Source organism: Pontibacter sp. GD7 (assembly GCF_058216375.1).
In genome coordinates, this window is the sequence record NZ_JBYZMP010000011.1 from 1 (window position 1) to 115,343 (window position 115,343).

Sequence of the window (115,343 nt, forward strand, 5' to 3'; positions counted from 1 at the left end):
CAGCTGGTGTAAAGAGCGGCTGTGCTATCCTTGACGAACCGCCGTATACGCGACCCGTACGTACGGTGGTGTGAGAGGCGCACCCCGTCAGTTAACACTGGCGGGGCCGTCTACTCGATTGAGCTAAGTAGTTTTTCATTCAGAACATTGACCAAATTCTCGGCTTCCTTTTTATTTATAGTCTGCCCAAAGACCTTGTTGTTTCCATAGTACCCAAACTGTATTTGTCCACCAGTAATCCCATACATTCTGAATATCAAAGGGGACATTTGTTTTGTCACCACTCTAAAATTGTCTATTTGGCTTAATTCATACTTTCTTTTAGAAGTTAGGATTGTGCCAAGCTTTTGAACTGTTAGCTCCTGAGAATTTAACTCAATTTTTTCTTTTCCATTTAGGTGCCACAGGAAGTATTTGAGTACAAACACTCCTGCCAGTATAATTAGAGTTGTGAAAATAACTAACTCACCGTCTATTTTTTCTGGATTGGTAGCTAAGCCATAAAGTATCGTCAATGTAATGCCAGCCCAAACAAGCGACCAAGCCCCAGTAAGAAATAGAATCAAGTAGTTCGCTTCTCTTTTAAGCGTTACTACAAGGCTGCTATGCTCGTCAGATTCTATTCTCACTTTCTCTTTTATCATTTCTATTAAGCTCAACTAGCGGCTAAACGTAATTGTTCTAATGTTAAATATAGGAAATAAGCTTCAAATACAAGGAAATTACCCCTTCAAATTAGGATGGGTTCTGCGTTGGCGGTATAGGTAAATCTCCACCAGTACCCACAGGAAAACAAGCGCATACTCCAGTGTTACCAGGCTCAGGTCTTCGTGGTAGGGAGTGTGCTGGTAAGCGGTATAGGTAAGTATAGCCAAGCCCGACCATACTACCGCATACCTGAACTGGCTGACTACTGTTAAAGCCAGCACGGTGCTGATGTACCAGGGATGCACGGTAGTGGCCAGGAACAAGTATACTGTAAGCGCAACAGCCATATAGCCGGACAACCTCCGGATAGAGCCCAGCTTTTTAACGGAGGCCAGGGCAAGTATAACTCCCAGGGTAACCATACTTAACATAGGGCCAAGCACAGCGATCTGGTTATAACCCGTAAACCTGAAACCCAGCCAGCGCAACAGGTAATACACGCTGGCATTAAACTCGAACCGCTGAAAGTACAGGTCTATACTTTGCCACATGTTTTGCAGCAACTCCAGGTTTACAAGCGGGTAAAACAGTGCCAACAGTGTAAGCCCCATGGCTACGCTGAAAAGTATAAACTGGGCAACAGTTAGTTTGCGGACCAGGAAAGGCAGAAACATGAGGGGCAACAGCTTGGTGCCAATGGCCAGGCCAAACGCTATACCCGAAACAAGCGCACGCTGGTAAAAGAGCTGGTGCAGGGCCAGCAGTATAAAAAAGATCATCAGCGCCTCAAAGTGCAGGTTGCCGGTAAGTTCTATGATAACCAGTGGGTTTAGGGCATAAAGCAGCAAGTGCTTTTCGGGGAGGGCCATTTTGCGGAGCAGGCGCAACAACAGCAGTATGCTCCCCACCTCGGCAAGTATAAGTATAAGCCGCATCATGATTATACTTCCAGCTATACTTTCCGGGTAGAGCTTTGCCGACAGCCAGAACACACCCTGCGTTACCGGCGGGTACACGCTGTAATAGTGGGGTGAGTTGAGGTACTGGTATAACTGCTGGCTTATGCCTTCAACCTGCGGGGCATCAGTTCCTACAAAATAGGAAGGCAGGTAAGCATAAGGGTTGATGCCTGCATTCATCAGGCGTCCGTCCCACACATACCGGAAATAATCGTCGGAGAGGGCAGGGGTGGCGAACAGAAAAAGCAACCGGAAGAGTATGGCCGCCACGATACCGTGCCAGATGTTGAGCCTTCGGTTAGCGATGTACAGGTACGCTGCAAACACAAAAGCGTACAGAAGCAACAGTTGGGTAAACTCGGTACGCGGCGTGGCATAGGCCAACACCAGGTAGGCGATCCCCGACAAGACCATCAGTGCATAAGCCGCGATCCTGCTTTTGGAAATGGAGTTGTTGTTAAGCGCGCCTGCCATGTAAAAGCGAATAGGTAAACACAGCCCCAAACCCGATCACCAGCATTACCAGGAAGGGCAGCAAGCCATAATCGTTGAACCGGAGTGCAAGTATAATGCCGCTGAAAAAGTATAGCATCAGCATGCCTTCCAGCAGCGTTACAGCATTTATACTTGGCATAAAGTAAGCTTGTTTTCTCCAGGTGCCCTGAGTGTTTTGCAGGTTATACTTTGGCGTACGGATAAATGGCGTTTTTTTTCCGAGCAAACCCTCTGCCACTGCCATGCTGTTGTGTAGCGAAAGGCCCATGCTCATGCACAGAAACAGGAAGAAATCAGGCACAAAGCGCCTGGTGGTTGCCCAGGGTTTGCGGCTCTGTGTGTACAGGGCGGTCCAGTAAAAAGCGACCAGGGCCAGCAAGCTTAGTAGCAATACCGCACCTAACCTGAAAAATGTATCCAGCTGCGGGTTGTTTTCTCTTATAAACAGAATCGGAACACTGAGAAGCGCTGTAGTGAACACACAGATAAATACAAAGCTGTTGAAGAGGTGGAATGTGGCATGCAGCTTCGTTGAGAATGGAGCACCGGACTTAAGCACGCGGAGCAGGTGTTTCCGGGCATTTTCGGCAGCGCCTTTTGTCCAGCGGAACTGCTGCGACTTTAAGGCACCCATGGCGACGGGCAACTCTGCCGGTGCCTCCACATCCTCCATAAAAACGAACTTCCAGCCTTTGAACTGTGCCCGGTAACTCAGGTCCAGGTCTTCGGTTAAGGTATCGGCCTGCCATCCGCCAGCCTCAAGTATACAGGCCTTACGCCAGACACCAGCCGTTCCGTTAAAATTTATAAAGTGGCCACCACTGTTCCGGCCGCCTTGTTCTACCGTAAAGTGGGCATCCAGGCCAAATGCCTGTAGTTTTGTTAGCAGCGAGTAATGCTTGTTCAGGTGACCCCACCGGGTTTGCACAACCCCAATGCGGGCATCTGTAAAACCGGAAACTGTGCGTTTCAGGAAATCCGGGGAAGGAACAAAATCGGCATCAAAAACAGCTATAAATTCGCCTGTGGCTGTTTGCAGGCCATACTGCAGCGCCCCCGCCTTAAATCCTTCACGGTTTGGCCTCCTGATATGCTGGATCGTAAGATGGGGGTAGGCTTTCAGTTTGTCCTGCACTATGGCTTTGGTTTCATCAGTAGAGTCATCGAGCACCTGGATCTGCAGTTGGGCAGTAGGGTAGTCGAGGGCGGCGATGGCATCAATTAGTCGTGCTGCAACATAGCGTTCGTTGTACAACGGCAGCTGCACTGTCACTTTTGGCCACTCTCTTACAAGGGTGTGCTCCTGTTTAAACTGCGCGTTTCTTCTTTTTCTGTGCAACCAGTAAAGTATGGTCAGGTGCAGTTGGGCCATACTATAGCAAAAGATAAAAGCCAGGCACAGGCCGTAAACCGCTATTACCGATGCTTCCAGTATGCTCATGCCGCTGTCTTTCTATTATCTGTTATACTTTTCTACTGCACTTAAACGCATGGTATGGCTATAAATTGGCTACAGTTACATCGATCAGAACCATACTTTAAATATCGTGAATATAATCTTATATCCAGCCATCACAGAGCCTTTTACCGTGCCGGAAACCTTAGAGACACCAATGCGCTTACGATAAGTTACGGGTACTTCCGTAGATCGTATCTTTTGTTTAGCTGCCTTGGCCTGCATTTCCACGGTCCAGCCATAGGTCCGGTCCTGCATGTCCAGTTCCAGAAGGGTTTGCATTCTGATAGCCCTGAAAGGTCCGAGGTCCGTGAATTGGGCTCCATACAGCCAGCGCAAAAGGGTAATGGCCAGCCAGTTCCCGAAGATCTGTTGCGGCATCATGGCACCTTTTTCCCTGTTGCCCAGCGCCCTGGAGCCAATTACCATGTCGGCCTGCCCATTCAGTATTGGTGCAATCACTTTAGCTAACTCCTCCGGGTGATCAGAATAGTCGCCATCCAGGAAAACGATGATGTCGGGGCGGGAGTCGGCGGGTTTTGAGGAGGCGTAGGCAATGCCCTTCAGACAAGCGTTACCGTAACCTGGCCCAGGCTCGTGCAGTACTTTAGCACCGGCAGCTGCTGCCACCTCTGCAGTTTTGTCTGTAGAGTTATTGTTTACCACAATCACCTCATCCACAAGCTCCGATGGGATGTCAGCTATTACCCTGGCAATAGATTGCTCCTCGTTGTAGGCGGGTATGATAACGTTTATCTGCGGCATTTTTATCGGGTGAACAGGCGCAAAGATGCCTATTTTCCGGCGGTTATACTATAAAGTGAGTGATTCTGTGGGAGGATAAAAATACAGGAACTAACTTGCAGCGAACTTTTTGCAAAAGGATTGGTTATTACTAGTGGTGAATTGTTAATAGGATTATGAGTAAAGAAAAGATAAAGGTAGGCGACAAAGCACCTGATTTTGAACTGATTCGGCAAGATGGCGGATTTTTTCGCCTGAAAGACTTTTTGCACGAGAAAAACGTGGTGCTTTATTTCTACCCAAAAGACAGTACCCCCGGCTGTACAAAGCAGGCCTGCGAGTTCCGTGACCAGTATGAGGTATTTAAAGAGCATGGCGCCGAGGTAGTGGGCATCAGCTCCGACAGCGTGGACTCTCACAAACGATTTGAGCGCATCCATCACCTGCCATTCATACTTCTGAGCGACAAGGGCGGCCGTGTGCGAAACCTGTATGGTGTACCCCGCAAACTAGGCATCTTGCCGGGGCGCGTCACTTACATCATCGACAAGGAAGGGATTGTACGGTACATTTTTAACTCGATGACCAAACCGCTGGAGCACGTTAAAACAGCCATCGAGGTATTAGAGAGCCTGAACAAAGAACATCAGCATGCTTAAAAAAGAAAAAGGCGACTTAACCAGTCGCCTTTTTTATTAAAACTGCAGTTGCAGCAACTTGCCTCCGTAAAACTCCACTCTTATAAAGCCGTGCGTTTTGTTAAAGAAAAGCTTCTTTAACTTACCTGCATTGTCGGTATCGTTGCCCGGCACGCTTACTTCAAACACGTTGTGGTACGTAAGGCCACCTAGTTCTATGGAAGGATGGGTTGGGTTGTTCTCGTCAATTTCGAAAGTGCCCAACTGTTCTACCATCAGCTTTAGGTCCAGGTCGTTTGGCTTGCGCAGAATATAGGTAGCCAGGCCTGGCATCTTGCGCTTTACGTCCTGTATCACGGCACTCGCTTCAATGTCTATTTTCTCCACACACTTGTCCGTAATGGTGTAACCCTCGCCGGGCACCTGGTTCGACTGCAGTTGTGTACGCACATACTTTACAGGGGCGTTTGCCTCATTCACAAACCTGATCGTGTCGGGCTTGCCGTCTGCTGGTGTAGGTTGCACATAGGCCAGCCAGTTGGTGTCTTCAGTCGTTATCTGGGTTACGGTAGGCGTTTCGCAGTTCTCGCAGGAGGTAAGTATAGTAGTACCCAGCACCAGGGCCAGGTAAAGAGGTAATTTGTTTTTCATAAAGGGTGATTAACGTAATTCTTAAAATTGTAGTTGGTGTTTATAGGGCTGTCCTACTTCCCTGACCCGGCTTCAGGGTCAAACGTTGCAAGTTGCTTATTTTTTTCAAACCATTCCAGTACCATCGGGAAGTGGTCGTTGCGTGCGTCGGGGTGCGTAAGTATGTCGATGTGGCCGTAGTCGTGCAGGTTGCCCTTTGCTTTGCCGAGCACTTTAAATTCGCAATTTTGGCAGCCTGTTTCCTGCATCAGCAATTTTACATCTATCGGGTGGCCCAGCACATCATCTTTAATACCAGTTAAGTATAAAGTTGCCGGAAGCTCCATTTTTTGAAGGGCGGCGGCGTAATCAAAACCATCGTGCCAGTCCAGCCACTTTTTCTGTACTACCCAATCATGTGTCTGGCGGTGGGTTAGGCGGGTTTCGCTGTCGGAGCCAATGCGCATGTGCTGTGCAGGTAGCCATCCCATTCCGGCGATCACTACCTTCGAGGTCCAGTTCCAGACCACATCCACCATCAGAAACTTCTTCAGACTTTGTATACTGATGCGCCGTTTACTTCCGAAAAAAGCCATGGCCTGCACTTTTACAGGCTCTGTTGGCCGTGCCAGGTAAGCCAGCATCAGTACGCCTCCCCACGAGTGGGCAGCCCAGTATTGGGGTACATCGCCTTTCAGCTCCTTTATTTTCCGGATAATAGCCGGGAAGTCTTCTTGTAAGGTATGGCTAAGGCCGAACTCAGAAAAACGCGAAATGGCCGGTGTACTTTTGCCTCTTCCTCTTAGGTCGGCCACAAATACATCGTAGCCATGTGTGGCTAGGTAAGGGGCCAGCCCTTTCCCTGATTTAGTATAGAAAATCTTGCCGTTCTCGATTGAGCCATGTACCATTAAAACAGGTGGCCCCTGTGCATTGGTGTTTATGCGCCTGAGGTGTAGCTTATCGGTGTCCGTAACGGGTATGTAAAGCGATTCCTGTTTCATGTTGGGGTTTTTACTCTTGGTTATTGCTTGCCTGCGACCTGTTAAGGAATGCCTGTACCCCTTTACGGCCACTTGCCAGCAGGGCACTTTTCTCTCCTTCACTTAACTTCCGTACACGTGGGCTAAACCCAGCCGTGCTGATGGAGATGGTTCTGTCCCAATCGTGGGAGGTGAGGTGCTGGCGGTTCAGGCTTTCTTTGATGATCGTGTAAAAAGCCCCCATGTAATCGTTAAACTTATGGATGTGGTAAGGAGCGAGCCCAGCCTGCTGTTCGTCAAAGGCGATCTGTTCGTCACGGTCCAGCTTCAAGCCTAAAGTCTGTGGGTTATGGTAGATTCCTTTGGAATCGAAATCCTTCTGGTCGGGTTCAGTATCTGCCAGGTACTTTGGGTCATCAAACACATTGATCGGGAAGTTGGCCAGCACGCCGCCATCCACCAGCACGTCCAGCTGTTGCCCTTTTTCAGGCTTGGTCACTACATTGCCCTGCTGGTCCAGCAGCACGGCGCGGTAATACAGCGGTATCGACATAGAAATACGCACAGCATGTTTTACCTGCATGTTAGGGTGGGTTTCGTGGGAGAATACCATCACGCACTGGTCGGTTAGGTTGGTGCCTGTTACGTAAAGGTCACGTGCCTTGCCCTGGCCAGCCAAAGCGTGCAACTCAGCGAAGGTAATGTTGGGATTCCCGGTTTTTGCCGCCAGTTGTTTGCCCAGCCATTCCGTGAATTTATCGCCGCGGTACCAGCCGTATTGCTTAAACAACCTGTTTGTACCTCCAAAAAAGATGAATCGCCCGTCGTTAAACTGCTGCACCGGTGTTTTGAACGTGATCTCCGTGATCTCTGCGGGAGTATAGCCAACCGAAAGCAACGCTGCCTGAATGGCACCCGCCGAAGTGCCCGCCACACGCCTGATCTGGGGCAGGATGCCCAGCGAGTCGAGTTGCTGCAATGCACCACCATAGGCAATGCCCCGGATACCGCCTCCCTCTAAAGCCAGGTTGGTATACTGCGGCTGCTGTGCAAATGCATGTAAACTCAGGAGCAGGCAAATGCCCGATATAAGTGTTTTCATCAGTTTTAGAGAAGTACTTTTCAAATATAAGCACTTTATCCTACTCTGGTGTTGTAACCCGAATGGTATTGTACTGATGCATCACTAAAAAAAAACAGCTGACAACACAAGGTGCTGCCAGCTGCCGTTAAAACTGGAAAAAAAATTATTTACTCATTCCGGACGGGTATTGGTTGCGGTTTTATTTCAGGTCTTAATGCCAGCCATACCAGCGAACCAAACAGCGTACCGGAGAAAAAGGTCAGGGCCACAATCAGCCAACCGTTCACTCCGCGTGCTTCGGCATCGTGGTATACAAAGGCAAGTATAAATACCAGTAACAGCAAGTATAAACCCACCACGGTAAACAAAATTATATTAGGTAAAAAGTCCATGAGTGTCAGTTTAAATTGCACAATAAACGCCTCTGGTTTAGAGGCTCTTACCTATATTAAACTGGCTTTGCGGGTGTAATGTTTATAATTATTCAAAGAAAGTGATAGTGTTTTGATATTGTGCAATGGTATTTTTTCGCTTAGAAAGGCCATGTTTTCAATTAAAGGCAAGTTGTACCATCTGGACACAAAAAAACAAAAGCCACCTTTACTGAGAAAGGTGGCTTTTGCATGAAACAAACCCTCTGGCTTATTTCTTGATCACTAGCTTATGGGTTTCTGTATTTCCTTCGGCCGTAACGCTAAAGTAATAAATGCCATTCGGAAGCTTATCGAGTGCAATGCCTGCACCTGATGTGGCTTCTTCAGCAGTCAGCTTCTTCTGCATCACCTGCTGGCCCAGCATGTTTACTACGTTTACCTCAACTGCTCCGCTTATACCTTTTGCCAGTTTTAGCGTCACCTTCTGTTGTGCAGGGTTAGGGTATAGCATGGTTCTGTCGATGTCGGCTGCTACAGCTGTTGCTGTCTGCGATACGTTTATGCTGTTTGATTTAAGCACCAGCGTTTCTACAGTTGCCGTTTTATCGCCGCCCCATTTAGAGGTTACCGTGGCCGTATTGGTGATTGTAACAGGGTTGCTTACAATATCCACGTTGTCTACATACCAACCCGTAGCCCCGGTCAGTACATCGGAGCCCATTCTGAAGCGAATAAGCACTTTCTGACCTTTATAGCTGCTCAAGACAACGATGGTCTGAATGTAGCCGTTGCTGCCCCCTGTAAAGGCTGGGCCTACTACAGTCGAGGCATTTGCCAGCGGAATCTCTCCATTGTAGCCGTTCTGTATCATCTTGCTTCCCAGGTTGCTCCAGGTTAGGCCGTTGTTGGTGCTGATCTCTACCACACCTCCGTCAAAGCCGGCTTCTGTGGCATAGCTGTGCCAGAAACGGAGGAGTGCGTTCTCTCCAAGCGTTACCGGGGTAGATATGCGCAGGTACTGGTCACTAAAGGCATCCGGGTCTATGGCAAACCACGAGGTTTTGCCACTGAACGGATTTTTGGTGCTTAGTTTCCAATCGCTGAGGCCAACTCCACGTGAGGTGCTCCATTTTCCCCCACCATTCTCCATGTCATCGTGGAAGTATACTGTGGTTCCATCGCCTTTATTTACAGTTACCTTAAACGTTTTCGTAACCGTTTCGCCTTGTGCCATTTTAATTGGCTTAAAGGAAACAACCCCATTGTTAACTTTAGGCGCGTCTGTGGTAGACTCATTCACAAACGTAGTGCTGGCAGGTAGCGGACTTGAGATAGACACACCGTTCATGCTGCTGGCCGTGTTATTGGTAACAGTGATGTTGTACGTCAGCAATTGCCCGTCTATAACAGGAGATGGATTGGCTGTTAAATTAATAGCAAATTGTGGTGAGCAGGAAGGCGGCATGTCAAAAGCTTCCACACCGTCGGTTAGGTCGTTGTTACTGCCTTGCTGCGCACTAAATCCGAGGCCGCGTTTTGCAAATGCTCTCCAGATGTAGCACTGGTTGGCTCCGCCGTTGTTTATCCTGTCTGCTGCAAGTATGGCATCGCGAGCATCAATAAAACCAGGGCTGCATGGCTGTAATTTTAAGCCGTCGATGATCAATTGTAGCGCAATGTTGTTTCCGCCTTTGCCGTTATAAATGTCCGGGTCGTAGCCATACTCGTCTATCAGGTTCCAGGTCATATCCCACAGCATGGTAGCCCAGATAAAACCTACACCGTGTGGTACAGAAATCTCTGGGTTAGACACCATGCCGTAAGTATAAGGGTTGACGCCCATATCGGTGCTGTAGGGTGCAGGACGAATACCGCCACCATCTGTTCCCTCAGAAAGTACGTAAGTGCCTATCCCTCTGCGCTGAGGCCCTGTGTCGCCTGGCTTCATGGTCATAAATAAGGCAAAGAAATCGCTCCAGCCTTCGCCGCCCTGCTCTGCTCCGGATAAGCACTGTGTGCTAGGGCCGCCTGTTAAGCGGGTAGAGATACCATGGCCGTACTCGTGGGCAATAATGCCGTTGTCCAGGTCACCGTCGCGCAGCGGAGGCACACCTCCTTCGCGGCGTACTGCACCCATCAAGCCTTGGGTAAGTGCTGCCTTCAACTTTTCGCCGTCTGCCTTGCTGATCATGATGGCCGGTATTAGTACTGCAGCGCCGGTTTCGTCGCCACCCATGGAGGCGGCAGGGCCGTCAACATTGTTCACCACAATCACAGCTTTTGCACCCGAGGCCTGGGCATTAAGCGCCTTCGAAATGAAAGAGCAGTCGCCTCTGTCTATCAACGCAATGTTTCCTGAAATTTCGGCCTGGTTATTCAAAGGTGTCGGAACAGAGCCTTTCGGAAGGGCAGGTGCCCCATTACATCCATTGGCTGGGTCAGCCATCACAATTTTACCTGATACGCCGGCTTCGTCAATGTCGGGACCGAAGGCAGCCTGCACACCAGTATAGGAGCCAGCCACAGCGCTAGGGGCAGAGATGTGCAGCAGTTTAGCCGGAAGCGATGAGGTCCAGAGATACATCTGCATACGTCCGGGCACGCCATCCTGTAGCGTCAGGAAGTTAGCATTGTTGGTGCCACCGCCGTCCTGTGCTTCAGCCATTACGCCATCCAGTCCCTGTCCTGCACCTGAGAAGTTCTTCTGCTGAAAGTTGCCGCTCTCTTCGTCAAAACCATACAGGAAGAACACGTCGTGCATCAGGTTGTTCCAGTAAAACAAGTTGGTAGTGGCAGCCTGCACATAGGAAGCTGGTTCCTGGGCCAGGTCCAGCGGGAAGTCGAAGTTCAGGCTAAGGCCACCGTCTGGACTGATACCCGCATTTGCGCCGGCTCTGTCTTCGTAAGCATGCACATTATTGCCTTTTGTTATAGTATAAGTTGCTAATCCGTCGTTGTGCCAGCCCAGTGGTGAGGCAGCTGCGTTTTCTTTACCTGTAACCAGGGTTCTGTCGCCGTGGCTGGGAGTCTCAAAAGGGGCATCGTATATGCGGTAAGTACCACTGGAAGCAATGTTGGCCGCAGTTGTGGCTGCGATGCTTCTTGGTGCAAAGGCAAGTGTCATGAAGTCCTGCTGCAGTTTCTTCTTCTCTGCTGTAGTTAACGCCTTCACTTTGGCTGCCGATCTCTTTCTGGTATAATGTATGGCTTCTCCCGGAGCATCCGTTACGGTTGGGGTGCCCCAGTTGTCGTGCACTACCAGGTCTTCTTTCTTCAGCAGTTTTCCATCAGCGGCATCCACGTGTACTTTCCAATAGCTCTGTGCATCATTCTGATAGATTTCTACTTCCCAGGCAAGGCGAACGCTGCCGTCAGGCATAGGCTGGTAAATAAGCTTGGCCGGGATAGGGGAGAGGGAGATGCCGCCGTCACTTAGCACAACTGCTTTGGCTGCAGCTGGCAGTTTGTCGGTAGGCTTTTTACGCTCTTTCACAACAAGCGGCTCCTTTACTTCTAGTTTCAGGTGTGCGGCCGACGCTTTTGCGGCCTGTTCCGGCGCTATGCCTGGCACGTTGCCTTTAATGGCAGCTCTCAGGTTAGGGATAAACCGGTTCCCCATGTTGATCACATTGCCTTCACGGTCTATGTTAATGTTGATATTAGCGTCTGCCACTTCGATGCCGTTGTGGCGCTGTCTGAGGTAGAGGTGTGTTATTCCGTTATTTTTAGAAGTGTATTGATCTGTGATTACGTAGTCGGAAATGTCTGCCGGAGTAAGTTTATACTTTGCTCTTGTCTGTTCTATGTGCCGCAGCGCAGTGGTGAGCGCAGACTGCGCGAAGCCGGATCCGGATATAAGCAGGAATGCGGCGGCTAGTGCCAGCCAATTGTACTTTGCTTTTCCTTTCATAAGGTGTTAGTTAAAATTTAGACGTATTACATAGGTGTTTTTAAATAGATCTTAATACAAGGGTTTACGTGGTCTTATGGTAGTTTTCTAAGAGATTGGTGAGAACAGGTATGGCGGTTGCCTTTTAACGGTATACGCTTAAGTTACTTCTTGCATGGCAGTAATAATTTTGATAATGACATAATTACGATGAAGCCACGTATCTGGATTTAGGAGGTGTAACCTGTGTTAAGTTGTTATAGGATAGTTTGAGGGCAGTTTTTGGTATTTAAGCTTGTTTAGGTGTAGCGCTTTTGATTGGTAGTTGCTACTTAAGCTTAAATAATAATCCCATAGCTAAAGGAGGTTAAAAAAGCTTCAAAATGATAAAGACGATCATCTTTTTAGAAGAAAGTATAAAGTTCGGGAGTTTGTATTTTTATAATTATACTTATATGGGTTTTGACTATAGTTGAGTTGTGACCTTTTGGAACCTGGGGAGGCAGCCCCGAATTAAATTGTACAAAAAAATATACTACCCAGTAGGAAAAACATTTGAAAACCCGGGACTTATAGCCTTGCAGGTATATCAGACAGGCTTATTTCGAGAGCAATAAGTGCAGCAAATGGCTAAGGTAGCTGCCGGCTGTTGGGCCATAAAAGTTCATGGCCCTGGCCTCATACTTCCTCAGGCCGTAATGCTGGTCCGGAATGATGTAGCCCAGGTAGCTGCCGTTAAACCCGGTAACGATCACGTTGTATCGTTTTTTAGCGGCCTGGGCTTCCAGGGCAGGCATAAATTCCCCGGAGTAGTCTGCCGGCACTCCCAGTAAAACGGTATTGCCTACTTGCAGGCGGTTAAGGTAGGTATCGTATCTGCCAAAGAAAGTATAAAACAGGCCTGGGGCTAACCGTTTGTTCTCACCGATACGCCATTGCGGTTCTGACAGGTACAAAGGCAGGCGCTGCACCTGTAAGTCAGAAGTATACGTTGGGTTGGTTTTGGCGGCAGCGGCAAGTATGGCTGTAGCCAGTCCGGCACCCACTTCCTCCGTACTTTCAAAACTATCGCCGTGGGTATACCTGGCAGAGTGGCTCCCGACCGCACCCGCCGAAAAAGTCGCAAAATCAACTTTTTGTTCCAGTTGCTGCACCAGTACGCTGGGATAGTCGCCGGAAAGTATGGGCTGCCTGGATGGAAGTATGGTTGGGTGTGCCGAGAAAGTGCAAAGTATGGCCTGCTCACCGTTTGGCTTTTCAAACTTAAGAAAACGGATGGTTGTATCGAGGGCCGATGTTGAGTTAGTAAGCCTTTTCCTGACAAAGGCCCTGCCACTTGCCGTGCCATAGCCTACTCTTGCGGGTTTTACATCGGCCTGGGCCAGTTTTATACTTTGCAGAATTTGCTGTGCCACTTGCCTCACAAAATCTTTTTTATACTTGCCAGCCATAACACGGCCAGCCAGTTTCTTACCCCAGCCGCCAAAGCTGGTGTGGGTGTGGGTGGCAGCCAGGTATACTTGTTCGGGTCTTACACCTATACTTTCATACTTTTTCTCCAGCTCAGCTGCTACACTCATCGGCGCTATCAACATATCCAGCGAAACAAAGTACGCTTGTGCATAGCCATTATCGAAAGCGAAGGTGCGTACCCAAACCGAATCATGCACAGCAGTATACTTCATGCCACGCCGTTTGCCGTAGCCTGCCAGCGGTGTGCCAGGCGGGGGAGTGATGTTTACCCTGGTCCAGCCAACTTTCAAGGTATCGCCACGCAGTACAGGTGCAGGCAGGGTATCCCAGGCAGCCAATGTGTTTTGGTAGTATGCTGACTCTGGGAAAGGAGTATGATCCAGTTTTTGCACCACGCAACTCTGGCAAAGCAGCAGGGCCACCAACAGCATATGCGGCAGCAGGGTATGGGATCTATACTTTCTCAACTGTACCAAGTTAGGGAAACCATTGCAAAAAGCATGGTGCAGGGCCTGGGATAATACGTGAATCTAGTTTCAGATTAAGGCAATATACCTTAAATTTGACGTTCTGGTAAACAGCCATACTTTAAAATTATACTAAAACAGAGGCGCAGGATGCAGCAGGGAAGTAAACACATACACTAACCGTGTAAATAAAGGCACCTCTTAGATAACCCCCGACTATTGTCTTACATCAATATATGGAACCTAATTTAGAACACCTTTTAAAGATTTCCTCGGAGCTTTCTGTCACTATTAAGCAGATAGAGGCTACTGTTACTTTATTGGACGAGGGGGCCACAGTGCCTTTCATCTCCCGTTACCGAAAAGAAGTCACCGGCTCTCTGGACGAAGTGCAGATCGCTGCCATCCGCGACAGGATTGAGCAACTGCGCGAACTGGACAAGCGCCGTGAAAGTATACTTAAATCTATCCGAGACCAGGAGAAACTGACACCGGAACTGGAGGCGCAGATCATGGCTGCCGAAACGATGGCCGTGCTAGAGGATATTTACCTGCCATACAAGCCAAAGCGCCGTACCAAGGCAACCATCGCCCGCGAAAAAGGACTAGAGCCATTGGCAGAGCGTATTTTTACGCAAGAGAACTTCGACATAGAAACCGAAGCCGCTAACTTTATCTCTGAAGAAAAAGAGGTGAAAGATGTGAACGAGGCCCTTGCCGGTGCCCGCGACATCATGGCCGAGTGGATGAACGAGAATGCCGAAGCACGTGCCACGATGCGCCAGCTGTTCGAGAAGCAGGGTGTGTTCAAGAGCCGTGTGATGATGGGCAAGGAAGAGGAAGGCCAGAAGTTCAAGGACTATTTTGACTGGGAGGAACCGATCGAAAAAGCACCATCGCACCGTGTGCTGGCCATGCGCCGCGGCGAAACCGAAATGGTGCTGATGCTTACAGCGCAGCCTGACGAGGAAATGGCCCTGGCAAAGCTGGAGAACATGTTCGTGAAGGGCAACAACGCTGCTTCGGAGCAGGTGAAACTGGCCGCTAAGGATTGCTATAAGCGCATGCTGAAACTAAGCATGGAAACTGAGGTGCGCCTGAGCTCTAAAAAGCGTGCCGACGAGGAAGCTATCCGTGTATTCGCCGATAACCTGCGCCAGTTATTACTTTCTTCGCCACTTGGTCAGAAAACAGTGCTGGCCCTGGACCCTGGTTTCAGAACCGGTGTAAAATCGGTGGTACTGGATAAGCAAGGCAAGTTGCTGCACAACGAAACCATTTACCCGCATTCGGGTCAGCATAAAGAGCAGGAAGCCGCACAGGCCGTACGTTACATGGTTACACGCTTCGAGGTAGAGGCCATTGCCATTGGCAACGGTACTGCCAGCCGCGAAACAGAGGCCTTTGTTAAGAGCCTGAAATTGCCTGCATCGGTAATGGTGGTGATGGTAAACGAAAGTGGTGCGTCTATCTATTCAGCATCTGATGTTGCCCGTGAGGAATTCCCGGATCAGGACGTGACCGTGCGTGGAGCCGTTTCGATAGGTCGACGCCTAATGGACCCATTGGCAGAACTGGTAAAGATAGACCCGAAAAGTATAGGTGTGGGCCAATACCAGCACGACGTAGACCAATCTGCGTTGAAGCACTCGTTGGATGACGTGGTGATGAGCTGCGTGAACGCTGTGGGTGTGGAAGTGAATACGGCCAGCAAGCAATTGCTGACCTACGTTTCTGGTTTAGGACCAGCTTTGGCACAGAATATTGTAGAGTACCGTAACCAGAATGGTCCTTTCCGTACACGCACAGAACTGAAGAAAGTACCGCGTTTAGGTGATAAAGCCTTTGAGCAGGCAGCAGGTTTCCTTAGAATTCGCGATGCGAAAAATCCACTGGATGCCTCAGCTGTGCACCCGGAAAGTTACCCGATCGTGGAGCAAATGGCCAAAGACCTGGGCGTAACGGTGCAGGATTTGATGCAGAAGGAAGAACTCCGAAAGCAGATCAACCTGAAAAACTATGTAACAGATACTGTCGGTTTACCCACTTTGCAGGATATCATAAGCGAATTAGCCAAGCCTGGCCGCGACCCCCGCCAGACTTTTGAGGCATTCAGCTTTACCGAAGGTGTGAATGAAATGAAAGACCTGCGTGCTGGTATGAAGCTTCCGGGCATCGTGACAAACATCACCGCCTTTGGAGCCTTCGTGGATATTGGTGTTCACCAGGATGGCCTGGTACACGTTAGCCACCTGTCTGACCGCTTTGTAAGCAACCCACATGATGTGGTAAAAGTAGGGCAGAAGGTAGAGGTTACCGTGCTGGAGGTAGAGGAAAGCCGCAAGCGCATCTCGTTAAGTATGAAAGGCGACCCAGCCGCAGCCAAGCCAGCCGGAGGCGGTAACCGCAGCAAAGGCGGCAACAAACGCGAAGAAGAGCCAATGGATGACTTCCAGGCAAAGCTAGCCAAGCTGAAAGGCATGTTTAAATAAGGTTTTAAAGTATAAACTTTTGAAAGGCCCTTGCTAAAGTATAGCAAGGGCCTTTTGTTTTCATAGCAAGCATCTGTTGCTTCATTCATTAAATGACAGGAAGTTCTCTTGATCTTGTAGCTTCATTATTAAAGTGATTTATCCCAAAGGCAGGTATTATTGACCAAATAAGGGATTAATAAATGTTAATGTTTTAACAAAAAATCATTGATTATATTGGATGTGTGCTATTTTATATATTATATTTGCTATATAAATAGTGAACTATGAAAGCCCGCTTAATTTTTTTAATATTTGTAGCTATTGTTATGGCTTTTACAACAATGTTTTAGTATATTGTTGTTACAATGGTCCACAGAGTGGGGCATTAAACAAAAAACAAAGGAATTTAGTAAGTTTAGTTGAAGTTAAAAGCGGCAGCTGCTCCCAGAGTGGTCTGCCGCTTTTTTTTCTGTAAATGGTTTAACCCTTTAAACTAAAATATTCCCGTTTTATACTTTGGTGTATAATTTGCTTAGCTATAGTGTTTTATATAACCTTGCTATGGTGCAAAAAGCATTTTCCATACTTATACTGCTGGCCCTGTTCATCCAAACTGGTTGCAAAGAGGTAAGTGACCTGAAGGCTTTTACCGAAGCCGATTACGCTGTGCAGGAAATACATGACCTGAAGTTGAATGGGATAGATGTCATGCAAAAGCGCAATCCCTCGGACTTTACCACCCGTGAGGGAGATAGCATTCTGGCCTCCATATCCGAAAACTCACTTCAGGCCTCTACTATTTTATATTTGCAGGTGCACATGCCAGGGCCGGAGATTAAAAGGCAGATGACGATCACCCGGCTTAAATGGCAGTTGCTCGTGGATGGCGAGGAAACTCTTGACGGACTGATTGAGGAGCCGCTGCAGCTGCAGAACGGCCTTAACCAGATTCCGGTGTACACAGTGGTTAAAATGACCGAGCAGGAAGGAATAAGGAACTATGAAGGTTTATCTAAGTTAATGACGCTACTGGCTCAGAAAAAAGACCTGCGCAAAAACCTGACACTCCAAATAAAGCCGACCGTGCAAACACCTTTTGGTAATGTGGAAGTGCCGGAGTTTATTACCGTTTCAGATTCGTAGTCCTGTTTTCTCAGAAATCCAGTTGGTTGTTCTCGTTAAGCCAACTGCATGCATTATGCTTCTTCTCAAAAAACTGTACCTCAATGTCGGACGAGGCACTGCTCAGTCGTTCCATCATTTGTATCAGGCTAATTCTGGTAAATATATTGACAGGCTCCACGATCGCAATTTTCTGCAGGTTTAGTTCGTCTACAATTTTGTTTACTACTGTGCTGGCGGTCCACTCCCGGTCCTCGGGACTAATGTAAGTATCGTTTTTGCAGATGATGAGCCAATTGTTACTGTCGCCAGCATGCGTTTCTCGTAACAGCGTTGCCATACCTTTTCTGTATGCCTCGGATGGGACAATGCCGTCCGCCTCAAAAATAAGCAGAGATGAATCCTGCTCTTTGTAAATGCTTACCTCTGGTAAGTTCAGCAGCACATTATGTGAACCCGGCAGGTCTGGCATAAGCAGTTCTTTAGTGAGGAAAAGTATACTTTCGCATGCAGGCGAAGATGTACAACTACTTATTTATATATGCTTTCGGAGGTAAAAGGTTGTAATGTAAATACTTATATACTTTTGTTCAACGATACAGAAGTTTTGGCTAGGCCAATGCTGTAACCCAGTATAAGGCCAAGTATACTTCCTGCCAGGCCATATAGCATTGGGTTTATTTCTGTAACTAAATACAGCGCCAGGAGCCAGCTTGCCATGCCTGCCAGCATAGAACCGATAGCCGACGAAGCATTGGCTTTTTTCCAGAACATGCCGGCAACCAGTGGTACGAACAAACTTACCAGGCTAAGCGCCGACGACTCACTTACCAGTTCATAGATATCGTGCCTGATCAAGGCCATCGTTACCGACACAACTGCAACGATCAGAACGCTCAGGCGCGAGAGGCGCAGCATCTGCTTGTCAGTAGCAGACCCAAGAAGTGGCTTTAGCATGTTCTCGCTAAGTATAGAGGCAGGTGCCAGAATACCGCCGCTTGCCGTACTGATGACCGCCGAGATCAAAGCCCCGAAAAAAAGTGCTTTCAGGGCAAGTGACTCTGAGTTCAAAATCAGGCCGGGTACCAGCAATTGTGCATCGGAGTGCTGCAGTGCGGGGTAGAGGTATTTTGCATACAAGGCCAGCAGCAAAGGAATAAACGCAACCGTTAGGTATAAAAAGCCGGCCCCGATAGAGGCCGCTACTGCAATACCCGCAGACCTGGCCGACATAACCCGCTGGAAAACATCTTGCTGAGGTATGGAGCCCAGGCCGATCGTGATCCAGAGAGCAAGGTAATTCAGCCAGGATGTGGCACTTTTTTCCTGTGGCGTGAACCGGAAGAAATCAGTGGGCAGATCGGCCGTAACGCTTGCCAGGGGCACCTTCTGCATTACTTCGTACACGATAAATAACAAACCTCCAATGATCATGGCCGTTTGTATAAAGTCTGTAACCGAAACGGACCACATACCACCCAGGTAAGTATAAATTACCACGATAAGGCTGCCGCACACAATGCCCGCTGCAGTTGAAATACCCAGCACCTGATTTAACACAATGCCCAGTGCCACCAGCTGCGCCGCGATCCAACCGAAATAAGATATGACCATAAAAAAGGCAGCGATCTGCTCAGTGGTTTTATTGTAGCGGATGCGGTAATAGTCGCCGATGGTGAGCAGGTTCATGTTGTACAGCCGGCGGGCAAAGAAAATCCCCACCAAAACAAGGCAAAGGGCAGCGCCAAACGGGTCCTCGATCACACCGATCAAGCCGTTCTCTGCAAACTCCGCTGAGGCCCCCAGCAATGTCTCTGAACCAAACCAGGTCGCAAAAACAACGGAAGTAGACATATAGAAAGGCAGGCTGCGGCCAGCCAGCAGAAAATCCGAAGTGTTATGCACCCGCCTGGACGCCCAGTAGCCGATAGCCAGGGTAAGCAGCAGGTATAGCACCACAAAAAGTATAAGCATGCCCCTTTGGTTAAAGGCATAAATATAAGTAATGTGGCGCACATAGCTGCCGGCCTGTCTGTGGCTTAACTTAAGCAATACAATTAAAAACAGAAGAGCAGGAGTAAATGCAGTTATTTGGCAAAGAAGTTGCTATTATATCACCGGGTGGTTGTTGTACGTTGATAAAGTATACTGCCTTACTACTTAAATTTCCTGCCATGGTCTATCTGAAGAAACAATTATATGTATGGGCGCTCTTACTGTTCTCTGTAATAGCGTTCGAGGTGGAAGCGGCCACGCTTGCTGCTCCAAACCGTATAGCATCAAACTCTACGCAGGGTACACGCGACATCGTGCAGGAAATCATTAATGTGATCGGACTTAAACCCAGATTTGAGCTGATTCCCGCAGATATTGACAACGCGGCGGCCGTTGTGCACAATGGCAAACGCTACATACTTTACAACGAGCGTTTCATGGCTGCTATAAACAATGCTGTACATACCGACTGGGGAGGCATCAGCATCATAGCGCATGAGATTGGCCACCACCTGAACGGGCACACCTTAAGCCGAAGTGGCAGCAACCCCGGGGATGAGCTGGAGGCAGATGAGTTTTCAGGATTCGTGCTGCGGAAGATGGGGGCCAGCCTGGCGGAGGCACAAGCCGCTATAAACCTGTTGTCGGAGGAGCGTACATCACGCACACACCCCGGACGAAAGCTAAGGCTGGAGGCCATCAGCAGAGGCTGGAAAAGTGCCAACGACCAATTGGTTGCCAGCGCCAAAGGACCACAACCCGACCAGCGCGCAATTGCCAGAACGCAGCCAACCCAGCGACAGCTGCAACAAATACAGCAGGGGCAGGAACAGCCAAAGAGCTCGTCGCTGGATAACCGTTATGTGCTTTCGCGGGTGCACTTCACAAAAGCGCCACGCGAAGAGTTTTATATCACTACCAAACTGCACCTGGTGCATGTAACCGACGATGGCATAAAGATTATCGGAAAACTGGCCAAGACCAACGATCCTGAAATTCCTTATTATTTTGAAAGCAATGTGCTGCAGCCGGTGTTCGTAACAGACCGTGGCATACTTGTAAATAAAAAAGGGCAGAAAGTCGGGTATCTGACCTAAGTATAACAACCTGACATCAGAAGCCGTGACAGTGCACCTGTTGCGGCTTTTTGTTTTCTATCTATCTGATATTTGCTATATTGCTGTATATCTGTAGTCATTTAACGCCTTTTTCTATGAGAATCTTTAAGATACCTGCCTTGCTGTTTATACTTTTACTTTGCTTAAGTGCCTGCGACGAACAAGGCCTTTGCCTGGATGGTGAAGGCGATGTGGAGAGCCGGACACTGGACCTGAGCAGCATAGACGGTGTAAGGGTGCACGGCAATACCAGGGTGTACATAAGAAAGGGTAACAGGCAGCGCATAGAAGTAAAAGGACAGCCTAACATACTGGACGAACTGGAAACAAATGTGGATGGTGGTATTTGGGACATTGGTTTTGACCGCTGCCTGAGCAACTATGAAACCGTGGAAGTATACCTTACCCTGCCAGATCTGCGCTCTGCCAAAATAAGCGGATCCGGGTTTATTAAACTGGAGGACAGGTTCAGAAGCAGGGAGTTTGATGTGGCCGTTTCCGGCTCTGGCGATATTCAGGGCAGGGTGGATACCGAAATCCTCACTTCACGCATCAGTGGTTCTGGCACCATAGAACTGTCCGGGGCTGCCCGTGAGCAGGATGTTCGCATATCGGGCTCGGGTAACCACAAGGCTTTTGATTTTAGAACTGATAAAGCGACGATCAGTATTTCAGGATCAGGGAGGGCACAGGTAAGAGCCTCTGATGAACTGGATGTTGAGATTAGCGGAAGCGGCAAAGTATACTACAAAGGAAACCCGGACACAAACTTCGATGTTTCAGGGTCTGGAAAAGTTGTAAAAGATTAACATGAGCATAAAATTTAAACATTACTTCTGGGTGCTGCTGCTTTTGGTGGCTGGCACTGCCTGCAGCAATAAAGACGATTTCGAAGCCTTTAAAGAGGCTGATTATACGTTGCAGGGTGTAGATGAAATGAGGGTGAATGGCATTAATCTGCTGGAGAAGAAGCGTGCCGAGGATTTTTCATTCAGTGATGCGGCTATACTTTTCTCGGCGCTCTCAGAAAACAAGCTGAATGCCACTTCAACGCTTAAGTTAAATGTGGCCTTAGGTGAGGAGCACAGATCCAGGACCATGACGGTAACCCAGCTGAAGTGGCAGATGCTGGTGAACAACGAGAAAGCCCTGAGCGGTGTGATAAACGAAGCCATACAGCTAAAAGACGGCCTAAACACTTTAACCGTTAGCTCGCCGCTGGCACTGGCCCAGGAAAATGGCAACACCAGCCTGAATAGCCTGTTGCGCATGGCAACCCTTATAAGCCAGGACAAAGAAAAAGCGAAAGTGCAGTTGCAGATTAAGCCTACCGTGCAGACATCGGTAGGGCCTTTGGAGCTACCAGCGTTCATCAACATTATTAAATAAAAAAGAGCCAGGCATAGCAGTCTGGCTCTTTTTTTATAATTCACTTTGTACTATCTATAGATAAGCCGATTAGAGGAAACTTTTGCATCTTTCTAACGTAGTGGCACGTTCCTTGCATTGCTTTGGTTAAAGTATTGAAACATTTAAAAACCAGGTAATATGACTAAGTCAAAGGTATACGATCTGTTTTTAAGCAGCTCAAACGAAGTAAAAGCAAACGCAGTAGAAACCGTTATGCGCAGCAGTGGATGGGTGCCAAAAACCGAGACCACTTCTTACAAAGACAACTCTGAACAGGATACTGACCGTCAGCCTGTAAAAGCCCACAAAAAGAACAAGGCAGCCCTTCGCCAGAAAAGCTGGATCGCCTGGCCAAAAGTATAAACTGTTTGGCTGGCATTGGCGCTTGTGCTATCTTCAGGGTTTATACTACACCCATGAAAAAGATACTCCTGCTGGCATGCCTCGTTGCTACGCCATTTTTGGCTGATGCCCAAAAACTCCAGTTTAAGAAAGAACAGCTGTTGCAAGACATCCGTGTGCTTGCCGCAGACTCGATGGAAGGCAGGCTGAGCGGTACCGCTGGTAGCCAGAAGGCACAGGAATATATACTAAAGCGTTTCCAGGAAAATGGCTTACAGCCATTTAATGATAGCTTTAAACAGCATTTCAGGCTGGAAAGCAAACGCATTACAGTGGAGCAGGCCACAAACTTTATCGGGTACATACCTGGCCAGACTGGCAAAGCCATTGTAATTAGCGCGCATTACGACCATGTAGGCGTACGCAACGGCGAGATCTATAATGGCACCGATGACAATGCCTCTGGTGTAGGTGCGGTGCTTGCCGCTGCCGCCTATTTTAAGAAAAACCCGCCCAAGCACACCCTCATCTTTGCTGCCCTGGACGGCGAGGAACTTGGCCTGCAGGGAGCCGATGCCTTTTTAAAGAACCCTCCTGTGCCTTTAGAGCAACTAGCACTGAATGTGAACATGGACATGCTCAGCATAAATGCCAAAGGCGAGTTGTATGCCAGTGGCACGCACCACTATCCGCATCTTTTGCCTCTCGTCAGGCAAGTTGCTGCCAGGCCCAAAGCTAAACTCCTGATCGGCCATGATAAACCGGAGCAGGGCACCGACGACTGGACCAGCCAATCCGACCATTTTCAATTCCATAAGCGCCACATCCCGTATGTATACTTTGGCGTAGAGGACCACCCACATTATCACAAACCCACCGACGACTATAACCAGATAAACCCGGATTTTTACGCCGATGCCGTGGCCCTGGTAATCGATTTCCTTAGAATTGCGGATAAAAGCCTGAGTGCTGCAAAATCCAAGTAAAACCTATAGCTGTTTATACTTTCTTTTTGCCTTTACAGGAAGGAGTAAAATACAGTTTTCAGTACAATTCCGATATTAAAATATAATAATAGTTAGTTATTTATCTTTTTATTAGATTAATCGTAGAGAAACAAAGAAAGCCGGTGCACAGGTCGTACTTAGGAACAGGCTTCCGAACCATTGTGGAAGTATAAATTTACTGCTGTGTGCTTTTGGCTGTGTTGTTTTATTAGCCTAGCTATTTTATATGAACAGAACCCTTACCTGTATCATCATACTTATTTTACTTTTACCACTGCTGCCATTTGCTGCAGAGGCCCAGAACAGCTTTGTTCAGCGTATAGGCAGGAGCAAATTGCCTGAACGCGGGCTTGTGATTGTAGCTGGAGGCGGTGTGGCCGGGGTTAAAAGCGATATCTGCGGCAGCCCGGGCTGCAACGATTTTGGACCGAATGTCAGCATGGGAGCCTGGTATAAATTTACGCCTTATCTAAGTATGGCCGGGAGCATTGACTACGTACGACTGGGTGCGGAAGAAAAAGATCCAAGACGCCCACTGAATGTGGCATTTCAGTCAGAGGTGATTGAGGTGAGCGGCTCAGTGGTATTAAACCTCCTGGACAGTTATGCCGGTTCTGGTAATTACAGGTCATCCAGAAAACGCTTTGTGGTGCCTTATGTACGGGCCGGCGGCGGGTTCATTTATTACACGGCCACCTCGTTTCCGGGAGATGTTTCCAGGCTGGAAGACTCGCAGACTAAGTATGACCCTGAGCGGAATTACCCTGCCATTGCCGCTGTTATTCCTTTTGGCGGCGGCCTGCGTTTCCGGTTCTCCGACGAGATCGCTGTTGCAGGCGAGCTGATGTACCGCATTACCACCACCGATTACCTTGACAATGTAGGCCCCCGGCTAGCTGACCCTAACACAGACCACTATGCAGTGGCAGCCATCAAGATCATGTACACACCCGTTATCAAGAATAAGATCTTCAGCAAAAACGCGCAAAATAACTAAACCTGTCTATTTAATAATTTAACTCCGTTTTAATGGTAGCCGTAGAGTTAAAGCAATGACTTTAATGAACTTATGACGCTATCATGAAAACAGACGATAATAAAAAGCTTTGGTGGCTGGCTGCCGGAGCTGGTGCCTTACTTACCGCACGGGCTGTGTACCGCAGCCTTACCGCATACGACTTTAATGGCAAAACCGTGTTTATAACCGGAGGCTCGCGTGGGTTTGGGCTTGTTTTGGCAAGACAGCTGGCTGCTGAGGGTGCCCGGTTGGTGCTTTGCGCCAGAAACGAGACAGAACTGGAGAATGCCCGTATTGAGCTGGCCGGCAAAGGGGCAGACGTACTGGTGCAGAAGTGCGATGTGACAGACGAGCAGCAGGTTAACCATGTGATCACAAATGTGCTGAATGAGTTCGGGCCTATAGATGTGCTCATTAATAATGCCGGAGTGATCAGTGCCGGGCCTGTAACCGAGATGACGCTGCGGGAATACGAAGAAGCCATGAATATGCACTTCTGGGGACCATTGTATACTATTATGGCAGTGCTGCCCAGCATGAAGGCGAGAGGTGAGGGGCGTATCCTGAACATCGCCTCCATTGGCGGCAAGATAAGCGTACCGCACCTGGTACCTTACAGTGCCAGTAAATTTGCACTTGTTGGTTTATCGGAGGGGCTGCGTGCTGAGCTGGCAAAGTATAACATCACAGTCACGACGGCCAATCCGGGGCTGATGCGCACCGGAAGCCCACGGCACGCTATCGTAAAAGGGCAGCATAAGGAGGAATACGCCCTGTTCAAGCTCATGGATTCCAGCCCACTTACATCAAGCAGTGCTGAAGCTGCGGCAAAACAAGTATTGGAGGCATTGCGCCACGGCGATGCCGAGGTTACCACCACACTACCAGCCAAGTTTGGAGAACTACTGCATGGTATCTCGCCTGGCCTGATGATGGGTATCTTTGAAGCAATAAACCGCCTGCTGCCCGGCGAAGGCGGAATCGGGAAGCAACGGGCTAAAGGCTACGAAAGCGAGTCGGAGCTATCGTTCTCGAAGTATACAGAAAATACCGACAAGGCGGCCGTTCGTAATAACGAGATCTGACATAAGTATACTTTGCCTATACTTTATACCTTTGCCTGTACCATACCACCTGGCCTGGAAAAGTATACTTATGGAAATCAAGAAAAAAGAAATCGCCTACGACGGCTATTTTAAGATCTACAAGCTAACTGTTGAGCACGATGGGCAGACCTTTACCCGTGAGCAGTTTGACAGGGGAGATGCCGTTGCGGCCCTTATTTACGATACCCGAAACCAGCAATACATTCTGGCAAAACAGTTCAGGGTTGGCGCAGAGGCGGATTTAACAGAGGTAGTGGCCGGCATGATAGACGCTGGCGAAGAACCGGAGCAAAGTATAACCCGCGAAATTGAAGAGGAAACCGGTTACGAGGTGGACAGCCTGGAGCACGTGCATACTTTTTATACTTCTCCTGGCGGTACAACCGAGAAAATATACTTGTACTATGCAGAGGTATCGGTGCAAAAGGGGCAAGGCGGAGGCAATGCACACGAGAACGAGCACATTACACTGGTGCAACTATCAGCCGATGATTTTGAAAAACTGAATACCCCGGACGCCAAAACAGTGATAGCCCAACAGTGGGTAAAATTAAGGAAGGCTTAAAGTATAAAAGCAGGCAAAACGCCTGCTTTTATACTTTAAATTTAGTCTTTTGTGCCTCTGATAGCGCTTTGTGTATCAGCGGCGCCTTCCAGGGTTAGATACTCGGCCTGCAAGGCCCTTATCTTAAGATTGTCGCCGGTGCTTATCTGCCCTTCAATCTGGCCGCGTCGCTCATTAAGCTGGGAGTACACAAAATCCACATAGTCCCAGTCGTCTTGTGTCCAGTTGCGGCGCTGCGCCCTTACGGTTCCCATAAATGTGAGGTAGGCCTCGCGTATGTTGCCGGCAGTGATCTTTTCTATGTTGCTGTACTCACGCAGCAGTTTGCTTTTCAGGTTGTTGAGTTTAGAAGGATCAAGCGGTTGCTGCTGGCGTCGCTCCTGACGTGCCTCCCAGCGCTCGTAACGGGTCCTCAGGTCTTTGTACTCCTGCTTCGATTTTTCTGAAAGGCTGTCGAAGTTTTGCTCGAGTTGCGCATTGCGCTGGCGGAGCTCCTCCTTTACTTTTGGCCAATTGCGATCTATGGCGGTGTCGCCTTTATCGGCCTGCCGGTTAAGCCAGTTCCTGAACTCGTCCAGTTGCTGTTCTGCTGTTTTACCGCGCTGTACTACTACTGCCGTGTCCTCTTCGGCTGTATCAACGGTAACTACTTCGGTGTCATCCACATCCCTGCGGCCTTCGCAGCTCCACATCAGGCACACAAGGCACAGCGCGGTCAGTGTTCTCAGAAAATTATCTTTTGTATTCATAGTTTTATGTAATCAGCTGGTTTTTTCATTCCTGCTTTTATTACGGATATAAGCTATGTAAGATACCTGTTGCTAAGGGCTGGCTGCCAGCGACTTTTCTTTACTGATTCCATCGCCGTAGGTGAAGTGCCTGTTTACGGTAACCGGCAGTTTGCCACGGGCCGGTATTTTGCCAAATAGTAACCTGGCAGCTGCCTCCTGCGCGTGGTAATGTGGTTGGTATGCCTGGATCAGAACACGGCTTTGCTCAAGGCCTGGAAATTGGTTTATGGCGTAGGCATTATCAAAAAGTATAACAATGGCTTTGTTTGATAAGGCAAGTTTCCTTACCAAATCAGTGGCTGGCTTTGTGTAGCCGAGGTTGTTGCTGGGACTGATGCTTGGGCCGTACAATGCTACCAGCACCACATCATACTTCGTGAGTTTTCGCCAGAGTGCGTCTGCTTCCTTTTTGCCTGCCTTTCTGGAAATCACAAAGTCTGTGGTGCGTATTTCTTCCTTTACCAGCCTCTGAAACGTGCCTGTTTTCACTAGCCCGAAGCTGACAGTTGCCACGCTAGTTCTTTTACCGGGCCTAAAGGGCAAGGTCCTTTTTTTGTCTACCAGTAGGGTAATGGCGGCCTCGGCTAAGGCACGGTTTATACTATCGGCCTGTCGGGTATTCAGGTCTGCATAAAGGTTGTCCAGGTCTATGGGTTTATACTTATGCAGCCCCAGCCACTGCTTTGCCTTTAATACACGCTTGCATTTTTCGTCAATTTCCTGCTGGCTAAGGTAACCGTCTGCCACAGCCTGCTTTATGGCTTTTATTGCCTTTGGTACGTTCTCCAGTCGTTCTAATATGTCGTTTCCGGCTATCAGGGCTTTGGCTTCGGCCTCACCGGGCTCAAAGTATTTTGTAACGCCTTTCATCACCATGGCATCCGTAAACACAAGCCCTTTATACTTCAGGTCGCGTTGTAGCAGGCCCTTTACAATGTTTGGCGAAAGGGTGGAGGGGAGGTATGGCGTCGGGTCTAGTTGCGGTATGTGCATGTGTGCCACCATCATGCCGCCAACGTCCTGCTTTATGAGTTCCTGAAACGGGTAAAGCTCGATCGAGTCAAGGCGTGCCCTGGTAAAAGGTATAATGGGCAGGTCGTGATGAGAATCTACGTCTGTGTCGCCGTGCCCCGGAAAATGCTTAGCAACCGCAATGATGCCGTTATCCTGCATGCCCTGCATAATAGCGAGGCTTTTTGCGGTTACATCCTGTCTGTTTTCGCCAAACGCGCGGTAACTGATGATGGGGTTTTTGGGGTTGTTGTTTATATCGGCAACGGGGGCAAAGTTAATGTGCATGCCAAGCCGCTTAAACTCTCCGGCTATCTGTGCGCCCATACCATAGATAAGGCCATTATCGGCCACGGCACCCAGCATTTGCTGATACGGATAGTGTACTGTACTGTCGAGGCGCATGCCCACGCCGGTTTCGGCATCCATCGAGATAAATAGTGGTACTTTGGAAGCTGCCTGGTATTTATTCGTGAGTTTTGCCTGCTGCATGGGCCCACCCTGGAAATAGATCAGTCCGCCAACTTTATACTTCGTGATCAAACGCATCACGTCTGCCTCATACTTTTCTCCACGGTTCGAGAAAGCCTCAACGATCATCAGCTGTGCAATACGTTCATCGGGTGTTAAGGAATAAAAAACAGAGTCTACCCAATAGCTTTCCCGTTCTTGCAGGGCATCAACCAAAGTGGCGGCACGCACATAAGGGCTACGGACAGGCTCATATTCTGTTACAGCACCGGCAAACGTCTGCTTCTGTGTATCTGTACCCTCACATGAAAACAAAAGCCAAGGCATTAACAACAGTAGTTTGCCCAGGATATTTTTTGAGATCCTGCAGGATAAAAATGGAGTCAGGTAAAACATGATCTTCAGAACACCGCACCTGGCAGCGTTATGGTTTAAGTTTGTAAAATAGTTCTTATATGGTAGGTTAGTTTTAGAGGTTGCAAGTATAAATACGAGAATTTGGGCTTTAAAGCTGTAATAAGGGTTGGCGGCTTTTGCACTTTACACTATATTGTTGATGAATTAAGGCTGAACTGAATGGAAAATAAGCTTACCGGTAAAGAACTGTATACTTCGGAAAACGAGAAGGTGATTTTTGCCTACAGCTTTCTCCCGGGAGCCCTTTTTGTGGCCTTGCTTTGCCTGATCAGCCTTTTAAGCTACCTGTTTCATGCAGACCTGCGCTGGCTGGGCATTCAGCCCCGTAATTTTTTTGGCCTGATAGGCGTGGTTACCAGCCCATTGGTGCACGGCGATCTGTTGCACTTGCTTTCCAACTCTTTTCCCCTGATACTGCTCTCTGGGTTTATACTTTTCATGCACCGGAAAGTGGCCCTGCATGTTATTGTGCTGGTGTATGTGCTTAGCGGCATTCTAACCTGGTTTATTGGTCGGCCATCTTACCACATTGGGGCAAGCGGCGTTGTGTATGGGCTGGCTGGTTTCTTGCTGTTTAATGGGTTTCTGAGGCAGAACCGCAGTGCCATGGCAATTTCTCTGGTCATACTTTTCCTGTACAGCGGGCTTTTTTACGGACTGCTGCCCACCGAAGAGCGAATTTCGTGGGAGGGGCACATAGCGGGGTTTGTGGCCGGCCTTGTGGCGGCGCTGGTTTACGGCGAAGGGAAGATCGGAAGACAGAAAAAGCCTGTTTACCTGGAGCCTGACGTGGTGCAACGCCATGTGAGCAACACATTCGGCATTAATTACCGGCATATGCATATCAGCTATAAAGTGCATGAGCAGGAAAATGAGAAAAGCCATTATTATACGCTAAACACCACTACCGGCAAAGCAGCCGCACCAACCAACTCAGCTAATGTTTCGTCTAATAAGATGCATTTAGACAGAACAAGGAATGAAAAATAGGCATACAGACAGACAGGAAGAAACCGTAGTAAGGAAACACAGCTACGACGAAACCATTGAAGATGATACCAGCACCGGCAAGCAAAGCAAATGGCCGCTTTACATCACGCTGCTTCTAATTGCCGGGCTTGTAGCTTCCTATTTCCTTTTTCCCGGTTTCCAGCAGGAGGTGGATAACAGTTGGGCTATACTTACCAGCGGCGACAAGCAGCGCATTTCGGAATGGGTTAGCCAGTTTGGTTTCTGGGGACCATTTTTCATTATACTTGCCATGATCGCACAGATGTTCCTGCTGGTGATCAACGTGGTGGCCCTGATGTTGGTGGCCATTATTGCCTACGGGCCGATATGGGGAACGCTGATAGCCGTGGCTGCCGTATTCGTGGCCTCCACCATTGGCTACCTTATCGGCCGGTGGGTTGGTGAGGCGGGAGTTTCAAAACTGATAGGGCGCAAAACAGAGCGAAAAGTAACCGGCTTTGTTGACGAGTATGGGCTATGGGCAGTCATTATTGCGCGTATCTCACCCTTTCTTTCAAACGACGCCATCAGCTTTGTGGCAGGGCTTGCAAAAATGAATTACTTCCGGTTTATAGGTGCCACGCTGGCCGGCATTGTGCCGCTTGCCATTCTGCTTGCCTGGCTTGGCGAAAACAACGAACGCCTCAAGTCCGGCCTCATCTGGGTATCCGCAATAAGTATTGCCGCCTTTGTAGGCTACGTTATCTACGACAAATACTTTAAGAAGTAAGCCAGAAGTATGGCCTGCCTAAAAGCAATGCAAGTATGGATTTCTATAAGAAACAATACTTCACCGGCTAAATTTTAACTTATACTATAAGCCTGTAAAAGGTGCCCAGTAAAATTGCACAACAATAGCTAGATGCGGTTATATATCAATTAATAATTAGTAAAATTATATAAGACATTAAATAAATTAAATTTATTCGAATATAGCGAAATAACATATTTTGTAAAACCATTCTTGAGAGCCATCGTTTAAGCCTGTTATTATTACCTAAATCGATGTTTCACGAAATGGACTGCTTATGTTTAGGATCAAATTACTGGCAGCCATGCTCTCAATGACAGTAGCAATGGCTGAAGAATTTTCCTTTTTTACTGCTGAATCCCACGCACCGAAAATCGAAGAGAAAACAATGGGTTGGCCCCCTAAAGATGAAAACCAGACAGACTTAGATTTACCCGCTTCTTCAAACACCATTACCGTAAAGGCTTCAATCTACCATCCGGAGCCGAGCCAAACCGACGACACCCCTTATATCACTGCGGATGGCTCCCGCATAAACAAGCGAAATCCTAAAAAACACCGCTGGATCGCCGTATCCAGGGACCTGCACAGCAAGTGGGGCGGAGAACTTAGCTTCGGCGACTCACTGTGGGTAACAGGCATATCGGACGACCTGGACGGCGTATACATTGTAAGAGATGTTATGAACCGCCGGATACACAAGCAGATAGACCTGCTGGTAGGAAAAAAGGACCGCATTATGGGCTTCTGGAAGAATGTACAGATAGCCAAGTTAGACTGATCGTCCGGTTTTCCCGCTACTAAACGAACAGGCACAACACCCGTACCCTATGCAGGTAAGTAAGGCCGTAGCAGTTGGCCATGTTACTGAATGCACGCATGGGAGAAAGAAACCTTAGAAACAAAGCCGGTAAACGCCTCCTGAACCGGGAGCGTTATGAGTTGCTGAACAGGCTGCAGGATGCCCTTGAAACACCGCTGGTGGTGCTGGGCTTTATCTGGCTGGTACTGCTTGTAGTGGAGTTTATCTGGGGCTTAAATTACTTGCTGCAACTGTTAAGTATAGCCATCTGGGTAATATTTATACTTGACTTTGCCGTTAAGTTTATACTTGCACCGCATAAGCTCAATTTTCTCCGCAGCAACATCCTTACTACCATCTCCCTGATAGTTCCTGCCCTGCGGGTGTTCAGGATCACCCGGGTGTTTCGGGTTGTCAGGTCTGTGAGAGCTGTAAGAGGGCTGCGCCTGGTAAAGGTAGTAGGCTCTATTAACAGAGGGATGCGCAGCCTGGGCAAAACCATGCAGCGCCGGGCCTTTGGTTATGTAATTGCCCTTACCCTGCTGGTGATAGTGGCCGGTGCGGCGGGCATGTACGCCTTCGAGCGGGAGCATGGCCTTGACTCTTATGGAGAGGCACTCTGGTGGACAGCAATGCTGCTCACATCCATTGGTAGTGAGTATTTCCCGGTCACACCCGAGGGCAGGGTGCTATGCCTGTTGCTTGCCTTGTATGGCTTTGCCGTGTTTGGCTACGTAACGGCCACGCTAGCCACGTTCTTTATCGGGCAGGATGCGGAGAACAAAGATGCAGAACTGGCAGGAGCAAGCCAATTAAAAGAGCTGCACAGAGAGTTACAACAACTGCGGTCAGAACTGAAAGCATTTCGCATGGATTCTACCCGTTTACCCCCCGATCAGGATACACCCCAGGTATAAATGCACTTTGTGTGTTCAGGTAAATTAGATATCTTACATTACTAAATCTATACTTTATCATGAAACGCCAGGAAGCCAAAAAGATTTTATTCAGCATGACAAGCAGCGAAAGCCTGTTACGCCATGCCCGCACCGTAGAACTTGTGATGGAAGCTTATGCCAACAAACTCGGTGAAGACACTGAGAAATGGGCTGTTGCCGGTTTACTGCACGATGCGGATTATCAGGCTTACCCGGAGCAGCACCCCAATGTGATCGTAAAATTGCTACAGGAAAAAGGAGAGGAGGAGATTGCCCACGCTATTTCGGCACACTACACAAAATGGGGCAAAACCTATGATACCTTGCTGGACAAAGCGTTGATTGCCTGCGATGAAATTACAGGGTTTATTGTTGCCTGCGCACAGGTAAGGCCGCAACGCCTGGATGGACTGGAGGCAAAATCCGTGATCAAGAAACTGGGCCAGAAAAGCTTTGCCGCTTCCGTGGACCGCGAAGAAGTAGCAAAAGGTGCAGCGCTTTTTGAGGTGGACTTAAAAGAACACATCAGCTTTATCATAGAAGTCCTGCAACAGCACCAGGAGGAACTGCAGTTGACGCCACAGGTTACCAGCCAAAACTAATCCCGAAAGTATACTTTAGCTTCTGCTTAATAAGCTGGTTATAAGTTACATAATTTGCGAAAGATGCTACCCGGCTGCGGCAGCATTGAAACCACATTATGCGGCAGTCCTTACGTTGTGCTGTAGTGCTTTAAGATCTCCAGGCCTTCCTTGTCGTTATCAGCCTCTACCACTTCATCGATTACATACTGTACTTCCTGCTCGGTCCAATTCTCTTTTTCAGCGGCCTTTACAAAAATATCCAAAGCGGCAAACCGGGAACCCTGGGTGGGCACATTCGTTCTGATTCTCTTTCTGATGTTCATATACATAGCTATTGACTTTACAAAAGTATGAATTCTCCTTTTAACAAACCCTCCAAATCGAATGCCAGTTTTTTTAGCTTACATACTTGCCTGCCTGGCTATGGTAATCAACCTGTTCACTTGCAAATGACACGTAATTTAATGCTGCAGTAGGGGCTGGGGCTAACTTCTTTGCTTTAATGGCCGTTTGATATGGCTATAAACCCAAAGCCCTGATTTAGCTGAATGGATAAAGAGAAAATTACCCTGGAACAACTCCGCGGACTTGATGACCTGACAGTGCTGCATTATGCTATCCCTGTTATCATAGTGTCGGTGGTGGTGGAATGGCTGGTGGGGGTTTATAAAAAGCGTGATTACTACCATACCAAGGATTTTTTCGCAGCCCTGGCCATAGGTGCGGTTAATTCATTGTTGGGCGGGGCACTCAAGATCTGGCTGTTTGCGGTGGCTATGGTGGTTTATAACCTGGTGCCCTGGGCAGTGCCGCGGGTTTGGTGGGCGTTTATACTTTGCTTTTTCATCGTGGACCTCTGCAGGTACTGGGCACACCGTATATCCCATGAGCAGCGTTTTTGGTGGGCAACCCACGTTACGCACCACTCCTCCGAAAAAATGAATTTCTCCGTATCTTTCCGCACCGGCTGGACGCAGCATATAAAATTCGTGTTCTTTTTGCCGGTGCCCTTTGTTGGCCTGGACCCGTTCACTTTTTTCATCTGCCACCAGGTAGCGGTGTTTTACCAGTTCTTCGTGCATACCGAATTGGTCAAAAAGCTGCCAGCCCCCATAGAGTATTTCTTTGTTACGCCTTCGCACCACAGGGTACACCACGGCTCCAATGCAAAGTACCTGGACAAAAACTACGGCTCTACCTTCATCATCTGGGACAGAATGTTTGGTACATTCCAGAAAGAGGAGGAGCACCCAACCTATGGCCTCACCAAACCTGTCAAGTCTTTTAACCCGGTATACCTGGTGTTTCATGAGTGGGTGGACATCTGGAACGACCTGAAACATGCCCGCACTTTAAAAGAAGTATGGGGTATACTTTTTAAGCCACCGGGCACAGTAGTTACCGATTTTCAGCGGCGGCAACTGCTGGCACCGGAGCAGCAACTTATAAAAGAAGCGCTGCCCGAGAAGCTGGAAACAGGGCAGATTGGTGCTGCAGGTGCCGCATAAAAAAAGCACGGCGGGTGCCGTGCCTTGTGTTTTAGTAGCTTTCCTGGTATCGGGTAGGGTTTTGGTGCCGTTGGCTGGGGTTGGTCTTGGCCTCATTTGGCACTCCCATTTTCTCTTCACGGCGGTCCTGGTACTGCTGAAACTGCACCGGGGTAAGCACATCCTTTATCTGCGATAACCTGGTCTGGCTGATGATGTCGATCTGCTTAACCACCATGCGTGGGTCGTCTTTATACTTTGCCTTTGCTTCCTCAACCTGCTGCATACCGGTCAGGTTAATTGTTTTTATTTTAGCAGCTTGCTGTGGCGTCAGGTGCAGGTGCCTGGCCATACTTGCCGTCATTTCATCGGCGCGTTGTTCCAGTGTTTTTTCAGCGGGGGCCTGGTTAGCTGCTTTCGAATTGGCTGGGGCATTCTGGGCAAAGGCCGCGCTGCCAGCAAAAACAAATACAAGGGCTACAAATATTCTTTTCATATTGATTTATACTTTACTATTGCTCTGTGAGCAAGTATCGTTCCTGATTGTGATTAGGGTTGAGGTTTTTCTAACACCAGCCGCCAGGCTATAGTTTCTGGTAAACGTTAGCTTTCGCTGTAAAAGTATACTTTGTAAAAGTGCATGCCGCGTTCCTGGTCAAAGCCACGCTCTACGTACTGTTCGCTTTGCTCGGGGTTATAGCCACTAAACTTTATCTCTATTTGCGTATCCAGCTTTATAAAGTTACGAAACTTGCGTTTCATGTTCTTTACTGTGTTCTTGTTGATCGTGAAATCCGTGAAGCCTTCTATGTCGCGCTCTTCGGCGTAGGACTGGCTGTAGTTCATAAAGCGTTCCTTGGTCTCTGGCTCATCTATCACGCTGCTGGTAAACTCATCCAGATCAAAGGTCTCGCTTTTAGAGAAGTAGTCTACTGAGCGGCTGATGAAGTCTACCTGCGCTTTTTTACTTTCTTTCTGGGCAAACACCTCTTCCGAGAAATCCTTGCAAAGATTCAGCACCGCTTTAGTGTTAAAGTTGGTGTCCTTTAGCTCAGTCACGTTCAGAAAATCCTCTTTCCAGAAGGCTGCATCGTAGCTGTTGGCATCCACAAGCTTCACCCGGAAGCCATCCTCAGCCTCCGTGTTAAAGATCATGCAGCCCTTGTCAACGCCTTTTAGGTTTACGCCAAAGTGGTAGTTCACATTCAGGTCATCCGCCTCATCCTGGATCGTTAGAAAGGTGTCTTTGTTCTCCGACTTAAATATTCCTACCGCATCCACAATATCATCTGCCATCAAACAGCCGGAAAAATGCACCACATACAGCTCCCCGCTTTTAACCTTCGGGTGGTCCGATTGCTCGTACAGGTGGTTCAGGATATGCACCGAGTACTCATGAAACTTATCGGGCTGTGTGAAAATTAAGGCCGCATAGGCAAACATCTCGTTCAGGGCCAGGTCGGAGGTGTGCGTGAAACGGAAAAACTCTTCCTGCTTGAACGGTGATAAAAAGTAGTTCAATAACAGGTCTGATAACTGCTCATCGCGCAGGTCAACCAGTTCTTTCGATACCAAAACGCCTTCTTCCTTTGCTTTATTTCCAACCCTGTGCACGGCCAGTTGCTTTAGCCGCACCTGTGATCTGTCCTTCATAATGCTTAACCTATTTTATAACCACAAAGGTATGGAATTGAGGCCTAGCAAAGTATAAATCTGCTTCAATCTCTGCTGTTTATGGGTTTTGTTTTAGGTACTGTTTTGATAATCAGGTAATTGCGTGGATGTGTGGAACTTTTTTAGAATTAGGCCATACTTTTGGCATGGTTTTTCCATTAGGCAAGAGCAAGCAGCGCAGCTTACTAAACCAGACGGAACCATAAAGATTATTACCATGAAAAAGATATTTCTACTTATAGCTGTCGCATTAGGCTTTATCGCAACAAAAGTAAATGCGCAGCAAAATCCGATACGATTTGGCGTTAAAGCCGGTGTAAACCTTGCAGAGTGGCAGGGCGAAACAGTAAACAGTGCCCAGGACCTTTTTGATATGACGAACGGCTCTGTGAACCGTAAAATGCGCGAGGGCTTCCATGTGGGTGGTTATGTAAGTATACCGGTTGCCCCTGGTTTTGAGATTGAGCCGGGGCTGCAGTACTCGCAAAAAGGTACACGCCTGATCGGTAAAATTCCGATCGAGGAAGTGGAGTTTCTGAACGCTAATTTAACGCTTACCAACAAAGCCGAGTACCTGGACATGCCGATCCTGGCAAAAGTATATATAGGAGAGGGGTTCCATATCTTTGGCGGTCCGCAGGTGTCTTACCTGATCTCCAATAAATTACAGGCTGAAGCTGGTGCACTTGGCTTTAAAGCCCTGAACAGGGAGTGGGACATGAAAAGCGGTTTCAGAGAAGTGGACTTCGGTGTGACTGGTGGCCTTGGCTACAGATTCCCGAGTGGCTTTAACATAAGCGCCGGCTACGACTACGGCTTGAATACAATTGATGACAACGGCAGTTTTGAGACTTTTAACCGTGTTATCAAGGCTTCAGTAGGCTTTACCTTTTAAATAAGTTGAACGGATAATTTTTGTTTTGGTGAACGAAGACAGGTTGCTACCAGTGGTGGCAGCCTGTTTTTTTATGGTGTTACCCCGTTCTGAGCGCAGAGCCTGTATCCCCGGCCATGTATATTGATGATTTCGACAGTAGGGTCGTGGCGGAGGTATTTGCGTAGTTTAGCTATGTACACATCCATACTTCTGGCCGTGAAGTAAGTATCTTCGTGCCAGATCTTCTCGAGGGCAAGGTCACGGGGCAATACATCGTTCAGGTGCTGGCACAGCATTTTCAGCAGCTCCGCTTCTTTAGGGGATAGTTTTTCTGAGTCGCCGTGCCGCGAAAGTATGCGCAGGTTCGACTGAAAACGATACTGCCCGATTTCAAAATCAATTTGCTCTTTCTGTTCTGTCAGGATAGGAGCTTTTCTGTTCAGCACGGCTTTTATCTTGTAAAGCAGCACCTCGGAGTCAAAGGGTTTGGTTATGTAGTCGTCAGCACCAAGCTTAAAGCCTTCCACCATGTCTTCCTTCATGGCTTTGGCGGTCAAAAAGATCAAGGGTACTGCAGGTTCCAGCTTCTTGATTTCCCGGGCAAGTGTAAAGCCGTCTTTCTCAGGCATCATCACATCCAGAATGCAAAGATCATACTTGCCCTTGCGGAAGGCGGCAATACCCAGGCAGCCATCTTTGCACAGCGTTACAGTATAGTCATGCAGTTCCAGGTAATCGCGCAACACTATACCAAAATTCGGGTCGTCCTCGGCTAGCAGTATGTTCATGCTTTAAATTTTTGATTGCTAATTACTTAACTCATTTGTGTTTAACCCACCCCTAAAGAGCTGCGCTCGCTAACTCAAAACTCTCGTTTTGGCTAGTCCAGAGGAGGGGAATTTAATTACACTTTTGTTAGAATCCCCTCTTGAGAGGGGCGTAGGGGTGTGTTTACACCTGCCTGGTTATCGTATATCGAAACTTGAGTAATTAAATTTTGGAACCACTCATCCACTCATTCACTCATTCACTCAATCACTCATTCACTCATTCACCCAAAGGCAGGAATATCTCAAACCTGCTTCCTTTGCCGGGTTCGCTTTTGAGGCGCACGTTGCCTTTATGTGCATGCACAATGGCCTTTACATAACTCAGGCCAAGACCAAAGCCTTTTACATTGTGCAGGTTGCCAGTTGGCACCCGGTAAAACTTGTCGAATACGCGCTGCTGGGTTTCTTTGCTCATGCCCATGCCTTTATCTTCCACGGCAATCAGCAGCCCACCGTCCAGGTTTTGTGTTTCCAGTTTAATTTCCGGGGAGGCAGGGGAATACTTATTGGCATTATCCAGCAGGTTACAGATCACGTTAAACAGGTGCACCTCATCCAGGCGCAGTTCGTGATGCCTTGCATTTAACTGCATGTGTATCTGGCCAAGCCGCTCTTCCACTTGCAGGCGTATACTTTCAATAGCCTTGGCCGCAAGTATGTGCACGTCAACTGGTTTAAAGTTCATCTTAAAGTCGTTCTTCTCCAGTTGGGCAATTTGCAGTACGTTCTCTACCTGGGCATTCATGCGCTTGTTTTCCTGCCTGATGATGCCGGTGTAATGCTTTATCTTTTCGGGGTGCTCGTAGATCTTGGGATTCGCAATGGCATCTGTGGCAAGGGAGATGGTGGCGATCGGAGTTTTAAACTCATGCGTCATGTTGTTGATGAAGTCATTCTTCATCTCCGACAGCTTTTTCTGCTTGTAAATTATATGAATGGTGGTACCGAATGTGGCGATCATGACCAGCGTAAACAGCGCCGACAAAGACATCATGCCCCACAAGGATTTCATGGCATAGGCGCGGCTATCGGCAAAGTATAAACCCAGGTGGTCCGGCTTCTCAAATATGTCGTTCGGGAAGAGGCTGGCTTTGTACATGGGCTGCCTGTTCGGCGTCAGCGCTGCTACATTGTGCACGGCCACCGTGTCTGACTTACCTGAAACGACCCAATATCCAAAATCAAGGTTAATGCCTTTGTTTTCGAGTTCGGCTTGTAACAGGTTTGGTAACGCTTCCAGGTTAAGTCGTTTCTGCAGCGGCTCATCCTTAACCACATATTCCACCACCATTTTCTGTACTACATCGTTCAGTTTGTCTTTCTTTAGCTCTATCTTACTGATATCCGATAAAGTTGGCTTGCTGATCGGCAGTTTAGCAGGTTGTATGCTTTTTTTTGCAGCAGATGTACTGTCATGTTTTTGCCTGAAATAAACGTTATGCCTGCCTGAAAGCGCTTTGGCGTGGGCTAAGTTTCTGTAAATAAACTTTTTGTCGGAAATCTCCTGCGGCTGCTCTCCGGGTTTAAGCACATACTGAACCCAGGCAGGAACGGGTTTTTCGCCACCCTTTTTCTTAAGTATAAAAATACTGTCATTTCTGATGTCTACAGAGGCGATCTCGAAAGGCGAAGTATTCTGTAATAACTTATTTTTTTTCATCAGGCTATCGAGCCGGAGAGCAACAGTTCTAAGCGTATCCACCGAAATTTTCACGGGGCGGTTATACAGCCTTAGCAATTTTATGGAGTCCTGTGCTTTCTCTCCTTGCTGTGTATCTCCTTTTCGAATAAACGCAGCCTCCAAGGGCTCTCCTTTAGCCTGAAATACCCGTTGGAAATGAGCCATGCCATTATCTTCTGCCAATGCCTGCAAGGCTATACTTATCTGCACCGAATCTGAGTTGGAAAATTTGTAACGATGGTAGCGTTTTGGAGAAGGCTGTTCCAATGTTTGGGCTTCGGCAAATGGCTTCTCAGGCTGTTTGCTTACAGGTTTTAGTTTCTGTGAGGTCTTGGCTGAGTTTGCGTTAGCTGAGGTGGTTTGCTCCGGGGCCTTGGTTTTGAGGGTATCGTTTTGCAGCGATGCCATCTGGTTAGCCACCACGCCAGCTGCTTCCTGTGTTTCCAGTTTAGCCACCACTCTGGTAAGCGCCTCATTCACGCTACGGTCAAACTCAGCCTGCTTTACCTGTATGGCGTCATTTATCCAATAGAGCTGCAGCCCCACCACACCCAGCAGGGAAATGCTCATCAGCACCAGAACGCCGTTAATTATATTCTTACTCACTTAACAAATTTATACTTTTAACCTGTTACCTGCCCGATTTTAACTTTTCTTTAACGGTTTTTAACTCAATTTAACTTTTTCTGGCATTAAATATAAGTGCTTGCATACTATATACTTATACAGGTCATACTTTCCGGGAATGGCAGCACTGCGGCATTTGGCAACTTTAACCTTTCTTTAACATACTTTAACGAAGCCTTAACTATACCCGGCTTTCTATACCCGTACCTTTGAGTATCATCAAAAACAACATGGGTACTATGGATCTAATCACAACACTACAGCATGTAATCAAGTTTATTATTGGTCTTCTGTTAACATTACTGCCTTTTTACAATGTGGCGGCACAGGATGCGTCCAAAAAGATCAGGTTAAAATATATTGAAAATATCAATGGCGTAGAGACCGTAAAAGACACGACCATAACCGTTACAGACAGGGCTGCACTGCTGCAAAGTATAAAAGGGCTAAAAATTGATACAGCTGCTTTGCACAAACTGAACATGTCCGTTACCATACTGTCTGATAGCCTGCGTGTAAGGGCATTAGCGGGCAGCAAAGCTAACATATACAAACTGAGCGAGATGCCAGAAGGGGTTGAGAAGATGATTAGGCTTGAGCTTAAGAACGGTGAGCAGCGTGATAAACTTATAAAAGCCTGGAAACAGAAAGAACTGAAAGTGCTTTCTTCGGACAGCTTGCGCCTGATCACAGTTGAAAAAGATATTACAGGTGATGCGCACCAGCTTTATATTCTCAAAAAAGCAAAAGATCAGGTTAGGGCAAACGGTACTTACAAACTATTACAGCAGGACAGCCTGCATGCTGCAAAGGTAGAACACATCTACATCAGGAGAAAAGCAGGAGATGCTGACTCGTTGATTATTTTGAAGAACGGTAAGACCATGTTCAAAGGTCTTGCCAGCGACAGTGCAGGGAATGTGCATGTGTTCAGGTTTGAGGGCGACGGCCACAAAAGCCTAAAGTTTGATCATGCTGCTCATCCGGGTAAAACGATAACCTTTATTGTTAAAAAGGTTACGGTACAAGACATGACGGAAGCAGACATCTCAGCGCTGAAGAATACAGGCGCGCCTGTTGAAACAAAAGCCAAAGAAGCACTGGATCTGAAGCAGATAGATTATTACCCGAACCCCAACGAGGGCAAATTTAACCTAAGGTTTACTCCGGAAGACAAAGGCACTACAGTAGTAAGGGTGCTGAACAGCAGGGGGCAAGAAGTATTCGTGGATACCGCCGAAAAACTGAAGGGAGAATACAGCCGGGAGATCGATCTTAGGCCATTTGGCAAAGGGCTATACTTTCTGCAGATACAACAGGGCAAGCGCTACTACACTAAAAAGATACTTGTTAGATAATTGATTAATGTGAAAATGGTTGAAAGGCCCGCAAAGCATTTGCGGGCTTTTTTATGCGCTTATCTTAATGGTGGTGATGGTGGTCGTGGTCGTCGGGTTTGCTGTTGAAGTTGGCAATGGCACCAAGCGTAAAGAATACAGCCCAGCAGGCATAGAGGGCCACAAAGTTCTCAATGCTTTTATTGATGAGCAAAAGTATGACATGTGCCACCAGCGTCATCACAAACCCCGTGGCCGCCACAAACTGGTAAGAGTTCATCTCCCTGGGGTCGTATATTTTCGATAATTTCATGTTTTGGCAATTAGTATACAGCACTAACGATTTAGGGCCGTGAGTGGTGCCATAAACCGAAACTTTTAGGCAAATATAACAGGTTCGGTGCAGTTGTTGTTATGTTTAAAGCAATCCCATACTTTCATGTCATGATCAGATCTTTGCTATTATTCCTTTTCTTCGGTTTGAACGCTACAGCGGCTCTGGCTTCCCAAAAAGTTTCAGAAATCCATCAGCAAAAGCAGCAAACCGGTTTTTATGACTCTGTAACGGAGCTGTTGCAGCAAGTTGTAAGCAATGGGCAGGTAAAGTATAGGCTGTTGCAAAAGGAAAACGATAAACTGGACAGGCTGGTAAAGCAGGTGGCCGCTTATGACCTTAGCAGTGCAAGCCCCTCCGAGAAAAAGGCCTTTTATATAAATGCCTACAACCTGCTTGTGCTAAAACAGGTGATGGAGCACTACCCTTTAAAATCAGTGATGGATATACCGGGCTTTTTTGACAGGCAAAAGTATAAAGTGGCAGGAGAGGGGCTCACCCTGAACGAACTGGAGAACAAAAAGCTGCGTGCCCCTTATAAGGATGCGCGTATTCACTTTGCCCTGGTTTGCGCCGCAAGGTCTTGCCCGCCGCTACTAAACAAAGCTTACACACCGCAGCAAGTAGAAAATCAACTGGAGTCCCAAACCCGGTTAACTCTGAAAGACCCGTCGTTTATCAGGGTGTTGCCCCAGCAGAGGCAGGTACAGGTTTCGGAGATCTTTAAGTGGTACGAACCGGATTTTCTGGCAGAAGCGGAAAGTATACTTTCCTACATCAATAAGTATAGGGTAAAGCCTGTGCCACAGCAGTATAAACAGGGATATTATACTTATGACTGGTCGCTGAATGAGGTGAAATAACGAGTGGTGTTAGTGGGTTTAATATGTTAAGTAGCTTGCTTTAAACTGAACACCTGCTTTGGTGCAGCGTATAAACAACAGTAACATAAAATTATAACCATGGCTACTAACAAAGAAGATAAAGACAGGGAAAACCTTGAAAACATAAACAGTGATTACAAAAAACGCGTGTCGATGGGCAACCACCCAGACCCGTCTGCCAAACGCAACATCGGACCAGGTGGCATAACAGAAAGGCCCGGCCAGAAAGACAAACTGCAAAACCTCAAAATAAAAGGCGATGAAACTTCCGGGTATGGTGGCAACAACCCTAAAAGCGTGGAAGAGTTTGCCCAGGGGCCGGGTTTTGAGTATGAGGGCAGCGACACCGGTATGGACGACGATGTTTCAGGTATCAGAAGGGGAGACCAGCCTTTCGGAAAAGACAAAGAAAAACCAGACGACGCGGATTACAGTCGCCGCTAAGTAAAAAGGGAGCCTAAAAGCTCCCTTTTTCTATTCAACAATAAATTCTTCTCTGATAATGGCCAGAATTTCCGGAGAAAGTGGTTTTGAGAAAAAATCCTTAACTTCCTCATGGCTCTTGGCGCAAATAATGTCTTTTCGGTCTACGGCTGATGACAGCATAAACAGGCTGCAGCGATTTGTTACTTGTTCAGGCAACTTTCTGTACTCTTTTATGAATGTCCAGCCATCCATGCCCGGCATGTTAATATCCAGAAAGATCAGGTCGGGGAAATTTTCCGGATCATTCTCGCTTACCTTTTTTAGATAATGTAATGCATCCTGAGCCCACTCAAAGCTTACCACTTCATCTGCAAACTTCTCACTTTTAATGATACTTTCACAAACAAAGTTGCTCACCTGATCGTCATCAATCAAAACAACCCTTCTCAATGTATTCATTTTCTACGACTGGTACTTTAAATACACTTTAAAATTACTCCCTAGGTCCGGCATACTGTCTACTTCAACCTTCCCTCCCAGAAGCTCAGCCTGGGTTTTAACTAAGTGCAGTCCAATACCTTTCCCTTCCTTGTTATGATGGAAACGTTTATAAAGGCCAAAGATTTTATCCCTGTTCTGTTCAAGGTTTATTCCCTGTCCGTTATCCTGTACTTCAAGACAAATATAATCAAGTACTTTGGATGTTTTTAGATATAATTTCAATTTTCTGTCATCTGCACGGTATTTCAGTGCATTGGTCACCAGGTTTAGCATGATGCTGTACACATAGCTGCGTACGGCAACAATATCCGGCGCATCATTAAAGTCCCACTCAATATCAGCCTCTTCCAGTGCTTCGGTGCCGGACACACTGGCTAAAATGTGCTCCAGGGTCTGTTTAAAGTCAACAGTTTCCTTACTTTCTTCCACACGTGTCCGGATAGCCAGGATTTCGTTCAGATCCCTAATGGTGCTGTCAAGTAGTTGGGCCGACTTGGACAGGTTATCGATAACCCGCTGGTTTAAAAGCGCGTCAGGCCTTCTTTTGTCATAAATAGAGGTCAGGCCCATAATGTTGGCAATCGGCGCCCTCAGGTTGTGCGAAACAATGTAGGTGAACTGCTGCAAGTGGTGGTTTTGCTTTTGCAACTGCTCCGTGAGCACCTGCCTGCGGCTTTCTTCCTGCTTTTTATCGGTTATATCTGTGGCTGACCCGTCAATTTTATGCACTTTCCCGTCGCTATCCAGCAAAGGAGAGTAACGCAACTCGATCCACCTGATCTCGCCTGTTTTGGTAACAATACGCAATTCGTGCTGTAGCCTGGTGGCACTTCCCATTGATTCTTCAATAGCAGCCATCAAAGGTATAAAGTCATCAGGGTGTATGATCTCTGCCCATTTTTCACGGCTGCCGATCACTTCGCTCTCGGTGTATCCGGTTATTTTTTGAACCTGAGGGCTTACATAAAATACGTTAAGCTGTGCATCGGCCGAGAAGATGATTTCCGGGATGTTTTCCAGCGTGGCCTGTAACTTTTCCCTGGCGTCACGGGCTTCCTGCTCTTTCTGCTTCAGCTCCGATATATCCTGTGTTGCACCTGCAATTTTTACGACCTGACCCTCGTGGTTAAAGATCAACTCGCCAACTGTGTGCAGGTACTTAACCTTACCGCCCTCCAGCAAGATCTTGTGATCGAACGCAACCCCTGACTTATGGAGCAGCGCCTGACGAATGTGAAGGGTGGCAATCTCCTCCTCACCAGGGTAAAACAGGTCTTTTACAACGTTGTAACCAAACGGCCCTATTTTAGGCGACAGTTCATAGATCTCATACAACGAGTTGGAAGCCGTAAACAGCTTCGTGCTAAAGTCATACTCCCAGCTGCCCAGTTTAGTGAGTGCCTGTGCCTTCGTTAGCTGTGCTTCGCTCTTCCGGATGGCCTCTACAATGTTGCGCTGCTCTGTAATATTGGCGATGCTCAGGGCCACGGCCACTACCTGGTTGTCCTTGCTGATGGCTGGTTTATAGGCAACCTCATACCATTTTCCGGCGTTTCCTGTTTCGAAAACGATCTCACGCCCTTTCATGGCATGGGCATGGTCTTCTCTCAGTTCAGGTAACAGACCAATGTCTATCAGGTGAATGAGTTGCTGCCCGGTCTTCAGTTTTACATCTTTGGTGTCCCGCACATACTCCGCCGCTATTCTGTTAAACGACATCACTTTCAGGTCGGCATCTAACAGGAAGATCGCTTTCTGGGAGCTGTCCAGCAGGGCCCTTAAGTTGGCCTCGTTACGGATAAGCTCTTCCTGAGCGTCTTTCTGGCTGGTAATATCGATGAATGTGCCATTCCACTGCACGCTGCCATCTTCCCGTTTTGTAGGAAGGCTATGCCCACGCACCCACAGGTATTTTTTCTGCTCGGCCTGCCACACTCTAAACTCATGCACCCATGGTTTTAAGGTCCTGAACGATTCCAGCGTGGTTTTCTGTATTCCCTCCAGGTCTGAAGGATGTACATTCTTATAAACTATAGAAGGCCTTTCGTAAACTTCTTCCGGGCTTACCCCATACAGCCGTTTTATACTGTTGCTGATAAACGGGAAGCTATACCTCAGTTCCTTTGTCATTTGAAACTGGTAAACCGCACCGGGTATACTAGAACTGATCTCACGAAGCTGTTTTTCGTTTCGCTCGATCTTTTCGATGGCATTGTACTGCTCTTCCACATTAACTGCCACCACCAAGCGGGGTTTCATGTCTTCCTCTTCAGGCAAGGCATGGGCATGGATCTCCGCCCTGAACTCGCTTCCGTCTTTACGCTTATGCTTTATGTTATGGAAAACGTTGTGTTCCTTAGGGTTCGGTAATATGGCCGTGAAATAATGCTCCAGATCGCTCTCAAGCTTAAGGTCAGAGATCTTGAGTTTGAGGAACTCCTCCTGGGTATAGCCATACTCCGCCGAAGCCGCATTATTGGCCTTGAGAATGTTTAATGTGTTGAAATCATAAATTAGGATAGGCAGCGGGTTGCTGTCAAACAGGGTTTTGTAGATATGCTGGCTTTTGTACAGCTCATTCTGCAGTTCCTGTCTTATCTTGATCTCATTGCTCAGGTTCAGGTTTTCCTGCTTCATCTTCTTAAACAGGTACTGGATCAGGAAGATTGTACTGATGGAGCCTATCAGAACCAAAGCAAGTATGATTTCCTGGTGCCGCGCAAAGTTTGCCAGCAGGTGCGAAACATGGGAGTCGCGCTGGTCTGCCACTTTCTGGAAATTGCTGCTAAGCTTGCTCAGGTACTGCTGGTGAAGTTTGTCCTGAGGCACCAAATACGTTTCGCTGTAAAGTTGCGCCCCGTTCAGGCGGCCACTGCTAACCAGTGCCACAATGCTGTCAGAGTGTTTGTAGTAGAGTTTGCGGTGCTCGATCAGCTTTTTCAGGATCTCTTTGTTCTCCTTCAAAACAATGAGAGAGTCCAGTTGCCTGATGAGGGAGGTATTGACATCATGCTCCTGCTTTAGCTGACCGATGAGCCTGCTTTTGTCTTTTATGTCCGGGGAGGTTATATGTGCGATGATGTTGCGGAGGTTGTCTGTGTTCAGGTGCAGCTTATTTACGATCTCCAGCTTTTCTATCGTCTTAGAAAGGTGCAGGCTATAGTTCTTCTCGATCTCACGCGCACCCACAAACGAAACTGTGCCCACACCAACCAATAGGGCAGCAAGTACTGTAAACATGATAATAACCAGGTTTACAGTATAGCCACGTGAGCCTTTAAAAATAAGGCCATTATCTTCAGGGGAGCTATACATTTTCTTGGGCTAAAAGTTCTTCCGGGTTTTGTCTGTCAAGGTAATTCAGAAAACCTGCCAATCAAAAGCCAGTTTCTATTAAATTATAAAAAAGCAGTTTTAGTTCCGACTGCTGTCTTTAAAGTGCTATGGGAATCTGAAAATAGTACTATGTTAAAACACGGAATGGCGTAATTTAAAGAATATGCAACGGATACGCGTAATTATGTAACAGGAAGGCGTGTGTGCTACACTACCTTTGTATCGTAATCTAAAGAATAAGACTATGGCAGAAATAAAAGATAAATCTTTAACCAAGGCCAGCTTCCCGGTAGAGGGCATGACCTGTGCCTCCTGCGCCAGCAGCATCGAAAGTATGCTGAAGGCAAGCGATGGCGTAGAAGATGCCAATGTGAACTTTGCGGCTAAAATTGTTCAGGTTTCTTATGCACCCGGTGTTACATCGCCGGAAAAATTAAAAGAAACGGTTCAGGAAATCGGCTTTGAGCTGCTGGTGGAGGATACCACCCAGGACGAACTGGAGGAAAGGCAGGCGAAGGCCCTGGCAGACCTGAAACGCAAAACCATAGGTGCCATTATACTTTCAGTACCTGTGTTTATACTTGGTATGTTCTTCCACGATACCTTTACCTGGGGTAACTGGACCATGTTCATACTTACTATACCTGTTTTGTTCTGGGCAGGGCAGCGCTTTTTTGTAGGAGCATGGGCACAGGCTAAGCACTTTAGAGCAAACATGGATACACTGGTGGCATTAAGTACAGGTATTGCCTTTATTTTTAGTGCTTTCAATACCATCTATCCGCACTTTTTCATGAGCAGAGGTTTGATGCCGCATGTATACTTTGAGGCAGCTGCTGTGATCATTGCTTTTATACTTCTGGGCAAATACCTGGAGGAGAGTGCCAAAAACCGTAGCTCCGCGGCTATCAAAAAACTGATGGGGATGCAGCCTAAAACGGTGCGTATACTTCGCGGAGACACCGAACTGGAGATAAAAACAGAAGAGGTACGCATCGGCGATACGGTGTTGCTGCTACCCGGCGACAGAGTGCCAGTTGATGGAGAAGTACTGAAGGGCTCTACTTATATAGACGAAAGTATGCTGAGCGGGGAGCCGCTGCCGGTGCAGAAAAAAGCCGGCGACATGGTGTATGCAGGTACTATTAACCAAAAGGGTAGTTTGCAGCTTACAGCTCAGAAAACCGGCGGACAAACCATGCTGGCGCACATCATCAAACTGGTGCAGGAGGCACAAGGGAGCAAGGCGCCGGTGCAGAAACTGGTGGATAAGATCGCTGGTATTTTCGTGCCGATCGTGCTGGGTATTGCCATACTTACCTTTGCTGCCTGGTTTATACTTGGCGGAGAAGCATACCTGACAGAGGCGCTGCTGTCCACTATTTCGGTGCTGGTGATTGCCTGCCCTTGTGCGCTTGGCCTGGCAACGCCAACGGCAATTATGGTAGGGGTAGGCCGCGGAGCGGAGCATGGTATACTTATAAAAGATGCCGAAAGCCTGGAGCGCGCGCAGCATGTAAACGCGGTTATACTTGATAAGACAGGTACCATTACGTTGGGCAAGCCAACGGTTACAAATGTGATCTGGGCTGAAGATGTGGCCGAAAAGCAAAAAGCAGAGCAGATCTTCTACTCCATGGAGGCACAGTCGGAGCACCCGATAGCGCAGGCCATTTATGCTTATTACAAAGAGCAGGGCCAGAAAACGCTGCAACTAAATTACTTCAGCAGCCTGACAGGGCAGGGGATAGAGGCCGATTTTGACGGAACGCGCTACTATGCCGGAAATGAGAAACTGATGCAGGAGCACCAGGTTATACTTCCGGAGCACCTGAAAATGGCCGCCATGCAACTGCAGGAAGAAGCTAAAACAGTAATATACTTTGCAGATGCCAACCAGGCGCTGGCCGTGTTTGCCGTAAGCGACCCGATAAAGCCAACTGCCGCAGAAGGTATAAAAGCCATGCAGGATGCCGGAATTGAACTGTACATGCTAACCGGCGATAACAAACAGACTGCTGCTGCGGTGTCAAAGCAAGTAGGAATAAAGAACTACCTGGCCGAACTGCTGCCAAGCGATAAAGGCGACTTTATTAAAAAGCTGCAGCAGGAAGGCAAAACTGTAGCCATGGTAGGGGATGGTATAAACGATGCGCAGGCACTTGCCTTAGCCGACGTAAGTATAGCCATGGGGCACGGCACCGATGTGGCGATGGATGTGGCAGGTATAACGCTGATGCGCTCTGACCTGAAGCAGATCGCCAACGCCATCAAGCTCTCTAAGGCTACCGTAAGAACTATCCGCGAAAACCTGTTCTGGGCGTTCTTTTACAACGTGATCTGTATTCCGATAGCGGCAGGTGTACTTTACCCGTTTACCGGATTCCTGTTGAACCCGATGATTGCCGGTGCCGCCATGGCGCTTAGCTCCGTGTCGGTAGTAAGTAACAGTTTGCGTTTAAAAGCGAAGAGGCTGGATTAGGGTTTAGACAAAAGACTGTATGAGGAAAGACAAAGGACTTTGCGTATCACGTAGCACGACTTGTCATTGGGCTGTAAGACAAAAGAAACCTTGTTTGCACTATTAACTCAGCTGTCATGGTTATGTCGAATAATGAATAGACAATAAAATCGTGCTACTTGATACGTGTGTCGTGATACGTGACAAAAGGAGTCCTTTGAATTAGTAATAAGTTAGTAAATTATGTTAAATAAAAAATAGATAAACAGATGAAAACGCATAAATTCAAGACAACCATAAACTGCGGCAGCTGCATTAAGGCTGTTACACCTCACCTAAACAAGCTGGAAGGGGTAGAGGAGTGGAACGTGGATACGAACAACCCGGACAAGATCCTGGAAGTGAAATCGGATACGCTGAACGAGCAGGAGATTAAAACTGCAGTAGAAAAAGCTGGCTTTAAAGCGGAGCCGGTGCAGTAATTAATTTGTGATGATTAAATGTGAAGTGGGTTTGGCTGTGATGGCTAAGCCCACTTTCTTTTTTGTGCCTGTTCAGCTGCGTTTCTGGAACGGAGGCTGAATTTGTCTGCAAGTATAAATCCAATGAAAATAACCGCAATCATTAGCAAACCCAACGCTTCACGGGCCTCTTCTATGTTCTTGATATCGCCGCCTCCTACGCTCAGTCCTTCATACTTTTCGGGCCACATGTAAATGCCTCCGGCCACACAAAGTATAACTGCAAGCCAAAGTATAGCATGAGGCGCTTTATTAAAAGCAGCTAAGAAGCAAAGTATGGCAGCAGCTCCATAAATAACCATCCAAACGGCAGGGTCCGGGTCGTTGTACTGCATCGCTACAAACGACAGAAAGGCAAGTCCAAAGAGTATGGCAAGTATTTTCTTCAGCATCATAGGAGTAAAGGTTAGTACATAGCTATACTTCTATTTTAGCAAAAAGTTAGCAAAAAAAGAGGCAGCCTTTTGAGCCGCCTCCCATGTTTTTACATGTAGAAAGAGTAGGTATAAAAAGCGGTTACCAGGCCCATTCTGGGCAAAGTATTTTGCGGGTATTGCGTAGTTTAAAGCCAAGCACAACCTCGTGGCTGCCTGCGTTGGTGCCAGCCAAAGGGGAGGTGCTGGCGTCGTAGGAGTAGGCCAGGTCCAGTAAGGGGCTTATATTGATACCGGCCATCGCAGCCATCGATGCCTTGTGCCTGTAAGTAGCCCCGGCCCAAAGGCGGTTGCTATACATTACTTTTACAGAGGCATCCACTGAGGCGGGGCTGGGCTGCGCCAGTTTCACCATTACCGAGGGTATTACGGCAATATATGGCGTTACGTCCAGGCGGTAACCGGCCGTTGTGAAGAAGTGCTGCTGTAGCTCTCCTTTGTTATACTCCGGCGAGCCAGTGGAGATAGCGTACTCACGTTTGCTTGGTACCAGTTGTGCACCTGCCACGCCCACGTAAAAGTTCTGGGAGTACATCCATAAGCCCATGTTCAGGTCAAACTTCACTTCGTTTATGCGGCCATCCGTCACGGCAGGGTCGTTTGGGTTTATAACACGCACATACCCTGGGTCCAGGTTGTATTGTATGATACCGGGTGCCACACCAGCCGAAACGCGCAGGTCGCGGGTGATGGGCTGATGGTACGCATAACTGAGGCTAAGGCTGCCACGCTTCAAAGGCCCGGTTCTGGTGGACATGGCCATAGCACCGATGCCATGGTGTGGCCTGGCCCTGCGGTAAGCCTTACTTTTTTTGGTGGTAGACTCCTTTGCCACCTGTCCGCCCCGGCTACGGCTGCTGTACGAGGCATTGGCATCTAAGCCGATCGGCATGTGCAGGGTAGCATAGTATGACTCCGGTGCACCTTCCAGCCCCGACCACTGGTGCCGGGTGCCCAGCTTCAGGTCGGCATAATTCTCGATGCCGGAGATAGCAGGGTTAACCAAATAATTGTTGAGAGTATACTGTGTGTACTGCGGCTTCTGCTGGGCAAGCGCCTGGCCTGCAAACAGCACACAAATTAAACCTAAGGCTAAAAGTTTGTTCATATGATGCGGTTATTTAACAATCGTTACGCTACCTGAGATCGGCTTTTCTGTCCTGTCCAGCTGTATGATGTAGTAATAGGTGGCAATAGGGAGTTCTTTGCCCTGCTGCAATCCATCCCATGGCTGTTTGTACCCATCAGACACAAATACCTGACTTCCCCATTGGTTAAACACCTGCACTTTACAGTTAGGGTATTTTTCGATGTTCAGGATCTCCCAGGTATCGTTCACACCGTCGCGGTTAGGGGTAAAGGTGTTCGGGATATACACATGTGGCAGCACCGTTACAGTTACCTGGTCCGTGAACGTGCATCCGCCTTCGGTTTCCACGGTTACGGTGTAGGTAGTGGTTACCTCCGGCGAGGCCGTTGGATTGGCCACATTCGGGTTGCTTAAGGTCTCGGCTGGTGCCCAGCTATACTTTATGCCTCCGCTTGCCTGCAGTTCTGCGCTTCTCCCTTTTACAATAGTAACATCAGGGCCTGCGCTCACGTTTGGCTCCTGTACAGTTACCTTTACCTCCCTGCGCTCACTGGCGCAGCTCTGCGACACCTCCTGCACATAGTATGAGGTTGTGTGCTGCAGCACCGGTGTTGTATAGCTGCTGCCTGTAGCAACCGGCGTTCCGCCTGCTGCGCTGGCAAACCACTCCAGTCTGCCGCCTTCGCTGGTTGCAGTAAGTGTGGCCTTTGCACCGGCGCATATGATGGTGCCTTTCGCTTCCGGAGTTTTCGGCAAAGGTGTTACCGTGATCTTTACCGCATCGCTTACCAGCCTCTCACACGACTCAGAAGTAACCACGCGCCGCAGCCAAACTGTTTGCGTAAGCGGATTGCTGTTGTAGTCCTGTTTGTTGTTGGCGCCCGGCGCTGTTGTAAAGCCTTTGTCTGCACCTGCCGTACTAACCTCCCACAGGTAAGTATAAGTGCCGCTGCCACCGGTTGGTAAGGTACCTGTTATGGTAGATGGCGCTGTGTTAAAGCAGATCGTCTGGCTGGTACTGATCTTGTTGTTGCTCATGGCAGGCTTCACCGTGATCATGACCGCCTCACTCGTGCTGGTGTTAGGGCCGGAGATAACGATGCGCCGGAACCAGGTATGCTGGCTCAGTGCCGGCGGAGTATAGTTTTGCGTATTGCTTACACCGGTAGCCGTGGTCCAGCCGGCATCCGGGCCAACGGTGCTTTGCTGCCAGATAAACGTATAATCTCCCTCGCCGCCTGCCGGTGTAGTGCCTGTAAGCGTTGCCGGTTTGTTGCCGTAGCAGATTACCTGGTCTGCCTGAATGTTGTTGTTGCCAACGGCAGGCGTAACTGTAATCTTTACCGGCTCTGATACATGCTCACAACCGCCAGAGTATACTATTCTTCTGAACCAGGTATCTTTCTTAAGCGCACCAGGGGCGTAGTTTTTACCAGTATTCGGAGCAGCAGCCGGCATAAAGTCGGTGCCGTTTTCGCTGTACTGCCACAGGTAAGTATAAGTGCTGTTACCTCCTGCAGGGGCAGAGCCTGTAAGCGGCGCCGGAACCTGACCAGCGTAAATGCTCTGCGAAAGCGTAACAATGTTCTTGCTGATGATCGGGTTTACCTCCACCTTCACCACATTCGATACCATAGAGCAGGCACCGGAAGTTACCACACGTCTGAACCAGGTAGTGGTGTTAAGTATGCCCGGAGCGTAGTTTATACTTGTGCCGTTAGTTGCCACCGCTCTGAAATCAGTAGCGTTGGCACCTGTGGTGGAGTATTCCCAGCGGTAAGTATAAGATCCGTTACCACCGGTTGGCTGCGTTCCCTGCAATGGCTGCGGAGCCGTATCGGTACATATGGTCTGGCTTTCAGTTATCTCATTTGCCGCAATCGTAGCATTTACGGTTACCTTGATAGCTGTAGAATAACTCTCGCAGCTTCCTGATACTACTTTTCTGCGGAACCATGTGTTCTGGTTAAGGGCCTGCGGTTGATAGCTTGCATTGGTTTTGGTGCCCGGTGCATCACTAAAGTTCGTGCCATCGGTGCTGGTCTCCCAGGTATACGTATAGGTGTTGTTGCCGCCTTTCGGAGCCGTGCCTGTTATACTTGCCGGAACAGCGCCAGCGCAAATGGTCTGATCACCTGATGTAAGATTATTATCCTTAATAGCCGGCTGTACCGTTACCTTAACCGCTGCACTTATGTCCTGTTGGCAAGGGCCGGAAGAGACAATTCTGCGGTACCAGGTTGTCTGCGTAAGGGCTGCCGGAGCAGTATAATTTTGTGCATTGTTCACACCTGCGGTTGCTGTAAAGGTGCTTCCGTCGGTGCTGCTTTGCCATAGGTAAGTATAAGTGCCGTTGCCACCTGTCGGGGCTGTGCCTTTAAGATCTGCCGGCACGTCGCCTTCGCAAATGGTCTGGGCAGCGGTTATACTGTTGTTGCTGATCACCGGCACTACCTCGATCTTCACGGCAGGGCTTATACTTTCGGAGCATGGGCCAGATACCACCACTCTTCTGAACCAGGTGGTTGCGCTTAAAGCCTGTGGCTGGTAAGTGGCCGCCGTGGCGCCGGTTATACTTGTAAAACCATTGTCCGGGCCGGTTGTGCTGCGTTCCCAACGGAAAGTATAAGTGCCGTTACCGTTCTCTGGCTGCGAACCTGAGATTATGCCCGGCACCTGGCCCGCGCAGATCGGCTGCTGTGCCGGTGCCGTAATGGTGTTGTTGCTGATGTTCTTGTTAACTGTAACCGTTACAGCTGCTCTCTGCGGACTGCCGCAACCGTTCGTGCTCACCGACTCAACAAAGTATGTAGTAGTTTCAGTTAATGCTGGTGTAGTATAACTCATGCCGGTATGTACCGCATCGGTAGCCGCAGCAGAAGTATACCACTTGTAAGTGCCGCTTGTGGCCACCACATTCAGGGTTGCTTTGGTGTTCTCGCAGATGGTTACCGGGTTTACAGTAGGTGCCACAGGCAATGGGTTTACCGTTACCTCCACAACTGCCGATGTGCTGCTGCAGGCTCCGGAAATCACTTCACGTTTGTACCACGTTGTCTGGGTTAGTACACCCGGATTATAGCTGGCCGCTGTATTGTTGCCCGGAGCTGAAGTATAGTTGCCATTTGCACCGCTGGTGCTGTAAAGCCACTTGTAAGTATAAGTGCCGTTACCGCCTTCGATGGCTGCCGTTGGGTTAAGTGCAGGTGCCTGCTGTCCGCTACAGATCGGGTCTACAGGGCTGATACCGTTGTTTTGGATGCGCGGGTTAACCGTTACTTTAACCAGGTTGCTGATATTAGTGCCGCACGGGCCGCCGCTTACCACACGTCTGAAATATGTAGTCGTGGTTAGCGGGCCTGTCGCATAGTTGATGCTGTTGTTGTCGCCGATAGCGGTCTGGAAATTGGTGCCGTCGTGGCTCATCTCCCAACGGTAAACATAGTTGCCATTGCCCTCGGCAGGCTGTGAACCCTGCAGTACTGCCGGTGTCTCCGCCTCGCAGATAGTTGCCTCACCCGAGATGCTGTTGTTCGTAATTGGCTTGTATACCGTGATCTTTACTGGCTGACTGTAGTGATTTTCGCAGGTACCGGACGTAACCACTCTTCTGAACCAGGTTGTGGCTGCAAGTGCGCCTGGGTTATAGTTCTGCTGATCATTGGTGCCGGTTGCGGCTCTGTAAGGGCCTTCCGCACCTGCCGTGCTGATCTCCCACAGGTACGTATAAGTGCCGCTGCCGCCTTCCGGCAAGGTACCGGTTATCTCATCGGTTACGCTGTTTTCGCAGATGATGGTGTTGGTGCTGGTCTTAACAGTATTGTTAGAGATAACAGGCGTAACCTTAACCTCCACCGCATCGGATGTGCTGGCGCAACTGGCAGATTTTACCGTTCTCCTGAACCAGGTAGTTCTGGTCAGTACACCCGGAGCATAGTCTTTCTGGGTAGCACCGTTAATTTTTGTAAAGCCCGAAGTAGCGCTTTCGATGCTGCTTTCCCACTCGTAGGTATAAACTGTATTGCCGCCAGCAGGAACAGAGCCAGGTATGGTGGCAGGCTTTTGGCCGGCACAAATGGTTGGCACACCCGTTAATGTGTTGTTGCTTAACACAGGGTATACCTCTACTTTAGCCTCTGTTCTCGGGCTGATACAGCCGTCTACAATGGCCTGCACAAAGTATGATCTGCTGCTGTTTACCACGCCAGCGTCAAATGTTCTGTCCGAAGAAATGATCTCTGTGCTGGTAGCAGTTTCGAACCACTGGTAGCTGTTAGCGTTGCCTTCTGCCACAAGTATGGCCTTGTTGCCTGTGCCGCAAAGTATAACCGGCTGCACAATAGGGGCCGGAGTGGCAGGGCGCACCGTTACCTGAACAGCACGACGTGGACTGGTACAGCCGCCAGGTATGGTTGTTTCTACATAATAGGTAGTTGTCTTATCCAGAACAGGGGTTGTAAAGCTTTCGCCTTCGCCTACTTTTTTACCGCCTGTGGCCGCATCAAACCAAACCAGAGAGCCTGTTGGGTTCTGTACTTGCAAGGTTGTGCTGAAGCCCGGGCAGATGGTTGTGCCAGAGGCTACAGGTGCCGTAGGCAGGGCATTTACCGTAACCTGCATCTGGTCTGTAGTGCGGCAGCTGCCAGTGCCATAAGTATAGGTTAGCGTAAAAGTACCAACCGCAGCTGGCGTAAAGGTGCCAGATGCCGTTACATGTGACCCGGACCAGGTACCGCCAGCCGGAGTAGCTGTCAGGTTAAAGCTGCCTGAGTTCAGGCATACTACTTTATCCTCGCCAGCATTGGCAACTGGAGCCTGGTCTACCGTTACCACCATTTTATCGGAGTTGCTGCAGCCAAGTGAGTTGGTGTAAGTATAAGCCAGTTCATACTTGCCGGTTTCTGTTGGAGGCGTAAAAGTACCGTCGGCAGTTACGTTTGCACCAGACCATACCCCGCCAGCCGGAGAGCCGGTAAGCTTGGTTGGCACCGGATTGTTACATACAGTAATATCTGCTCCGGCACTAACCTGTGGTAGTGGGTTTACTGTTACGGTTACTGTCTTTGAAGTAGAGCAGCCTGTCTGGGCGTTAAAGCCGGTAACTGTATAAGTAGTTGTAGCAGCAGGGGAGGCTGTAACAGAGGCTCCTGTAGTGGCGCTCAGGCCTGTGGCCGGTGACCAGATATAGGTGTCGGCACCGTTTGCTGTAAGCGTAGCCACACCCTGCCCCTGGCAAATGGCGGTTTTATCTGATGCAACTGTAACAACAGGCAACGGATTTACAACTACAGTATAGGTTGTGGTGCTGGTACAGCCTGTAGCGTTATTTTTACCTGTTATAGTATAGGTTGTCGTCTGGGTTGGCTTGGCTGTAACGCTGTTGCCTGTGGTGGCGCTCAGTCCTGTGGCCGGGGCCCAGGTATAGGTATCGGTGCCTGTTACGTTTATGGTTGTACTCTCGCCAATGCAGATCTCCTGCTTAGGTGAACTTGCCTTTACTTCCGGCAAGGGGTTGATGGTGATCTTTTGTGTGGCAGCTTCGGAGTTGCCGCAGGCATTGGTGGCCACCACACTTACCTCATACTCGCCTGGAGTGTTAAACCCGATAGTAGGATTGGCTGCGTTTTGGCTGCTTCCATTCTCATAAACTACACTTCCAGGTCCGTTAACCTGCCATGTGTACGCTGTTATTTCGGCTTCCTGTGCCTGGTAGGCCGGTGCGTGCTTTGCATTGCCGGCATCAAATGTTATACTTTGCGGCCCGCAGTAGGTCTGTTGTGCAGGCAAATTAACGATCGGTTTGTCCTGTATGGTTATCGTAGTGTCTTTCAGGCTACTTTTGCAATTATTGCTTGCCGTTAATGATACCACATACTTGCCTGCTTTGGTAAAAGTGAAGGATGGGTTTTGGGAGCCTGCATTTTTACCATTGGCAAAAGCCCAGCCGGTGGCAGGTGTTACCTGCCATACATACTTCAGGTCGTCGCCGGTTGAGGTGTTGGTTGCAGTAAAAGTAGCCGGGGCGCAGTTGCCGTTAGAACTCAGTTTGAATTTAGCCTCAGGCAACTCATTTATCCTGATCACTTTTTGTGCCGAGTCTGCGGCGCATTTGGTTCCGGTGCCCGTCGGGGTAGAAACGATCCGGATTGTATAATCACCTGGTTTGGTAAATTTAACCGAAGGATTGGAAGACTTAAATGTGCCATTTACGAACTCCCAACCGGTTTCCGGGAATATTTTCCATTGCACGGTGTAAGAGGAGGTGGCATTTGGGTTAGAGGAGTTCGCGTTAAACCCGCTCACTGTCTGGTCGCTAAGTTTAACTGGCTCATTCACACACCCTACACTTTTGTCCACTCCTAACTCAGCGTCCGGGCCCTTCGATATTTTAATGCCACCCACGGTAGCCGGTGTAATGCCGCAAGGGTTCTCGGCCGTAGCCGAAAGGGTAAAAGAGTTCAAAGGCTTGCCCTTAGAAGACTCTGTGAATGTATGCTCAATGGTTTTAGGCAGGTTGGCATGGGTGAAGCGAAGCGGTGCGCTGCCATCGTCGAACTGGAAAGTATAAATAGTCTGAGGTGAGTTGCCCTCCGTGTTCAGGATGTCGAAGATGAAGGTTGCCGGGGCGCAGTCGTTGGTGTTGCCGCGGCTGGCCAGGCCCAGGCTTGGGTTACTGCCAATAAATACCCTTTCCGTTTTTTTGCTGGTGCAGCCGTTATCCCCTGTTACCGTTACCTCTAAATTAAAGGAGCCTGCAGATGAATAAGTATGGCTGGCTGTTTCAAAATCCTTCCCCAGCGTGGTAGTGGCACCATCTCCCCAGTTGATCACGTAGCTGGCATTGGTGCTTTTTGTTGCAGAGGTATTTTCTATGGTAAGGTTAAAGGTAGACTGATTGCCGCTATAGCTGCAAAACGTGAAATAGTTTACTGGGTCCGACACGCTTGCATCCGGCGCACCTGATACAGTCGCTGTTTCTGAAGTTGCCTTACAACCTTCTGCGTCAACGGTTTCTACCCAATACTGCCCTGGCTCGGTTATAGTAATGCTTCTGGTGGTGGCACCCGTAGACCATTTGTAAGTGCCTGCCTCGCTTGATGTTAAGGTAACACTGCTCGTGCTGCAAAGGTCACCTGATCCTGATAAAGTTACAATTGGTGTACAGTCTGTGGCAGGCGCAGAGTCTAGCCATAGACCATTAAGCGAAAACAGTAATGGTAATATAAAGCTTGTTAAAATCGACTTCATAGCTATAAGCTGAAATTTTGCTGTTTTTGTTTAAGCATTTTGCCTGAGTGCAAGACCCACTCAGTAGTGCGGTAAAACTGTCCGGAGAACAGCAACAGGTTTGGTAGCGGGAAACAATAGCCGCTTATCCGGCTACTGAAATAATAATTGACCGGGATCACAGCCCTGGCTAATGGTGGCCAGGTTTTTCAGCATTATAGTGCAAAAGGGTGAATTTGTAATTGTGTAGCATAAAATTGTATTATACTTATGTTGAGTAATTCATTATATGAACACAATCTCATGAACATTAAGTTAACCTATCCATAAGTAGTGTTTAAACAATGAATATATAAATTACTGTAACCAATTAAAAATTAATGTTTTCATAGAATTTAAAATTGAGTGAATTAGTTCAGAGAAGTTTCGATTTTGAGCGAAAAATATTTATTCGTTTTTAGAACTATGTTTAGGATAGGTATTTTTCAGGAGCCACGCGGGTATAGGTTTGTTCCATATTGTTGTGCTGCAGGCTCTGTTTTGTGATCAGGTGTATGCTAAAATAGGCTGGTTGCACATTTTCTGATCAGTCAGTTCAGGTTACTTGGCTGTATTTGGATTCTCACTTCTATAATTTAAAGAAATGCTGTTTGGCCTTGAGTAAGTGTGGCTTGTTGTAATAATGCAATTGCTTTTAAAGGGGCTTTCGCTTGTTGTTATAACGTGGTATTCTTTCTTAATAATCCAAAATGAAGCAAATTTTGAAATTTAGAATATATAAGTATCAGTATTTTACAATATTATAGAATTACATTTTTTTAATTAATATAGGTAAAATCATAAACTTTGCCATCCTATCTGCCGTACCTAATCATGTTAGTAATCCAAACATAGCAAAACGCTATGTAGCGGTTAAGCCTTAGTGAATGATTCTTAATATAGGAATATTTTAATACTATAAATTGTTTGCTAGAAGACATGCCTTAAGCATGGAGATGATTTGATGATAGAGAGACCAGGAGTTGGTTAGTGAAGACAGGATAAAGTAAAAGTTTCTTTTAGTATGACAGTATAATTACAGACTTTACAATGAATAAATATCGCCACTATTACAGTTTTAACAGAGTAATCCTGTTAATTCTGGATATCACCCTCATTACCTTTGCGTTTAAGATCTCGAACCTGTTCAGGTACGGTAGCCTTGACTTCGACTACCAGTATAGCGTGTTTTTCGTGTTGTTTGCCCTTGTCTGGTGGATCGTGTCTGGCTTTTCGAACTTTGTGTTCCGTATCGACGGGTTGTTCTCCTGCGAAAAGAAGGTGGCAAACCTGATAAACGCATTTATACTTCACGCCTTCATACTGGCAAGCTGCATCGTGGTCTTCAACCTGGAGCAGCTTTCGCGCCTGCTGCTGCTTTATACTTACATCTCTACGGCCTTGCTGATAAGTATAAGCAGGTTGCTCATGCACAAGCTTTTAGGCTATTTCACGAAGTCGGATGTAGCGCATACCCGTTACGTGATCGTGGGAGCGGGGCAGGCAGGCATTTCGCTTTACCAGACCCTGAACAGCAACGATAACCTGGGCACTAAGTTTATGGGCTTCTTTGATGATAACCCGGACAAGCTCAGCCCTTATTACAGCCAGGTGCAGGGCGGTATAGATGAACTGAAAGATTATTGCCTGCAACACAGCATCGACGAAGTATACTATACGCTGCCTTTAACAGACCGGGAGCAGTTGGATGACCTGTCGCAGTTCGCGGATGAGAACTTTGTATACTTCCGCATTGTACCGGATTTCAGCGCCATTGTGCAGCGCGATGTGAACATGTACTTCTACCACAATGTGCCGATGCTCAGCATCCGCAAAGAGCCGCTGGAGCTTGCCTCAAACAGGTTCGTGAAGCGAGCTTTCGACGTGGTGTTCTCATTAACGGTTTCTATCCTGATCTTCCCGTGGCTGATGCCGCTGATTGCGCTGGCCATCAGGCTAGAGTCGAAGGGGCCGGTGTTCTTTAAACAACTGCGTCCGGGCAAGAAGAATCGCCTGTTTGTGTGCTACAAGTTCAGAACAATGCACGTGAACAACCAGACAGAGCTTCAGGCTACAAAAAATGACCCTAGAATTACCCGTGTTGGGCGATTCCTGCGTAAGACTAACCTTGACGAGCTGCCGCAGTTCTTTAATGTGCTGCTCGGCGACATGTCGGTAGTTGGTCCGCGACCAAACCTGGTGTCGCAACTGGACCACTACTCCAAAGTAATATCAAAGTATAAGATGCGCCACTTTGTGACCCCTGGCATTACCGGCTATGCGCAGGTAAGCGGATACAGAGGCGAGACAAAGGAGCTGCACCTAATGGAAAAACGAGTTGAGTACGATGTGCAATATATGGAGAACTGGAGTTTTATGATGGACATGAAGATAATCTTTCTGACTGTCTGGAATATGATAAAAGGCGAGAAAAATGCTTACTAATACAATTACCGAACCTAAAACCCACAAAGCTGAACCACCCTTAAAGGAGAAGCGAAAATTGATAACTTCCCTGATCTCAGCTGGCTCATTCAACGACTTTATTGACCACATTTTCTGGTTAAGCGAAAACAAAAGATCCTCGTATGTATGCTTTGCCAATGCGCACATGCTTGTAGAGGCTTACCGCGACAAGGAGTTTAATGAGTTATTGAACAACGCCGATGTGGCCACCCCAGACGGAGGCCCCCTTTCCAAGCTGATGAAAGTGATGTATGGGCAGAGGCAAGACCGGGTAGCAGGCATGGATGTGCTGCCCCGGTTGTTGCAGGAAGCTGCTGCCCGCGGTAAGTCCGTGTACTTCTACGGATCAACCGACAAGGTGCTGGAGGCAGTGGTGGCAAAGGCAAAGCAGGACTTCCCTGCACTAAATATTTCCGGCTACTACTCCCCGCCTTTCCGCAAGTTAACCCACATAGAGGATGTGGCCATAACCGACATGATCAACAAGGCGAACCCGGACCTGGTTTTTGTGGCGCTTGGCTGCCCGAAACAAGAACGTTGGATGGCCGAGCATAAGGGTAAGGTAAATGCCTGTATGCTGGGTGTGGGCCAGGCCTACATGACCTACGCCAACCTGGAAAAGCGCCTGCCGCAGTGGGCACGCAACCTGTCTCTTGAGTGGACCTACAGACTTTGGCAGGAGCCGACAAGGCTTTGGAAACGTTACCTGTACACCAACAGCATGTTTATTTTCCTTACGCTCAAACTTCTATTTCAGAACAGAACACACAGATCGCTTTAGTACGGCCGGTACTAAAGTATAATCCAAAGGCGATTTTTTCTTCTTTTTAATTCCCTGCTTTTATCAAACTCACGGCACAGGAACTAGGACATTGCTTTGCTGTAAATAAATGTATGTCAGGGTTTAAGCAGCATACTGCCTAAAAAGTGGAGAAAAATACCCTCAATAAACATCAAAATATAGCTATTACCGTATCATTCAAAAAGCACTGGCAGATTATAGTGCAATTTGGTGCTACGTGTGTTTTAATTTTTAACCCTTAACCCAACTATTGATGAAAGCAGTTATACTAGCAGGTGGCTACGGAACCAGGATAAGTGAAGAAAGCGGTGTGCGCCCAAAGCCTATGGTAGAGATTGGCGGCAAGCCGATATTGTGGCACATCATGAAAATATACTCCCACCACGGCATAAACGATTTTGTGATCTGCTGTGGATACAAAGGCCATATCATTAAAGAGTATTTCGCCAATTATTGTCTGCACAACTCCGATGTTACCTTCGATATGCGTAAAAACAGCATGGAGGTGCACAAAAACCACACAGAATCGTGGAAAGTGACCCTGGTTGATACCGGAGAAGGCACCATGACCGGAGGCCGTTTAAAACGAGTGAAAGAGTACATAGGCAATGAAACTTTCTGCCTTACCTATGGCGATGGTGTAAGCGATGTGGATGTAACCGCTCTGGTTAAATTCCATCAGGAGCAGGGAACGCTGGCCACACTTACGGCTGTGCAGCAGCCAGGCCGATTCGGAGCCTTCAACCTTGCCTCTGACGTAACCCGCATCAACCAGTTTAAAGAAAAGCCTACCGGCGGCGATATGCCCTGGATCAACGGTGGCTTCTTTGTGCTGGAGCCTGGCGTTATAGATTACATTGAAGACGACAGCACTATTTGGGAAAGAGGCCCGATGGAGCGTTTGGCTGAAGAAGGCGAGTTGTCGGCTTTCCGCCATACTGGTTTCTGGCAGCCTATGGATACCCTGCGCGACAAGCATGTGCTCGAAGAGCTGTGGCAAAAGGGCGAAGCGCCCTGGAACGTCTGGTGCAAATTGCTGTCGAAAGCAGTGAACTAACCTCTTATCTCAACCCCAACCCTTTAACTATACTTTATACTATGAGAATTCTAATAACCGGAAATATGGGATATGTCGGACCCGGCGTGGTTGACCAGCTGCGCAAGGCATATCCTGACGCGACACTAATCGGCTACGACATGGGTTATTTTGCCTCGTGCCTTACCAATGCGGCCGTGCTGCCAGAGAGCAAACTGGACATGCAGCTGTTTGGTGACGTGAGAAACATTGACGCTGAGATATTAACCGGAGTAGATGCCGTGGTGCATCTGGCTGCCATCTCCAACGACCCAATGGGTACCCGATTTGAAGATATAACACTGGATGTAAACTATAAAACAAGTATAGCTATTGCAAAGCTGGCCAAAGAGGCCGGTGTAAAAAACTTTGTGTTTGCCTCCAGTTGCAGCATGTATGGCGCTGCCTCCGAAAAGGCTAAAACAGAGGATGCCGAGCTGAACCCGTTAACAGCCTATGCCCGCTCCAAGGTATTTACTGAGAAGGAGCTGGAACCGCTGGCCGGTGATGGCTTTACGGTAACCTGCCTACGCTTTGCCACTGCCTGCGGCATGAGCGACAGACTGCGCCTGGACCTGGTGCTAAATGACTTTGTGGCTGGCGCAGTGACCACCGGTAAGATCAATATTCTGAGTGATGGTACGCCTTGGCGCCCTCTGATCCATGTTAAGGACATGGCCCGTGCCATTGAGTGGGCCGTTACCAGAGAAGCATCCAACGGAGGTGAGTTCCTGGCCGTGAACACAGGTTCTAATGAGTGGAACTACCAGGTAACAGATCTGGCAGAGGCGGTGGCCGACGTAATACCGGGAACCGTGGTAAGTATAAACCGCAATGCAGCGCCAGATAAACGCTCATACCGCGTAAACTTCGACCTGTTTAAAAAGCTGGCACCGAACCACCAACCAGTTTATAATTTAAATGAAGCGATCCAGGGTTTGCGCGATGGCCTGCTTGAGATGGACTTTAAAGATGGTGACTTCAGAAATTCGCTGTTGATGCGCCTGAAAGTACTGACCAGCCTGCAGGAGTCGAACAAGATTAACGAACAGCTGCAATGGGCACACCAGACTGCCAAAAATAAAATCAAACAAAACGAGCTACAAACTGCATAACCCTGCATATGATTTTTACAGAAACAAAACTTAAAGGCGCTTACATTATTGATGTAAAGCGATTGGAAGACGAGCGTGGTTTTTTTGGCCGTTCGTATTGCGAGAAAGAATTTGAGGAGTACGGGCTGAACACAAATATTGTGCAGGCCAATGTGTCTTATAACAAGAAAAAGGGCACTTTAAGAGGCATGCACATGCAAAACTCACCTTACGAGGAAACCAAATTGGTACGCTGCACGCGCGGCGCCATTTACGACGTCATCATCGACATGCGCGAAGATTCTGAAACATACAAGCAGTGGATAGGAGTGGAGCTGACAGCCGACAATTACCGCATGCTGTATGTGCCAGAAGGTTTTGCCCATGGTTTTATCACGCTGGAGGATAACACAGATGTAACGTACCAGGTTACACAGTTTTACACACCAGGCGCTGAAAGAGGCATCCGCTGGAACGACCCGGCCTTTAACATTGAGTGGCCGATAGCGCCTGAGGTGATCTCTGAAAAAGACCAGGCACATCCGGATTTCGAGAAGTCGCTGACAAAAGTATAAAACGAAAGCTGTTGGCAATAGGCCGGCAGCTTTCTTTACTTAAACCTAATATTCTAAAGTATAATATGATCTTAGTAGATAATGCCCTTGCAAAACGCCACGCCGAAAACAACCCGGTGAGGGTTGCCATGGTTGGTGCCGGTTTTATGGGGCGCGGTATAGCCTTGCAGATCTGTAAATTTGTGCAGGGCATGGAGTTGGTTGCCATTGCAAACCGTAAAATAGAAAAAGCAAAACAAGCCTACACTGAGGCAGATGTTATTGGGGTGCAGGAGGTAAGCTCGGTGGCACAACTCGAAGATAACATCAGACAAGGCAAGTATAGCATTACCGATGATGCCATGCTGTTGTGCGAGGCAGAAGGTATTGATGCCATTATTGAGGTAACAGGTGCTGTTGAGTTTGGTACAAACGTAGCATTGCGCGCCATCGAAAACCGTAAGCATGTCATCATGATGAACGCGGAGGTAGACGGTACGGTAGGGCCGATCCTGAAAGTATACGCTGACAAGGCCGGAGTTGTGTTCACGAATGCCGACGGTGACCAGCCAGGCGTTATCATGAACCTGTACCGATTTGTAAAGGGCATTGGCGTAAAGCCCGTGGTGTGCGGCAATATCAAAGGCCTCCACGATCCTTATCGCAACCCGACAACGCAGGAAGGCTTTGCAAAAAAATGGGGACAGAACCCGTCTATGGTAACTTCGTTTGCCGATGGCAGCAAGATCTCGTTTGAGCAGGCTATTGTAGCAAATGGTACCGGCATGCGCGTTGCCAAAAGGGGCATGCATGGACCAACAGTTCCTAGCGGTACACCACTTAAAGAGTGCATGATGGATCTGTACCCACTGGATGACGTACTCAACGGACCAGGTATTGTGGATTATGTGGTAGGCGCAGAACCGGGGCCTGGTGTGTTTGTATTGGGTACACACGATCACCCTACGCAGCAGCACTACCTGAACCTGTACAAACTAGGAGAGGGGCCGCTTTACCTGTTCTATACCCCATACCATTTGTGCCATTTTGAGGTGCCAAACACAGTAGCGAGAGCGGTATTATTTAACGATGCTGCCCTTACCCCGATAGGAAAACCGTATGTAGAGGTAGTGGCAACCGCTAAAACAGACCTTAAGGCCGGACAGGTACTCGATGGCATTGGCCACTACATGACCTACGGCCTGTGCGAAAACGCTGACACTACGGCTAAAGAGAACCTGCTGCCTATTGGCGTGGCCGAAGGCTGCGTGCTGAAGCATGATATTCCGAAGGACCAGGTGCTGACGTACGATGATGTGATATTGCCGGAGGGAAGGCTGGTAGACAAGCTGCGGGAAGAGCAGGCCGAATATTTTGGTTTGAAAACTGAAGCGAAGTCTAAGGCAGCCGCCTCAGTAGAAAAATAGTCCGAAAAAGAATAATAGCAATCGCGCATCGTGGCCAAAAGGTACATGGTGCGCGATTATTTTAAGATGAGGTCTACGTTGCCAATAGTTGGAGTTATACCTGCTGCCGGAACTGCCAGCAGGCTTCAGCCATTGCCTTGCAGTAAGGAGCTATACCCGATCGGCTTTGAAAAGAGCAGTGAACGTATGAGCCACCCTAAGGTCGCGGCCACTTATCTGGTGGAGCAAATGGCAGCAGCAGGCGCTGAGCAGCTTTATTTTATACTTCGTAAGGGAAAATGGGACATTCCGGCCTACTTCGGTGATGGTAGCCAATTTGATCTAAGTATAGCTTACCTGATCATGGGCTTGCCACACGGGGCTCCTTTTTCCGCTGACCAGGCTTACGCATTTGTGAAGGACAGACTGGTACTGTTTGGTTTCCCGGATATACTGCTTGATGCGCCGCATGCTTTTGAAAAGCTGGTTCAAAAGCAAAAAGAAACAGGTGCAGCAATAGTACTGGGTATTTTTGAGACTGACAACCCCGGGAAGTGGGATGCAGTGGACCTGCAAACAGATGGAAGTATAAAACGAGTACATCCAAAGCCACATGAAAACAGTTCCGGCCATGCCTGGGCCTTTGCCTGCTGGTCACCGGAGTTTACGGCCTTTATGCACAGTCATCTGCTGCAAGCCTTAGAAGGACCGGAAGGCATTACTTCAGAGTTAACTATAGGCCATGTGCTGCAAGCCGCAATCGATAACGGGCTTAAAGCATCAAGTGTCCTTTTTGAAGAAGACTGTTGCCTGGATATAGGCACACCGGAAGACCTTCAGAAAGCAATTTTAAAATATTCCTGATTACAGCAACACATGCGCATTCTTATTATCCATAACCATTATAAAGAGGCAGGCGGCGAAGACACGGTTTTTTATGCGGAGGCAAACCTGCTGGAGGAGCATGGCCATGAGGTAAGGAAACTGGCGTTTTCAAATAAGAATGTTAAAAGCATTTGGCAAAAGCTGGAGGCGGCCCTTGGGGTGGTGTATAATGTTAGGAGCGCCAGAATCATGGAACGTGAACTGAAGGCGATTAAACCTGATGTGGTGCATGTGCACAATTTCTTTCCGTTGGTTTCGCCGGCTGTTTTTTATGTTTGCCATAAGTATAAAGTGCCGGTTGTTATGACGTTGCACAACTACCGTCTTATCTGCCCCAGTGCCTTGTTGCACTATAATGGCAGGGTGCAGCTTGAAAATGTGAATAAGACTTTTCCGGTTGGGGCAATTCTAAAAAAAGTATACCGTAACTCCGCATTTCAAACGGCCTCGGTTGTGCTTGCAACAGGGCTGCATAAATTACTGGGCACCTGGCGCGACAAAGTGTCCAGGTTTATTGTACTCACCCCCGGCGCAGCAGATATCTTTTTAAACTCCTCGCTCAGGCCAAGGCCGGAGCAACTCATGGTAAAGCCAAACTTCACCGAAGACCCAGGTACAGGCAGCGATAACAGAGCAGATTTTTACCTGTATGTAGGCAGGCTTACCCCCGAGAAGGGTATCCGAACCTTGCTGGAGGCACATCAGCAACAGCCATTCCCATTAAAGATCGTCGGCGACGGTCCGCTTAGGGTCGAAATAGAAAGGTATGCAGCAGAAAACTCCTCAGTTGAATACCTGGGCTTCCGGAAAAGAGAAGATGCACTGGCGCTTCTTAAAACGGCAAAAGCACTGGCTTTTCCATCGGAGTGGATGGAGACATTCGGACTGACCATTATAGAGGCATTTGCAACCGCCACACCTGTGGTGGCAGCCAGAATTGGAGGGGCGGCCAGCCTGGTGCAGCATCGTTACAATGGCTTGCATTTTGAGCCGCAACAGGCAGGTGCACTAGTAGAGCAGATAAAGGTACTGGAGCAGCACCCTGTGCTGGCCAACGAACTGGGCCGTAATGCACGCAAAACCTATGAACAGTATTTTACTCCGGAAGTAAACTACAGGCAACTGATGAAGGTGTATGAGGCTGCCATCGGGCAAAATAAAAGGCTTGCCCCCGGAGCCTTAGCCACAGAAGCAAGCCTTTAAAAGCTTTTATATTTTTTTATGCGACTTCTGCCCGGTTAGCCGCTTTCTGGTTTTCACTTTCCATCTTCTCCAGGATCTCCTCAACCTTCTGGGTTTCAACAAACAGATGCTCACGCTGGCCTTGGGTGGCGTTTTTAACCTTGCGTCTGTTCTTACAGATGATGTACTCGTAGTCAAGGTCCAGTTTTGTGGCGATGTCATAGAACGGCTCGATCACAAACCCTTCGTTAAAGATCTCGATCACCTTTGTGCCGGGCTTGCAGAAGAACATACTGATCAGTCCGGCACCGGTTGCGCCCATTACAGTCTTGGCCTTAGAGAACAGCCTTATTTTGTCTCGGATGCTAAGTTTGCTTGAAACTATGGTCTTAAAGCCATAAGGCTCAAGCGTCTGCTGCAGTTCTTTTTCGTTTAACACGTTCCTGATGCTGGAGTCGCTGCGGCTGATGTACAGGTAAGGTGTATCGGCCGTGATCAGGTCACTATCCTCTTCTGCAAATGGAAGGAACGACTCTCTGATGAAGGTGCACATCCACTCCGGAATTAAAGTATGGTTCCCCCTTGGCGCAGTAGAGGCTATCACACAGTCGGCTGCAATATGCGGGTGCTTATCGCCCTCGATTACCTTTGATAACGGGATACCAAGCAGATCCAGGGTTTCCAGTTGGTAGTCATAGCGCAGGCTTGGAACCAGGAACCAGTCTACTGTATCGTATAAACCGCTTTTCTGCAGCAGGTGCAGGCGTGGCAACACATCAATAAACCAGTGACTGATGTTGTTGATACCAGCCCCTCCGGTCAGCATGGAGAACACCGTGCCATCATACTTTTCAGGTTTGGTAAAGTAGCGCTGCTCAAAAATATTATTCAGGTTGGGCTCTGTTACTTTACCGCTCACAAGGCTTAACGAAACGTTCTCAACCACACGGTTATAGCGCGATATAACGGCCACACTGCTCTCGTTATCGGTATATACCCTGCCATCGGGTACCTCCACCACCATGTAGTTTGTGCATACCCGGCGCTTTGGTTTCCAGTACTCAGAGCATGCATGATACAGATCTTCCGATATGTTCAGTCTGGTCTCATAATTTGGGTAAACGCTGTGCACCTTAACCTCACGCGGGTTGTTGCGGTTTGGATACTCCAGGTTTATGCTGCAAACGCCTCCAGGTTTATAGTGCGTGTTGTGCGGGACTATCCTGCCTAAGATCTTCTTAGAGCGTTTGATCCCTTTGTGGTAAAAGGTTTTTATATCCATGAGAGTGAGTCTGATTTATATACTTTTTATATACTATGGTAATTTGCTTTGGTTAGAGTTCAGTGTCATTTAATCATAATATTTTACTAGAAGGTTCGGGTCCTTATTCTGGTTTGGGCCATCTGTCTGTAAACGGGATGTCACAAGGTTGGCAGCCACCTTTACGGCTACATGGTTCCAATGGGCATCATCGGCAGGGTAAAGCGGCACGTTCTTGTGCTGGTACAGTTTTTCGAAGTCAGACTGCAGGTCTACTGCGTCTACACGGCGTCTGCGCAGCTCTGCCATTAATCTCGGCAAGAAATCAGGTTTCTTTTTCGAGGGCAGCAACTGGTAGTAAATGTTTTCTTTGTTCGGTATCGGCATAAACAAAAAGCGTATGCCACGCTCTTCCAATGCTGTTTTATATCCTTCCAGCACATCAGCCACATACTTTATTTCTTCCTCGCTGTAAGTGCGGTTGGCTGTGTCGCCTTCAATAAAAAACTCGTTGTCGTAGCTGATGTATTCTTTCCTGCCAAAGGCTCGTTCTATACTTGCCAGCGTTCGGTGGTACAAACCAAGTTTAGAGACTCTGTCCGCGGTTACTGCCAGCCATGTAAGCGGAGGGGAGGAGTTGATGATGTTACCCGACAGGTTGCGAAGCTTAGAGTTAAAGCCGTTATCGCCTACAGGAGGCAGCTCCAGTATCCTACGCTCAATGCTAGACACAATAACCAGTTCCGGAGGGTTTTCCTGGAAGCGGTCTGTTGCCAGAAATCGGTTCATAGTAGCCGGTGCAAACGAGTACACGTCTTTACCAAGTTGGCGCTCCAGCACTTCGGCCAGCGTTTCTTCCTGCGACAGTTTGGCACCGGTTATATTAGAGTCGCCTATCAGCAGCACATCGCATTTGGTGTCGCGGTTGCGGTAGCCGTAAGCATCCGTGTACCACTCCACCACACGTTTCTCGGCATAAGGTGTATGTGGTGCCAGTTCGCCCTCTTCTTCCATTTTCATATGTATGTTTGGGTAAAAAGGCCCCGACATCACACGCATGCTGTTCACAGAAACGGTTTCCCAAATTCTGAATGTAAAGAAGTTCATCGGCAGGAACAGCACCTCTACCAAAGGCCAAAGTATAAATGGCAATGCCAGCAATAGCAGCTTCCCTAACAATCTCTTAACTCCTCTGTTCATCATACTCTTCATGCGCTAAAACTGAAAGTAAATAAACTCCTGATTGCCAAATTGCCCGAAAAGCAGCACCGTAATAATAGCCAGGTAATACACACTCCAGCGAACCCAGGCAGGGCGTTGCATGATCAGCTGCGACACGCTGCCGTTGCGCTGTATCAGGTGCACGAGCTCCAGAAGCATGATCGACAACACAGAAACAGCAAATACCTTAAGTCCCTGGTCCATAAACACGGTGTGGTAAATGTTCTGGGTTAGTGCCTCCCCAACGTTGCTTAATCCTGTTACCATGTTCGTGATGATGTACAAGGCATCGGCAAGTGAGTTGGCCCTGAAGAAGATCCAGGAAAAGCACACCAGGCCAAACACTGTGAGCACCTGTGTCCATTTAAGAAGCTGCGGATGTTTTGCCAGACCGGTTGCCTGTGCCAGTGCCTCCCGCTGCTTGGCCGTAACGATGGCAAATATCAGGTAAATACCGTGCAGGGCACCCCAGATCACGAAGGTCCAGTTGGCACCGTGCCAGAGGCCACTTACCATAAACGTGATAAACAGGTTATAGTACCAGCGCCATTTTATTACCCGGTTGCCACCCAGCGGAATATACAGGTAATCGCGGAACCAGGTGGAGAGGGAAATGTGCCAGCGGCTCCAGAACTCCGAGATAGACTTGGAAAAGTATGGGCTGCGGAAGTTCTCCATCAGCCGGAACCCCATTACCTGTGCGGCACCAATGGCTATATCGGAATAGCCAGAGAAGTCGCAGTAGATCTGGAAGGCAAAAAACACGGTTGCAATGGCAAAAGAAATGCCGTCAAAATCAGTTGGGTTGTTATATACCTGGTTCACCATCAGGGCCAGGTTGTCAGCGATCACAATTTTCTTGAAGAAACCCCAGGCCATGCGCCGGAGGCCGGCCACCACGCGGTTATAGTTAAAGTCGTGGCTCTGGTGCAGCTGGCCCAGCAAATTGCCCGCACGCTCGATGGGGCCAGCCACCAACTGCGGAAAAAACGTTACGAAAAGCGCAAATATGCCCAGGTGTTTCTCTGGTTTAATTCTGCCATGGTACACATCTATACTATAACTCATGGTCTGGAAAGTATAGAAGGAAATGCCCATGGGCAACAGCAACTCAAAGGCCGGCATGGCATAACCCATGTTCAGGGCATTGGCGATGCCGGCGGCACTGTCGTTAAAGAAGTTGTAGTACTTAAACAGCAGCAGGATGCCCAGGTTAGAGGCAAGGCTCATGTAAAGGTATGGTCTGCGTTTCTGCTTTTCCTCGTCCGGAACCCTGCCCATCGCTTTGCTGCAGAAATAATCTACTAGGGTAGAAACTATAAGTATGATCGTGTAGGCTGGTTTCCAGGAGGCATAGAAGTAATAGCTGGCCAATAATAGGATCAGCCACCTGCGGTTGGGTGAGGTTAGAAAGTAGAGGGTAACTACTACCGGAAAGAAAATAAAGAATTCAGTAGAGTTAAACAGCATATAAAATAAGTTCGTTAAGGGTGCATTTCACAATCAAACATCAAATCAACAGCTCCAGCCTGTAATCTCAACACGGGAAGCCCAACGTGAACCGCAGTGCAGCAAAGAGTTTTGCTAATATTCATTTATATAGATTCTGGGTAAAAAGGTTCGATGTTTTCACAAATATTTTTTTGCGTGTATATAGAAACACTGTTATAAATGGATTATACGGTGTATTAATGTTTTATAGACAATACAATAACCGGTAGTTTTTGAACTTTACCATGTTGTGGATAATATTTCTATATAACCTTATACTTTGAGTTGCGTTAAGGAGGGGGCTTGCTATCTAACCTGAACAAACTGTAAGTATGCAAAACATTTTCCTGCAGAGGTGTAAGCACCCATTACTTCTGCTACTCCTGCTGTGCCTGCCACCTTTTGCAGCCATAGCTATAAATACGACCTCCTTAAAAAGTTATACTTCTAAGTATCTGCTTGATGCGCCGCAGCTACAGGCCAGGCCTTCGTTGGTTGGTGCCAACTGGCTAACCTGGACGCCGGTAAGCGGTGCCTCTGGCTATGAGCTGGAGGTTTCGAACACGGGGCTGCCGGCAACTTTCGTGAAGCACAGTTCTTTTGGCCCCTCGGTGCGCAGTTACAGGCATACAGGTCTATACTATAGCCAGAAGGTATACTACAGGCTAAAAGCGCTTGGCACCGGAAACGACTTTAGCTACAGCGCTGTAGTAAGTGCCACCACAAACCCTGCAGGCAAAGTATACCGGATAATGCCACTCGGCGATTCCAACACGGAAGGAGGACGCGCCGAAACGGATGCTAATCTGAAAGCTTCATACAGGGCCAGGCTGGCGCAGCTGCTGGATGGCACGGTATCCAGGGGCAAGTATGATTTTGTGGGAAGCCAGCGCTCTGGCGCCAGTCTGACCACTGATATTGACCATGCCGGGTTTGGCGGGGCCACCATTCAGAATATTTCTGATCTGCTCCGCAACAGAAGCTATGGGGGCACCACCAATTCACAGGGCTTAACTTACCTGCAGGAGTACCAGCCCGATGTTATACTTTTGCACATCGGCACGAACGATGCCGACGGCTCCGATGCTGCTATCACGAGGCTGGAAGGGCTGCTGAACGAGATCGACAAGTATGAAGCTTCTTCTGGCAAGGATGTAACCGTTATCCTGGCTAAGATCATCAAGCGTGTTTGCTACAACGACGTGTTCGTGTACAGCTACAATTGTTATACTCCTACGGAGGCAGAGGCCACGCTCATTTACAACTCTAAGATGACTACCATGGCCCAGAACCGCAGGGCCAACGGCGACAACCTGTTACTGGTGGACATGCAGGATGGGGCGGGCATTATCTATAAATGGGCCTCAGACGGTGGCGACATGTCCGACCCGTTGCACCCAACCCAGCCTGGCTACGATAAAATGGCACCGGTTTGGTTTGCGGAGCTGGACAAGCTGCTGAATGTGCAGCCGGTTAGCCCGCCAGATACTGAAGCGCCTGAAACCACTATACTTACCAAGCCAGCCGCTCTAACCAACAGCACTTCGGCCACATTCAGCTTTGGCAGTAACGAGAGTAACGTAGTTTACCTGGCAAGTATAGATGGCGGCGCCTTTGCCGAAGTACCCAACCCCTATACCAGCACCGGACTGACGGATGGGCCGCACACTATAGAAGTTAAAGCCAAAGATGCTGCCGGGAACATAGATGAAAGCCCAGCTACTTATACCTGGACAGTGGACACACAGGCACCAGCTGCCCCTATAGTGCTAAACCCGGCCGAAGGCGTACTGCTAAACAACAACAAACCAGCTCTTTCGGGCACTGCGGAGGCTGATGCAACAGTAACGGTTCTCAACAAAGGGACACAGCTGGGCACAACCAAGGCCGGGGCCAATGGCAACTGGACCTTTACACCCACTGCCAGCCTGCCCGAAGGAGTACAGCAGATCACAGCAAAAGCCACAGATGAGGCCGGAAACACAGGGAACTCCAGCAATACACGCCAGTTTACCATAGATACGCAGGCACCAGAAACCACAATTGCCACCAAACCGGACATCCTCACAAACAAAACCACTGCCCAGTTTACATTTACCAGCAACGAAGCCGGCGTTAGTTTTGAGGCAAGCCTGAACGGAGGTGCGTATGTGGCTGCTGTCGGCAATACTTATACTTTAGATAATCTCAACGACGGAACTTATACTTTGTCTGCCAGGGCCACAGACGCCGCCGGAAACAAGGACGCTACGCCGGCCACCTATACCTGGACCGTAGACACCCAGGCACCGGCTGCCCCGCTATTGCTAAGCGTAAGCGAGGATTTAGGGCCTTTGCCCGATGATGAAGTTACAGCAGATAATTCCCTTCTCTTTAAGGGAACCGCCGAGGCATTTGCCACAGTAGAACTATTTGAATCCGGAAACAGACTTGGGCAGACCACAGCCAATGCCGCAGGTAACTGGGAACTGGATCATACTTCCAGCGCATTGTCAGAAGGAACTTATACTTTTACCGCCACCGCAACCGACAGGGCGGGCAACAAGGGAAATGCCAGCGCGGCTTTTCCGGTTACAATAGACCTGACCCCACCGGATGTAGTGCTTTCTACTTCTCAGGCCTCTCCGGTAAATGCCCCGTTTGAGGTAACGGTTACTTTTACCGAACAGGTGTACGGGCTTGCACTATCGGATTTTACAGCTACAAACGGAAACCTGACTAACCTGCAAAGTATAAACAGCACAGCTTACAAGGTAACTGTGAACCCTGCTGCGGATGGCCTGGTTAAGCTGAGCCTGGCAAAAGGAAAAGTTACAGACCTGGCAGGTAACCAGAACACAGCCTCTGAAACACTTGAATTAACGTTTGATGGCACGCCGCCGCAGATAAGTATAAATTCGGTGGCACCGGCCATTACCAAAGAGCCGTTTACAGTTACCCTGACATTTACCGAAGAAGTTACCGGTTTTGAACTGCAGGATGTTACTCCGGTAAATGCCACCCTGTCTGAGTTTAAAGCGCTGGATACCAAAAACTATACTTTATTGGTATGGCCGGTGGCAGATGGGGAGGTAAGTATACGTGTGGCTGCAGGCAAGGCTTTTGATGCAGCCGGAAACGGAAATGTGGCGTCGGAAGTGTTTAAGCGATTGTACGATGTGCAGCAACCCGGCGTAGTTCTTAGCACATCAGCCCCAAGCCCAACCAATCAACCGTTTGCCGTGGAAGTGGTATTCAGTGAAGCTGTAACAGGATTTGACTTGGCAGATATTGTAGTTAGCAACGGATCGGCGGCGCAATTGAAGAAGGAAACTGACAAGAAGTATACTTTTAACATAAGCCCTGCAGCTAATGGCGAGGTGCGTGTGTTGGTGGGTGCAGGCGCAGCGGCAGATATGGCAGGCAATCCCAGCATCGCCTCAAACGAGCTAGTATTGCAATTCGATAACCTCAGGCCGGGAATTGTACTGAGCACCGCATCAAACCAGGCTGTTAACAAACCATTCACAGTTAAGCTAGAACTCTCTGAGGCTGTAACCGACCTTAGTCTGAACGCCCTGGCTCTGAGCAACGCTACAGCCTCCGGGCTGCAAAAGATTAACGACCTGGAGTTTACTTTCGTGGTTACCCCGGCTCAGGATGGAGAAGTAACAGTGCAGGTGCCTGCTGACAAAGTACATGATGCTGCCACAAACGGCAATACCGCGTCTAACCTGCTGCGTATGCGTTACGATGTCATAGCGCCGGATAAGTATAGTGTGGCGTTTGGGGTTCAGAAGGTAGATGTAAGCAACCAAACATCCGTGAGTTTGCAGGTGACAGGCGCAGAAGTGGGCGCGACATACTTTTATACCATTGCCAGCAACAACGGCACCGAACAGGTAAGCGGCACCGCTGTGGTTGCAACATCTGGCTTCATGATAGCGGGCATCGACCTGTCTGACTTAGCAGACGGGACATTGACAGTTTCATTTTATTTGGTGGATGAGGCCGGTAACAAAGGCACAGTCGTAACCGCCCAGGCAGAAAAACTCACCAAAAACATTGTGTCAGTAGAAGCCCTGGCAAGTATAAAAGTGCCTTTTAACACTGCCTTTAACAAAGTGCCGCTGCCTGAGCAGGTGTCTGTAACCTATGCCACCCAAGAGCAGGAAAGTATAAAAGTTAGCTGGCAGCAAGGCGATTACAATGCACAAAGACCAGGGGTGTACACGCTCAAGGGCATCCTGACGCTATCCCCGAAAACATCAAACACGGGCAAGCTTACGGCAAGTATAACGGTGGAGGTGGAGCCAAACAAAGCACCTACGGCAATCTCACTTAGCACTGATACCTTTAAGCCAAATATCCTGCCGACGGAGGTGATCGGAACATTTTCCACCACCGATCCCGATGACACCGAATTTACATACAGTCTGGTAGCCGGCCCTGGAGGCACGGACAACAACCTGTTCGAAATCCTGAACAGCAATAATCTGCACCTGAAAACAAATAATGGCCTGTCAGGCAAAACAAAATTCACGATCAGGGTGCGAAGTATGGATGCCTATCAGAACAAGATCGAGAGGGAGTTTATACTTACCAAAACACCTTTCGATAAGCCAGATATCAAACTTGTGAACGCTTTCTCGCCGGATGGTGACGGAATAAACGACACCTGGGTGGTTCCAGAGCTAAGGTACTACAACAACGTGGAAGTGGAAATTTTTGACCGTGCTGGCATAAGGGTGTTCCATACAGAAAACCCTGAGGAAGGCTGGGACGGCAGAAGTAACTCCGGGCAGGTGCTGCAGGATTCATACTTCTACATTATCAGGATAAACGACCTGGGGCATGTGCAGAAAGGGGTAGTTACGGTTCTTAAATAAACTGGTATGCAACGATTTATACTTATATACTGCTGTGTTTTGCTTTTGAATTTTACAGTGCAGGCGCAGCATCACAGGCAGTTGGGCAGCTTTTCGCAGTTTCAGCAGTATTACAACCCGTCCCTTACAGGGTTTAACGGGGCAGCAGTCAAAACCCTGTACCGTAACCAATGGACTGGGTTTAAGGATGCGCCCAAAACACTGCTCGCCACCGCCGAGCTGGACCTGAAAAGCCTGAAACATGGAAAAGGCTACCAGTTTGGCAAACAAGACAGCGAAGACTACCTGAAAAGTATAAGCGCCAGGCATGCTATCGGGATTTCGGTGATGCACGACAGGTTTGGGCCATCCAAGGAAACGGGCCTGGCATTGAGCTACGGTGCAGGCATCCGGGTGTCGGAAACACTTAGCCTGCGCTGGGGGGCTGCCTTAACGTACAAGCAACAGCAGTTAGATGGCAACAGCCTGACGGTGGACCAGGAAAACGACCCACGCTACGCTAACGTGCTGGGGCGGCGTAACCGCATGGGTAAAGCCGACCTGGATGTTGGCCTGGCCCTTTCGGCGGCGAAATTCTATGTTGGGTATGCGCTGCAAAATGCCTCCAAAGGCAAACTGCTTACCACCGGAGACGATTATCTGAACGATCTTTATACAAGAAGGCATATGGTACAGGCAGGTTTCCGGACACTTGTTTCGTCGGACATCGGAGTAGTGCTGAGCGGTAATTATCAGTACGACACAAAGTATGACAGCATGTTGGAAGGGCAGCTGAAAGCGGTGTACCGTAACATGTTTTGGGTAGGAGGCGGCTACCGGAACAATACTGCATACAGCATACTCGGGGGGCTCAGGATCAATCAGCTGGGCATACATTATACTTATGAGTCGCCTGTGGCCGATGCCAGGTACATGAATAAGGTAACCAATGAAATTGCACTAAGCTATACCTTACGCAAAATAAAACAGGATTCTGCCAGCCAGCAACCGGGCCTTTGGTAACTGTGAGGAGCTATACTTTATCGTGAGGGAAGAATATTGAATAACGTTGATAATCTGTGAGTTATTGCCTGTTTAAAAGGAAGGTGAACAGGCTTGTGGTGGCTCCGGATACTTTAAGTTAAAGTATAGAACCAACCCTTTGAATCAACGTAATATAACTAAATTCTAATAATCTAATTCTGTTGCCCGGGTCAGGTGCCCTGGCGTTACCGTTACCGTTTGTTATCCAGATTACGCTTACAGCACAATTACGGTGTGTCTTTGTGTGTTTTGCCTGCTGGGCTCAAACTTCAAATAAGTCTTTCTTACCCATGATATATCTATACAATGCATTCAGAAAGGGTAATCAGTACGGGCATTCGTTAGCAGGAGGCCTTTATACATGTTCAAAGTATCTTGCCTTTACCCTCGTCCTGTTTATACTTTCCACGCTAAGTTTTAGCAGCCAGGTTGCCAAGGCGCAAACCGCCGGGCAATGTCCGGGTGGGCTTGTGCATTATTTTGGTTTCGACGAAGCTACTGCATCCACTGCATTCAAGGATCACGTGTCGCCTGTAACGGCTAACTGCAGCAACTGCCCCGTTCCAACCCAGGGGCTGTTTGCCGGCGCACAACAGTTCGATGGGAAAGACGACGGATTGAACCTGACCTCCGTAGCCAATTTTGAATGGGGACCCAACAGTGACTTTACCATAGAAATGTGGATGCAGGTTTCTGGTAGTGCTGCAAACAACCGGGTCATGATCGGCCGCGTCGCTACAGATTCCAGGATGATCTGGTGGGTAGGGGTGGATGTGAATGGTTATGCCGTGTTTGAGTTACGTGATAGAAAAAACACCGGCTTTTTTATTGGCGGAAAAGGGCCGAAGGTAAACGATGGAAGGTGGCATCACATTGTGGTGGTAAGGGATGGCCGGGTTCGCCGGAACAAGCTTTACCTAGATGGCTATGCAGTAGGCGATTTTGAGTTTGATTACACTGATAATTTTGAGAGCATTTCGCCGGTAAATATTGGCTACCTGGACCTGGACAACAGGTACCGCTACAACGGCAAGCTTGACGAGCTGATGGTATACAACAGGGCATTGGCCGAAAATGAGGTCAGGGGCAGGTATAACAACGGAATGGGCAGTTATTGTGGTCCGGAGCTTGTGAAGCCAACCATCATGTCGGAGCCGGTAGTGTTCGGGGTAGTGGGACAGAATTATACTTATGACGTAAACGCAACCGGAAAACCAGCCCCAACCTATAGCCTTGTGTCGGGACCGGCAGGCCTTACGATTAATGGCAGCACAGGCGTGGTGCGCTGGACGCCAGGCGCAACCGGTACCTTTGATGTGGTTGTAAAAGCATCTAACAGTGTTGGGGAGGCTACCCAGGCTTACAAGATAGAGGTTAAAAAAGGCAACGGGGAAGACGCGGCCCTGATACACCACTGGATGCTGAATGAAACAAGCGGACTGCGCTACAAAGATTTTTATACCCCCTTTGATGCAACTACTGTAGACGACCAGAAACCAAAGCCAGTGAATGGGGCCGTTTCGGGTGCGCAGCAGTTCGACGGTAAAAACGACAGGCTGATCGTAGACCAGGGGCGTAACTTTAACTGGGCACCTGATGCTAGTTTCAGCATTGAGCTCTGGATGCGAACCACGGCCAGCACTGCCGGTAACAGGGTGCTGCTGGGCAGAAACGCGCTGGAGTCAAACGTGCATTGGTGGGTAGGGGTAGACGGCAAAGGGCAGGCCGGTTTCCAGATGCTGGATTACATGTACGAAGGCACATACGTGGGCAACAGCGGGCCGGTGCTGAACGATGGAAAGTGGCATCAGATCGTGGCTGTGCGCAACGGAGCCTCCGGGGCCACAACGCTTTACGTGGATGGCGAGCCTCGTGCATCCGGATCATTCAAGCACAAGTATGGCTTTGAAAGCGTGTCGCCGGTTACCATGGGATTCATAGACTCTGGCAACGGTTACCATTACGAAGGCTTACTGGATGAGGTAAAACTGTTTGGACGTGTGCTTACAGCATATGAAATCAAGCGGCGCTACCAGGAAATATATGATGCGATTACCGAGCTGATAGTTTTTAAAGGCGAATACCGAAACGGAAGCGTATACCTGGATTGGGCCACCGCTGCCGAGGCTGACCTGAAAACTTTTGAGGTGGAGCGTTCCGAGAATGGAGAGAACTTTGAAAAAATAGGGGTGGTGCAGGCAAATGGCAACAGCAATGTGCGGATAGACTACAAGTATACCGATACAGAGCCACTTCCTGACAAAGGATACTATCGCCTGAAGATCACCAAGGTAAATGGTGCTTTCACTTACTCAAACATCGTGTACCTGGAGTATGGCGGCCCTACCGCTTCCACGTTTATACTTTATCCAAACCCAACCACCATTGAAAAGGAGGTATCTGTTGATATTACCAACCTACAAAAGGAGGAGCAGGTAACGGTGGTCATATCCGATGCCCGCGGCAGGGTGCTGGCCCAAGAAAACCTTGTAACAGAGCCCAATGGCAGCCTTTCATTCAGCATCCCTGTCACCAGTAATTTTGCGTCCGGTATCTATAATGTGTCGGTAGTCACGTCTAAGAAAACCATAAGCCGGAAGCTGGTGATCACACGCTAAGAATAAACTTGTAGCAGCCGATAATATAATCCGTTTAATATCCAATTGTATAAGTATATTTTGCTATAACATGCTGCGTATAAATGCGTAGTATAATATCAAACAATAGATATACTCCAATGTGAATCATCCTGAATAGATTACACAGGTCTTCCAACGAAAAAATCTAACCTGGTACACGGCATGTGCCATCCATCTTTAATTAATTCGCTATGATGAAACTATACAAAGCGTGGGGCAATATTGCGCCATACTTTAGCCATCATTATCCCCCGACAGACTCAAAATCATACTATACTAGTTCTTTACTAAAGCGATTTGTGTTTTTTGTCTGCTTTTTAGTGTGCGGGCAATTTGCTCTTGCACAACCAAGTGGCTTTGTAGAGGAGCAGATTGGCAGCGACTGGAATGCTGCCGTGGGGCTAACCTTTTCTAAAGACGGCAATACCCTGTTTGTTTGGGAGAAAGCCGGAAAAGTATGGCTTGTCGAGAACGGGCAGAAGCTGCCCAACCCACTCATCGACATCAGTGATGAGGTAGGCAACTGGGGAGACCACGGTTTGCTGGGTTTTGCCCTGGATCCGAACTTCGAGAGCAACGGGCATTTTTACCTGCTTTATGTAGTAGACAGGCACCACTTAATGCACTTTGGCAAAGGCAGCTACAACAGAAGCACAGATGACTACTTTGACGCCACCATTGGCAGGGTAACACGCTATACTGCACCAAACCGAAAAACAGCCGACATGAACTCCAGAAAGGTGCTGCTTGGAGAAACACCGGCAACCGGCATCCCGGTCACTTATGAATCGCATGGGGTTGGTACGCTTATGTTCGGGGAGGATGGTTCACTGTTGATCTCGACAGGCGACGCAGCAACTGCTGGCTGGCTCGATAAAGGCTACGACCCAAACCAACCGAACGATACGTATGTGCCACAAGCATTGCAGGATGGCATACTTACTCCCAAAGAAGACGTGGGCGCTTTCAGGTCACAGCAAGTCCAGTCACTGAGCGGTAAAATTCTCCGCATCGATCCTAACACAGGGGCAGGTTTGCCGTCAAACCCGTTTTACAAATCGTCCAATCCAAATGCGCACGAGTCTAAAGTATGGGCACTTGGCCTGCGAAATCCTTTCCGATTTACGGTGAGGCCGGGTAGCGGCAGCTCAAATTTCCCTGGGGTTATTTATGTAGGCGATTCCGGGTGGCAGGACTGGGAAGAAGTGAATGTGGTTACCCAAAAAGGCATGAACTTCGGCTGGCCTATGTATGAGGGGCTCGAGTCGCAGGTATACTATATAAATACCGGGGTGGCCAACCCGTTTGCGCCAAATCCTTTGTACGGACAAGGCAATTGCATGCAGCAGTACATAAATTTCCAGTTTTTGTTAGCTCAGCCTAAAAAAACAGAGGCCCCATACTTCGGAAACCCCTGTTTGTATACTACACCTATTCCATCCAGCATTCCAACCTTTGTGCATGCCCGCCCTGCCATAGACTGGGTAAACGACATTGTTAGGAACGGCGTAGAGCCGCAGCCGAATGCCAGAACCGGTACGTTTGACGGTGAAAATGCAGCTACAGTAAAAATCGGGGCTTCAGGGTCGCCGGTAACCGGGCCGCAGTTTTACGGCAGCTCTTCTACTGGAGGGGTTTGGTACACAGGCGATGATTTTCCGGCAGAGTATAAAAACACCTACTTCTTTGGCGACTATGGTGCCGGCTGGATACGCAACGCTTCTTTTGATGGCGCTGATAACCCAACGGCCGTCAGAAACTTTATCAGTTCAGATGCCAATGTGGTAGCTCTGACCACGAATCCTGTTTCGGGTGGTTTATACTACATCAATTATGCTACCCAGATCAAGAAAGTATCTTATTACGACGGCAACACTCCTCCTAAAGCCGTAGCGGAAGCCGATAAACTTTATGGATCGAGTCCGCTTACCGTACAGTTCAGTGCGGCACAGTCGTCTGACGCGGAAGGGCAGGCCTTAACATATGAGTGGGATTTTGGGGATGGCTCGGCCATCTCAAACGCTGTAAACCCAACGCATACTTATACTTCGGCACAGGTAGGGCAGCATTTTAATGTGAAACTGAAGGTGATTGACTCGGAAGGATTAAGCTCTGTAGCCAGTTTAACCATCTCTGTTAACAATACCCCACCGGTTGTAAACATCACAAGCCCAGCCGAGGGAACAAAATATCCTTTAGCCGATAAAACGGTGTATGAACTCAGGGCAGACGTAACGGATAACGAGCACAGCGCCACCCAACTGACCTATGAGTGGCAGACTGTGCTGCATCACAACACCCACATACACCCGGAGCCAATAGATAACAAACCACAGACAACCACCACTATAACCCCGATCGGTTGCGACAGCGAAACATACTTTTACAGGATCAACCTGAAGGTTACGGATGCCGGCGGATTGTCCTCTACTGATTACGTGGACCTATACCCGGATTGCAATGGCAATGTGATCAGGTCCGTAACCATCACCTCTCCATCCAATAACAGTACCTATGAGGTTGGGGCACACATTCCGCTCAAAGTCAAGTTTATGGACCCTTCACGGGTGTGGAACCGTGTAGAGTATTTTCAGGGCAGCAGTATAATAGGCACAGCCCATACTTCTCCCTACGACTTTACCTGGACAAACACCTCTGCGGGAAGTTACAGCATTACGGCCAAGGCTTTTGACAACGAGGGTCACATCGAAATATCAGACCCGATAAGTATAACCGTGGGCGGTACCAACCAGGTAGAACTGCCCAACTGTTCGCCTGGCCTGGTGCATTACTTTGGCCTGGACTCTGAAACCACTGGCAAGTACCGTGACTTTGCCTCCTCTGTTACCGCCTCCTGCGAAACATGTCCTGAAAATGTGAAAGGCATGTTTAATGAGGCACAAAAGTTTGCAGCCACTGGCACAGGTCTGAATGTTGCCAATGTTGCCAACTTTAACTGGGGTAAGGATGTGAACTTTACGATCAGTTTCTGGATGAAAAGCAGTACCAAGAGCAATACCAACTCTGTTATTATCGGAAGGAATGCCATAAACAGCCGCATGCACTGGTGGGTTGGGCTAAATACTGATGGGCAGGCTATGTTCATGCTACGCGATGTTGACCATGTTGGTATTTTTCTCGGCAATCGCGGGCCTAGTTTAACGGACGGCAAATGGCACCAGATTACCGCTGTGAGGGATGGCAGCAACAGAAGAAGTAAACTATATGTGGATGGTGTGTTGCTGGAGGATGTCGAGTACTATTATGTAAAAGGCTTTGAAGGGCAGTCGGCGGTTAATATTGGCTACATGCAACTGGACCATGGCTACCACTATGCCGGCGATCTGGATGAACTGAAAGTATACAACCGCGCCATACTTCCGGACGAAATAGCGGCCAGCTATAACAGCGGCAACGGAAGCTATTGTGGCAGCAATGTGCTGGGAGTGGCAAAAAATGATAACTTCGCCGGCATGTTTGAAGTATTCCCGAATCCGAACAATGGAGATATGGGTATTTATGTTACGCAACTATCACCAGGAGAGTCCACCCGGTTAAGCCTTACTGACATAACTGGCAAGAAGGTTTTTGTAAAGGAAGCTGTGGCAACTTCAAAAGGAGTGGTGCAGTTAAAGCTTTCTTCCGATCTTAATCTTAGCTCAGGATTATATAATCTCGTGTTGACATCCCCGGACAGGACGATTAGCCGAAAAGTTGTAATCGTGAACTAAGTGATTATTTGAAATTGATTTTTACTTAAAAAGAAAGAGGCCACCACAGTGGCCTCTTTCTTTTTAAGTAAGCAAGATTTATTTCTTTATCACTCGGATGTTCTCGGAATTACCCTGCGTGTCGGTGTAAGTTATCACATAGAGGCCACTCTTCAGGTCCAGGTCCGAGAGGTTAAGCTCCAGCCTGTCGTTTGTCAGTTTCAGGCTGCCTTTCTCTTCGTATACTATCTTACCCGTCTGGTTCTTTACTACAACACGCTGCAGCTCCATCTTTTTGGCAGAGAAATCTAACACCACCAAATCGTTGAACGGGTTAGGGTATGCCGTCCTGCTCTCAAACGACATGCCTGGTTCCGTGGTGCCAATTGTACCACCCGTAGCGCCTCCTGTATTTCCTCCGGCAGCGCCACCACCAGTTCCTGAAGAGGGGGGAGGCGTTGTTCCGGCAGTGTTGCCTGCCGAAACAGTTATCGAAACGGCAGCAGACGTTTTAGCAGCGCCTTTATCATCTGTGGCTTTAGCGGTCAGGCTATAAGAGCCGGCGGAGGCACCAGTCCAGCTAAAAGTATAAGGGGCATTGGTAGCCTCGCCTAATTTCGTAGAACCTGAGAAAAACTCAACTTTGGCTATTTTACCATCGGCATCTGTCGCATTAACTGTTATGGCAATGGCTTTACCAGCTGTAAGTGTGGCATCTGCTTTTGGTGATGTTATACTAATAACAGGAGCCTCGTTTTGTGCAGGAGCAGGCGGTGTGCTTGTTGCAGGCGGTGTAGTTACCGATCCTGCCGAGCCGTTAGGGCCAAGCACGATGCCATTCTGCTGTAGTTTCTGCGTCCAAAGAGTATATTCAGCGGCTTCTGTGGCCACAGATACGGCTCCTCCCGGTAAAAAGGTATTGTTCAGGAAGGAGGCGTCCTCTGCCACCGAAATATCGTTTCGGCTGTTGTTGTAGCCCCATGCCGTGATACCCACCGTGTTGTTGTCTACAGAGTTGTTGAAGGTGGTGTTCTTCTTGTAGTAGTCTTTGCTCCACAGGCCCGAAGTATACATCGCGAACTTGGTGCCGTCCTTGAACGTGGCAGAGTTGATTGCCCTGTTATGGTGATAGCGTACATTGTTGCCGCCAGCTATGCCCATCGAGTAGTTTCCAAGGTTGATCAGTTGGTTGTTATGCGCCTCAATATAAGCAGGGGCAATGCTGATGTCACCGTCACCGTCAGTGATGATACCACCTCCTGAATAGCCTGTAGAGGCTGTGTGAGGAACAGGGTAAGCACCCTGAATATAGTTGTTATGGATCTTGATCACATTGCCTGCAGCACCCTTTGTGTTGTAGATGTTAATGTTGTCCTCAACAAGAGAGTTGCCCGCCTCATTGATCACCTGGTTCCAGGCAACTTCTACGCCAGGGGCTACATTGCGGTAATTAAACTGCACAAACTGGGAGTGTTCTTTTGCCCCGCCATAAACGCGGCCGTCAATGTTCTTGGCAACGTTGTAACGAATCTTGATCGTGTTGCCCGATGAGCCATTGCCCTCATAGCGAGTGCCTACGTAGATACCGGCGGTGCTCTCCATGTAGCAATTTTCAATCACCACGTTCTTGAAGTTATTTACGGTAACAAAGCGGCGCGGCTTTTTATAGCTAACATACGGAGTAGGGGTAAGGCCATAACCTTTGGTGTGGCGCACGGTCAGGTTTACAGAATGGCCCCAGCTTTTGATAAGGTAACCGGCACCGCGAATGTTGGAGTTCTCGATAATTACCGGCTCGTTGGTGCGGATGTCTACAGCCGGCACTTCAGAGTCCCTGGACTCCCAGTTTCCGGTGTAAGTACCGCCTTTGGTAATGACCAGCGGCCCACTATAAGACTGGGCAAAAGATTTAGAGATTGGAAAAATAACACACGTAACTAAGGTGAGCATGAAGGCAAAAAATACCTGGCTAGCTCTCTTATGTGGATAAGAGGTTAGAACATTCATCTTCTTTGGCTAAAAGTTGAAGTTTAATTTTGTTGATTTTAGTCCAGCGCTTAATCCTAATTCTGTTGGCGCATCCTTAAGATATGGCTAAGACCTATTTGCGATTGCTATTCTTTTGTTTGTGTGGCTAATTGATTCACATATAAGTTGTTACAAATATAAGAAGAAAGGAGGCAAAATTGCTACTGATTTTTAGTTAAATTCCGGGTAAAATTATATGTCCTAAGTATAGTTATATCATGTACCATGCTTGCTGCCGCCTTACTGTTGTCTTAAGCTAGTTTATTGGTTGTGTGTAAAATCTAGTGTTTTTTGATAATCTTGATATAGTTATATGTGTTTGGCTATCACTGGTTAAAAATGGTTTTTATACTTTTTTTGATAACTGGCAGCCAGAGGTAACAGTAGTGTAAATTAACTGGAAAGACATGGCTGGTAAGTGCTAGCGTAAATTTGTCCCTTGTAGTCAGAGCCTGGGTTAACATAGGCTCGTTTCATTCTAAAATGATATTGTCATAGTGCGAGCCACCTCGTCCCGAATCTACGACTCGTATCGAACTAAAGCTGGGCCTCCCCGTGACTGCGCCCGGGGCAGGCTGGCCCAATTGGATTGCAAATCCAACGATATAACAAGTCACGGATCACAGATCCGCGCCAGCAAAATGTAGAATGAAACAGCCCTGCCCTCAAGGGAAGAATCGTTGTATTACTACATTAAAGCTTTAAGCATCACTAAGGGAAAAATTTTTAGAACTTAACGGCCGTGGGTACAGTGCTGTGATCTATGACTGGTCCAGCGGGATTAAAAACACAACGAAATATTGTGTCACGGATCACAGATTCGTGCCAGTAAAAGTTAGAATGAAATGACCCTGTAAGTGTTAACCGGGTATTAAAGAAAAAAGCGCCCATAAAATACAGGCGCTTTTTTTCTTATTTGAATGTACTGTGTTACTCTTTTATTACTTTGATAGCGTTGGTGTTACCTTGTGCATCTGTGTAAGTCAGGAAGTATAACCCTGATCTGATTTTGGCGTTGCCAAGGTTTATCTCAAGTTTGCTGTTGGTCAGATCAAGGTTGCCTTTCTCCTCATAAACAACTTTACCTGCCTGGTTTACCAGCACTACACGCTGTAGTTTAACTTCTTTGCCACCGAAATCCAGTGTGATCATGTCTCTAAATGGATTCGGATAAGCAGTTGTATTTTCAAACGACAGTTCAACATCCTCACTAACAGTATTAGACGAGGCGCTTGCTGTTAACACGTCTGAGAAAGGTGCAAGATGCTTACCTGCAATCGGAGCCTCTTTCGCGCCGCTCGGCAGCTGCCAGCTCACTGACAGGTTATCACCGCCACCGCCTTCTACATGAAGCACTTCCAGGTAGTATGCTTTACCAGCCTCTAAAGTAACTTTCACCGACTGCTGTGTGGCATACTTTGTATACTCGCGTGGGTTGGTCCAGCCATTTACGTAAGCCAGTTTCACCTTTTTGGCAGGATCCTCTGAGGTGCTCAGCCACAGCTCGGCATTGTTGTCACCGGCGATCCAGAAAGTATACTGACCGTTTTCAGGAGCCACAATATAACCGCGGATACGCTGACCATAGTTGTCTCCGATATTGCTAGGAGTCTCCAGGCTTGTCAGCTCTGTTACGCTTGTCGGCTTATTTGACAATGGTAGCTGGCTGATGCTTTCAGTATTTACGCTTGCCCAAAACTCACGCATGATCTTACCAGTAGTAAGCGTGGTTGTTGTTGGAGCAGGTGTTGGAGCCACTTCGGTGGTAGTCGTAGTTGTTGTGGTGGTAGTAGTTGTACCAGTAAACTGCGACAGTCTATTGCCTGCGATCGGACGCTCCTGGGCGCCGCTTGGCAGCTGCCAGCCCACGGCCAGGTTGTCTCCGCCGCCCTCTTCCTTCATCAGGGCCTCGATGTAGTAGCGCTTGCCCGCCTCCAGGCTCACCTTCACCGACTGCTGCGTGGTGTACTTTGTCCACTCGCGCGGGTTGGTCCAGCCGTTCACAGAGGCCAGCTTCACCTTCTTGGCAGGGTCCTCTGAGGTGCTCAGCCACAGCTCTGCGCTGTTGTCGCCGGCGATCCAGAAAGTATACTGGCCGCTCTCAGGGGCCGTCACGAAGCCGCGGATGCGCTGGCCGTAGTTGTCTGCCACGTTGCTAGGCGCCTCGAACAGGGTCAATTCCGTCACGCTCGTTGGCGTCTTGGTCACAGGGATGTCCGCGATGTTTGCGCCGGCCACGCCAGCCCAGAACTCTCTCGTGATCTTGCCCGTGCCAGTAGTTGGTGCTGGCGAAGGCGCAGGTGTTGGAGCAGGTGCAGGTTGAGTCGTAGTCGTAGCAGTACTTCCCAGCTGCGACAGTCTGTTTCCTGCGATCGGGCGCTCCTGGGCGCCGCTTGGCAGCTGCCAGCCCACGGCCAGGTTGTCTCCGCCGCCCTCTTCCTTCATCAGGGCCTCGATATAATAGCGCTTACCCGCCTCCAGGCTCACCTTCACCGACTGCTGCGTGGTGTACTTTGTCCACTCGCGCGGGTTGGTCCAGCCGTTCACAGAGGCCAGCTTCACCTTCTTGGCAGGGTCCTCTGAGGTGCTCAGCCACAGCTCTGCGCTGTTGTCGCCGGCGATCCAGAAAGTATACTGGCCGCTCTCAGGGGCCGTCACGAAGCCGCGGATGCGCTGGCCGTAGTTGTCAGCCACGTTGCTAGGCGCCTCGAACAGGGTCAGCTCCGTCACGCTCGTAGGCGTCTTGGTCACAGGGATGTCGGCGATGTTCGCGCCGGCAACGCCAGCCCAGAACTCTCTCGTGATCTTGCCCGTGCCGCCTGTACCTGTACCTGTTGATGGAGGTGTTGTAGTTGATGTAGAGGCAGCTGCAACAGAAATTGATACGGCACCAGAAGTTTTAGAAGCACCTTTGTCGTCAGTTGCCTTTGCTGTCAAAGTATAAGATCCGGCAGAAACATTGGCCCAGTTAAAGCTAAATGGAGCTGTAGTTGCCTCACCGATCTTGTTTGAACCTGAGAAATACTCTACTCTCGTAACAGTGCCGTCAGCGTCGGTTGCGTTAGCAGTTATGGTAATTGTGTTGCCTGCGGTAAACGAAGCACCGTTGGCAGGAGAAGTAATTGATACGTTAGGAGCCTGGTTGGTAACAGTTACTGTACCAGCTGAGCCGTTAGGGCCAAGCACGATGCCATTCTGCTGAAGTTTCTGTGTCCAAAGAGTGTATTCTGCAGCTTCTGTAGCTACTGGTACAGCACCGGCAGGCAGGAAAGTATTGTTTGTAAACGAAGCGTTTTCAGCTACTGAGATATCATTTCTGTTGTTAGTATAACCCCAGGCTGTGATGCCCACTGTATTGTTGTCAAGAGAGTTGTTGAAGGTTGTGTTCTTCTTGTAGTAATCCTTGCTCCAAAGGCCCGAAGTATACATCGCGAACTTAGTGCCGTCCTTGAACGTGGCAGAGTTGATTGCCCTGTTGTGGTGATAGCGGATGTTGTTACCTCCTGCAATACCCATACAATAGTTACCAAGGTTGATCAGCTGGTTGTTATGCGCCTCAATATGAGCAGGTGCAATGCTGATGTCACCGTCACCGTCTGTGATGATACCACCTCCTGAATAGCCTGTAGAGGCTGTGTGAGGAACAGGGTAAGCACCCTGGATGTAGTTGTTGTGAATACGGATAGGAGAACCTGGCACACCCTGCGTGTTGTACATGTTAATGTTGTCCTCAACAAGAGAGTTGCCCGCCTCATTGATCACCTGGTTCCAGGCAACTTCAGCTGTAGCAATAGAACCTCTGAAGTTGAACTGCACGAACTGTGAGTGCTCTTTTGTGCCACCGTACACACGGCCGTCAATGTTCTTGGCAACGTTGTAGCGGATTCTGATCGCATTGCCGCTGGTGTTGTTACCCTCGTAACGGGTACCTACGTAGATACCGGCGGTGCTCTCCATGTAGCAGTTTTCGATCACTACGTTCTTGAAGTTGTTTACCGTAACAAAACGGCGTGGCTTTTTATAGCTTACATAAGGTGTAGGCGTCAGGCCGTAACCTTTGGTGTGACGCACGGTCAGGTTTACAGAGTAGCCCCAGCTTTTGATAAGGTAACCGGCACCGCGAATATTGGAGTTCTCGATGACTACCGGCTCGCTTGTGCGGATTTCTACCGCTGGAATTTCAGAGTCTCTCGACTCCCAGTTGCCTGTGTAAGTACCGCCTTTGCTGATTACAATAGGGGCGCTGTACGTTTGGGCAATAGATTTAGAGATTGGAAAAATAACACACGTAACTAAGGTGAGCATGAAGGCAAAAAATACCTGGCTAGCTCTCTTATGTGAATAAGAGGTTAGTACATTCATCTTCTTTGGCTAAAAGTTGAAATTTAATTTTACTAATAATTTGGTTTTGCTACTATTCTTAATTCAGTTGGCGCATCCTTAAGACATTGCTAAAACCCTTTCTACAATTGCTTTCCTTTTGGTTGTGTGGCTAAATGATTCATATATAAGTTGTTGCAAATATAAGAGGGAATTTTCGAGATTAACTAATTTTTTTGAGAAAATTATTAAAAAAATTATACGTAGTTGGTAAAGTTATACTTTTTGTTAGTGAAAAAAACGCTACTGTAGTTTGATTTGGAGGGTTTGTGCGCTACGGTTTATTGTTAAAAAGGTTGGTTTGCTTGGTAAAGTTATATTGTGGTGTTTGGCGTGGTTCTGTGTGAACGTATTGATTTTTTTAGTGAATGAAATAGTAAAAAGCACAGGATAAAGGAACTTTTTACTATAAATAATAATCGCAAAGTCTGGCTTAAATATAGGAGTATATTTATTTTTTAATTTAAGCGGCCTTGTAAATGCAATTTTAAGTAAGGTTTTGTGATTATTATTGATCTATCACTTTATCAGTAACTGTGTTTGTTGTGATCGGGCCTATTGTTATCCTGTTGTTTGTGAGCTTTTTAAGCCATAATTCGCGCTCTGCTTTTTCATGGTTCAGCGTGATGGTGCCCTCCAGGATCTCATTGCCATAGGTGGCAGCGGCCACAAAGGTGCTGTCCAGGATATCGTTACGCCAGGTGCCGGTTTGCCCCATAGTGCCTAAAACATTGTGGTGCATCTTGTTATTGAAAGTGGAGTTCATCTTATAATAGTCTTTGGCCCAAATCCCACCAGACCAGCACTTCAATTGCGTGCCATCCGGCATTTTGGCCGAGACTATGGCCCTGTTCCCATACATTTCAATGTTATTGCCGCCGGCAATGCCCAGGCAATAGTTCCCGAGGCCAACCAGTTGATTATCGTATACTTTAAGGTAAGCCGTTGCCACAGTAGAGTCTGTGCCGGGGGAGTCTGTAATAATGCCGCCGCCGGTATACTTTTCCGAGTCAGCGGGGAATGGGAAAGCACCCTGAATGTAATTGTTGTGGATGAGGATAGGGGAGGAGGCAGTGCCCCTGGAATTATAGATGTTGATATTGTCCTCAACAGCTGAGTTATTCGGCTCGTTGATCACCTCATTCCAGGCTATCTCGGCGTGCGGCACCTCGCCACGGTAATTAAACTGCACAAACTGCACAATTGCCAATCCATTATAGATCCTGCCATCAATGTTGCGCACTTTGTTGTACCTGATCCGGATGGTATTAGCCGGGCTGCCGTCGCCTTCGTAATTAACACCCAGGTAAATGCCGGCCGTGTTTTGCATGTAGCAGTTCTCAACCACCACGTTCCGGAAAACATCCACGGCAACAAATCGGCGCGGCTTTTTATAGTCTGAGTAGGGTGTAGGCGTTATCCCGTACCCTTCCGTATTCCTGACAGTGATGTTGGCGCCATACCCCTGAGACCTGATAAGCGGGCCTGCGCCTCTGATGATTGCGTTCTCTATGATCACCGGCTCTTTGGTGCGTATGTCCACGGCGGGTACATCACTATCCTTTGATTCCCACTTTCCAGTGTAGGTGCCGCCTTTCGTGATAATCAGCGGACCGTTAAAACCCTGCTCGGCAGCATGCGGGGACATCTGCATCGCTTTTAGTAAGGCAAGCCCCGATAAAAGCAGCATAAGTATAACGCCTGCCGAAATCCACAACGCATTGCTCTGCCTGCCTTTCGGGGCAGTAAAGTATAAACTGATACGGTATGGAAACAGGGCTTGCGTCATTTAAGCAGGTATCCGAATATTCGCCGTGCATAACCATTGGCGAGATAATATGGAATGTATGGGGTTGGGCAGTTCTTTAATGTAAACCTTGTGAAGTCGCGCAGGTTGCCGCCACCTTTTATATCGAACAGGTGGTTATAAAAGTTTTTGATGGACTTTGATTGCCGGTTCTTACGCTCGCCACTCTCTTCCGGGTAAGTATGAAGCTTTGCGTCGTAGTTGCAGTATAGCTCAAATCCATTGCGGAGGGCGGTGTGCGTAAAGTCATAGTCAGCTACATAATGCGGGAAATTATCCTGGTCCAGTAAACCGATCTTCTCGAAAACGGCCCTAGGTATCAGAAGGCCACGGCCAGGCAACTGCGATACTTTATGAATGCCTGTCTGTTTATCCTTGGGCAGTTCCTGGAGCAGGTAGCGCACTTTATTTACTTTAAAATCAATGATCTCCCCACCGAAAGCAGGTTCGCGGGTGGCGGCATCCATTTCCAGGGCTCCCAGTATGGCATCCGGCTTCTGAGCCATCCATTTATAGGTGTTCTCGATAAAGTCCGGGGCCGCCTCCAGGTCGTTGTTCAGCGTCATGACGTAAGACGCACCCTGCTGCAGGGCATACTTTATTCCCATGTTCACGCTGGCCGTCCAGAACAAGCCACCGTCGCCGAATAATACGTGTACTTCCGGAAACTCCTCCCGAAGCATATCGGCTGTGCCGTCTGTTGAGCCGTCATCCACAACAATTACCTTAAAGTCTGTATTGGTTTGTCTGCGAAGGGAAAGAAGGCATTCTTTTGTAAAATGCTTGCGGTTAAATACGGGTATTACTATATAAATCATTGTATTAAGGGCTAATTAATGACACTGAGTGCTTCAGTATCTGCTAAAGTATACTTGTTGTATAGTTCGTTTATTTGCTTCGTTTTCAGGGGCCAGGTCTGTGATCTGGCAAAGGCGTATCCGTTTCGGCCCATCTGTTCACGCAACTCAGGGTTTTGGTAAAGGCGTTCCACGGCATCAGCCAGTCTTGCAACCGTTTCCTGAGGTGTAGTTACGGAAACCTTAATGCCAGCGTTATCGGGCACGAGGTTTTTGCCGCCGTGCAGGTCAAGTGTAAGTATGGGCAGCCCGTACGCCATGGCTTCCAGAAACTGGGCTGCGGAAGAGTCGCGGAGGCTGCAGAACATGAACAGGTCACTTTCTGTATAGGCACGCTTTACTTCTTCCCAGGGTACCTGGCCTTTCCAGTTTACTTTATCCTGTAGTTTATACTTCTGAATAAGCTCCGGCACCATGTCGTGCATTTGGCCATCGCCAAGTATGGTAAGTTTGAAACGTACCTCCGGGTTAACTTTACCTAATGCCTCCAGCACCAATGGCAAGCCTTTTCGCGCAAAAAGGCGTCCAACCCAAAGTATCTTCAGTTCATCTGTGGGTTTTCTTTCGGGGTAAGCCGGTGGGTAAAAGCTTTCCGGCAGGCTGGTATCCAGAAACATTTTAGGGTGCAGCGCACCGTTGTCGCGTGCCATATTAAAGGTGTCCTCGTTGGTAGTTAGCACCAGCGAGGCGTGGCTTAGCGTTTTGCGTACGTCAGGGTTAAACGTTAGCAATAGCTTGCTTATCCAGGAGCGAAGCATCTCGGTTCTCCACCAGCCAAAAAAATACTTTTTAAAGGCCTTAGGCGCTTCCTGTCCGCCACCGGCCGGGCCAAATATCAGCGGCTTGTTCAGGCGCCACAAGGCAGTGCCAAGTTGCAGACTGCCTACTGTAACATGGTGCATCAGGTCAAAATTTACGTCCTTATCCAGAGCAAGCGCTTTTTTATATGCCTGCTGCTGCCAGTATAAGTAATGCGGATAAAAACCCAAATGGTATTCGAAAAGTTTGTCTATCAGTTTAGGCACTTCTACAAACACGATGTGCAGGTTAGGCATGTTAAGCGCGGCCACTTCTTTCTCTATACTTGCCCGGCCCTCCACGGTAGTCAGGCACCATACGTCATGGCCGAGTTTGGCCATACTTAGGGTCCAGTTCCAGCCATTGCCCAGTTCGGTGCCCCGGTTCGGCTCACAGGCGTATGCAGATATTAGTAATTTCATGGTAAGGGTGTGTTAGAGGCTAAAGTTGAACAAGGCCTTTAGCTTAGCGCTTACTTTGTCGCGCATCATATAGTTGAAATTGCGCTTGTCAGACTCGATATCCCGGATCACGAAAGCCGGGTGGCGCAGCGGCAACTCTATTTCCTGTTCGTATACTTTGGCCTTTTTATCGTGAAGGTTAAACGTGTGCGTGGCGTCTTCTCCAAACCCGATGTTGCGCACCAGGTTTACTTCCGGAACAATGCAGAGGCCCGAGTTGCTGTACACGGTAAACTCCCACTGGTAGTCCCAGACATCACCTTTCTTCAGGTTATCAAATGTTTGGTCCAGTTTGCTGAGCCTATACTTCTCTTCAAACTTATTAAGGAAAATGCCATTGAGATAGCCTTTCTGCTTCAGTTCGGGGTACCTGGTTATGTTGAAATCGTACAGTTGCCAGGCACGGCGCCAGGTAGCCCATCCCCAACTGTTCACCTTGTCGGAGAAGTAATAAGAGTAGTCGTTGTCGCGGCGCCAGCCATTCAGGTAGTTGTTCCCGCTCACATGCATGATCCGGGTGTCGTGCTTATACTTTTCCAGGACCTCCTGGCAATACCAGAAAAAGCTTTTGGAAGGCACACAGTCATCTTCAAGTATAATTCCTGTTTCCTCATGCTCAAAAAGCCAGGTAATGGACCGCGACGGGGCAACGCCACACCCTAGGTTCTGTTCCTGGAAAAGCGTCTTTACCTCACAGTCCCAGTCAACCTGCTCTACAATGCGGCGGGTTTCGGCGCAGCGAGCGGCATCGGTGGGCACGTGTGGGCGCGGACCATCGGCGGCAACGTAAAGCTTTCTGGGTTTTACCTGCCTGATGCGGTCAAATACTTGTTGTGTGGTATTGGCTCTGTTAAATATGATCAGCAACACCGGGGTGTGCAATGGTTCGTTAGGAGTAGTAGAATTACTCATACATCAATAAGGGTTATATAGGATTGTACTACTATTTGCCGGATGGGGTTTTGCCAAACTAAAGCTGAGCCTGAAGTTTGGGGCTACCCGTGCGTTTTGCTTTCATACGCATGCCAGAGGCACGCACAAAAGTGGTGTACTTAACTCTTTCTTCCTCTATGGCGGCAATGGCCCAGCCCAGTACCCCGTAAAAGAACACTGGCAGTACATACGAGATACCGAAAATAAAGCCGCTGCTGATAAAGGCAACAAGTATGATCTGGTTGATTGTGAGCACTCTGGAAGCAAAAGCCTTTACAATGGGGTACACACTGATCAGCAGGTAAAGTGCCATGCCGATCAAGCCGGTGTAAAATAAAACCTCCACATAAAAACTATGGAAGTGGTGTCCGTTTCCGTCCTCAAAAACAGGGGCATCGATGTCATCGCGGTAAAACTGAATAGGCAACTCAAAGCCCTCGAAGCGCATTCCAAATATCAGATTTTCCTGTATGAACGGCAGGTAAGAAAGCCACTGCTGGTATCGCCAGCCGCCGGTACCCTGGCTCTCAAAGTTCTGGATATCAGAGAAGCTTTCCTGCACCTTTTCAATAATCTCGGGGTGAATGGAAAGTATAAACCCACTGGCAATTACCGAAAGCACGCCTACCAGCGTACCGATTGGCAAAAGTTTTGACAAAAAGTTAATGGGTTTGTCCGTCTTGAACTGAATCAGGATATAGTATACTGCCAGCACGAATGCTGTTGAGATCCAGACGGTACGGTGCTGGAAAAAGAATATGGCAAAGAACACGAAAAACGACCAGAACAGGCTGGAGAACTTACTGTTGTAAAAGTAGTTGCTGAGGAAGAATAAAAATGGTACTACCAGCATGTACACGGAGTTGGAGTATACCCCACGCTCATGGTTGGTGAATGCAGATATACTTAAGGTGTGCGGATTGATCAGTAATACGTTTAACCAGAACCCAAAAAGTATAAACCATACAACATGCCTGGTTTTCAGGTAGTAGTTGCCTTTATAATAAGTATAGATAAAAAAGGTGAAGGTAAAGATCAGTACCTTTACAAACACGTGCGGGTACACCATAAAGCTGTTGTACACATACTTGGATTCAAATACAAGCGCTGCGATGTAGAGCAGAAGCATGAAAAAGGCAAACCGCATGTATTTTGACATACGGTTAAAAAACAGCATGCAGTATACCAACGATACACCAGCCATACCTTTTAACAGCATGTTCTGGAGCAACGCCTGGCCATTCGGGTCATTGGGAACCAGGAGTTCTATGAACATCTGGTCCATTAACATGATCAGGGCCATGGGTATGATAAACAGGAAAGTATAATTTACCTTCATATTCGCGTTAGTTAGGCACGCATGGTGCTTTTTACAACTTCCACATTCTCTACCTTACTTTCTGGTAGCAGCGGCTTCCCCAGTATCCTGGCATAATATTCCAGGTGCTGTTTGAGGATGACCTCTTCCGAGTAATTGCTTTTGGCGAAAATATAGGCCTGTTGCACTAGGGACCTGGTAAACTCCTCATCCTCTAACAGCCGGAACACGTTTTCTGCCATGGCCTCAGGAGAATTGATGTTGCAGAGCAAGCCGGCCTTGCCTTTATCGAGCAAGGTTGGTACATAACCGCTTTTGCTGCCGCCGATCACCGGTGTTCGGGCAATCATGGCTTCCAGCAACACCATGCCAAAAGACTCTTCCCGGGCAGGGTGCAGCAACACTTTTGCGTGGCTTATCTCATGCAAAACAACATCATATGGCTGCACACCCAAAAACTTTACACCGGCCTCTATACCATTTGCCCGTGCATATTGCTGCGCCGGGCCATCTGGCTCCATGCCAGCCCCGATCAAGTGGTACTCCAGTTCAGGGTGTTTCTTTCTGATCAAGGCAAAGGCATGCAGGGCGGTGCTGATATTTTTCCGGTTCGAGAATCCCATACCCACTGATACCATATAATGCTGCTTCTGCAACGGCACGCTCAAGCGTTCCTCCAGTTCGGTTGGGTAGAAGTTGTTTATGATTCTGGTCTTGCGCTGCGTGCCCCTGTCGAGCAGGTTATAAGTATAACTGGAGTTTGCGATCAGGTACTTGCTTTTAGAAACCACGATATAATTGATCGCCCAGCGCACCAGCCTGAAAATATCCCGGTGCTGCAGCAATATCTGCAAGGCCACATCGTGCAGGCTGACAACATATGGTATACCGCTGCGCAAAGAGGCCCATCCATACTCATACGACCAGAAGGCACTTATAAAGTCACACGGATGCTCCTGCATCTGCTTTGTGATCGCGTTGACCTCATACTGAAAAAAGCGACGGCCAGCCTGAGGCTTCTGTGGCGCAACGCATACTTTCAGATGCTTGCCAGTAAATACGAGGGGCTCTTTTATGAAAGGCGAATTGGTATAAGCCACCACATTAAAGCCTCGTTGTAACAGGGCATTTATAAAATGTGTAGGAAGGGGAAATGCATTCGTTTCCGGAAAGTTTTGGTCTTTTAACTCCCAATCCAACAGCGTCAAATCAATCGGTCCGCAAACTCCTATAGTCATAATTTTATATCAGTCTTTTATGGAAAGCTGTTTGCTATGGCTGAGCTTCCTTTAAAATGTGAAGTTTATACTTTTGAATCAGTCGGCTGCTCGTGCTGGTGCCTTCGCCGTTGAATCCTAATTTTGCCAACAGCATCTGCAGTTCTGTCCGCAGTAAGCGGTGCGGGAAAAGCAGGGTGAGCACCAGCAGTAAGATGCCTCCTGTGGCGATCTGGGCAGCAAACGTTACCATTACGGGTGCCTCGGCATTACGGAGCAGTGTGCTAACCAGGTATATGCCTGCGGCCACCAACACTCCGTTTGTTAACCCCGGAAGGTAGATGGACAGTTGCTGCCTGTATGGTAACTTGAGCACCTTGTGCATTACACGCTGGTACATTACCATACGCACAAGCTCCCCGATCAGCATGGCAAAGGCAAACCCTACCAACCCGAATTCCCGGAGCTGATAGAACAAAGCGCCGATGATGCATATGAACACTATGTTCAGGATGATCTTAGCATTAAGTACGGCCAACGCATCGCAAACGATACCGGCAAACATGGTTATAAAGCTAAGGGCAACGGCCACGCACAAAACCTGCAGCACAGGCACGGAACCGCCCCACTGTTCGCCCAAAAGTATACGCACCAGCTCAGGGGCAGCCGCCGACATGCCCAGGCAAACAGGCAGCACGATAGCGGCCAGCAACGTTATACTTGAAAGGTACATGTTGCCAAGCCGTTTTATATCGTTCTGGATTTTACTGAAGCTGGGGAAAATTACCTTGGTGAACGTGCGCGTGAGCATGTACATAGGCAGGTTAACCAGCATATACGCACGGTTGTATAAACCCAGTTTATGAGACCCCAGCACCCTGCCTATTAGTATGGTGCCGAACTCCTGGCTCAGAAACTCCAAGAAACTAATAAAGGACATACGGCTACCGTAACTGAACAAAGGTTTATAGGGAGCCCAGTGTGGCTGCAGTACTACGTTATGCCTTGCCAGTGCATAGGCCCCAATTCCCATCAGCACGGCCTGTGTAAGCGTGGCATAGATCAAGCTCCATACCCCAAACCCAAGGTATGCCAGCACGATACCCACACCCAAATAAGACACTACATAAGATAGGGTTTCGATTACACTAAGGGCCTTGAAGCGCATGTCGCGCTCGAGCAGGGCAAGCGCTGTGGCTGATGTGCCGTTTATAAAAAATGCCAGCGCCATTACCTGCACAATGGGCGTTACTTCGGGGTTATTAAAAAAGTTTGCCGCTACAGGTGCCAGCAGCCAGGTAATGCCAGTAAACAACAGGCCCAGAAGCAGCGATGCTGTAAAAGCTGCCCTGATGTGCTGCGGCTCCAGCTGCTCTTTTTGTATCACAGCCTTGGTAAGGCCCATGTTGGCGAAGTAGGCACCAAAGCGAAGTATAACGCTGGAGATGGCAACTAGACCAAAAGCCTCCGGGGTAAGCAGGCGGGCCATAGCCGAAGTATAGCCGATCTGCATCACAGCGTTTGCCACAGTAGATGCAGACCCCCACTTTAGTCCGCTGACGGCCTTAGAGGCTATATTTTTACTCATATTGTTTGTAATAGCACAGCAGGAGGCATGCAGCCAGGTTTGCTGCACCTGCCGTCCCGACTGTTAAGAATGCTTTTTTATTGATCAGACGTAGTAATAGCTGGCTTTGCGCTTGTAGCCATACTCGTAGGTTTTGTCAAAGTTCAGATCGTTGATCACAATGTGTATGTTCCTGATCTTTTTGGCGGCGTACAGCTCATTTACCTGGTTTAGCAAATCCTTGTTGGTATACTTGTGCTTCACCACATAAATGTTTGTATCCATGTGCTTCATAAGTATAAAGTACTCTGATACATAACCAATAGGAGGAGTGTCGATCACGATGTAATCATACTTGGACCTGAGTTGCGCCACCAGTTTTTGCATGCGCGGCGTCTCCAAAAGATGCAGGGCATTTTCCGGGATAGGGCCGCACGGGATAATATCCAGGTTCTCGTTGCTGGTTTTCTGGATAACGTCCTCCAATGGCACATCCTGGTTCAGGTAAGTTGACAGGCCAATCTCATCGTTTACCTTAAAGTACTTGCCGAAAGTAGGCTTACGCATATCAGACTCAATCAGGATGGTGCGTTTGCCTGCTGTTGCGAACTCGCAGCTTAGGTTTACAGAACAAAAGGTTTTTCCCTCGCCGGAGATAGAAGAAGTAACCCCGACAACTTTGAAGTCAGTGTCAGCCATCAGGTACTGCAGGTTAATGCGTATGGACCTGAACGACTCTGCTATGGCAGATTTAGGGTTGTTCTGCACAGCCAGCTTATCAGATTTCGAACCATGCGCAATTACGCCCAGAAACGGAATGTTGGTAATGGCACTGATGTCGTTTTTGCCCTGAATGGTATTGTCCACGTTTTCCAGGAGCACGATAAAGCCTGCAGGTATGGCCAAGCCAAGCAAAAGTGCAAGCAGGTAGATCATGTTAGGCTTCACGTTTACAGGCCCCGCACCCCAGAAAGACGCACGGTCCACTACCTTTTTGTCGGTGGTGTTGGTTGCCAGCGAGATGGCTGCCTCGGCTCTTTTCTCCTGAAGGAAATCATACTTCTTGTCTATGAAATCGGCCTGACCTTTTAAGTCAGCTAACCTGCGTTCGTGTTCAGGCTGCCTTGCCAGCGTGTTTTCCAGGGTGGCAATTCTCCTCTCTGTTTCCCGGATAGAAATATTGGCAGAATTGATCAGGTTTTTAAGGTTGGCTACGATGGCGCTGCGTATACTTGCAATTTTCCCGTCCACCTCTTTCAGCATGGGGTTTATCTGCGTGGCACTGGCCTTGTAACCGGCTTTCTGCTTGTTAAGCTCCGAAAGTTCCAGGAACAGGTTTGCCAGAATCGGGTTCGATACACCAGCCACTGCCGGAGAAACTGCCTCGGTAAACCCTTTGTTGTTCTCTATTTCGTCCAGGATAGCCTGGTAGTACTGCTTGTCTGTGTTCAGCTTTGCTTTTTCAATCTCCAACTGAGACAAACGCTCATAAGTACTGTTTGCCTGCGCATCAATATTAGAGATCCTGTTAGCTGACCGGAAAGACGATAGTGCCTGCTTGCTTTGTCTGAGCGAATCCGTTAACGAAGCGATCTGGTTGTCGATGAACTCCAGCGTTTTGCGGCCGTTTGTATTTTTCTCTTCCAGGTCACGGGCAACGTACACATCCATCAGGGTGTTCAGGAAAAGCATTTCCTTATCAGGGATGGTGCCTTCGGTGCTCAGGCGCAAAACCCGCGAGTCGCGCTCGATTGGGGCAATGTAAAGCGATGCCAGGCGCTGACCAACCTGGCTGTCCAGGCTGTTTAGTATAAAGTAATGTTTCTTGGCTGGTTTGGCAGCGCTCTGGGCTTTGGTACGGTTCAGGGTAATGTGTATATTTTTGTCGACATATGGCTCCCCGAACTTCAGCACCTTGGTAAAGTTAATGTAAGGCACGTATCCCAGCACCTTGTGGCGTCCGAAGTGGTAACGTGGCACGTTTTCTCCTTCTATAGTGAGTTCGTACTCTTTGTCATTCAATATCTTCACTTCAAAAGGAACATCTACCAGTTGCGGGGCAGTAGTATCTAATTCTACGGTGTAAGGCGTATTTTCAAATTGTTCTTCTTTTATCAGGTCGAAACCTGTATTCAGCCAATGGTCCGGCACCATGTAGTAGGAAGTAGAGAAATCAAGTCTCTGCAGCGCAGATTTTACCATGTCAGCTGACGTGAGCAAGCCTATCTCGTCTTCCACTTTAATACCCTTGTCCTGGACATGCAGCAACTCAAGCAGTTCCTGCGCTTTTTTAGATCCTGTCTGCTGGTCGCCGAGCAGCAGGGTAGAGTGGAAGGCGTAGATCCGTTCAGAGCTTTTTACATACACGTAGGCTGCGGCAAGCGCAATCAATGTAAATGCCACAAACAAATACCATCTTGATCTGAACTTAAATAGCCAGCTTCGTAGGTCTATTTCATGCTCTTTATTTGGTTTTCTCATTGTATGTTCACGAAATTTAAAATTAAACCAACCGTAGAGAGTACGCCCAGCACAGTGCTTACCACAATCAGGTTGTCTCGTTTGATCTGTGTTTTACGCGGCTCCACATAAATCACATCATTCGGTTTAAGGAAGTAGTACTGAGATTGTACGAGGTTCGGGTCTTTGAGGTCGAGTAATACCACCTCAGTACCGCCGGGTTTTTGTCTGATCAGTTTCAGGTTTTCCCTGTTAGCCCCCTGTGTCAGGTCGCCGGCCATGCTCAGTGCCTCCAAAAGGTTTGCTTGTTCATTATACACAAAGTAGTACCCAGGGTTACGAACCTCTCCCAATACACTGAATTTAAAGCTTATAAGCTTTACCACCACCGTGGCATCGTTCACGTATCTGTCCAGGCTTCGCTGTATCAGATCGCTTGCCTGGTCCAATGACATGCCCGCTACTTTTATCTCACCGATTAAGGGTAACTTGATATTACCATCCTTGTCAATAGAGTAGCCGCTCAGAAACAAGCTGCTGGGGCTGGTAAGGCCAAAAGCGTTATTAGGATCTATGATGTTGAACTGGTTCGTAAGCTCCGGCTGCACACTCAGCACCTTTATAGAAAGTACGTCGTTTGGCTGCAGCTGATACTCTTTGTACGGGGTTGTGAAGTTTGTTGGTGTGTTCGTCTTGAGTCTTTCGTTTTGCATGTAAACCAACTCTTTCTTCGTTATGCAGGATGTTGCCAAGAAGATAAGCAGGAAATAGCAAAGAATCTTTTTCATGATTGCATATTAAGGGTGTTGTTAGCCATACACGGCTGGCTGAACAAAGCAGGCGTACAGGTATGCGCCTCTCTGTTCAGGTGCATAAATTAATTCAGCCATATATACTATTGTTGGCTAAAAAAGATGCTGAATTTGTAAAATATTCTGATGAATTAATATTAACTGTCTGTTTTTGAAAGGGTAATGTGGCTTTTGTTGGCTCGTGGAATTGAACCAGGAGAGGGGGCTAATTACTGATTATAAAAAAGAGGGGGCAGGAATATCTGGGGAAAGTATAAAATAAAGAAGCCGCTTCTTTGGCAGTTTTGTTCTACCAGCGAAGCGGCTCTTAACCTTTGGCTTTAATATCTTAAATGGCCTGATTATTCAATCCATTTCGTTCTTCTGCTTTTTGCGACAGGTTTACGGTTTGTGCGGGATACAACATCACCAGGGTAACGGACCAGCTGTTGAGCATACCCATCCAGATGCTCCAGAATGCCGCCTTTTAACTTCCAACCCATTGGTATAAAACCTGCTACTTTTGTTGCCAGTACTTCAAGATCAGGGGCAACGATGATATTGTATTCCATAATGATAACCTTTAAACTACAGATACAATCTACAAATTAATTTTTAATTAGCAATCGCCGCGCTACGAAAAATTTAACACAGGGGTTACATTCGTTGAAAAATTTATAGACAACTATAAAAAGTCATACTTAACATGCAAGGTAATCTCTTTTTAATTAGATTAGTGCTACTAGGGTGTTGGTTTTTGCATATTATACTTCTTAAGTATGCCAAATGCCTGCAATTCTCTACTGCCAAGGGTATTTGATCAGGTTAAACAAAGTGAATAATTGCACTATTGGATGCTTTCCGGTTTTGCTTTGCTACCTGTTGTGCTATGCCAGAGCCTAAACCTTATTTAAAATACCGGGTAGGAAGTATAAGTGCATATAATAAAGCTAACATACTATGAAGATACTACTGGTAGGAGCAACCGGCACAATTGGCAAACGAATAACCTGGCGCCTGCAGGAAAAGCATGAACTGGTAACAGCAGGCTCTAAAAGCGGGGACGTACAGTTTGACATGACCAACGTGCGTTCTATAGAGGAGCTTTTCGAAAAAGTTGGTAAGGTAGATGCAATTGTGGCCGCAGCTGGCAGCGCACCCATGGGCCCACTAACCGACCTGACCGAGGAGCATTTTTATCAGGGGTTCAGGAGCAAGATGATGGGGCAGATTAACCTGGCGCTGATCGGGCAAAAGTACCTGAACCCTGGCGGAAGTATTACCCTGACCACAGGTATACTTGCCGAGGACCCGATAGCCATGGGGGCTGTGCTGAGTACTGTGAACGGCGCCGTGAATGGTTTTGTGATTGGGGCAGCAGGGGAGTTGCTCCGGCAGGGTATCCGGATAAACGCAGTAAGCCCCGGCATAGTGGAAGACTCCATGGAGGCAATCGGGGATTATTTTCCGGGGCACAATGCCGTGCCTATGGAGCGGGTGGTAAACGCTTATGTTAAAAGTATAGAAGGTATGGGCACGGGGCAGATCATCAAGGTTTATAAGTAAGCGGCAAATGCGCTTATACTTCAAAGGGCTTGCTTTATATATAAGTATAGAGCAAGCCCCTTGAAGCAATTGAGTGCATAGAATCAGGTTTTCTTTTGCGCAAAGCCGGCCCGTGTCATCTCGCCCCAGCTTTTTTTGCCCGTTATCAGGTCGTAGTTGCCTTTAACGGCTGACCACACCGTTACCGGATGATACAGTATGGGCTCTAAAAGGGCTGTTACAACAAGCTTCAGCATGTGTTTGGGGCGTTTATATTGCTGGTAAGAACGCTCTTCAAACAAAATGGCGAACACAGACACCATAATGGCAAAAGTATAGACCAGGCCCAGAAAAGAGAAGAAGTATAGCCAATTGGCATAGCCAAGTATAACCAGTATAAAAAAGAACAGCAGCCCGAAGAACTCGATCAAAGGGGCCATCCACTCAAACAACACCCACATGGGCAGGCTAACCAGGCCAAGTATACCATAGCGCCTGTTCAGGATCATTTTGCGGTGCATCATGAGCGTTTCGGCTGTGCCACGGGTCCAGCGATTGCGTTGTTTTTTCAGGATGTCCCATGTCTGAGGTGCTTCGGTCCAGCAGAGCGGGTCGGGGATGAAGGCCACTTTGCAGGGTACTTTTTCATCGTAGAGCATGCGGCGCATTCGTACCAACAACTCCATGTCTTCGCCCACGGTGTTGTGGTTGTAGCCTCCGGCCTTTATTACGGTGGCTTTATCAAACATGCCAAACGCACCGGATATCAGCAGCAGGCCGTTCACGTGTGCCCAGGCCATACGGCCCATCAGAAAAGCCCTGAAATACTCCAGCACCTGCACCCTCGGAATAAAATTGTCCGGAACGTCTACTTTGATCAGCCTGCCGTCTTCCACCACACAAGAGTTGGCAATCCGGATAACTCCACCGGTGGCAATCACTTTCTCTTTTTCCTCCATAAAGGGCTTCACCAGTTTCAGCAAAGAATCCGATTCCAGTACACAGTCAACGTCGATGCAGGCGATGAGCTTGTTCGAGGATACATTGATGCCCACATTCAGGGCATCGGCCTTACCGCCGTTTTCCTTATCTACTACCACCAGTTTGTGGTAAGCAGGGTTTTTGGCTTTATAGATGCCCCGCACAGGTTTTGTCTTGATGCGGTCATCGGGTAAGAGGTCTATCTTTTCAAGTTCATAGGCTTCGATCAGTAGGGCCAGGGTATTGTCTTTGCTGCCGTCGTTTACAATGATCACTTCGTAATTGTTGTAATGCAGCGCCAGCAGTGAGCGTACGTTGTCCACGATCGTCATAGACTCGTTGTAGGCCGGGGCAATCAGCGACACTGAAGGAGAAAACTGGGAGGCAAGTATGGTGCGGTAATCCACGAAGCTGTTCCGCTTTTTATACTTTACCATGGCCCTGCCCGACATGACTGCTAAAATAACATAGCTCAGGCTGATGGCGAGGGCATACACCAATATGAGATAGTTGAAAAATATAGCTGTGTAGCTGATATACTGGCCCATTATTTCAGTTATCATACCCTATAGCTTAAAGCTGTTGCCGCTAATTGCTGCAACGCGTGTTCCGGATCATTTTTGATGGCCATAATTCTGTTGCGGCCTTCCTGCCCGCTCTGGCACATAGCCCTGGCGGCTGCCAGTTGCAGGCGCCTGTTTTCCATGTCCAGCACTTTCTCAAAAAACGGCAAGCTGTGATGATCGCCGATTGCTGGCAAGGCTTTGAGAATCTCTAACTGTATATCTGTGCTCTCGTTTGTGAACATACTTATCAGTGCCGGCACCGCATCGAAGTGTTCCAGTTGCCGCAGCGTGGAAACGGCTTCCTCACGCACCCTGTCTGATGGGTGCAGCAGCAATTTAACAATAGCTTTAGAAGCACTGTGCTGACCATAAAACGCGATCATCCGAAGGCAGAACACCACTATACTTTCCTCGTTGCTGTGCAGCCAGCGCTCAAAATTTGGTATACTTAGAAACTGAGACTTGTAGGCGGCCCTTGCCAGTTGCAGCTGTTGCCAGTCAAGCAGCGGTTCTTTCAGGTCATCCAGAAAAGAAAACGGTGCATCCGATTTTAGTTTGAGCAATGCCACCTGCGCCTCTGACCGTAGGGTGGGGTTTGGGTGGTTGATGAATGTGCGGATAAGCTCACTTTTTTTATGGATGCCCATGTCGGCCAGCTCACTGATGCCTTTGGCCACCACATGCCAGGAGCCGGAAAAGAGCTTCTGTTTGCAGTACTTCTGCAGGCCCAGTTGCTGGTACAGCCCCCGAAGTTTATCCGACGACTCCCCGATAAGGTTCTTGTGAAGCGAAACAATATTCTCCAGTACGATCTGCCGCTTCCCTGCACTGGTTATGTATTGCTTTGCAAAGGCGTCTATACTTTCATCATCTGTCAGGTCTTCAAAAATGTAGGCAGTCAGGAAGCTTTGAATTTCCTGCTCTGCTTTTTTTCGCCTTGCATACCGGAAACCATCGCGCAGCCTGCTAAGAAGTATGAACACAAACAAGCTCAGGGTAACCCCCACAAACCCAGCCGACAAGTATAAGTTAAACCTTATCAACTTGTCATTGGTAGCCACGAACTTTCCTAGTATGTCCATAACAGAAATGCTCATCACTTAAACCTGTATTGTAAAGATACTCCCGTGGTTAGGCGGTTGCGGAAGGTGTTTTCAGCAAATTCCTCGTACTCATACTGCACCAGCGCGTTCCAGTAAAAACTGCTGCCCAACCTGAAATTGCCTTCCAGCCCGATCCGGCTTGCATCAAGTCTGCTGATCTCCTGTAAACCAATAATAGTGGAAGGAGTACTGCCTTTGGCCAGGGTGAGAGTTACATGCGTTTCAGGGTTTTTCAGGTATCTCCTGATTAGCAGTATACCTGTTGTTTGCAGCTCTCCGTTGCTTTGCTGAACAAATGGCCTGAAGGATACCCAGTACTTTTGGAAGTATTTTCCTATGTGCCCTGTATACAGCCATACTGTTTGCCCTGTGTATACCAACGCTCTGCCACCAGCCGAAACCTCCGTGCTGCCCGGCAATTTGCGGTACACCTCAAGCCCGGCACGGTAATCCGGGAACAACTTGCTATTGGAAAGGCCGGCGTTTACATACAAATATGTTGTCTCATTCAGTTTTGGCCAGTAGTCTGCCTCAAACTGCATGGCATTCTGCTCAAAGCGGTTTGCATAGTTTAGCCGACCTGCTATACTTCCGGATTTCATTTGCCGGCTGTATTCCAGAGATGTCTGGTGCCAGCTATCGAAGTCCTTATCAAAACTGATGAGCTGATACTCGGTCCGGATGCGGTTTACAAGAGCTTGATTATCCAGTAATTTCTTTAGAGTGGGGTAAATCGCCTCCTGTGCAGGTATGGTTTCGAGCAGATTGTAGGCATCCTTATACTTTTGCAGTTCTGCCAGGGCTCTTATTTTATACTCTTTCAGTTCCAGGGATTCCGGCGCAATGGCTAAGCCACGGCTGGTATAATCGAGCACGGTTTCCGGGTTCTGACCTGACCAGAGGTACACTTTAGCCAAAGCCAGGTATACTTCCGCGTTGTGTGGAGCAGTGGTCAGCAAAGGTCTGAGCACCAACTGGGCCGAGTCATACTTTTGCTCCCAGGCATAGGTGTTCCCGATAAGTATGGCCGCGTCGGCATAAGCGGGGGCAGCATGCAGCACCTGTTGTGCAAGGTTGCGGCTTAGGTTATACTTGCCAGCCTTTGCAGCCGCCTGCGCCTGTTGCAACAATGCATCCGGGATTATACTTTGCTGCGCGTTAGCAGAAAATCCTGCCAGAAGTAAAAGGGAGAATGCCCAAAGCTTAAAAGCGGGGGCCATCAGGCGCTTCATCCGAGGTATGGCTGACGAACTAAAAGCCTTTTTACACGCAAAGACAACTCACCGGGGCTGAAGGGTTTGGCAATAAAGTCATCGGCGCCCAGTTTAAAGGCATCCATCACCGTGCTCTCCTCATCTGCCCCAGACAACACAATTACCGGAACGTTCTGGTGGTTTGCCTTTATATGCGATAAAAGCTCCATTCCCATTACAAAGGGCAGCATCAGGTCGGTTATCACCAGGTTAAATCTCTCCGACCTTATCAGGTCCAAGGCCTCTTTCCCGGTTCTGGCGATCCAGACCTCATAACTTTCTTTTTTTAACCTGAATTCCAGGGCGCGCAGGATCATTTCATCATCCTCAACAATCAGGATCTTCATGTGTATAGCTTTATATCATGCAACAGGCTGTTTGCACACAATAGATATTATTGCAGCATTGGTTCCAGCTCTTTCTTAACTTCTGTAAATTCTTTTTCCAGTATATTAAAAGCCTCCCAAAATACCATACAATCGTCCCCTGCAGCCAGCTGAGATTCCATTTGCTTTAGCTTAGAAACCATGCGTTCGGCCCCGATCATGGCCACCGACGACTTAAGCTTGTGTACAGTTTGTCTTACCGCCTCCACGTTCTCATCTGCCAATGCCTGCTGCAGTTTCAGGAGTTCGTGCGGGGCCTGTTTTAAGAACAGCCGTATCATCTCCGCAACAAAATTTTTATCGCCGCCAGACATGCGGTGTAAATAGCTGAGGTTACAAGGCATAGATCAAAAATAAATAAAGCTGAAGCGTGAATTATACTTTCAAGTCTGCTTGGTGAGGTGTAGGCGTGGTTGGGTTGGTGCAATTAAACTGGGTTATACTTACAAATGTCGTAAAAACCTCGCATTAGAGCCAAACCGATTATACTATTTTGCTAAATTTTGTTGAGCCCTGGGCTAATCTTGATACGTATAAGGCTTTCTTCCCTTTTTTAATTAATTTGCCCTGAACAGATAAAACTATTCATACATGACCTACAAAGAAAGATTAGCCGCCATCCGTAGCCAAATGAAAGGCGAGGGCGTGAGTGCCTACATCATTCCATCAGCAGATCCGCACATAAGTGAGTATGTTCCTGATAGATATAAATGCATTGCCTTTGCATCGGGCTTTACAGGCTCGGCCGGCACGCTGGTAATAACCCAGGATACCGCACACCTCTGGACGGATGCCCGCTACTTTGTACAGGCAAACGAGCAACTGGAGGGCACCGGGTTTGAGCTGGCAAAACTGAAAGTGCAGAACGCCCCGGAGTATATTGGCTGGTTAGGAGAACGTTTGCCGGCAGGAGCCACTGTGGCGTATGATGCCAAACTGATCTCGGTTAGCCTGGCCCAACTGCTCGAAGCTGAACTTTCGCCGCTTGGCATTAACATAAACAGCGACCGCGATTACCTGGACCCGATCTGGCAAGACCGCCCGGACCTTCCTAATGAAGCTGCCTTCCTGATAGGGGAGGAAGTTGTAGGTGAATCGCTGGAGAGCAAACTGGAAAGGCTGAGAGCCGCTCTTAAAAAGAAAAGGGCCGATTACCACCTGATCTCTTCGCTGGACGACCTGGCGTGGCTGTTCAATGTGCGTGGCGCTGATGTAAAGTGCAACCCGGTTGTGCTTTGCTTCGCTCTTATCAGTCAGGATAAGGCCATGCTGTTTATCGATGCCGCCAAGTTATCAGAAAAGGACCAGCAGAAACTACAGGCAGCAGGCGTAGAACTGGAAACCTATGACATGATAGAACGTGCTGTTTCAGCCATACCTGCCGACAGCATCTTGATTGACCCTCGCCGTAATTGTTACGCCCTTTACAAACTGTTGCCAAAAGAAGTGCGTGTGGTACAGGATACAAACCCTACAACTTTCTTTAAGGCACAAAAAAATGAGGTAGAGGCGGAGCACACCCGCCAGACCATGATCAAAGACGGTGTGGCGCTTACCCGTTTCTTTAAATGGCTGGAAGAGAATATTGGCAAGACCAGGATCACAGAGCTGACAGTAGTGGATAAGGTGCGTGAGTTCCGTGCCGAGCAGGAGGGATTTGTAGGCGAAAGCTTTGACACGATCTCTGGTTATAAAGCGCACGGTGCTTTGCCACACTACAGGGTAACGGAAGAAAGCGACGTGGAATTGCAGCCAGACGGATTGTTCCTGGTAGATTCCGGCGGACAGTATACTTCCGGCACCACCGATATTACCCGTGTGGTATCGCTGGGTAACCTTACCGAAGAGGAAAGTATAGATTATACCCTGGTGCTGAAAGGCATGATAGACGGTTCAACGGCACGCTACCCGAAAGGTACGAAAGGCTACCAGATCGATGCCATTACCCGCAAGCCGCTCTGGGACCATGCCCTCAATTATGGCCACGGAACAGGGCACGGCGTAGGTTTCTTCCTGAACGTGCACGAAGGCCCGCATGTGCTTAACCCGACACCAACCGATGTGCCACTGGAACTGGGCATGATCTCCTCTGTAGAGCCAGGCATTTACCGCGAAGGCAAGCACGGCATCCGTATCGAGAACCTGGTGCTGACCGTGAAGGATGAATCAAACGAATTTGCCGAGTTCTACACCTTTGAGCACCTGACAATGGCCCTGATCGATACAACGCCGGTTAAGAAAGAGCTGTTAGAGGCACACCAGATACAGTGGCTGAACGAGTACCACCAGCAGGTTGTAGAGAAACTCGGTCCGCACCTACGCGAAGACGAGTTGGCCTGGTTAAAGGAAAAGGCAAAGCCAATTTAATTTTTTATTTTAAGATTTTTTGGAGCGGCTATACTTTCTGAAGTATAGCCGCTTTTGTTTTGGCTGTTTTGGAGCATTATTGCAGTAGGGGTCTAACCAGCCCTCATCTCCAATGGCGTCATTTTAAGCGAAACGCTCTTTCGGACTTCTTTGTCCGAAAGCTAAACTGCCATGGGACATCCTTGTCCCCGTATTATGTAACGCGGACAAGCCTGTCCGCAGCAGATTTACAAAATCCTTAAGTTGACAGCAATGCCCCTGGCCCCTCTTGTCAAAAGCGGGTAATCTAGCACTACTTTAGTAAAAGTATAGCCTTTTTAGCTCCAGCTTAACCTCCCTTCCCACAAGATCCTTAACAGGATGACAAGTAAGAAGACAGCAGCTATTAATGTGGAAATTGAAAAAGTAGGAAAGAGCTCCCTCTCCTGTTTTGGGGGTAGGGGCCCTCGACAAAAGGAGAGGGCTGGGGTGAGGTAAACTTTCCCATCTTTAAGTAAAATGGCCAAGTGCGCTTAGTTACATTATCACCAGCTGACTCATCCATTTCTGTTTACTTTCTAATTTGTAATCCACAGCGCAACTTTTCTTTAAAAATCGACTAAAAGGAACTCAGGAATAACCATTTTTACTATGCCCTTGAGATCCTTACTTAAACTAGCTGCTGCCATACTTCTGTTTCCCTTTGCAGCGCAAGCACAGAGCACGCCCCGACCAGCTTCCGTTACAGTTAAAATAGACGTACCGCAAAACATGCGAACAGGTGTGTTTGCCGTGGACAGGTTTGCCACCATACCCCCGGACTTTAAACTGGAAGTATACGCGCGGGTAAGCGGTGCGCGTTTTATGGCTGTTGCTCCAAACGGCGACTTGTTCGTGTCAATGCCCTGGGACGGTAAGATCAAGGTAATCCGGCAACTGCCCGGTGGTGGCATAGAGGATTTTGATTATGCCGACGGCTTACAGCGCCCACACGATATAGTATTTCACCAGATTGGCAGCACGCAGTACGTGTACATCGCCGAAAAGAACCAGATCATCCGCTATACTTATACCAACGGCGACAGGCGCGGGCAAAACAAACAGGTTGTGGTGGCGAACCTTCCGGACGACAGCATGCCGGAGTTGCAAGGCCGGTATGGCCACGTGCTCAAGAACATAGCCCTGGACAACAACCATAAACTGTATGTTTCTATAGCATCTACCTGCAACGCCTGTCCGGAAGATACCCAGAGTAATCCCAAGCGCGGTGCCATTTACCAATACAACGCCGATGGCACCGGAGGCAGGTTATTTGCCGAGGGAATCCGTAATGCGGAGGGACTGGCTTTTGTGCCCGGCACTGATAACCTGTGGGTTACTCTAAACCAACGCGACAATATTGCTTACCCTTTTAATGATGCCACGGGCAATTATGGCAGGGTTATGCAGAGTTATGTAGACAACAACCCACCGGAAGGCATTACGCTGGTGCGCGACGGTGGCAACTATGGCTGGCCATACTGTAACCCTGACCAGCGGCAGGGGATGGATAACATGCCATTTGTAAATGATGTGCAGCTAAACCCGAATGGTGCTATCAACTGTAATACCATGGACCGCATCAGCAAAGGGATTAATGCACACTCCGCACCGCTTGGTATACTTTTTACACAGAACACACAAATGCCACAGGCCTACCGCAATGGGGTGCTGGTGGCATTGCATGGCTCCTGGAACAGATCCAAGGCTACTGGCTATAAAATTGTATACTTTCCGTGGCAAAATGGCTTACCAGCCCAGCAACTGGACCTGGTAGGAGGTTTCCTGAACTCAGACTCGACGGAAGCCTACAGCCGTCCGGTAGATATTGCCATCGGTGCAGAAGGAGGTCTTTTTATTTCGGATGATGCTGCACACGCCATTTACAAACTGACCTATACTGGCAGTGTAACATCAGCAGAACGCGAAGCACTGGATAAAGCAGTGGAAGTATACCCGGTGCCTGCCTCTAAATCACTTAACATCAGTGTAAGTAACTTAAAAGCACGTGAAGTACAGTTTATACTTACCAATGCACAGTCCGCGAATGTGCTGGATGTGACAAAGCAGATAAAGGCCGGGGCCGCAAACAAACTACAACTGGATACAAGTAAACTGGCGGCAGGTGTATACTTTCTGAGTATCAGTTCCGGTGATACGCGCGTGGTTCGGAGAATCGTTATCAGCAACTAAGTATAGATTGGGTATTCATGATGTCGGTTGGACTAATATGTTAAATAGGGCGCATGTTTATACTTAGGCCCGGGATGAGCTTCTTGATAAAATGTGCTGATCTGCCAGTCTGAATTCGGGAATCATTAATTAACCCATACCTTTGCGGCAACCACGAAAGGCTGTTGTGTAGCGGCCACTATTCATGAGCAGTTTTATACTTTTATTCGGGTGCCTTATACTTGGTGTGCTGTTGCAGCGGGTAAGCAGTTTCCCGATGAGCACGCCGCTGGTTCTAAATCAGTTTATCATTTATATCTCATTGCCGGCACTGGCACTGTATTTTATACCGGAGGTTAAATTAGATTCCCATGTGCTGTTGCCGGTGGGAGTGGCCTGGATCTGCTTTGCCGGCTCGGCGCTTTTCTTCTGGACTTTAGGCAAAGTTTTTGGCTGGTCCCGCAAATTAATTGGCTGCCTTATACTAACAGCAGGGCTAGGTAATACGTCATTTATTGGCTTTCCGGTTATTGAGGCGCTTTATGGCCCAGAAGGTCTTAAAACCGCCATCCTGATCGATCAGCCGGGGTCCTTTTTTATACTTTCCACGGTTGGGATCGCGGTTGCTGCGGCATTTTCGAGGGGTACTGCGGATGCCAGGGCCATCGCAAAAAAGATCATGACCTTTCCGCCATTCTTTTCGTTTGTGCTGGCAATCGTGTTAAACCTGCTTAACCTGCATTTCTCCGAAGATGTAAAAGAGGCTTTCCAACGGCTTGGTAGCACGGTTACGCCGCTGGCACTGGTATCGGTGGGTTTGCAGTTGCGCATAGAACGGCAGAGCAAGCATTGGCGTTTCCTGTTTTTAGGCCTTACCTACCAGCTTATACTTGCGCCCTTGCTAATTTATACTTTATACTATGGCCTGATGGGTTTAAGAGGACAGGTGATACAGATAACCATTGTGGAGGCAGCCATGGCTCCTATGATCACGGCCTGTATCGTAGCGGCGACTTACGGTTTAAAGCCAAAACTGGCTAACATGATGATAGGCTTTGGAATCCCTCTTTCTTTTATAACCCTGACTTTCTGGTACTGGTTGGTACAAGGAATTTAAATTCGTTATTCGTTGGTCGTTATTGGTTGTTGGATTTTGGGTGCCAAAATTAAACTCTGAGCCTGTTTCGTGTTTATTAAAATTCATATTGCCTGCCCTTGCTGCGTGTTCTCACCAGCAAGTATAATAGCCAGTGCCTTAAATTGTTGGTGAAAAACACCAACAATGGCGGGTTTGATTTCTTTTAGCCAAAACCCTAAACAGCTTCTCTATTGTTCAGGGTGAAATGAATGTTTCACAATTTCATTTAGGGCACGTTAATCCTAATAATATTTGTAGAAGCCTCAGAAACGAACAACCGTCAACGAATAACGAGTAACGAATATTCCAACAACCAATAACTAACAACTAATAGCCAAAACTACTCCTCCGGCTCTTCATAGGTGTCCATTTTGATCTTCTCGATCATCAGGTAGTTTTTGAACTGGTGAATCATGCGGTCCATTTCCTTTTCCTTAGTTGCCAATGCCTCTACTTCTTCGTCGGAGGTTTGCAGCACGGGGCGCAGTTTATAAAGGCTGTCCTGAAGTTGCGGAATGGCAGCCTCAGTATGTTGCCTTAGTTCTTCGTTTGGTTGGGTAAGCAGGCTTTGCTCCAGTTCCTGAATGTATAGTTCCAGAAACTCGGCCATGTGCCAGGGGTTGTTGGGCTTGTTCCAGGTAAACGTGGTGTTGCAGCGGCGGCAACGGTAGGTATTGCATTTCCAGCCATGCTCGTTTGTGGCTACGCCATTTTTCTTCAGCATATCGGCTTTGCCACATTTAGGGCAGTGTGCATTGTCTTCAATAACCTTTTCCAGGCGGTCACGCTTGTCCAGAATGGCCGCACGGTTTTCGGCGTGCTTGTAAAGCTGGGTTTCCAGGTTCTGGCAGGCGGCGGTAAGCTGTTCGTGTTCATGGCTCAACTCTCCCGTCTGCATTAGTAATGTAGCGCGCTTGCTAAAAAAGCGAATCAATTTAATTAACTCCCTTTCGTTTGCCTTTAGTGCTATATTGTTCATGT

At 48.3% G+C, this 115,343-nt stretch carries 85 protein-coding genes; 39 read left to right on the top strand and 46 right to left on the bottom strand.

The features are described 5' to 3' along the window. Positions 1–110: 110 nt before the first annotated feature. The 4 genes from AC4BAP_RS15590 to AC4BAP_RS15605 all read right to left on the bottom strand — a co-directional run bounded on the left by AC4BAP_RS15590 (position 111) and on the right by AC4BAP_RS15605 (position 4,323). A complete protein-coding gene (locus AC4BAP_RS15590) occupies positions 111–644 on the bottom strand; it encodes a hypothetical protein (RefSeq protein WP_490583597.1) in 534 nt (177 codons plus the stop codon). Positions 645–722: 78 nt separating this feature from the next. Continuing rightward, positions 723–2,081, bottom strand: a complete 1,359-nt coding sequence (mptB, locus tag AC4BAP_RS15595) for a polyprenol phosphomannose-dependent alpha 1,6 mannosyltransferase MptB (RefSeq protein ID WP_490583598.1) — start codon at positions 2,079–2,081, stop codon at positions 723–725. After that, on the bottom strand, positions 2,065–3,543 hold the full coding sequence (locus tag AC4BAP_RS15600) for a cellulose synthase family protein (protein ID WP_490583599.1): 1,479 nt from the start codon (positions 3,541–3,543) through the stop codon (positions 2,065–2,067). Before AC4BAP_RS15600 ends, mptB begins: the two co-directional genes overlap by 17 nt. 84 nt (positions 3,544–3,627) lie before the next feature. Then, positions 3,628–4,323, bottom strand: coding sequence for a glycosyltransferase family 2 protein (locus AC4BAP_RS15605; protein ID WP_490583600.1), 696 nt, complete (start codon positions 4,321–4,323; stop codon positions 3,628–3,630). 155 nt (positions 4,324–4,478) lie between these two features. On the opposite strand from AC4BAP_RS15605, the gene AC4BAP_RS15610 reads away from it, so the two are divergent. Beyond that, entirely contained in the window at positions 4,479–4,961 is a 483-nt protein-coding gene (locus tag AC4BAP_RS15610; RefSeq protein WP_490583601.1) for a peroxiredoxin, read from the top strand. Positions 4,962–4,997: 36 nt separating this feature from the next. On the opposite strand, the gene AC4BAP_RS15615 is transcribed toward AC4BAP_RS15610, so the two are convergent. The 6 genes from AC4BAP_RS15615 to AC4BAP_RS15640 form a co-directional block, all read right to left on the bottom strand. Beyond that, positions 4,998–5,591: a hypothetical protein gene (locus AC4BAP_RS15615; RefSeq protein ID WP_490583602.1), complete on the bottom strand. Its 594-nt coding sequence runs from the start codon at positions 5,589–5,591 to the stop codon at positions 4,998–5,000. Positions 5,592–5,644: 53 nt separating this feature from the next. Beyond that, positions 5,645–6,574, bottom strand: a complete 930-nt coding sequence (locus AC4BAP_RS15620; protein ID WP_490583603.1) for an alpha/beta fold hydrolase — start codon at positions 6,572–6,574, stop codon at positions 5,645–5,647. 10 nt (positions 6,575–6,584) lie between these two features. After that, positions 6,585–7,655 (bottom strand): patatin-like phospholipase family protein, encoded by a 1,071-nt coding sequence (locus AC4BAP_RS15625; RefSeq protein WP_490583604.1) that lies wholly within the window; start codon positions 7,653–7,655, stop codon positions 6,585–6,587. A gap of 149 nt (positions 7,656–7,804) precedes the next feature. Next, positions 7,805–8,029 carry a hypothetical protein gene (locus AC4BAP_RS15630; RefSeq protein WP_490583605.1) on the bottom strand — a complete coding sequence of 75 codons (225 nt, stop codon included), beginning with the start codon at positions 8,027–8,029 and terminating at the stop codon, positions 7,805–7,807. A 250-nt stretch (positions 8,030–8,279) separates the two neighbouring features. Then, on the bottom strand, positions 8,280–11,921 hold the full coding sequence (locus tag AC4BAP_RS15635) for a T9SS-dependent M36 family metallopeptidase (protein ID WP_490583606.1): 3,642 nt from the start codon (positions 11,919–11,921) through the stop codon (positions 8,280–8,282). 578 nt (positions 11,922–12,499) lie between these two features. Then, the gene (locus AC4BAP_RS15640; RefSeq protein ID WP_490583607.1) at positions 12,500–13,840 is read right to left on the bottom strand and encodes a neutral/alkaline non-lysosomal ceramidase N-terminal domain-containing protein; all 1,341 of its coding nucleotides are present in this window, start codon (positions 13,838–13,840) and stop codon (positions 12,500–12,502) included. Between the two features lie 236 nt (positions 13,841–14,076). On the opposite strand from AC4BAP_RS15640, the gene AC4BAP_RS15645 reads away from it, so the two are divergent. Further along, the gene (locus tag AC4BAP_RS15645; RefSeq protein ID WP_490583608.1) at positions 14,077–16,332 is read left to right on the top strand and encodes a Tex family protein; all 2,256 of its coding nucleotides are present in this window, start codon (positions 14,077–14,079) and stop codon (positions 16,330–16,332) included. Between the two features lie 543 nt (positions 16,333–16,875). Next, complete coding sequence (locus AC4BAP_RS15650) at positions 16,876–17,457, top strand: hypothetical protein (protein ID WP_490583609.1); 582 nt, start codon at positions 16,876–16,878, stop codon at positions 17,455–17,457. A 10-nt stretch (positions 17,458–17,467) separates the two neighbouring features. Here the strand turns inward: AC4BAP_RS15650 and AC4BAP_RS15655 are convergent, their stop codons facing one another. Both AC4BAP_RS15655 and AC4BAP_RS15660 read right to left on the bottom strand, forming a co-directional pair. Further along, the gene (locus AC4BAP_RS15655) at positions 17,468–17,908 is read right to left on the bottom strand and encodes a hypothetical protein (RefSeq protein ID WP_490583610.1); all 441 of its coding nucleotides are present in this window, start codon (positions 17,906–17,908) and stop codon (positions 17,468–17,470) included. Between the two features lie 104 nt (positions 17,909–18,012). Further along, positions 18,013–19,410 (bottom strand): high affinity choline transporter 1, encoded by a 1,398-nt coding sequence (locus tag AC4BAP_RS15660; protein ID WP_490583611.1) that lies wholly within the window; start codon positions 19,408–19,410, stop codon positions 18,013–18,015. 200 nt (positions 19,411–19,610) lie between these two features. Between AC4BAP_RS15660 and AC4BAP_RS15665 the strand changes: the two genes are divergently transcribed. The 8 genes from AC4BAP_RS15665 to AC4BAP_RS15700 all read left to right on the top strand — a co-directional run bounded on the left by AC4BAP_RS15665 (position 19,611) and on the right by AC4BAP_RS15700 (position 25,997). Continuing rightward, entirely contained in the window at positions 19,611–20,528 is a 918-nt protein-coding gene (locus AC4BAP_RS15665) for a M48 family metalloprotease (RefSeq protein WP_490583612.1), read from the top strand. Between the two features lie 116 nt (positions 20,529–20,644). Further along, positions 20,645–21,358 carry a head GIN domain-containing protein gene (locus tag AC4BAP_RS15670; RefSeq protein WP_490583613.1) on the top strand — a complete coding sequence of 238 codons (714 nt, stop codon included), beginning with the start codon at positions 20,645–20,647 and terminating at the stop codon, positions 21,356–21,358. 1 nt (position 21,359) lies between these two features. Continuing rightward, positions 21,360–21,938 carry a hypothetical protein gene (locus AC4BAP_RS15675; protein WP_490583614.1) on the top strand — a complete coding sequence of 193 codons (579 nt, stop codon included), beginning with the start codon at positions 21,360–21,362 and terminating at the stop codon, positions 21,936–21,938. A gap of 159 nt (positions 21,939–22,097) precedes the next feature. Beyond that, the gene (locus AC4BAP_RS15680; protein WP_490583615.1) at positions 22,098–22,322 is read left to right on the top strand and encodes a hypothetical protein; all 225 of its coding nucleotides are present in this window, start codon (positions 22,098–22,100) and stop codon (positions 22,320–22,322) included. 53 nt (positions 22,323–22,375) lie between these two features. Continuing rightward, positions 22,376–23,287 carry a M28 family peptidase gene (locus AC4BAP_RS15685; RefSeq protein WP_490583616.1) on the top strand — a complete coding sequence of 304 codons (912 nt, stop codon included), beginning with the start codon at positions 22,376–22,378 and terminating at the stop codon, positions 23,285–23,287. Positions 23,288–23,534: 247 nt separating this feature from the next. Continuing rightward, complete coding sequence (locus AC4BAP_RS15690) at positions 23,535–24,305, top strand: hypothetical protein (protein WP_490583617.1); 771 nt, start codon at positions 23,535–23,537, stop codon at positions 24,303–24,305. Between the two features lie 83 nt (positions 24,306–24,388). Further along, positions 24,389–25,411 carry an SDR family NAD(P)-dependent oxidoreductase gene (locus AC4BAP_RS15695; protein WP_490583618.1) on the top strand — a complete coding sequence of 341 codons (1,023 nt, stop codon included), beginning with the start codon at positions 24,389–24,391 and terminating at the stop codon, positions 25,409–25,411. A gap of 31 nt (positions 25,412–25,442) precedes the next feature. Further along, a complete protein-coding gene (locus AC4BAP_RS15700; RefSeq protein ID WP_490583619.1) occupies positions 25,443–25,997 on the top strand; it encodes an NUDIX domain-containing protein in 555 nt (184 codons plus the stop codon). A gap of 41 nt (positions 25,998–26,038) precedes the next feature. On the opposite strand, the gene AC4BAP_RS15705 is transcribed toward AC4BAP_RS15700, so the two are convergent. Together AC4BAP_RS15705 and AC4BAP_RS15710 are read right to left on the bottom strand one after the other, a co-directional pair. Continuing rightward, on the bottom strand, positions 26,039–26,746 hold the full coding sequence (locus tag AC4BAP_RS15705) for a hypothetical protein (protein ID WP_490583620.1): 708 nt from the start codon (positions 26,744–26,746) through the stop codon (positions 26,039–26,041). Positions 26,747–26,818: 72 nt separating this feature from the next. Further along, the gene (locus tag AC4BAP_RS15710) at positions 26,819–28,597 is read right to left on the bottom strand and encodes a glycoside hydrolase family 3 protein (protein ID WP_490583621.1); all 1,779 of its coding nucleotides are present in this window, start codon (positions 28,595–28,597) and stop codon (positions 26,819–26,821) included. A 249-nt stretch (positions 28,598–28,846) separates the two neighbouring features. Here AC4BAP_RS15710 and AC4BAP_RS15715 point away from each other — a divergent pair, with 249 nt between their 5' ends. The 5 genes from AC4BAP_RS15715 (at position 28,847) to AC4BAP_RS15735 (ending at position 32,791) form a co-directional block, all read left to right on the top strand. Then, positions 28,847–29,677 carry a rhomboid family intramembrane serine protease gene (locus AC4BAP_RS15715; RefSeq protein ID WP_490583622.1) on the top strand — a complete coding sequence of 277 codons (831 nt, stop codon included), beginning with the start codon at positions 28,847–28,849 and terminating at the stop codon, positions 29,675–29,677. After that, positions 29,667–30,428, top strand: coding sequence for a TVP38/TMEM64 family protein (locus AC4BAP_RS15720; protein ID WP_490583623.1), 762 nt, complete (start codon positions 29,667–29,669; stop codon positions 30,426–30,428). Before AC4BAP_RS15715 ends, AC4BAP_RS15720 begins: the two co-directional genes overlap by 11 nt. A gap of 298 nt (positions 30,429–30,726) precedes the next feature. Beyond that, positions 30,727–31,230, top strand: a complete 504-nt coding sequence (locus AC4BAP_RS15725) for a hypothetical protein (RefSeq protein WP_490583624.1) — start codon at positions 30,727–30,729, stop codon at positions 31,228–31,230. An 80-nt stretch (positions 31,231–31,310) separates the two neighbouring features. Beyond that, on the top strand, positions 31,311–32,168 hold the full coding sequence (locus tag AC4BAP_RS15730) for a potassium channel family protein (RefSeq protein WP_490583625.1): 858 nt from the start codon (positions 31,311–31,313) through the stop codon (positions 32,166–32,168). A gap of 59 nt (positions 32,169–32,227) precedes the next feature. Next, positions 32,228–32,791 (top strand): HD domain-containing protein, encoded by a 564-nt coding sequence (locus AC4BAP_RS15735; RefSeq protein WP_490583626.1) that lies wholly within the window; start codon positions 32,228–32,230, stop codon positions 32,789–32,791. Positions 32,792–32,901: 110 nt separating this feature from the next. Here AC4BAP_RS15735 and AC4BAP_RS15740 read toward each other — a convergent pair whose 3' ends face one another. Further along, positions 32,902–33,096, bottom strand: coding sequence for a hypothetical protein (locus tag AC4BAP_RS15740; RefSeq protein WP_490583627.1), 195 nt, complete (start codon positions 33,094–33,096; stop codon positions 32,902–32,904). A gap of 225 nt (positions 33,097–33,321) precedes the next feature. Between AC4BAP_RS15740 and AC4BAP_RS15745 the strand changes: the two genes are divergently transcribed. Continuing rightward, positions 33,322–34,281, top strand: coding sequence for a sterol desaturase family protein (locus tag AC4BAP_RS15745; RefSeq protein ID WP_490583628.1), 960 nt, complete (start codon positions 33,322–33,324; stop codon positions 34,279–34,281). A 31-nt stretch (positions 34,282–34,312) separates the two neighbouring features. Here the strand turns inward: AC4BAP_RS15745 and AC4BAP_RS15750 are convergent, their stop codons facing one another. Together AC4BAP_RS15750 and AC4BAP_RS15755 are read right to left on the bottom strand one after the other, a co-directional pair. After that, positions 34,313–34,756 (bottom strand): DUF4890 domain-containing protein, encoded by a 444-nt coding sequence (locus AC4BAP_RS15750; RefSeq protein ID WP_490583629.1) that lies wholly within the window; start codon positions 34,754–34,756, stop codon positions 34,313–34,315. Positions 34,757–34,863: 107 nt separating this feature from the next. After that, entirely contained in the window at positions 34,864–35,913 is a 1,050-nt protein-coding gene (locus AC4BAP_RS15755) for a nucleoid-associated protein (protein ID WP_490583630.1), read from the bottom strand. Positions 35,914–36,151: 238 nt separating this feature from the next. Here AC4BAP_RS15755 and AC4BAP_RS15760 point away from each other — a divergent pair, with 238 nt between their 5' ends. After that, entirely contained in the window at positions 36,152–36,829 is a 678-nt protein-coding gene (locus tag AC4BAP_RS15760) for a porin family protein (protein WP_490583631.1), read from the top strand. 71 nt (positions 36,830–36,900) lie between these two features. On the opposite strand, the gene AC4BAP_RS15765 is transcribed toward AC4BAP_RS15760, so the two are convergent. After that, positions 36,901–37,599 (bottom strand): response regulator transcription factor, encoded by a 699-nt coding sequence (locus tag AC4BAP_RS15765; protein WP_490583632.1) that lies wholly within the window; start codon positions 37,597–37,599, stop codon positions 36,901–36,903. Positions 37,600–37,858: 259 nt separating this feature from the next. Continuing rightward, on the bottom strand, positions 37,859–39,928 hold the full coding sequence (locus tag AC4BAP_RS15770) for a sensor histidine kinase (protein ID WP_490583633.1): 2,070 nt from the start codon (positions 39,926–39,928) through the stop codon (positions 37,859–37,861). Positions 39,929–40,188: 260 nt separating this feature from the next. Here AC4BAP_RS15770 and AC4BAP_RS15775 point away from each other — a divergent pair, with 260 nt between their 5' ends. Further along, on the top strand, positions 40,189–41,307 hold the full coding sequence (locus tag AC4BAP_RS15775; protein ID WP_490583634.1) for a T9SS type A sorting domain-containing protein: 1,119 nt from the start codon (positions 40,189–40,191) through the stop codon (positions 41,305–41,307). Between the two features lie 64 nt (positions 41,308–41,371). Here the strand turns inward: AC4BAP_RS15775 and AC4BAP_RS15780 are convergent, their stop codons facing one another. Further along, on the bottom strand, positions 41,372–41,599 hold the full coding sequence (locus AC4BAP_RS15780; protein ID WP_490583635.1) for a hypothetical protein: 228 nt from the start codon (positions 41,597–41,599) through the stop codon (positions 41,372–41,374). Between the two features lie 131 nt (positions 41,600–41,730). Here AC4BAP_RS15780 and AC4BAP_RS15785 point away from each other — a divergent pair, with 131 nt between their 5' ends. Beyond that, positions 41,731–42,483 (top strand): DUF547 domain-containing protein, encoded by a 753-nt coding sequence (locus AC4BAP_RS15785; protein WP_490583636.1) that lies wholly within the window; start codon positions 41,731–41,733, stop codon positions 42,481–42,483. A 99-nt stretch (positions 42,484–42,582) separates the two neighbouring features. Then, positions 42,583–42,948 (top strand): hypothetical protein, encoded by a 366-nt coding sequence (locus tag AC4BAP_RS15790; protein ID WP_490583637.1) that lies wholly within the window; start codon positions 42,583–42,585, stop codon positions 42,946–42,948. Positions 42,949–42,978: 30 nt separating this feature from the next. Here AC4BAP_RS15790 and AC4BAP_RS15795 read toward each other — a convergent pair whose 3' ends face one another. Continuing rightward, the gene (locus tag AC4BAP_RS15795) at positions 42,979–43,389 is read right to left on the bottom strand and encodes a response regulator (RefSeq protein WP_490583638.1); all 411 of its coding nucleotides are present in this window, start codon (positions 43,387–43,389) and stop codon (positions 42,979–42,981) included. 3 nt (positions 43,390–43,392) lie between these two features. After that, a complete protein-coding gene (locus AC4BAP_RS15800; protein ID WP_490583639.1) occupies positions 43,393–46,746 on the bottom strand; it encodes a PAS domain S-box protein in 3,354 nt (1,117 codons plus the stop codon). A gap of 265 nt (positions 46,747–47,011) precedes the next feature. Here AC4BAP_RS15800 and AC4BAP_RS15805 point away from each other — a divergent pair, with 265 nt between their 5' ends. After that, on the top strand, positions 47,012–49,249 hold the full coding sequence (locus AC4BAP_RS15805; protein WP_490583640.1) for a heavy metal translocating P-type ATPase: 2,238 nt from the start codon (positions 47,012–47,014) through the stop codon (positions 49,247–49,249). 248 nt (positions 49,250–49,497) lie between these two features. After that, on the top strand, positions 49,498–49,710 hold the full coding sequence (locus AC4BAP_RS15810; protein WP_219876626.1) for a heavy-metal-associated domain-containing protein: 213 nt from the start codon (positions 49,498–49,500) through the stop codon (positions 49,708–49,710). A 44-nt stretch (positions 49,711–49,754) separates the two neighbouring features. Here the strand turns inward: AC4BAP_RS15810 and AC4BAP_RS15815 are convergent, their stop codons facing one another. From AC4BAP_RS15815 to AC4BAP_RS15825, 3 genes are all read right to left on the bottom strand, one after another. Then, positions 49,755–50,144 (bottom strand): transmembrane 220 family protein, encoded by a 390-nt coding sequence (locus AC4BAP_RS15815; RefSeq protein ID WP_490583641.1) that lies wholly within the window; start codon positions 50,142–50,144, stop codon positions 49,755–49,757. 121 nt (positions 50,145–50,265) lie between these two features. Continuing rightward, the gene (locus AC4BAP_RS15820) at positions 50,266–51,291 is read right to left on the bottom strand and encodes a PorP/SprF family type IX secretion system membrane protein (RefSeq protein ID WP_490583642.1); all 1,026 of its coding nucleotides are present in this window, start codon (positions 51,289–51,291) and stop codon (positions 50,266–50,268) included. A gap of 9 nt (positions 51,292–51,300) precedes the next feature. Further along, positions 51,301–58,521, bottom strand: coding sequence for a gliding motility-associated C-terminal domain-containing protein (locus AC4BAP_RS15825; RefSeq protein WP_490583643.1), 7,221 nt, complete (start codon positions 58,519–58,521; stop codon positions 51,301–51,303). 1,068 nt (positions 58,522–59,589) lie between these two features. Between AC4BAP_RS15825 and AC4BAP_RS15830 the strand changes: the two genes are divergently transcribed. The 8 genes from AC4BAP_RS15830 (at position 59,590) to AC4BAP_RS15865 (ending at position 68,024) form a co-directional block, all read left to right on the top strand. Then, positions 59,590–60,984 (top strand): undecaprenyl-phosphate glucose phosphotransferase, encoded by a 1,395-nt coding sequence (locus AC4BAP_RS15830; protein WP_490583644.1) that lies wholly within the window; start codon positions 59,590–59,592, stop codon positions 60,982–60,984. Next, the gene (locus tag AC4BAP_RS15835; protein ID WP_490583645.1) at positions 60,974–61,786 is read left to right on the top strand and encodes a WecB/TagA/CpsF family glycosyltransferase; all 813 of its coding nucleotides are present in this window, start codon (positions 60,974–60,976) and stop codon (positions 61,784–61,786) included. Before AC4BAP_RS15830 ends, AC4BAP_RS15835 begins: the two co-directional genes overlap by 11 nt. Positions 61,787–62,060: 274 nt before the next feature. Beyond that, complete coding sequence (gene rfbF, locus AC4BAP_RS15840; protein ID WP_490583646.1) at positions 62,061–62,864, top strand: glucose-1-phosphate cytidylyltransferase; 804 nt, start codon at positions 62,061–62,063, stop codon at positions 62,862–62,864. Between the two features lie 41 nt (positions 62,865–62,905). Next, positions 62,906–63,997 (top strand): NAD-dependent epimerase/dehydratase family protein, encoded by a 1,092-nt coding sequence (locus AC4BAP_RS15845; protein WP_490583647.1) that lies wholly within the window; start codon positions 62,906–62,908, stop codon positions 63,995–63,997. Positions 63,998–64,005: 8 nt separating this feature from the next. Further along, entirely contained in the window at positions 64,006–64,551 is a 546-nt protein-coding gene (gene rfbC / locus AC4BAP_RS15850) for a dTDP-4-dehydrorhamnose 3,5-epimerase (RefSeq protein ID WP_490583648.1), read from the top strand. Positions 64,552–64,616: 65 nt separating this feature from the next. Continuing rightward, positions 64,617–65,957, top strand: coding sequence for an NAD(P)H-dependent oxidoreductase (locus AC4BAP_RS15855; protein ID WP_490583649.1), 1,341 nt, complete (start codon positions 64,617–64,619; stop codon positions 65,955–65,957). 30 nt (positions 65,958–65,987) lie between these two features. Then, positions 65,988–66,800, top strand: coding sequence for a nucleotidyltransferase family protein (locus tag AC4BAP_RS15860; RefSeq protein ID WP_490583650.1), 813 nt, complete (start codon positions 65,988–65,990; stop codon positions 66,798–66,800). A gap of 12 nt (positions 66,801–66,812) precedes the next feature. After that, on the top strand, positions 66,813–68,024 hold the full coding sequence (locus AC4BAP_RS15865; protein WP_490583651.1) for a glycosyltransferase family 4 protein: 1,212 nt from the start codon (positions 66,813–66,815) through the stop codon (positions 68,022–68,024). A 16-nt stretch (positions 68,025–68,040) separates the two neighbouring features. On the opposite strand, the gene AC4BAP_RS15870 is transcribed toward AC4BAP_RS15865, so the two are convergent. The 3 genes from AC4BAP_RS15870 to AC4BAP_RS15880 all read right to left on the bottom strand — a co-directional run bounded on the left by AC4BAP_RS15870 (position 68,041) and on the right by AC4BAP_RS15880 (position 71,955). Next, the gene (locus tag AC4BAP_RS15870; RefSeq protein ID WP_490583652.1) at positions 68,041–69,285 is read right to left on the bottom strand and encodes a glycosyltransferase family 61 protein; all 1,245 of its coding nucleotides are present in this window, start codon (positions 69,283–69,285) and stop codon (positions 68,041–68,043) included. A 69-nt stretch (positions 69,286–69,354) separates the two neighbouring features. Then, positions 69,355–70,467 carry an alginate O-acetyltransferase AlgX-related protein gene (locus AC4BAP_RS15875; protein WP_490583653.1) on the bottom strand — a complete coding sequence of 371 codons (1,113 nt, stop codon included), beginning with the start codon at positions 70,465–70,467 and terminating at the stop codon, positions 69,355–69,357. Between the two features lie 12 nt (positions 70,468–70,479). Then, positions 70,480–71,955, bottom strand: a complete 1,476-nt coding sequence (locus tag AC4BAP_RS15880) for an MBOAT family O-acyltransferase (RefSeq protein ID WP_490583654.1) — start codon at positions 71,953–71,955, stop codon at positions 70,480–70,482. 353 nt (positions 71,956–72,308) lie between these two features. On the opposite strand from AC4BAP_RS15880, the gene AC4BAP_RS15885 reads away from it, so the two are divergent. The 4 genes from AC4BAP_RS15885 (at position 72,309) to AC4BAP_RS15900 (ending at position 84,237) form a co-directional block, all read left to right on the top strand. Further along, positions 72,309–76,844 carry an Ig-like domain-containing protein gene (locus AC4BAP_RS15885; protein WP_490583655.1) on the top strand — a complete coding sequence of 1,512 codons (4,536 nt, stop codon included), beginning with the start codon at positions 72,309–72,311 and terminating at the stop codon, positions 76,842–76,844. Positions 76,845–76,850: 6 nt separating this feature from the next. Continuing rightward, positions 76,851–77,846, top strand: a complete 996-nt coding sequence (locus tag AC4BAP_RS15890; protein WP_490583656.1) for a PorP/SprF family type IX secretion system membrane protein — start codon at positions 76,851–76,853, stop codon at positions 77,844–77,846. Positions 77,847–78,157: 311 nt separating this feature from the next. Next, on the top strand, positions 78,158–80,485 hold the full coding sequence (locus AC4BAP_RS15895) for a LamG-like jellyroll fold domain-containing protein (RefSeq protein ID WP_490583657.1): 2,328 nt from the start codon (positions 78,158–78,160) through the stop codon (positions 80,483–80,485). 212 nt (positions 80,486–80,697) lie between these two features. Continuing rightward, positions 80,698–84,237, top strand: a complete 3,540-nt coding sequence (locus tag AC4BAP_RS15900; protein ID WP_490583658.1) for a PQQ-dependent sugar dehydrogenase — start codon at positions 80,698–80,700, stop codon at positions 84,235–84,237. A 78-nt stretch (positions 84,238–84,315) separates the two neighbouring features. Here the strand turns inward: AC4BAP_RS15900 and AC4BAP_RS15905 are convergent, their stop codons facing one another. The 12 genes from AC4BAP_RS15905 to AC4BAP_RS15960 all read right to left on the bottom strand — a co-directional run bounded on the left by AC4BAP_RS15905 (position 84,316) and on the right by AC4BAP_RS15960 (position 103,405). Beyond that, positions 84,316–86,166 carry an Ig-like domain-containing protein gene (locus AC4BAP_RS15905; protein WP_490583659.1) on the bottom strand — a complete coding sequence of 617 codons (1,851 nt, stop codon included), beginning with the start codon at positions 86,164–86,166 and terminating at the stop codon, positions 84,316–84,318. A gap of 1,008 nt (positions 86,167–87,174) precedes the next feature. Continuing rightward, complete coding sequence (locus AC4BAP_RS15910) at positions 87,175–90,549, bottom strand: PA14 domain-containing protein (RefSeq protein WP_490583660.1); 3,375 nt, start codon at positions 90,547–90,549, stop codon at positions 87,175–87,177. Positions 90,550–91,132: 583 nt separating this feature from the next. Further along, entirely contained in the window at positions 91,133–92,413 is a 1,281-nt protein-coding gene (locus AC4BAP_RS15915) for a glycosyl hydrolase (RefSeq protein ID WP_490583661.1), read from the bottom strand. Further along, positions 92,410–93,249, bottom strand: coding sequence for a glycosyltransferase family 2 protein (locus AC4BAP_RS15920; RefSeq protein WP_490583662.1), 840 nt, complete (start codon positions 93,247–93,249; stop codon positions 92,410–92,412). Before AC4BAP_RS15920 ends, AC4BAP_RS15915 begins: the two co-directional genes overlap by 4 nt. An 11-nt stretch (positions 93,250–93,260) precedes the next feature. Further along, on the bottom strand, positions 93,261–94,508 hold the full coding sequence (locus tag AC4BAP_RS15925) for a glycosyltransferase family 4 protein (protein WP_490583663.1): 1,248 nt from the start codon (positions 94,506–94,508) through the stop codon (positions 93,261–93,263). A gap of 12 nt (positions 94,509–94,520) precedes the next feature. Then, positions 94,521–95,459: a nucleotide-diphospho-sugar transferase gene (locus AC4BAP_RS15930; protein WP_490583664.1), complete on the bottom strand. Its 939-nt coding sequence runs from the start codon at positions 95,457–95,459 to the stop codon at positions 94,521–94,523. Between the two features lie 58 nt (positions 95,460–95,517). Then, positions 95,518–96,819 carry an O-antigen ligase family protein gene (locus tag AC4BAP_RS15935; RefSeq protein WP_490583665.1) on the bottom strand — a complete coding sequence of 434 codons (1,302 nt, stop codon included), beginning with the start codon at positions 96,817–96,819 and terminating at the stop codon, positions 95,518–95,520. A gap of 11 nt (positions 96,820–96,830) precedes the next feature. Further along, positions 96,831–98,036 carry a glycosyltransferase family 4 protein gene (locus tag AC4BAP_RS15940; RefSeq protein ID WP_490583666.1) on the bottom strand — a complete coding sequence of 402 codons (1,206 nt, stop codon included), beginning with the start codon at positions 98,034–98,036 and terminating at the stop codon, positions 96,831–96,833. Positions 98,037–98,070: 34 nt separating this feature from the next. After that, positions 98,071–99,603: a lipopolysaccharide biosynthesis protein gene (locus tag AC4BAP_RS15945; RefSeq protein WP_490583667.1), complete on the bottom strand. Its 1,533-nt coding sequence runs from the start codon at positions 99,601–99,603 to the stop codon at positions 98,071–98,073. 84 nt (positions 99,604–99,687) lie between these two features. Beyond that, complete coding sequence (locus AC4BAP_RS15950; RefSeq protein WP_490583668.1) at positions 99,688–102,063, bottom strand: exopolysaccharide transport family protein; 2,376 nt, start codon at positions 102,061–102,063, stop codon at positions 99,688–99,690. Beyond that, a complete protein-coding gene (locus AC4BAP_RS15955) occupies positions 102,060–102,830 on the bottom strand; it encodes a polysaccharide biosynthesis/export family protein (protein ID WP_490583669.1) in 771 nt (256 codons plus the stop codon). Before AC4BAP_RS15955 ends, AC4BAP_RS15950 begins: the two co-directional genes overlap by 4 nt. Positions 102,831–103,195: 365 nt before the next feature. Then, on the bottom strand, positions 103,196–103,405 hold the full coding sequence (locus AC4BAP_RS15960; protein WP_490583670.1) for a hypothetical protein: 210 nt from the start codon (positions 103,403–103,405) through the stop codon (positions 103,196–103,198). Between the two features lie 388 nt (positions 103,406–103,793). Between AC4BAP_RS15960 and AC4BAP_RS15965 the strand changes: the two genes are divergently transcribed. Next, on the top strand, positions 103,794–104,399 hold the full coding sequence (locus AC4BAP_RS15965; RefSeq protein ID WP_490583671.1) for a short chain dehydrogenase: 606 nt from the start codon (positions 103,794–103,796) through the stop codon (positions 104,397–104,399). An 83-nt stretch (positions 104,400–104,482) separates the two neighbouring features. Here the strand turns inward: AC4BAP_RS15965 and AC4BAP_RS15970 are convergent, their stop codons facing one another. Genes AC4BAP_RS15970 through AC4BAP_RS15990 form a run of 5 tightly spaced genes read right to left on the bottom strand, consistent with a single transcriptional unit; the run spans position 104,483 to position 109,011 of the window. Then, complete coding sequence (locus AC4BAP_RS15970; RefSeq protein ID WP_490583672.1) at positions 104,483–105,922, bottom strand: glycosyltransferase family 2 protein; 1,440 nt, start codon at positions 105,920–105,922, stop codon at positions 104,483–104,485. Further along, the gene (locus tag AC4BAP_RS15975; protein ID WP_490583673.1) at positions 105,919–107,022 is read right to left on the bottom strand and encodes a HEAT repeat domain-containing protein; all 1,104 of its coding nucleotides are present in this window, start codon (positions 107,020–107,022) and stop codon (positions 105,919–105,921) included. Before AC4BAP_RS15975 ends, AC4BAP_RS15970 begins: the two co-directional genes overlap by 4 nt. Beyond that, a complete protein-coding gene (locus AC4BAP_RS15980) occupies positions 107,022–108,260 on the bottom strand; it encodes a YaiO family outer membrane beta-barrel protein (protein WP_490583674.1) in 1,239 nt (412 codons plus the stop codon). Before AC4BAP_RS15980 ends, AC4BAP_RS15975 begins: the two co-directional genes overlap by 1 nt. Then, complete coding sequence (locus AC4BAP_RS15985; protein ID WP_490583675.1) at positions 108,257–108,628, bottom strand: response regulator transcription factor; 372 nt, start codon at positions 108,626–108,628, stop codon at positions 108,257–108,259. Before AC4BAP_RS15985 ends, AC4BAP_RS15980 begins: the two co-directional genes overlap by 4 nt. A gap of 47 nt (positions 108,629–108,675) precedes the next feature. Then, positions 108,676–109,011: an Hpt domain-containing protein gene (locus AC4BAP_RS15990; protein ID WP_490583676.1), complete on the bottom strand. Its 336-nt coding sequence runs from the start codon at positions 109,009–109,011 to the stop codon at positions 108,676–108,678. Positions 109,012–109,258: 247 nt separating this feature from the next. Here AC4BAP_RS15990 and AC4BAP_RS15995 point away from each other — a divergent pair, with 247 nt between their 5' ends. The 3 genes from AC4BAP_RS15995 (at position 109,259) to AC4BAP_RS16005 (ending at position 114,341) form a co-directional block, all read left to right on the top strand. Beyond that, a complete protein-coding gene (locus tag AC4BAP_RS15995) occupies positions 109,259–111,034 on the top strand; it encodes an aminopeptidase P family protein (RefSeq protein ID WP_490583677.1) in 1,776 nt (591 codons plus the stop codon). Between the two features lie 630 nt (positions 111,035–111,664). Beyond that, a complete protein-coding gene (locus AC4BAP_RS16000; RefSeq protein ID WP_490583678.1) occupies positions 111,665–113,245 on the top strand; it encodes a T9SS type A sorting domain-containing protein in 1,581 nt (526 codons plus the stop codon). 184 nt (positions 113,246–113,429) lie between these two features. After that, on the top strand, positions 113,430–114,341 hold the full coding sequence (locus tag AC4BAP_RS16005; protein ID WP_490583679.1) for an AEC family transporter: 912 nt from the start codon (positions 113,430–113,432) through the stop codon (positions 114,339–114,341). Positions 114,342–114,702: 361 nt separating this feature from the next. Here the strand turns inward: AC4BAP_RS16005 and AC4BAP_RS16010 are convergent, their stop codons facing one another. Further along, complete coding sequence (locus tag AC4BAP_RS16010) at positions 114,703–115,341, bottom strand: hypothetical protein (protein ID WP_490583680.1); 639 nt, start codon at positions 115,339–115,341, stop codon at positions 114,703–114,705. Between the last annotated feature and the right edge of the window lie 2 nt (positions 115,342–115,343).

Excerpts from the sequence above, each read along its gene's own strand:
- AC4BAP_RS15590 (WP_490583597.1), bottom strand. The coding sequence starts at position 644 with ATGATAAAAGAGAAAGTGAGAATAGAATCTGACGAGCATAGCAGCCTT.
- mptB (WP_490583598.1), bottom strand. The coding sequence starts at position 2,081 with ATGGCAGGCGCGCTTAACAACAACTCCATTTCCAAAAGCAGGATCGCG.
- AC4BAP_RS15600 (WP_490583599.1), bottom strand. The coding sequence starts at position 3,543 with ATGAGCATACTGGAAGCATCGGTAATAGCGGTTTACGGCCTGTGCCTG.
- AC4BAP_RS15605 (WP_490583600.1), bottom strand. The coding sequence starts at position 4,323 with ATGCCGCAGATAAACGTTATCATACCCGCCTACAACGAGGAGCAATCT.
- AC4BAP_RS15610 (WP_490583601.1), top strand. The coding sequence starts at position 4,479 with ATGAGTAAAGAAAAGATAAAGGTAGGCGACAAAGCACCTGATTTTGAA.
- AC4BAP_RS15615 (WP_490583602.1), bottom strand. The coding sequence starts at position 5,591 with ATGAAAAACAAATTACCTCTTTACCTGGCCCTGGTGCTGGGTACTACT.
- AC4BAP_RS15620 (WP_490583603.1), bottom strand. The coding sequence starts at position 6,574 with ATGAAACAGGAATCGCTTTACATACCCGTTACGGACACCGATAAGCTA.
- AC4BAP_RS15625 (WP_490583604.1), bottom strand. The coding sequence starts at position 7,655 with ATGAAAACACTTATATCGGGCATTTGCCTGCTCCTGAGTTTACATGCA.
- AC4BAP_RS15630 (WP_490583605.1), bottom strand. The coding sequence starts at position 8,029 with ATGGACTTTTTACCTAATATAATTTTGTTTACCGTGGTGGGTTTATAC.
- AC4BAP_RS15635 (WP_490583606.1), bottom strand. The coding sequence starts at position 11,921 with ATGAAAGGAAAAGCAAAGTACAATTGGCTGGCACTAGCCGCCGCATTC.
- AC4BAP_RS15645 (WP_490583608.1), top strand. The coding sequence starts at position 14,077 with ATGGAACCTAATTTAGAACACCTTTTAAAGATTTCCTCGGAGCTTTCT.
- AC4BAP_RS15650 (WP_490583609.1), top strand. The coding sequence starts at position 16,876 with ATGGTGCAAAAAGCATTTTCCATACTTATACTGCTGGCCCTGTTCATC.
- AC4BAP_RS15655 (WP_490583610.1), bottom strand. The coding sequence starts at position 17,908 with ATGCCAGACCTGCCGGGTTCACATAATGTGCTGCTGAACTTACCAGAG.
- AC4BAP_RS15660 (WP_490583611.1), bottom strand. The coding sequence starts at position 19,410 with ATGCTTATACTTTTTGTGGTGCTATACCTGCTGCTTACCCTGGCTATC.
- AC4BAP_RS15665 (WP_490583612.1), top strand. The coding sequence starts at position 19,611 with ATGGTCTATCTGAAGAAACAATTATATGTATGGGCGCTCTTACTGTTC.
- AC4BAP_RS15670 (WP_490583613.1), top strand. The coding sequence starts at position 20,645 with ATGAGAATCTTTAAGATACCTGCCTTGCTGTTTATACTTTTACTTTGC.
- AC4BAP_RS15675 (WP_490583614.1), top strand. The coding sequence starts at position 21,360 with ATGAGCATAAAATTTAAACATTACTTCTGGGTGCTGCTGCTTTTGGTG.
- AC4BAP_RS15680 (WP_490583615.1), top strand. The coding sequence starts at position 22,098 with ATGACTAAGTCAAAGGTATACGATCTGTTTTTAAGCAGCTCAAACGAA.
- AC4BAP_RS15685 (WP_490583616.1), top strand. The coding sequence starts at position 22,376 with ATGAAAAAGATACTCCTGCTGGCATGCCTCGTTGCTACGCCATTTTTG.
- AC4BAP_RS15690 (WP_490583617.1), top strand. The coding sequence starts at position 23,535 with ATGAACAGAACCCTTACCTGTATCATCATACTTATTTTACTTTTACCA.
- AC4BAP_RS15695 (WP_490583618.1), top strand. The coding sequence starts at position 24,389 with ATGAAAACAGACGATAATAAAAAGCTTTGGTGGCTGGCTGCCGGAGCT.
- AC4BAP_RS15705 (WP_490583620.1), bottom strand. The coding sequence starts at position 26,746 with ATGAATACAAAAGATAATTTTCTGAGAACACTGACCGCGCTGTGCCTT.
- AC4BAP_RS15710 (WP_490583621.1), bottom strand. The coding sequence starts at position 28,597 with ATGCCTTGGCTTTTGTTTTCATGTGAGGGTACAGATACACAGAAGCAG.
- AC4BAP_RS15715 (WP_490583622.1), top strand. The coding sequence starts at position 28,847 with ATGGAAAATAAGCTTACCGGTAAAGAACTGTATACTTCGGAAAACGAG.
- AC4BAP_RS15720 (WP_490583623.1), top strand. The coding sequence starts at position 29,667 with ATGAAAAATAGGCATACAGACAGACAGGAAGAAACCGTAGTAAGGAAA.
- AC4BAP_RS15725 (WP_490583624.1), top strand. The coding sequence starts at position 30,727 with ATGTTTAGGATCAAATTACTGGCAGCCATGCTCTCAATGACAGTAGCA.
- AC4BAP_RS15730 (WP_490583625.1), top strand. The coding sequence starts at position 31,311 with ATGTTACTGAATGCACGCATGGGAGAAAGAAACCTTAGAAACAAAGCC.
- AC4BAP_RS15735 (WP_490583626.1), top strand. The coding sequence starts at position 32,228 with ATGAAACGCCAGGAAGCCAAAAAGATTTTATTCAGCATGACAAGCAGC.
- AC4BAP_RS15740 (WP_490583627.1), bottom strand. The coding sequence starts at position 33,096 with ATGAACATCAGAAAGAGAATCAGAACGAATGTGCCCACCCAGGGTTCC.
- AC4BAP_RS15745 (WP_490583628.1), top strand. The coding sequence starts at position 33,322 with ATGGATAAAGAGAAAATTACCCTGGAACAACTCCGCGGACTTGATGAC.
- AC4BAP_RS15750 (WP_490583629.1), bottom strand. The coding sequence starts at position 34,756 with ATGAAAAGAATATTTGTAGCCCTTGTATTTGTTTTTGCTGGCAGCGCG.
- AC4BAP_RS15755 (WP_490583630.1), bottom strand. The coding sequence starts at position 35,913 with ATGAAGGACAGATCACAGGTGCGGCTAAAGCAACTGGCCGTGCACAGG.
- AC4BAP_RS15760 (WP_490583631.1), top strand. The coding sequence starts at position 36,152 with ATGAAAAAGATATTTCTACTTATAGCTGTCGCATTAGGCTTTATCGCA.
- AC4BAP_RS15765 (WP_490583632.1), bottom strand. The coding sequence starts at position 37,599 with ATGAACATACTGCTAGCCGAGGACGACCCGAATTTTGGTATAGTGTTG.
- AC4BAP_RS15775 (WP_490583634.1), top strand. The coding sequence starts at position 40,189 with ATGGATCTAATCACAACACTACAGCATGTAATCAAGTTTATTATTGGT.
- AC4BAP_RS15780 (WP_490583635.1), bottom strand. The coding sequence starts at position 41,599 with ATGAAATTATCGAAAATATACGACCCCAGGGAGATGAACTCTTACCAG.
- AC4BAP_RS15785 (WP_490583636.1), top strand. The coding sequence starts at position 41,731 with ATGATCAGATCTTTGCTATTATTCCTTTTCTTCGGTTTGAACGCTACA.
- AC4BAP_RS15790 (WP_490583637.1), top strand. The coding sequence starts at position 42,583 with ATGGCTACTAACAAAGAAGATAAAGACAGGGAAAACCTTGAAAACATA.
- AC4BAP_RS15795 (WP_490583638.1), bottom strand. The coding sequence starts at position 43,389 with ATGAATACATTGAGAAGGGTTGTTTTGATTGATGACGATCAGGTGAGC.
- AC4BAP_RS15800 (WP_490583639.1), bottom strand. The coding sequence starts at position 46,746 with ATGTATAGCTCCCCTGAAGATAATGGCCTTATTTTTAAAGGCTCACGT.
- AC4BAP_RS15805 (WP_490583640.1), top strand. The coding sequence starts at position 47,012 with ATGGCAGAAATAAAAGATAAATCTTTAACCAAGGCCAGCTTCCCGGTA.
- AC4BAP_RS15810 (WP_219876626.1), top strand. The coding sequence starts at position 49,498 with ATGAAAACGCATAAATTCAAGACAACCATAAACTGCGGCAGCTGCATT.
- AC4BAP_RS15815 (WP_490583641.1), bottom strand. The coding sequence starts at position 50,144 with ATGATGCTGAAGAAAATACTTGCCATACTCTTTGGACTTGCCTTTCTG.
- AC4BAP_RS15820 (WP_490583642.1), bottom strand. The coding sequence starts at position 51,291 with ATGAACAAACTTTTAGCCTTAGGTTTAATTTGTGTGCTGTTTGCAGGC.
- AC4BAP_RS15825 (WP_490583643.1), bottom strand. The coding sequence starts at position 58,521 with ATGAAGTCGATTTTAACAAGCTTTATATTACCATTACTGTTTTCGCTT.
- AC4BAP_RS15830 (WP_490583644.1), top strand. The coding sequence starts at position 59,590 with ATGAATAAATATCGCCACTATTACAGTTTTAACAGAGTAATCCTGTTA.
- AC4BAP_RS15835 (WP_490583645.1), top strand. The coding sequence starts at position 60,974 with ATGCTTACTAATACAATTACCGAACCTAAAACCCACAAAGCTGAACCA.
- rfbF (WP_490583646.1), top strand. The coding sequence starts at position 62,061 with ATGAAAGCAGTTATACTAGCAGGTGGCTACGGAACCAGGATAAGTGAA.
- AC4BAP_RS15845 (WP_490583647.1), top strand. The coding sequence starts at position 62,906 with ATGAGAATTCTAATAACCGGAAATATGGGATATGTCGGACCCGGCGTG.
- rfbC (WP_490583648.1), top strand. The coding sequence starts at position 64,006 with ATGATTTTTACAGAAACAAAACTTAAAGGCGCTTACATTATTGATGTA.
- AC4BAP_RS15855 (WP_490583649.1), top strand. The coding sequence starts at position 64,617 with ATGATCTTAGTAGATAATGCCCTTGCAAAACGCCACGCCGAAAACAAC.
- AC4BAP_RS15865 (WP_490583651.1), top strand. The coding sequence starts at position 66,813 with ATGCGCATTCTTATTATCCATAACCATTATAAAGAGGCAGGCGGCGAA.
- AC4BAP_RS15870 (WP_490583652.1), bottom strand. The coding sequence starts at position 69,285 with ATGGATATAAAAACCTTTTACCACAAAGGGATCAAACGCTCTAAGAAG.
- AC4BAP_RS15875 (WP_490583653.1), bottom strand. The coding sequence starts at position 70,467 with ATGATGAACAGAGGAGTTAAGAGATTGTTAGGGAAGCTGCTATTGCTG.
- AC4BAP_RS15880 (WP_490583654.1), bottom strand. The coding sequence starts at position 71,955 with ATGCTGTTTAACTCTACTGAATTCTTTATTTTCTTTCCGGTAGTAGTT.
- AC4BAP_RS15885 (WP_490583655.1), top strand. The coding sequence starts at position 72,309 with ATGCAAAACATTTTCCTGCAGAGGTGTAAGCACCCATTACTTCTGCTA.
- AC4BAP_RS15890 (WP_490583656.1), top strand. The coding sequence starts at position 76,851 with ATGCAACGATTTATACTTATATACTGCTGTGTTTTGCTTTTGAATTTT.
- AC4BAP_RS15895 (WP_490583657.1), top strand. The coding sequence starts at position 78,158 with ATGATATATCTATACAATGCATTCAGAAAGGGTAATCAGTACGGGCAT.
- AC4BAP_RS15900 (WP_490583658.1), top strand. The coding sequence starts at position 80,698 with ATGATGAAACTATACAAAGCGTGGGGCAATATTGCGCCATACTTTAGC.
- AC4BAP_RS15905 (WP_490583659.1), bottom strand. The coding sequence starts at position 86,166 with ATGCTCACCTTAGTTACGTGTGTTATTTTTCCAATCTCTAAATCTTTT.
- AC4BAP_RS15910 (WP_490583660.1), bottom strand. The coding sequence starts at position 90,549 with ATGCTCACCTTAGTTACGTGTGTTATTTTTCCAATCTCTAAATCTATT.
- AC4BAP_RS15915 (WP_490583661.1), bottom strand. The coding sequence starts at position 92,413 with ATGACGCAAGCCCTGTTTCCATACCGTATCAGTTTATACTTTACTGCC.
- AC4BAP_RS15920 (WP_490583662.1), bottom strand. The coding sequence starts at position 93,249 with ATGATTTATATAGTAATACCCGTATTTAACCGCAAGCATTTTACAAAA.
- AC4BAP_RS15925 (WP_490583663.1), bottom strand. The coding sequence starts at position 94,508 with ATGAAATTACTAATATCTGCATACGCCTGTGAGCCGAACCGGGGCACC.
- AC4BAP_RS15930 (WP_490583664.1), bottom strand. The coding sequence starts at position 95,459 with ATGAGTAATTCTACTACTCCTAACGAACCATTGCACACCCCGGTGTTG.
- AC4BAP_RS15935 (WP_490583665.1), bottom strand. The coding sequence starts at position 96,819 with ATGAAGGTAAATTATACTTTCCTGTTTATCATACCCATGGCCCTGATC.
- AC4BAP_RS15940 (WP_490583666.1), bottom strand. The coding sequence starts at position 98,036 with ATGACTATAGGAGTTTGCGGACCGATTGATTTGACGCTGTTGGATTGG.
- AC4BAP_RS15945 (WP_490583667.1), bottom strand. The coding sequence starts at position 99,603 with ATGAGTAAAAATATAGCCTCTAAGGCCGTCAGCGGACTAAAGTGGGGG.
- AC4BAP_RS15950 (WP_490583668.1), bottom strand. The coding sequence starts at position 102,063 with ATGAGAAAACCAAATAAAGAGCATGAAATAGACCTACGAAGCTGGCTA.
- AC4BAP_RS15955 (WP_490583669.1), bottom strand. The coding sequence starts at position 102,830 with ATGAAAAAGATTCTTTGCTATTTCCTGCTTATCTTCTTGGCAACATCC.
- AC4BAP_RS15960 (WP_490583670.1), bottom strand. The coding sequence starts at position 103,405 with ATGGAATACAATATCATCGTTGCCCCTGATCTTGAAGTACTGGCAACA.
- AC4BAP_RS15965 (WP_490583671.1), top strand. The coding sequence starts at position 103,794 with ATGAAGATACTACTGGTAGGAGCAACCGGCACAATTGGCAAACGAATA.
- AC4BAP_RS15970 (WP_490583672.1), bottom strand. The coding sequence starts at position 105,922 with ATGATAACTGAAATAATGGGCCAGTATATCAGCTACACAGCTATATTT.
- AC4BAP_RS15975 (WP_490583673.1), bottom strand. The coding sequence starts at position 107,022 with ATGAGCATTTCTGTTATGGACATACTAGGAAAGTTCGTGGCTACCAAT.
- AC4BAP_RS15980 (WP_490583674.1), bottom strand. The coding sequence starts at position 108,260 with ATGAAGCGCCTGATGGCCCCCGCTTTTAAGCTTTGGGCATTCTCCCTT.
- AC4BAP_RS15985 (WP_490583675.1), bottom strand. The coding sequence starts at position 108,628 with ATGAAGATCCTGATTGTTGAGGATGATGAAATGATCCTGCGCGCCCTG.
- AC4BAP_RS15990 (WP_490583676.1), bottom strand. The coding sequence starts at position 109,011 with ATGCCTTGTAACCTCAGCTATTTACACCGCATGTCTGGCGGCGATAAA.
- AC4BAP_RS15995 (WP_490583677.1), top strand. The coding sequence starts at position 109,259 with ATGACCTACAAAGAAAGATTAGCCGCCATCCGTAGCCAAATGAAAGGC.
- AC4BAP_RS16000 (WP_490583678.1), top strand. The coding sequence starts at position 111,665 with ATGCCCTTGAGATCCTTACTTAAACTAGCTGCTGCCATACTTCTGTTT.
- AC4BAP_RS16005 (WP_490583679.1), top strand. The coding sequence starts at position 113,430 with ATGAGCAGTTTTATACTTTTATTCGGGTGCCTTATACTTGGTGTGCTG.
- AC4BAP_RS16010 (WP_490583680.1), bottom strand. The coding sequence starts at position 115,341 with ATGAACAATATAGCACTAAAGGCAAACGAAAGGGAGTTAATTAAATTG.